Raw genomic sequence first — 107,245 nt, 5'->3', positions numbered from 1 at the left:
TCGACGCACCCCTGAAGCGCTGCGCGCCCCAGGATCTGGACTGGGTCATCGTGCGGGAAAATTCGGAAGGCGAGTACTCCGGCGTGGGAGGGCGCGTCCACCAGGGACACCCTCTGGAGGTTGCCACCGACATGTCCATCCTGACTCGGGCGGGTGTCGAGCGCATCATGCACTTCGCATTCAAGCTGGCCCAATCACGCCCTCGCAAACATCTCACCGTCGTCACCAAAAGCAATGCGCAACGGCATGCCATGGTGATGTGGGACGAAATCGCCGCGCAAACCGCCCAGGCCTACCCGGACGTCGCCTGGGACAAGGAGCTCGTAGATGCGGCCACCGCCCGCATGGTCAATCGCCCGGCATCACTGGACACCATCGTGGCGACCAATCTCCACGCCGATATCCTCAGCGACCTGGCCGCAGCCCTGGCGGGCAGCCTGGGCATCGCCCCCACGGGCAACATCGACCCGGAACGCCGCTACCCCTCGATGTTCGAACCCATCCACGGCTCAGCCTTCGACATCATGGGGAAGGGCTTGGCCAACCCGATCGGCACCTTCTGGTCCGTCGTGATGCTGCTCGAACACCTGGGCGAATCGGCGGCCGCCCAAAAAGTCATGCGAGCCATCGAAACAGCCACTGCCAACCCGGCCCTGCACACCCAGGACCTGGGAGGCAAAGCCACCACCCGTGAAGTCACGGAGGCGGTCTGCTCACAGGTGTCTGCCGCCACGGCCGCTACAAGCTGACATGCGTGCACCGCCGTTGATTCAGTCGTCGCTGGCGAGCAAGGTGCGGTATACCAGCCCCCCGATCATCCCCCCGACAATGGGTGCCAGCCAGAACAGCCAGAGTTGGTCCAAGGCCCAGCTGCCCTGAAACAGGGCCACGCCGGTCGACCGTGCAGGATTGACGGACGTGTTGGTCACCGGGATGCCGACCAAATGGATCAGCGTCAGCGACAGGCCGATTGCCACGCCGGCCAGGCTCGACTGCGCCAGCCTGTGCGTGGCACCCATGATGATGAACAGGAAAAACCCAGTCAGCACCACTTCGGCCGTCAGCGCTGCCGTCAGCGAATAGCCTCCGGGGGAATGCTCGCCATAGCCGTTCGATGCAAAGCCCGCCGATGCGTCAAAGCCGGCCTTGCCGCTGGCGATCAGATACAGCACAGCAGCTGCGGCGATAGCGCCCAGCACCTGGGCTGCAACATAAGGGATCAAATCACGCGCTGGAAAGCGCCCGCCTGCCACCAGGCCAAACGTCACTGCGGGATTGATGTGGCAGCCTGAAATGTGGCCGATCGCATAGCACATGGTCAGCAGCGTCAAGCCAAAGGCCAGCGCAACACCCATAAAACCGATACCCAGTTCAGGAAACGCTGCAGCCAGCACGGCGCTGCCGCAACCGCCGAACACCAGCCAGAACGTGCCGAACAGTTCGGCCGCACACCGCTTGGTCAAGGACATAATGTTGACTCGATTGAAGTTCAAGAGCCAAAAAGTCTACCAACGCGATATGCCGAGCACCACACAACAAAGGCAAAGCATTGTCAATTTAAATATTTTTAACGATTGACTGGCGTGTCATGCCAGGAATACCGGACAAAACCGCCTGGGGCCTGAAAAGCAAAACCCGCTGATTCAGTGAATGAAATCAACGGGTCAGATAGCGCTGCTGGCGGAGAGGGTGGGATTCGAACCCACGGTACGGGGTTACCGTACGCCTGATTTCGAGTCAGGTACATTCGACCACTCTGCCACCTCTCCGGCTTTGACTGCGGTCAAGCTGCGCATTCTAGCACAGAATCCGACCACTTCAAGGCGGACAAGGCTGACAGCCAACCCTGCCCGCCTAGGCGCCACCAGCTACGCGCGGATGACTTCCAAGCCGCCCATGTAGGGCCGCAGGACAGGCGGAACGACTACGCTGCCGTCGGCCTGCTGGTAGTTTTCCAGCACGGCGACCATGGCGCGGCCGACAGCCAGGCCAGATCCGTTCAGGGTATGCAGATATTCGGGCTTGGCCTTGGGGCCTTCGGGGCGGAACCTCCCCTGCAGGCGGCGGGCCTGGAAATCCAGACAGTTGGACACGGAAGAGATTTCCCGCCAGGTATTCTGTGCCGGTAGCCAGACTTCCAGATCGTAGGTCTTGGCCGAGCCAAAGCCCATGTCGCCGGCGCACAGCAGCACGACGCGATAGGGCAGGCCCAAGGCCTGCAGCACGTGTTCGGCATGACCGACCATTTCATCCAGGGCCTGCCAGGATTGGTCGGGATGCACGATCTGCACCATCTCGACCTTGTCGAACTGATGCTGGCGGATCAGGCCGCGCAGGTCGCGCCCGCCGCTGCCGGCTTCCGAACGGAAACACGGGGTGTGCGCCGTCAGCTTCACGGGCAGGTCCTGGGCGTCCAGGATGCGGTCGCGCACGGTGCCGGTCAGCGGGATTTCTGCCGTCGAGATCAGGTACAGGTCTTCGGCAGGGCCGTCGTCGTCGGGCGTGCTGCCCTGCCCACCTTTCGTCACCCAGAACATGTCGTCCTTGAATTTCGGCAGCTGGCCGGTGCCAAACAGGGTGGAACTGTTGACGATGTAGGGCGTATAGCATTCCTGATAGCCGTGTTCGCCGGTCTGCAGATCCAGCATGAACTGCGCCAGGGCGCGATGCAGGCGGGCGACGGGGCCGCGCAGCATCATGAAGCGCGCTCCGACCAGGGACCGGGCGGCCTCGAAATCCAGGCCGACGGGTTCGGCCAGCGCCACGTGATCGCGCGGCTCGAAGCCCAGGCCCGCCGGATTGCCATCAGCACCAGCCGCCCCGGGCAGCCAGCGGCGGACTTCGACGTTGTCGGCCTCGGAAGTTCCATCGGGCACGCTGTCATCGGGCAGATTGGGGATTGTCATCAGCCACTGCGACAATTCCTGCTGCACGGCGCCCAGGTCCTGTTCCAGGGCCTTGAGGCGATCGGGGATAGCCTGCGATTCAGCCAGCACGGCCGATGCGTCTTCCCCCCGGGACTTGAGCTGGCCGATCTGCTTGGCCAACGCGTTGCGGCGGGCTTGCAGTTCTTCCGTCTGCACCTGGACGGCCTTGCGGCGGGCTTCCAGGGCGTGATAGCGATCCGTATCGAAGGTCAGGCCGCGACGTCCCAGCGCGTGCACGACGCGGTCCAGGTCCTTGCGCAGCAGATTGGTATCTAGCATGGCGATGAGCGAATGGTGAAGACGCTCCGGAAACCCCGGAACGCCCATGACTGGGCCCGCACAGCGGGCGGGCCAAAACCGGATGCCCCGGATGGCGGCATCCGGGGCTGGGTTATTGTATTAAATTAAACCACCGCATATGCGGGATCATTTCCCGCGCCAGAATGCATCACACCGGGCCCGGCCCACAGGACGCGAGCTTCCATGCAGGATATCCTTCATTTCATCCCCGCCGCCGAACTGCGCGCCGTTCCATGGAAAAACGGCGGCGGTACGACCCGCCAGATCGCCATTTTCCCAGACGATGCGGGGCCGGACGACTTCATCTGGCGCATCAGCACAGCCGACGTGGCTTCCGATGGGCCATTTTCGCATTGGGAAGACATCGACCGCATCCTGATCCTGACCCAGGGCGGTCCCCTGCGCCTGACCCGCACCGACACCGGCCAGGAAACCCTGCTGGAGACCGGCGCCCGCCTGTATTTCGCCGGAGAAACGCCCTACGCCGCCGCGCTGACCGCCGATCCGGCCAAGGACTTCAACCTGATGCTGCGCCGCAAGCAGGCGCACGGCTGCGTGGACATGCGCAGCGGCCGCCAGAAACTGCCCCTGCGTCCGGGCGAGACGATCCTGCATTGCGTGCAAGGCCGATATCAGGCAGACCTGCCTACCCGCCTGGGCGGGCCGTATATCCTGGATACGGGCGACACCCTGCGCATCACCCTGGATTACGTGCCCTTCTTCAAGCTGGAACTGAGCCCGCTGACGCCGGACGCGCGGCTGGTGGATGCGCGCGTCAACTTGTATCCCTGACCGGCCGACAAACGCCGCCGACCAGGCCGATGGTCTTCAGTCACCGCCGGCCTCTTCGTCCCACAGCCGCAATTGCGCCAGTTTTTCGCCGATCTTGATCTCCAGCCCCCGGGGCACCGGCCGGTACCAGCCGGGCTCGCCCACGCCGTCGGGCAGGTAGGTTTCCCCCGCCGCGTAGGCATTGGGTTCGTCGTGAGCGTAGCGGTAGGCGTGGCCGTAGCCCAGTTCCTTCATCAATTTGGTGGGCGCATTGCGCAGGTGCACAGGGACTTCGCGGCTGCGGTCCTGCTTCACGAAGGCACGAGCCTGGTTGTAGGCGGTGTAGCCCGCATTGCTCTTGGCGGCGACAGCCAGGTAGATCACGGCCTGTCCCAGTGCCAGTTCGCCTTCGGGGCTGCCCAGGCGCTCGTAGGTCAAGGCAGCGTCGTTGGCGATCTGCATCGCGCGGGGGTCAGCCAGGCCGATGTCTTCCCAGGCCATGCGGACGATGCGCCGCGCCAGGTAGCGCGGGTCCGCGCCGCCATCCAGCATGCGGGTCAGCCAGTACAGGGCAGCGTCCGGGTGTGAGCCGCGCACCGATTTGTGCAGGGCGGAGATCTGGTCGTAGAAATTGTCGCCGCCCTTGTCGAAGCGGCGGGCGTTCAGGGTCAGGGCATTTTCAATGAACGCAGCGTCGATCCGTGCAACGCCGCTGGCGCCTGCCGCAGTCTGGCACTGTTCCAGCAGGTTCAGCAGGCGCCGGGCATCGCCGTCGGCATAGCCGATCAAGGTATCGATCGCCAGATCATCGAATGCCAGATCGCCCATGACCTGGGACTGCGCGCGCTGCGCCAGCTGGCGCAGTTCATCTTCGTCCAGCGATTTCAGCACATAGACCTGCGCACGCGACAGCAGGGCGGAATTGACCTCGAAGGACGGGTTTTCCGTCGTCGCGCCGATGAAGGTCACCAGGCCGCTTTCCACATAGGGCAGCAGCGCGTCCTGCTGAGACTTGTTGAAGCGGTGGATTTCATCCACGAACAGAATGGTGGACCGGCCCTGGGCCTGATGCTGTTCGGCCTGTGCCATGGCGGCACGGATATCCTTGACGCCCGAGAAAACCGCCGACAGCGCGATGAAGGCGCAATCGAAGGCCGTGGCCATCAGTCGCGCCAGCGTGGTCTTGCCGACCCCGGGCGGCCCCCAGAAAATCATGGAATGCGGCTTGCCGGACTGGAACGCCAGGCGCAGTGGCCTGCCCTCGCCCAGCAGATGCGACTGGCCGATGACTTCGTCCAGGGTGCGGGGACGCAGGGATTCCGCCAGCGGCGCATGCGCAGGATCAGCCATGCCCGTACCGGGATGACTGCCCACCCCGCCCTGGCCGGGCAGCAGCGGGGCGTCCCCCAGCAAGTCCCTCTGGGTGGCCATCAGTTCATCTTCACCAGATCGGCGCCCTGGGGCACGGTGAACTGGAACTGGGACGCGGGGATGCCGGGATTGGCCTTCAGGTCGGAGAACCGGATGCGAGAGGTCTGGCCAAAGGCATCCAGCAATTCCAGCCGCTGGGGCAGACCGTCGGCAAAGCCGATGTCCACGTGGGTGAAGCCCGCATCCGGAGTCTTGGGCACTGCGCGCAGCCATTGCAGGCCGTCGCGGTCGGGCTGCGCCTGCACATTGAAGGCGTCATCCAGGGAACCGGACCCAAACAGCAATGCTGCCGGCGAGGCCCCGATGGCCTGCCCCGCCCGGCGCTCGGTGACCTGCTCCAGATCCGGGTCGTACTGATAGACGTGCTGGCCATCGGACACGATCAGCTGGGCATAGGGTTTGACGACCTGCCAGCGAAATTTACCCGGACGCTGAAACGCAAAAGTGCCAGTCTGGACGCGCCTGGCGCCGTCTGAAGCGGCCTGTTCCTGCTGAAACTGGCCGGTGGCGGACTTGACCTTCTCGACAAAGGTCTGCAGCTGCATCTGGGCAGTGTCGACCGCCCAGGACAGCGCGGGGAGGCCTGCCAGTCCGCAGGATACGAATACGGCCAGCACACTGCGGCGGAAGATCGGAAAACAGGCAGACAGGCTCATGAATCGTCCTCGCCGGATTGGCCCGGCACCAGAATGTCGCGGTTCCCGTTGGGTTGCTGCGGGCTGACCAGCCCGGACCGTTCCATCTGCTCCAGGATCCGCGCGGAGCGGTTGTAACCGATGCGCAGATTGCGCTGCACGAAGGAAATCGAGGCCCGGCGGCTGCGCATGACGACTTCCACCGCCTGGTCATACAAGGGGTCGTTTTCCTGATCGGCAAAGCCTGTGACGGAACTGACGCCGTCGCCGGTCTCGCCTTCCAGGGCGCCTTCGAGCAGGCCTTCGACGTAATCAGGTTCGCCGGCTTCTTTGAGGGCCTCGACCACGCGGTGGACTTCGTCGTCATGGACGAAGGCGCCATGGACGCGGGTGGGCACACTGGTGCCCGGCGGCTGATACAGCATATCGCCCTGCCCCAGCAAGGCTTCCGCCCCCATCTGGTCCAGGATGGTGCGTGAATCGACCTTGGACGATACCTGAAACGCGATGCGGGTCGGGATATTGGCCTTGATCAGACCGGTGATCACGTCCACGCTGGGACGCTGGGTGGCCAGGATCAGGTGCACGCCGGCAGCCCGCGCCTTCTGGGCCAGACGGGCGATCAGTTCCTCGACCTTTTTGCCGACCACCATCATCAGGTCGGCCAGTTCGTCGATGACTACCACGATCATGGGCAGGGTGCCCAGCGGTTCCGGCGCATCAGGGGTGAGCGAGAACGGGTTGGGAATGGGCTGTTCCTGCTTCTGGGCATCGCGGATCTTGGCGTTGTAACCCGCCAGGTTGCGCACACCGAGCTTGCTCATCAGCTTGTAGCGCCTTTCCATTTCGGCCACGCACCAGTTCAGGGCATTGGCCGCATGGCGCATGTCGGTGACGACCGGCGCCAGCAGGTGAGGGATGCCTTCGTACACGGACATTTCCAGCATCTTCGGATCGATCAGGATCAGGCGCACCTGGCTGGCATCGGCCTTGTACAGCAGCGACAGGATCATGGCATTGATGCCGACAGACTTGCCCGAGCCGGTCGTGCCGGCGACCAGCAGGTGCGGCATCTTCGCCAGATCGGCGACCACCGGATTGCCGGCGATGTCCTTGCCCAGGGCCATGGTCAGCAGCGAAGCGCTGCTGTGGTAGACCTGCGAGCCCAGGATTTCCGACAGGCGCACCATCTGGCGGCGCGGATTGGGCAATTCCAGCCCCATCAGGTTCTTGCCGGGTATGGTTTCCACGACCCGGATGCGCACCAGGCTGAGCGCCCGAGCCAGGTCTTTTGCCAGATTGACGATCTGGCTGCCCTTGACCCCCGTGGCGGGCTCGATCTCGTAGCGGGTGATGACCGGACCGGATTGGGCCGACACCACCGTGACGCTGACGCCGAAGTCCGACAGCTTCTTTTCGATCAGACGCGAGGTGAATTCGATGGTTTCCGGCGAGACGGTTTCCCCAACCTGTTCGACCGGATCCAGGAGAGACAGGGCCGGCAGGCTGCCGCTCAGGCCCGGGTCTTCCTTGGCGGTAAAGAGCGCCTGCTGCTTTTCCTGCTGGACGCGGGGGGATTTCGGTACCGTGGTGACGGTGGGTTCGATGCGCACTGGCTGCTCGTGCACCAGCTGCGTCTGGCGGGTCTCGACGATTTCCTGGCGTTCGGCCTGCGCCGTCTGGCCAGCCCGGCGATCCTGCCAGGCGTTCTTCAGGTCGAGCAGGCGGCGCGCGACCAATTCAATGTAGAAGCCGACTTTTTCCGAGACATTGAGCCAGGAAAATCCAAAAAACAGGCTGGAACCCATGACGATGAACGCCAGCAACAGCAAGGTGCCCCCCGCGCTGCCGGCGGTATCCGCCAGAATGCCGGCCAGCAGGTGGCCCAACTGCCCACCGGCGCCCGCCGGCAATGCAGTCCCGAGGCTTTGCAGGCGCAGGGCCTCGATGCCCATGCAGCCCAGGAACAACAGCGTGAAGCCGATCCCGACCTCCCAGCGCACCCGAGGCAGCAATTCTGGAACTTTGGACGGCAGCACCACGCGGGTGAGGCGATAGAACCCCGCCGCGACATGGCGCAGCATCAGCAGCACCCACAACCAGGCGGAAACGCCGAACAGATACAGCATCAGGTCGGCCACATAGGCCCCGAAGGTGCCGCCCCAGTTCTGGGTGGCGCCGATGGTCAAGGAATGCGACCAACCCGGATCGGACCGATGCCAGGTGGCCAGGACCAGGATCAGCCAGCCGGCCACGGCCGCCAGCAGGATCCAGCGAGCCTCGCGAAGCAGGCCGGTCAGGCGCGTCTGCAGGGGAGAGGGGCCATTGCGCACGTTACGCGTGGAGCGGGAAGAGGTCACCGGAATTCTAGCCATCTGCCCATTATAATTGGGCGGTTGATGATGAACGGATTTTCTGTGATGTCTACTGCAAAACACGCGAAAGTGATGATTCTGGGCTCTGGCCCAGCCGGTTATACCGCTGCGGTCTATGCCGCCCGCGCCAATCTGTCCCCTGTGCTGGTCACCGGTCTGGAACAGGGCGGCCAATTGATGACCACCACCGACGTCGACAACTGGCCCGCCGACGTGGCCGGCGTCCAGGGGCCCGACCTGATGCAGCGCTTCATGGAACATGCCCAGCGCTTCAATACGGAAATGGTCTTCGACCACGTCGCCAGCGTCGACCTGTCCAAACGGCCTTTCGTGCTGAACGGCGACACGGGTGCCACCTACACCTGCGACGCCCTGATCATCGCCACTGGGGCATCCGCCCAGTACCTGGGCCTGGAATCCGAACATTCCTTCATGGGACGCGGCGTCTCGGCCTGCGCCACCTGCGACGGGTTTTTCTACAAGAACCAGGATGTACTGGTGGTGGGCGGCGGAAATACCGCAGTCGAAGAAGCCCTGTACCTGTCCAATATCTGCCGCACCGTCACGCTGGTGCACCGGCGCGATAAATTCCGCGCCGAACCCATCCTGGTCGACAAACTCATGGACAAGGTCGAGAACGGCAACATGCGCCTGAAGCTCTTCTACGAGCTGCAGGAAGTCCTGGGCGACGATTCCGGCGTCACGGGCGCCCGCCTGATCAACACGCAGACCCGCCAGACCGAAGACCTGGCCGTGACCGGCACCTTCATCGCCATCGGCCATAAGCCCAACACGGCCATCTTCGAGGGTCAGCTGGACATGGAAAACGGCTACATCACCACCCGCAGCGGCCTGCAGGGGTTGGCCACGATGACCTCGGTACCCGGCGTGTTCGCCGCCGGCGACGTGCAGGACCACGTCTACCGCCAGGCCATCACCAGCGCAGGCACCGGCTGCATGGCTGCCCTGGATGCACAACGCTGGCTGGAGAATGAAGGACTCTAAGCCCACGCTGGCAGATTTGCGCCGACTGCGTTCCGCCGCCGAACAGGCGGCGGAACAGCCGGCAACCATGCCGCGCCCCAAGGCCCGCAGCACGCGCCGGCCAGGCCGCCTCCGCACGCCGAAATCGTCCAGCGCCCCCGCATCTGCGGAACCCGCATCGTCAAACGACGATGCGCCGCCCGTGCTCGACCTGGCAGACCAGGCGCTGTTTCGCCAGGCCATGCGCTTCGTGCAACCGCTGCCCGATCGCGGGCCGCGGGCTCGGGCATCCTTGCGCCGCATTCCGGACACGCTGCTGCGCGCCCGTCGCGAACATGCCCAGGGTGAACCCAACGTGCCCAAGCGGCTCAAACCTGCCCGCCAGAGGAGCCCGGCAGACACCGGGATCCTGGACCCCGACGCCGGGGAATTCCTGCAAGCCGGCTGCGGGCCGGATTTGCTGCGCGGTCTGCGGCGCGGCAAATGGATCGCCCAGGCCACGCTGGACCTGCACGGCAGCACGCTGGACGAGGCCCGTGAACGTCTCGACCGATTCCTGGCATCCTGCCTGGAACACGACGTCCGCTGCGTGCGCATCATCCACGGCAAAGGCATCGGCTCGCGCCAGGGCGAACCCGTGCTGAAATCCGCCATCCGCCAGCATCTCAGCCGCCTGGAAGCCGTTCAGGCCTGGGTCCAGGGCAGCGAACGCGACGGCGGCGCCGGTGCCGTGACCGCGCTGCTGCGCCTGCCCTCACAGGCCTGACAGCCCCCCTTCCGCCAGCACGCCTGGCACGACCTCACACCATTGGAAAGCCTTCATGAACCCCAGCTGGACCTATCTGCTCATCGCCATCGCGGCCGAAGTGGCCGCCACATCCGCCCTGAAGGCATCTGACAGCTTTACCCGGGTGGTTCCATCCACCATCACCGTGATCGGCTACGGCTTGGCCTTCTATCTGCTGGCATTGGCGCTCAAAACCATCCCGGTGGGCATCGCCTACGCGGTGTGGTCCGGAGCGGGGATCGTCGCCATTGCCATCATCGGCTATTTCGTCTTTGGACAGGCGCTGGACCTGGCCGCCATGATCGGCATTGGCCTGATCCTGGCGGGCGTGCTGGTCTTGAATGTGTTTTCAAGCGCCGGCGGGCACTGAGGCTGCCTGCGGCCACCAGCACAAAATGAACAGGGCCGGTGATCAAATCACCGGCCCTGTCAGGTTTTCTTTTTTATGGGTACCGCCTACAAATGAAAGCGCTATCTGCGCAGCGCCAGTGCCCAAGCAGGGCTGTCTCCTCACCTGCATGTGCAGCATTATGAAGGTTGAATCAGCGGATGACACCTAGGGAAGTCCCTAGGGATGCTCTCCGCAGCCGGGCTCTAGCGCAACAGCGCCGGGCCGAAACAGATTGCGGCCCCGGCCAGGCCGGCCAGCAACCGCAGCCATGCGCGATGCCCTGAAATGAAGGCAAAGGACAATCCCCACAGACCCACGCCGATCTGCACGAAGGCGAGCACGGCCGACCAGGGATGTTCGATCAGCTGCACCAACTGCGGATTGGCGATCATGGCCAGCGGGATGATATAGAGCCCCACACCCAGCCGCATGGCCGATGCGGCCACCTTCAGCCAATTCTCGCCCACGATGCCTGCGGCGATGAACACGGTGCCGCACACAGGCGGCGTGATCGTCGACAGCAAGGCGAACCAGAATACGAACAGATGCGCCAGCAGCAGATCGATGCCCAGGCGATTCAGGGCGGGGCCGGCGATGGCCACGCAGATGACATACGCCGCCGTAGTCGGTACTTCCATACCCAGCAGCAGGCAGGCGACGGCCGTCAGCACCAGCGCCGGCCACAGGCTTTCCTGCGCCAGGGCCAGGATGACCGACGTGACCTTGATGCCCAACCCCGTCATCCCCAGGACGCCGACTACGATGGATGCGCAGATGATGATCGCCGCGATCATGGAAACCTGCCGGCCCGCGATGATGGCGGCCTCGGAGATCCTGCGCACGAACGTCGACAGCGATACCTTGAAGTGGATGTCCAGGAACAGCAGCAGCACGCCCACCAGAATCGCCATGCAGGCAGCGTACTGCGGCGTCACCTGGGCAATGAACATCTGCTGCAGCAAGACTCCGAAAGGCACCAGGAAAAACAGCAACGTAATGACCACGTCGCGCCGGCTGGGCTGTTCGTCCTGATCCAAGGCCCGCAGCCCGTAGCGGCGCGCGAACAGGTCGATGCCGATCCACACGGCCAGGAAATACAGCAGCGCCGGCAGCAAAGCCGCCGCCATGATCCGGGTGTACGGGGTCCCGGTCAGTTCGACCATCACGAAAGCGCCCGCCCCCATCAGAGGCGGCATGATCTGCCCGCCGGAAGATGCCACCGCCTCTACGGCTCCTGCCAGGGATTTCGGATACCCCATGCGGACCATGGTTGGCATGGTCACGGCGCCGATGGAAGCGGCGTTGGCCGAAGCCGACCCCGAAATCGACCCGAACAGCGCGGATGCCAACACCGCGACCTTGCCGGCGCCGCCCCGCAGGCGACCCGCTGCCGCAATGGCAATGTTCAGAAACCCCTGCCCCGCCTCGCCGACGTTCAGGACGGCGCCCATGATGACGAAAATCGCCACGACGCTGACCGACACCCCGGTCAGCGACCCCCAGACTCCGCCCTCGGTGATCGTCAGCGTGCCCAGCGTGCTGCCCAGAGGAACGGCCGGGTGGCCGAACTGCCCTGGCACATACTGCCCGAAAAATCCGTACAGCAGACAGGCCAAGGCCACCAGCGGCAACGGCCAGCCGATGGCCCGGCGAGCCATTTCCAGGGTCACACCCAGCAACACCAGGCCCACGGCAATCTGCAGATTGCTATCCAGAAAGCCATATTGATCTCCCAGGGCCTCGGCATTCAGGGCGGTATACAGGCAGGCGGCCAGCCCCAGCACCATCACCACCCACCCCGATAGCGCCTGCCGTCGGGATCGTGCCGAATAGATGAACAGCCAAGGCAACGCCAGGGCCATATGGATGGGCCTGGCCACCAAGGCCGGCACCAGACCACTGAAAACCAGACCCAGGTGAAAGACGATCGACACCAGCCCCAGGATCACCCAAACAGGAGATCGCCGCACGGGCTCCACCATCTCAGCGCATGCCTTCAGGGATCTGGACGCCCGCTTCCTGGTAATAGCGCACGGCGCCCGGGTGCAGCTTGACCTTGGTCATCATCAGCATCTCGGGCGTCACTGCTTTCCACCACGGGGCCTGGTCGCTCAGCACCGCCTTTTGCTCCCAGAAGGTCTTGGTCAACAGGTAGGCAGTCTGGTCACTCATTGCGGACGTGGTAAACGCCTCGACGGGCAGGAATGTGGTGGCGACATCCTTATCCACTCCGGCATAGGTGCCTGCCGGAATGATCTGCTTCAGGCGCCCCGTCTGCGCGATCTGCTCGTCGGTCAGCGACACCAGGGATACCGGCATGCTGGCAGCGGCCTCGACCAGATTGGGCGCAGGGAACGACCCCGCCGTCACAAAGCCGTCGATCTGGCCGTTCTTGAGCGCATCGGCGGCATTGCCCAGTTCAGCCGAAGCGATCTTGACCTTGCCTTCCAGGCCGAAGAGTTTGATGTATTTCTCACCCTCCGTAGCCCCGAAGCTGCCCTTGCCCAGCAGAATGGTCTTGCCCGCCATGTCGGAAAATTGATCGACCTGCTGGTCACCCCGGATCACGAAGTGCATGGTCAGGGAAGGAATCGGAAACAGCGCCCGGATCGTGGCGAAGGGTTCCTTGGGGCGATTCTTGAACGGTCCCGTGCCAGCCACGGCGCTTTCAACCAGGCCCGGAGGCGACGTGAAGACGTAATTGCCGGACCGGACTGCGGCCTCCATGACGTTCTGGACCGACCCCTGGCTTTCTTCCACCGTCAGGATGGTACCGCCCCCTGACCCTGTCTTGATGGCATTCGCAAGTTCCACGCCCATCTGGTAGTAGGACGTGCCAGCCTTGGCCGATTTGTATGCAATGCGCTCTTCCGCGTGCCCCGCAGCCGCCAAGCCAAGCGAGCACAAAACCGTGATGCCCAGTGCCGCGGCGGTCTTTCGAAATGCCTGCATCCTGTTCTCCTCAAATCATCCCTGATGGGCATTGAGGGTATACACAACACTTTGCCAGCGTCAATTTTTATCTGCTTCAGCCGCCAGGGATCACCCTAATTTCCCAACAGCCAGTGATCGGCGGGGGCAGGTCGTCCGAACAGGAATCCCTGGGCGTGTGCGCAGCCCATGGCCTGCAAGGCATCCCTCTGGAGGGCAGTTTCCACGCCTTCGGCCACGACGTTCAAGTCCAGCGATCTGGCCAGGCTGAGGACGGCCGACACGATGGCGGAGCTGCGCTGCTGCTGCCCCAGGCCCAGGGGTTCGATGAAGGAACGATCGATCTTCAGGGTCCTGAGCGGAAACCGGTGCACGTGACTGAGCGACGAATACCCCGTGCCAAAGTCGTCCAGGGCGATCTGGACGCCGGCCTCGTCCAGGCTCGCCAGCACCTTGCCGACGGCATCCGGATTCGACAGCAGTGTGCCTTCGGTGACTTCCACGCAGAGCTGCCGGGCCGCAATGCCCGCGCGATCCAGCAGGTCCAACAGCCGTCGAGGAAAGTTCCTGCTGTGAAAATGGCGCGGCGAGATATTGATGTTCAGTACCTTGTCATCGCCCAGAAACCCCCTCGCCGCCTGGAAAGCCGGGCCATACAGATGCCAGTCGATGGCTTCGATCAGGCCGGTTTCCTCGGCCGCCCGCAAAAATGTGCCTGGCCCCAGCACACCTCGTTCAGGGTGGCGCCAGCGGATCAGGGACTCATAGCCGACAACGCCGGCATCCGGCAAGCGCACGATCGGTTGAAAGTACGGCACGAATTGGCCGGTTTCCAGCGCCGCGCGCATCTGCTGCTCCAGGTCCAGCAAATTCATGGCGGACGCATGCAGCTTTTCATCGAACAGGACAAAGCGCTGGCGACCGGCTTCCTTCGCCCGATACAGGGCCGTGTCGGCATCGTGCAGCAACTGGTCCACCGTGCGGTAGCCGGCGTGGCTCATGGCGATGCCGATGCTGACTGACACGTGCAGTGCTCGGTCGCCGACACGAACCGACTGGGTCATCCCCGCCTGGATGCGCTGGGCCACCAGGCAGGCCGTGGACGGCTGGGGACAGTGTTCCAGCAGGATGGCGAACTCGTCCCCCGACAAACGCCCGACGACATCGGGCGCACGCACGCAGTCGGCAATGCGCCGAGCGACTTCGCGCAGGACGTCGTCTCCGACCAGATGCCCCAGGCCATCGTTGAACAGCTTGAACCGGTCGACGTCCAGATACAGCAAGGCAAAACGGCGCCCCGGATCGCGCTGCTGGTTGCCCAGCGCGCGCTCCAGACGGTCACGCAGATACACGCGATTGGGCAGGCCGGTCAGTGGATCGTGCATCACCTGGTGGCGCAATTGCCGCTGCGTCTGTTCCCGGGCCGTGATCTGCTCGCGCAATTCCCGCGTGCGTTCCGTCACCCGTTGTTCCAGCTGGGCGTTCAGGGTCTGCAAAGCGGCGTCCTGCTGGCGCCGCTGCAAGGTGCTGGCGATCTGATAGGACACGAAGGTCAACAGGTCGGCATCCTGTTCGGTATAGCTCAACCCCCGTCGATAGCTTTGCAGCACGACCACGCCCATCACGCCTTTCGAACCCAGCAAGGGCGCCCCCATCCAGCACACGGCCTCGGGACCGTAGGTAGCCGCATCGACCTCGCCACCTTCCATCAGGGCGCGAATCCCGATCCCGTCCATCAGGACCGTCTGCCCCTGGCGGATCGCGTATTCGCTCATGCCCCGCCCCCAGGGCCGTGCAATCAGCCGCGCACCGGCACCATCCACATAATAGGGAAAATCCAGCCGCTGCTCGTCGTCGGACACCAGGGCGATGTAGAAATTTTCCGCATTCAGCAGCTCGCCGACTGCCAGATGGATGTTCCGATAAAAAGCCTCGTTGCCGTCCTGGCTGTGCCCCAGCGCCGCAATGCGATAGAGCGTCGCCTGCAGGTGCGCCGCCCTTTCGCCCTCGCGGACCTGTTCCTGCAGCCGGGCATTGGCGCAGGCCAGCTCGCTGGTGCGGTCGGCCACCCGACGTTCCAGGGCCTCTTGCCCCAGTTTGCGGTCGACGGCATTGAGCACGTGTTCAGCGACGAAGGCCAGCACGTTCTGATCGGACTGCGTGTATCCCTGGCCGGACTCATAGCTCTGCACCGTCAGCAGGCCCATCACCTGCCCATCGCGGCGCATCGGCACGCCCATGAAATCCACCGACGGCGTGCCCACTGCACTGCTTCGGTCCAGCCCCAGGCTGGAAGCGACCTCGTCTGATGCGCCCCGCCTGGGCTGGCCGTTGCGAATCAGGGCCAGCGTGATGGTGTTGCGCAATTGTTCAGCGGTGAATTCCTGGTCGGGCCCGTACAGCTGGCCATCCATGACGTCGGCAAAATAGATGAACCGCACAGTCTCGGTTTGTGGATCATAGAGCGCGATGTAAAAATTTTCGGCGTACATCAGCTGCGCGATGATGCCGTGCAGGCCCTTCAGCAGATTTTGCATATCCAGTCCCGACGCAGCCATGTCGACAATGGCGAACAGCGCCCGCTGAAGGCGTTCGGACTGCTCAAGACGTTGGACGGATGCCTCCAGGCGTTGAATGGCGTGAGCCTCGGTCAGCGCCGCCTGTTCGACGCCACCCGTCTGATGCAAACTGTTCATGGGCTTTCCGGCCATGCGGCAGCCACTTGAAACCACATGCGGGCTCCCCCTGGATCACTTTCCCCGGATTCTACAAGGCGGGCCTGAAAATGCGAAGCGCTTCTGTGCAATCCAGTGGATTTCCACCCACCATGAGACACACACGGACCTGTCCGCCCTCGCCGACGTCAATCCGCTGGCCCGATTCCTAGGCCCTGGCTGCTCCCGCAGGCCAACGGACCTGTTCCAGCGGCAGCACCGTCGTATGCCGGACGACTTCCATGACGAACCCGGAGCTGACATCCACCAGTTCGGCGACCTTGATGAGCCGCTTGTACACCCGGTCGTACCCGGCGATGTCCGACACCACGACCTTCAGCAGATAGTCGATCTCACCGGCCATCCTGTAGACCTCCAGGATTTCGGGAATGCCCATGACGCCATCCAGGAACCGGGTTGTCCAGGCATCGTCGTGGCGGGCGGCCTTTACGGTGACGAAGGCCGTCAACCCCAGCCCCAGGCTGACCGGATCGCACAGGACCACCTGCGACTGGATGACCCCGTCTTCTTTCAAACGCTGGATGCGCCGCCAGCATGGTGTCGTGGACAAGCCGACCTGGGCGGCGAGCTCCGCCAGACTCACAGACGCATCCTTTTGCAGGATTTCCAGGATTCTATAATCGAATTTATCCATACAAACCCTTTGTTTTAGAAATTTTTTCTAATTTAACCTAGAGTCAATAGAAAGAATAGAAACTTTTTTCCTGGTGGAAAACCTAGACTGTCTCCCATCATCCACCCAGGAAATGCAAACATGAACGCCCCACTGACATCCGACATGGTTCACTCGCTCGCAGGAACCCCACTGCACGCGGCACCGGCGGTGGAAACCTTTCTGTCGCACGGCACACGTTCACCCAAAGAGTACGGCGGCACGGTCAACCCTCCCGTCTGTCGGGCTTCGACCATCGTGTTCGAAAACATGAAGGACATGGACGAACGCCAGCAGGCCATCGACCACGACGAGGCCGGCGTGATGTGGTACGGCCGCAAGGGCACGCCGACGACCTTCGCGCTACAGGAATCGATTGCCTACCTGGAAGGCGGGTATCGCACGCTGCTGGCATCCTCGGGACTGGGTGCCTGCATCGCCGCGCTGTCGGCTTTCGTGAAAACCGGCGATCACATCCTGATGAGCGACAGCGTCTACGGCCCCACCCGCCACTACGCAACGACCATCCTGGCCCGCTACGGCATCACCACGACCTTCTATGACCCCGCCATCGGCGCGGGCATCGACAGCCTGATCCGGCCCGACACGCGCATCGTCTACGTCGAATCCCCTGGTTCGCAGACCTTCGAGGTACAGGACATCCCGGCCATCGCCCAATGCGCCCACCGGCACGGTGCCCGCGTAGTGATGGACAACACCTGGGCCTCACCGCTGTACTTCAAGCCTTTCGAGCACGGCGTAGACGTCTCGGTACAGGCCTGCACGAAATACATCACGGGTCATTCGGATGCCTTGCTGGGCTCGATCACCAGCACCCAGGACGCATGGCCGGAAGTGCGCGACTACGTCTACGCACAGGGCCTCAATGCAGGACCCGACGACGTCTACCTGGCCCAGCGCGGGCTGCGCACGCTCTCTGTGCGCCTGGAACGCCATCACCGCAATGCACTGGAAGTCGCCCAATGGCTGGCTGCCCAGGCGAGCGTGGAACAGGTGCTCTACCCCGCCCTGCCGGGCGCTCCCGGCCACGAATTCTGGAAGCGCGACTTCACCGGCGCATCCGGCCTGATGGGGCTGGTGCTCAAGCCCTGCGCGGCGCAATCCCTGCGGAACTTCGTCGACAGCCTGGAACTCTTTCACCTGGGATTTTCCTGGGGCGGCTTCGAAAGCATGATCATGCCGCAGGACCCCATGCCGGCTCGCACCGCATCCCAATGGCCATACGCAGGGCCTCTGGTGCGCCTGCACATCGGCCTGGAATCGCCCGACGATCTGATCGCCGACCTGAAGGCGGGGTTCGCCCACCTGTAGCACGGATGCGCGGGTTGCAGCGTGACTCCAGCCCCCATCTGCCGGCCAACCCGACGGCCCACCAGGGCCACAAACAATAAAGCCCCGCTCCTGAAAGGGGCGGGGCCAAGACCGGGGAACCCCGCCGTCAACAGCGGGGATCATCCTGGATCATTACATGTTGTCGATCATCACCTGACCGAATCCGGAGCACGACACTTGCGTGGCGCCTTCCAGCAGGCGGGCGAAGTCATAGGTGACCTTCTTCGACAGGATGGATTTTTCCATGCTGCTGATGATCAGGTCGGCCGCTTCGGTCCAGCCCATGTGGCGCAGCATCATTTCAGCGGACAGGATCTCGGAACCGGGGTTCACGTAGTCCTTGCCGGCGTACTTCGGCGCCGTGCCATGGGTGGCTTCGAACATGGCGACGGAGTCGGACAGGTTCGCGCCCGGGGCGATGCCGATGCCGCCGACCTGGGCTGCCAGGGCGTCGGACACGTAGTCGCCGTTCAGGTTCAGCGTGGCGATCACGTCGTATTCGTTCGGGCGCAGCAGGATCTGTTGCAGGAAGGCGTCGGCAATGGAGTCCTTGACCGTGATGTCGCGACCGGTCTTGGGATTCTTGAATTTGCACCACGGGCCGCCGTCGATCAGCTGGGCGCCGAATTCCTTCTGGGCCAGGGCGTAGCCCCAGTCGCGGAAGCCGCCTTCGGTGAACTTCATGATGTTGCCCTTGTGCACCAGGGTCACGGTGGGGCGGTCATTGTCGATGGCGTACTGGATGGCCTTGCGCACCAGGCGTTCGGTGCCTTCGCGCGATACGGGCTTCACGCCGATGCCGGACGTGGCCGGGAAGCGGATCTTGTTCACGCCCAGGGTGTTCTGCAGGAACTCGATCAGCTGGCGGGCCTTGTCGGATTCGGCTTCGAATTCGATGCCAGCGTAGATGTCTTCGGAATTTTCACGGAAGATGACCATGTCGGTCTTTTCCGGTTCGCGCACGGGTGAAGGCACGCCCTTGAAGTAGCGCACCGGGCGCAGGCAGACGTACAAGTCCAGCTGCTGGCGCAGGGCCACGTTCAGGGAACGGATGCCGCCGCCGACGGGGGTGGTCAGCGGGCCCTTGATGGACACCACGTAGTCGCGGACCGCTTCCAGGGTTTCTTCGGGCAGCCAAACGTCGGGGCCGTAGATCTTGGTGGACTTTTCACCGGCAAAGACTTCCATCCAGTGGATCTTGCGCTTGCCGGCATAGGCCTTGGCCACGGCCGCATCCACGACTTTCAGCATCACCGGCGTGATGTCCTGGCCTGTGCCGTCACCCTCGATATAGGGGATGATGGGTTCGTCGGGGATGTTGAGGGAAAAGTCGGCGTTGACCGTGATTTTCTGACCACCGGCCGGGACCTTGATGTGCTGATAAGACATGAGTGCTCCAGTGTTGCTGGGGTTGTTGTTCAAAAGAGGGTGCTGTGCGTGGCGCCGCAGTCTTATATAAGAGTTTAACGTAAACTGCCCTGCAGGGCGTCGGGAATCTGCTGCCGTTTGAATCCGCTGCGCAGCAGCCCGGTAAAATGAAGATTACGCTTCATCATGCCCTGTGCACATTCTATGTTCAACCCATCCAAAGAACAGGTCCGGGAATTTTTCACCGAGGCCTGGCGCAAACGCCTCGCCGGCGGTGTCCTGACGCCGCTGGAAACCATGGCAGCCGACCTGGTCGAGCGCCACCCCGAATACCATGACGATCTGCAGGATCCGGACGCATCCCAGCGCGACTACCCCGTCGAGGCCGGCCGCACGAACCCGTTCCTGCATCTGTCGATGCACCTGGCGATCCAGGAACAGCTGTCGATCGATCACCCGCCCGGCATCAGGGCCGCCTGGAACGGCCTGTTGCAGACGCACGACGAACACGAGGCTGCCCACGTCATCATGGAAGCACTGGGTGAAGTCGTCTGGGAGGCCCAGCGACTGGGCAAGCCGCTGGACAATGACCACTACCTGGATCTGATCCGGCGCCACGCCAGCCGCACGGCCTGATGTTCCGCCACCGGCGCCCGGGCCGCAGGCGACACCCGCAGCCCGGCACCGACCGCTATCGCACGTGCAGGGGCGTCGGCAGCGAGGACAGCCAGGAAGAGATATTGACGATGTCGGCAGGCGACAGCTGCGAGGCCATGGCCCCCATCACGGCGTTCTTGCGCACGTTGGCCGAGGCGGGTTCGCCTTTTTGGCCGCGCTGGTAGGCGACCAGGGCATGCGCCAGGTAATCCTGGTGCTGGCCCGCCAGGATCGGGTAATCCGGCATGATGGGTGATTTGGCGTCCGCCCCATGGCAGGACGCGCAGGTGAATTTTTCAAAGGCAGCCTTGCCGGCCGTCAGGTCGGCGGCCTGAGCGCCCGCCGTCATCAGACCGCACCCCACCAGGGCAATCCAGAATGCTCGCATGGTATTCCCCTATTTGAGATTGTGGTAGTAGGCTGCGACGTCGGCCATGTCCTGTTCGGACAGGGACTTGGCGATGGCATCCATGGTCGGGAAGGAACGGGCGCCGTTGGCGTATTCCTTCAGCGCCGCGACGATGTACGCCGCGTTCTGACCAGCAATCATGGGGACATGGTACAACTCGGGGTAAGCCGCCTTGTATTCCTGGATTCCGTGGCAACCGATGCACATGGAAACCTTTTGGGAACCTGCTTGTGCGTCGCCCTGAATCGCCGCAGCATCCGCCGCCAGAGCAGACCCCGCAAACAAACAGGACACCAGCAGGCTGGCAATCCCCAACCCATGCCTTGTCATTCCTTGTGACTTCATATGGCCTCTTGTCTCGTGTTTCGAATTTTAGTGTCGGCATCGGCCACCCTTGCCGGGCCGATGAGGCATACTGATTGTACGATAGTTGCCCTGATACAGACAGCCATCGAATGTTGAACCCTATAACAACGCGCCTATCGCGCTGCCGATCACCTGCCAACCCCATGACCGACGCTGCCGTTTCCCCCGACCCCCAACGCTTTCAGGGCACCGATCACTACGTCGCCACCGATGCATTGAAAATGGCCGTCAATGCAGCGCTGGTTCTGCAGCGCCCCCTGCTGGTCAAGGGTGAACCCGGCACCGGAAAAACGCTGCTGGCTGAAGAGGTCGCCCAGGCGCTGGGTCGCCCCCTGCTGCAGTGGCACATCAAATCCACAACCAAGGCGCAGCAGGGCCTGTACGAATACGACGCCGTGTCGCGCCTGCGCGATTCCCAGCTGGGCGACGACCGCGTCCACGACATCGGCAACTACATCGTACGGGGGGTGCTGTGGCAGGCCTTCGCATCCGAGGCGCCCTGCGTGGTGCTGATCGACGAGATCGACAAGGCCGATATCGAATTCCCCAACGATCTGCTGCGCGAACTGGATCGCATGGAATTCCATGTGTACGAAACCCGGCAGACCATCCAGGCGCAGCACAAGCCGCTCATCATCATCACCTCGAACAACGAGAAAGACCTGCCCGACGCCTTCCTGCGGCGCTGCTTTTTCCACTACATCGAATTCCCCGACCGCGCTACGCTCAGCGACATCGTGGCGGTGCATTTCCCAAGACTGCGCGAAGACATCCTGGGGGCGGCCCTGGACGTCTTCTTTCGCCTGCGCGACGTCCCGGGCCTGAAAAAACGGCCATCCACCTCCGAATTCCTGGACTGGCTGCGCCTGCTGCTGGCCGAATCCGTGGCCCCGCAGACGCTGGGCCAGGGCGACATCCCGCCCCTGGCCGGCGCCCTGCTGAAAAACGAGCAGGACCTGAACCTGCTGCAACGGCTCGCCGCCCTGACGCAACGCGGGCGCTAGCACCCAGGCAGCCCCCCGGCCCAGCATCATTGATTCCGACCACCACCGGACCTCGCCCATGAGCGCTCAACCCTTCATCACCTCGCCCACCCCCGTCACCCTGGAAGGCCACGGCATCCGCCTGATCCCGCTGGCCCCCGAACACGCGCCCGGTCTGCGGGCCGCCGCCGCAGACGGCAGCCTGTGGAACCTGCGTGTCACTTCGGTACCCGACCCGGAACACACCGACGCCTACATCGCTGCCGCGCTGCAAGGCCGGGACGACGGCCACATGCTGCCCTTCACCGTCACGGACGCCGCCAGCGGCGCCATCCTGGGCTCCACGCGCTATCACGACATCGTCCCGGCCTTGGCGCGTCTGGAGATCGGCTACACCTGGTATGGCCGGTCCCACCAGCGCTCGCACGTCAACACCACCTGCAAGCTGCTGCTCCTGGAACACGCTTTCCAGACCCTGGGGGCCGCCGTGGTCGGCTGGCGCACCGACAACTACAACATCGCCTCGCAACGGGCCATCGAGCGGCTGGGCGCACACCGGGACGGCGTGATCCGCCATCACGCCCTGCGCAGCGACGGCACGGTGCGCGACACGGTCATGTACAGCCTGATGGCGGGAGAATGGCCGGAAGTCCGGGCACACCTGCAGTATCAGCTGCAGCGGCCGCGCGGCTGACGCCCGGGCCGCCGCTTCGCCCCCGATTTTCCACCCGACCATGCTGATCGACTTCTTCACCCGCCTGCGCAGCGCTGGCATCCCGGTATCCATCCGGGAATATCTCAGCCTGCTGGAACTGCTGCGCAGTCCGGCAGCCCCTGTCAGCACGGAAGACTTCTATCACCTGGCGCGCATGGCGCTGGTCAAGGACGAAACCCGCTACGACCGCTACGACCAGGTCTTCGCCGCCTTCATCGGCCAGTTGCAGGCCCAGGCCGGCAACCCCGACATCCCCGCAGACTGGCTGCAGCAGACCATCCGCAAGCACCTGAGCGACGCGGAAAAGGCCGCATTGGAAAAGCACGGCTGGGACCGCCTGATGGACATGTTCCGCGAACGCCTGGCCGAACAGCAGGAACGCCACGCCGGCGGCAGCAAATGGATCGGCACCGGCGGTTCGTCGCCGTTCGGGCACGGCGGCTACCATCCCGAAGGCATCCGCATCGGCGGCCCCTCGGCCGGCAATCGCACCGCTGTCAAGGTCTGGGAACAACGCCAGTATCGGGACTACGACGACCAGCAGACCCTGGGCACCCGCAATTTCAAGGTGGCGTTGCGCCGGCTGCGCCGCTTCGCCCGCCAGGGCGCGGACCTGGAGCTGGACATGCCCGGCACGATCCGAGGTACGGCCGAACAGGCCGGCATGCTGGATCTGCGCTGGGTGCCCGAACGCCACAACGCCGTGAAAGTCCTGATGCTGCTGGACGTGGGCGGCAGCATGGACGATCACATCGCCCGCATCGAATCACTGTTCTCAGCGGCCCGCAGCGAATTCAAGCACCTGGAAGTCTTCTACTTCCACAACTGTCCCTACGAATCGGTCTGGCGCCACAACGAACGGCGCCACGGCGCGCGCATCGACACCCGGGATCTGCTGCGCAGCTACGGCGAGGACTGGCGTCTGATCCTGGTGGGCGACGCGACCATGAGCCCCTACGAACTGCTCTACCCTGGCGGTTCGGTCGAGCACAACAACGCCGAAACCGGCGCGGCCTGGCTGCAGCGCATCCTGGGCCACTGGCCGCACGCCGTCTGGCTGAATCCGGAACCTTCCGGATACTGGCAATACCGCCAGTCCATCGCCATCGTGCGCGAGCTGATGCACAACCGCATGTACGGAATGACGATGGACGGGCTGGAACAAGCCATGCGATTTTTGGCAAAATGACGGGTCACCCGCTCTGCGGCGGACCCAGGCCCTCATTGGACATCTCTGTGAATTCCCTGCCAAAGCACCGTTTCTCCGCCCTGCCCGTCATGCTGGCGCTGTGCAGCCTGCTGCTGATGGGGGTCCAGGGCCTCGCGCAGGCACAGACCAGATCGCCCTCCGCCCAGGCCGTGCCCCAGCAGGCCTCGGCCCCCCTGCCGCCAGGCGTGCAGCAGGTCGTGATGATCGAAGGCGTCACCGAATACCGGCTGGACAACGGCCTGACCATCCTGCTGGCCCCCGACGATTCGCGCGCCCAGACTACGGTCAACATGAGCTACCAGGTCGGCTCGCGCAACGAAGGGCCGGGCGAAACCGGAATGGCGCACCTGCTGGAACACCTGATGTTCCGAGGCAGTCCCGAACACCCCGACGCCCTGGCGGAATTCTCACGGCGCGGGCTGGCGGCCAATGGATCCACCACAGAGGACCTGACCAACTATTACGCGACCTTCGCCAGCAACCCGGACACCCTGCGCTGGTATCTGTCCTGGCAGGCCGACGCCATGCTCAATGCCAGCATCAGCCGCACCGACCTGGACGCCGAAATGCCCGTGGTGCGCAACGAAATGGAACAAGGAGAAAACAGCCCGTTCAGCACGCTGCTGCAGCAGACCGACGCGGCCTCCTACGTCTGGCACCCGTATGGGCGCAGCGTGATCGGCGCCCGATCCGACGTCGAGAACGTGGACATCACGCAGCTGCGGGCCTTCTACCATCGCTACTACCAGCCCGACAACGCCGTGCTGATCGTCACCGGGCGCTTCGACGCCGATCAAGTCCTGCAATGGGTCGCCGGGGACTTCGGCCCCATCGCCCGTCCGGAACGCAAGCTGCCACCGGAATACACGATCGAGCCCGTCCAGCAAGGCGCCCGGGCCGTGACCCTGAAACGGTCGGGAGGCAGCCCGATCGCCATCGTCCAGTACCACTTCCCGGAAAGCGCCAGCGACGTCTACACCGCCCTGTCCCTGGGCGCGGACATGCTCGCCGACAGCCCGGCCGGGCCCTTGTACCAGGCGCTGGTCAAGACCAGCCAGGCCAGTGACATCTTCGGCTTCGCCCCCCCCATGCGGCAGCCCGGATACGCGGTGTTCGGGGCGCAGCTGCAGCCCTCGGCCAACCCCCGGGCTGTTCTGGACACACTGGAAAAAGCGCTGGAATCGGGCGGCATCGACCAGCTGGACCAGGCCGCCCTGGATCGCAACCGAACCGCCTGGTTGAACCAATGGAAGCGCGTCTACAACCGCCCGGCCAGCCTGGCCGCTGCCCTGTCCAACGCGGTGGCGCGCGGAGACTGGCGCCTGCTGTTCATCGATCCACTGCGCATCCGCGCCCTGACCCTGGACGAGGTCCGCAGTCAATTACACGCCTGGTTGCTGCCCAGCAACCGCACCAGCGGCCTGTACCTGCCGACGCCGGACCCGACCTACGCGCCGACGGCCCCCGCCGCCGACCTGGCCCCCTGGGTCGCGCAACTGAAGACCGGCACGCCGCGCCCCACCGTCGCCAGTTTCGACACCGACCCGCAGGCCCTGGACGCCGACACCCAGCGCGATACGCTGAACCTGCCCAACGGACCGGTCCAGGTGGCGCTGCTGCCCAAGGCCACGCCGGGCGACCAGGTTCACGCCTATATGCGACTGCGTTTCGGCACCGCCGAACAAATGCGTGGCCTGGGCCTGGTGCCATCTATCACGGCTGCCATGCTGCTGCGCGGATCCGACGGGCTATCCCGCCAACAGATCGACGATCAGCTCAACGCCCTTGATTCGGACCTGAGCTTCAGCGCCAGCGGGAACGTACTGACCGTTGCCCTGCGCAGTTCCCGCACGCATCTGCCAGACCTGCTGGCCCTGACTTTCCGCCTGTTGCGCCATCCTGCATTTCCTGCATCAGAACTGACCGAAATCCAGCATGCGGTGCTGACCAATATCCAGAACGAGGCCGCCAGCCCGTCCTGGCTGGTGAGCAACACACTGCAGCGCCAGGACCAGCCCTGGAAAAGCGACGACGTCCGCTATACCCCGACGGCGCCCGAACTGACGAAAGACACTCAATCCCTGACCCCGGACGCCTTGCGGAAATTCCACGACCGCTTCTACGGCGCAGGCAACATCCAGGTATCCGTCGTCGGCGACTTCGACCCCCAGGCCGTGGCACAGAGCCTGCGTGCAGGCCTGGCCGGCTGGCGCCAGGCGCCGGCATACCAGCGGATTCCGGATCCCTGGTACGCCGTGACACCCAAGACCTTCCATATCCCCGCGCCGGGCAAGGCCAATGCCAACTACCTGGCCGCGTTGTCGCTGAAACTGCAGGATACCGATCCCCGCTGGCCAGCCCTGATCCTGGCCAACCACCTGCTGGGCGGATCCGAGGATTCCCGCCTGTGGCAGGCCATCCGGGTCAAGGGCGGCCTGTCCTACACGGTGGGCAGCCATCTGCAGGCCTCGTCCTGGGAACCGTCCGGCAGCTGGACAATCTTCGCCACGATGGCATCCCAGAACGCTGCGGCGCTGCAGGACGCCATGCGCCAGACGCTGGACAGCACGCTGAAGACCGGCTTCACCCAGGAAGAAGTGAACCAGGGCGTGAAATCCCTGCTCGAGTTCCTGAAACTGGGCCGATCCAACGACAGCTGGCTGGCCGACCACTGGCTGGACTACCTGGACACCGGCCGCAGCTTCGCCTGGGAACAGCGCATCATCGACCAGATGCAGACGCTGACCGCCGATCAGGTAAACGATGTCCTGCGGGCAGTGCTCAAACCCGAGGACCTGAGCATCGCCGTCGCGGCGGACCCCGCCGCGAAGCCGTCCTGATCCGCGATCAGGAGAAGAAGTTCTTGACCTTGTCCGTCCAGGATTCGCTCTTGGGCGAATGACGGTCGCCGCCTGTGGTCAGCGACGTCTCGAACTGGCGCAGCAGCGCCTTTTGTTCGTCGTTCAGGCGCACCGGCGTTTCCACCGCCACGTGGCAGTACAGGTCACCTGGATAGCTGGAGCGGATGCCCTTGATGCCCTTGCCGCGCAGGCGGAAGGTCTTGCCCGTCTGGGTGCCTTCCGGGATGGTGATTTCCCCGCGTCCGGCCAGGGTCGGGACCTCCAGCGTGCCGCCCAGCGCCGCCTTGGTAAAGGGGATGGTCAGTTCGCAATGCAGGTCTTCGCCGTCGCGCTGGAAGATCCCGTGCGGCTTGATGCGGATTTCGACGAACAGATCGCCCGAGGGGCCCCCATTGACGCCCGGCTCGCCGTTGCCCGACGAGCGGATGCGCATGCCGTCGTCGATCCCGGCCGGGATCTTGACCTGCAGCGTCTTGTTCTTGCGGATGCGTCCCACTCCGTCGCACTCGGCGCAGGGATGGGCGATTTCCTTGCCGCTGCCGTGGCAGGTCGGGCAGGTCTGCTGCACGCTGAAAAAGCCCTGCTGCATGCGCACTGCGCCGCTACCGCCGCAGGTATGGCAGGTATGCGGGGTGGTGCCCGGCTTGGCGCCGGACCCATGACAGGTTTCGCAGTTTTCCCAGCTGGGAATGCGGATTTCGGTGTCGAAACCGTTGGCCGCCTGTTCCAGGCTGATTTCCAGGTTGTATTTCAGGTCGGCGCCCCGATAGACCTGCGGGCCGCTGCCACCGCGCCGGCCGGCTGCGCCGCCGAAGATCTCCCCGAAAATATCCCCGAAGGCATCGGCGAACCCCCCCGCCCCGCCCATGCCGGCGCCGGCTGCCGCATTGGGATCCACCCCCGCGTGGCCGAATCGGTCATAGGCCGCCCGCTTTTCCGCGTCCGACAGCATCTCGTAGGCCTCTTTGGCCTCTTTGAACTTGTCCTCGGCTTCCTTGCTGTCCGGGTTGCGGTCCGGGTGATATTTCATCGCCAGCTTGCGATAGGCCTTGCGGATGTCGTCATCCGAGGCGTTCTTGGCCACCCCGAGGACTTCGTAGAAATCGCGTTTTGCCATGGGTATCGATTACTTGCTCTATACGCTACAGATTGAAGGACACATGCCCGGGCCGGCAAAATGCCGGAACCGGGCAGGTGCAGATGGATCGCCGCGCCGTCCTGCGGACCGCCGCTGGGCGGGCCGGGACACTGCGGGCGGCGATCAGTCGCGCTTCACTTCCTTGAAGTCGGCATCGACCACATTGTCGTCGGCCGGCTGGGCGCCGTCAGCCGCAGCCGCGCCCTCGGCCGCCGCCTTGGCCTGCATGTCGGCGTACATCTTCTCGCCCAGTTTCTGGGAAGCCGTCGCCAGGACTTCGGTCTTGGCGTCGATGGCGGCCTTGTCGTCGCCCTTGGCGGCTTCTTCCAGATCCTTGATCGCAGCCTCGATGGCGTCCTTTTCAGCGGCGTCGAGCTTGTCGCCGTATTCCGTCAGGGACTTGCGCGTGGCGTGCACCAGGCCGTCGGCCTGGTTGCGCGCCTGGGCCAGCTCGGCCACGCGGTGGTCTTCCTCGGCATTGGCCTCGGCGTCCTTCACCATGCGCTCGATCTCGTCCTCGGTCAGGCCGGAACTGGCCTTGATCGTGATCTTGTTTTCCTTGCCGGTGCCCTTGTCCTTGGCCGACACGTGCAGGATGCCGTTGGCGTCGATGTCGAAAGTGACCTCGATCTGCGGCAGGCCGCGCTGGGCCGGCGGGATGCCTTCCAGGTTGAACTCGCCCAGGGCCTTGTTGCCCGCGGCGACCTCGCGCTCGCCCTGGTAGACCTTGATGGTCACCGCCGGCTGGTTGTCGTCCGCCGTGGAGAACACCTGCGAGAATCGCGTCGGGATGGTGGTGTTCTTCTTGATCATCTTGGTCATGACGCCGCCCAGGGTCTCGATCCCCAGGGACAGCGGAGTCACGTCCAGCAGCAGCACGTCTTTCCGGTCACCCGACAGCACGGAACCCTGGATCGCGGCGCCAGCGGCGACGGCTTCGTCGGGGTTCACGTCCTTGCGCGGATCACGGCCGAAGAATTCCTTGACCTTGTCCTGGACCTTGGGCATGCGGGTCATGCCGCCGACCAGAATCACGTCGTCGATTTCCGAGAGCTTGATGCCGGCGTCCTTGATGGCGGTGCGGCAAGGAGCGATGGTCCGTTCGATCAGGTCTTCCACCAGAGATTCGAGCTTGGAGCGCGTGACCTTCAGGTTCAGGTGCTTGGGGCCGGAAGCATCAGCCGTGATGTACGGCAGATTGATCTCGGTCTGCTGCGTGGAGGACAGTTCGATCTTGGCTTTTTCGGCGGCTTCCTTCAGGCGCTGCATGGCCAGCACGTCCTTGGACAGGTCGGTGCCGGATTCCTTTTTGAATTCGTCGATGATGTAGTTGATGATGCACAGGTCGAAGTCTTCGCCGCCCAGGAACGTGTCGCCGTTCGTGGACAGGACCTCGAATTGCTTTTCACCATCCACATCGGCGATTTCGATGACGGACACGTCGAACGTGCCGCCGCCCAGGTCATAGACCACGATCTTGCGGTCGCCGCGTTCGGCCTTGTCCAGGCCGAAGGCCAGGGCCGCAGCCGTCGGTTCATTGATGATGCGCTTGACGTCCAGGCCGGCGATCTTGCCGGCGTCCTTGGTCGCCTGGCGCTGGCTGTCGTTGAAATACGCCGGCACCGTGATCACGGCCTCGGTGACCTCCTCGCCCAGGTAGTCTTCGGCGGTCTTTTTCATCTTGCGCAGGATGTCGGCCGACACCTGCGGCGGGGCCAGCTTCTTATCCTGTGCCTCGACCCAGGCGTCGCCATTGTCGGCCTTGAGGATCTTGTAGGGCATCAGGTGGATGTCCTTTTGCACGGCCTTTTCGTCGAACTTGCGGCCGATCAGGCGCTTGACGGCGAAAATCGTATTGGTCGGATTGGTGACCGCCTGGCGTTTGGCCGGCGCGCCGACCAGGACCTCGCCGTCCTGCATGTAGGCGACGATGGACGGCGTCGTGCGGGCGCCTTCCGAGTTTTCAATGATTTGGACCTTGGACCCGTCCAGCACAGCCACACAGCTGTTGGTCGTCCCCAGGTCGATCCCGATGATCTTGCTCATGTTTGATCCTGTCGATATTTGAATGAGGGGCGGGCATCACCCGCCGATGTTTCTGATGTGGGGTTGCCCCCGCCGATTTCAAGACCGGCCGGCCGATACCATGACCAGGGCCGGGCGCAGAACGCGGTCGGCGATCAGGTAGCCCTTTTGCAGCGTCTGGGCGATGGCACCCTGCGGATGTTCTGACGGCACGTTGGAAATCGCCTGATGCCGGTGCGGATCGAAGGCCTCGCCGGGCTGCGGAGCGATCTCGCGCATCTGATTGCGCTCGAAGGCATTGTTCAACTGTCGCAGCGTGGACTCGACGCCCTTTTGCCAGTCGTCGGCCGTCTGGTTTTCCAGGGCCAGGGCGGCTTCCAGGCTGTCGCGCACCGGAATCAGGCTTTCGGCGAAGGATTCCGTGCCGAACTTGCGGGCCTTGGCCACGTCTTCCTGGGCGCGGCGCCGCACGTTTTCCACTTCGGCATGGGCCCGCAGCAACTGGTCGTGGTATTCGGCGACCTTTGCCTGCGCCTCGGCCAACAAAGCGGGCAGATCCTCGCCCGGCTGTCCTGCGATGGCGCCCGGCGCCGTTTCGGGGGCATCAGGGGTCTCGGCCGGACCTTGAGGCACGGCGCCCGCCGCAGCCTTCGGGTCCAAGTCTTCCTGGGGTGCCGACATGGTGAGTTCTCCAAAAACAGAAAGTACGAATGAATCGTTAGATAAGGGGAAAATCCGGGATTTCAAGAGGGCAGGTCGTCAGCCCGGTCCCCACCCCGCCAGATTGCGGGCCAGCAGATCGGCGAAGCCACGCACCCAGTCGGGTTGCGCGTTCAGGCAGGGGATGTAGCGGAAATCCCGACCGCCGGCCGCCAGGAAGGCCTCTCGGCACCCCAGGTTGATCTCCTCCAGGGTCTCCAGGCAATCCGCCACGAACCCGGGGCACAGCACGTCCACCGAACCCACGCCTTCGCGCCCCCAGGCTTCCAGCGTGGGCTGGGTATAGGGCTGCAGCCAGGGAGCCGCGCCGAAACGGCTCTGGAAGCTGACGTGCAGACGGGCGCCGTCGGATCCCAGCCGCTCGCGCAAGGCGGCGGCCGTCTGCATGCAGTCGCGGAAATACGGGTCGCCCTGCCGCACCGACGCCTGCGGCAGGCCATGGAAGCTGAGCAGCAGGCGATCGGCCTGCCCGGCCTGCGCCCAATGCGCCCTGATCGATCCGGTCAGCGTGTCGAGGTAGGCCGGATCCCGGTGGAAGCGGTCCAGAAATCGCACGGTGGGCTGATGACGCAGGCGAGCCAGATGCGCGCTGACCGCGTCCACGGCCGTCGCCGTGGTGCTGGCGGCATACTGCGGATACAGGGGCGCCACCAGGATGCGGCCACAGCCGGCAGCCTGCAGGCGGTCGATGGCCGCGTCCAGGGCCGGCTGCCCGTAGCGCATGGCCAGTTCCACCCGGACGTCCAGGCCGCGTCCGGACAGGGCCTGCTGCACACCCCGGGCCAGATCCTGGCTGTACACCAGCAAGGGAGAACCGCGATCCAGCCAGACCTGGGCATATTTGGGGGCAATGGCGGCCGGACGGCGAGTCAGCACGAACAGGCGCAAGATGATCTGCCACAGCCAGCCCGGCAGTTCCACCACGCGCGGATCCGACAGGAATTCCTTCAGGTAGCGGCGTACGGCGGCCGGCGTGGCCGCGTCGGGCGTGCCCAGATTGACGAGCAGGACGCCCAGGGGGCCGCGATCCGGACCCGGCGCATCCGGGTTCAACGCGTCGGGGTCGGGGGCGGCAGAGAGAAAACGGGTCATGAACGACAGAAAGGGAAGCAAAAGGTATCGGAGCCGCCTTCTAGGAAGAGGCCTGCCCCAGCGCATTGGACAACATGCGGGCGGTGATGTCCACAATGGGAATGACGCGCTCGTACGCCATGCGCGTGGGGCCTATCACGCCCAGCGTGCCGATCACCTCGCCATCCACCCCATAGGGCGCCGTGATGACGGAGACTTCTTCCAGGGGCACCAGGCGGGAATCCCCGCCGATGTAGATCTGCACGCCCTGGGCATGGCTGGACACGTCCAGCAGATGCAGCAGGTCGGTTTTTTGTTCGAACAGGGCGAACAGGCGCCGCAGCCGGTCCATGTCGGCCGTCATCTCGGAGATTTCCAGCAATTTGCCCTCGCCGGAGATGACGACGGACTCATCCGCCGTGTCGGGCGAGCCGATGCCGGCATCCACGGCCTGTTGCATCAGACGCGAGATGTCCGAACGCAAGGATGCCAGTTCGGCCGTCAGGGCGATGCGGACCTCGTGGAAGGACTTGCCGGAAAAATGCCGGTTGAAGAAGTTGGAGGCTTCCAGCAATTCGACTTCGGCATATTCGCGCGGCACGAAGAGGATGCGGTTCTGCACGTCGCCGTTGGGGGTGACGATGATCAGCAGGACGCGCTTGTCCGAGAGCCGGATGAATTCGATGTGGCGAAATACCTGCGTGCGCTTGGGCGTCAGCACGACCCCGGCGAACTGCGACAGATTGGACAGCAGCGAGGCCGCCGCCGTCACGGCACGCCCCGGTTCCGCAGCCGGCAGGTAGTCGGCGATATGCACGTCCGGGTGGAATTCGTAAGGCCGCACCGTCAGCAGCGTATCGACGAACATGCGATAACCCTGGGGGGTCGGCACGCGCCCCGCCGATGTATGCGGGCTGTGGATCAGGCCCAGGTCTTCCAGGTCCGCCATGACGTTGCGGATGGTGGCAGGCGACAGGTCGAAGACTTTCGACAGGGTGCGCGACCCCACGGGCTGGCCGTCCGCGATGTAGCGTTCCACCAGCGCCTTGAGCAATGCCTTGGCTCGATCATCCATGTCCTGTTCACCCATCGTGCGGGACAGTCGCAGCACACCCGCAACGGCGGCAGCGCCTTCATCCCCCTATAATCGGATACTCCTTATTATTCCATTAATCGCACAAGGAACCGGCTTCCATGCACTTCAAGACCGTGGCCCTGGTCGGCCGCTATCAGGATAGCGGCCTGGACGCGCCCTTGCGACGGCTGGGCGCCGTGCTGCGGGATGCCGGCTGCGCCGTGCTGATCGAAGCCCAGACCGGCCGCAACACGGGCGTGCAGGATTTCCCCCTGGCCTCTTACGAAGACATCGGCAAACACGCCGACCTGGCCATCATCATGGGCGGCGACGGCACCATGCTGGCGGCTGCGCGTGAACTGGCCACCTCGGACGTGGCCCTGATCGGCATCAACCACGGGCGACTGGGCTTCATCACCGATATTCCCCTGGGCAGCGCCGACGAGGCCATCACCCGCATCCTGAATGGCGCCTACGTACAGGACGACCGCATCCTGCTGGAAGGCCGCGTGATGCGCGGCGACCAGTTGATGGCGTCGGGCCTGGCCCTGAACGACGTCATCATCAACCGCGCGGGGCGCGGCGGCATGATCGAACTGCGAGTGGAATGCAACGGCGCGTTCATGCACAGCCAGCGGGCCGACGGCCTGATCATCGCCACCCCTACCGGGTCCACCGCCTACGCCCTGTCGGCGGGCGGCCCCATCCTGCACCCCCAGGTGCAGGCCCTGGTGCTGGTGCCCGTGGCGCCGCAGACCCTGTCGAACCGGCCTATCGCGCTGCCGGAAGATTCCCTGCTGAACATCACGATCCGTGCCCTGGGCCGCGTCGAATCGGGCGCCAGCGTGCACTTTGACATGCAGGCCCTGTCCAACTGCCAGGAAGGCGATCGCATCGACGTGCGCCGCAGCCCCCACCGGGTGCGCTTCCTGCACCCCCAGGGCTACAGCTATTTTTCCACCCTGCGCAGCAAGCTCAACTGGAACCGCATGCTGCACCCCTGGGACGACCCCGACGACACCCCCCGCTAAGGCCCTATGCTGCGCACCCTGCACATTCTCGATTTCGTCATCGTCGATCGCGCCGAGATCTCCTTTGAAGCGGGCTTCACGGTATTTTCGGGCGAAACCGGCGCGGGCAAATCCATCCTGATCGACGCCCTGTCCCTGGCCCTGGGGGGGCGCGGCGATGCCAGCCTGGTGCGTGAAGGCGCCGGCCGCGCAGACATCAGCGCCGTCTTCGAGGCCCCCGCTGCAGCCGCCGAATGGCTGGCCGAACAGGCCATCGAAGGCCCGGACCTGATCCTGCGGCGGGTCATCGACGCCCAGGGCCGCAGCAAGGCCTACATCAACGGCCTGCCGGCCACCCTGGCCCAACTGCGCGACCTGGGCGCCCTGCTGGTGGACATCCACGGCCAGCACGCCCACCAGGGTCTGCTGCAGCCGGCCAGCCAGCGCGATATCCTGGACACCCAGGGCGGCCACATGCCCCAGGTCCTGGCGCTGTCGGACGCCTGGACGGACTGGCGCGCTGCCCAGGCCGCACTGGATGCCGCACAGCGCGATGCGGCCGGCCAGGCGCAAGCCCTGGATCGCCTGCAACAGGACGCGGCCTTCCTGGACGATCTGGCCCCCTTGCCCGACGAATGGCCCGAACTCTGTACCCGGCAATCCCGCCTGGCCCATGCCCAGGCACTGCTGGCCGGCGCCGGCCAGGCCATCGAGGCACTGGACGGCGAGTCCGGCTCAGCGGCATCCGCGCTGCAGGCCGCGCTGCAGGCCCTGCAAGCCCTGACCCGCCACGATCCGCGCCTGGAAGAACACTGCCAGGCGCTGGAATCCGCCCGCATCCTGTGCGCAGAGACCGTCTCCGGCTTGAATGCGTACGCCGACCGCCTGGAACTGGATCCGGATGCCCTGGCCCAGGCCGATGCCCGCATGAGCCAGATGTTCACGGCCGCGCGGCGCTTCCACGTCGAACCCGACGCCCTGTGCGAACTGCACGAATCCCTGCACGCCCAGCTGCGACAGGCCCAGGCCGGCCAGGATCTGCAGGCCCTGGCGCAGGCCTGCGAACAGGCGCAGGCACGCTACCACGCCATCGCCCAGGCGCTCGGCACGGCACGCCGGGCCACGGCCCAACGGCTGGCCGAACAGGTCACGGCGGCCATGCAGGACCTGTCCATGGAAGGCGGCTCCCTGCAGGTCGCCCTACCCGCCTGCAAGCCATCGGCCCACGGCCTGGAAACAGTGGAATTCCTGGTGGCGGGACACGCCGGCACCGCACCCCGGCCCTTGTCCCGGGTGGCATCCGGAGGCGAACTGGCCCGGATTTCCCTGGCCCTGTCCGTCATTGCCAGCCAGGCTGCCCGCGTGCCCACCCTGATCTTCGACGAGGTGGACACCGGCATCGGCGGCGCCGTTGCCGAAGTCGTGGGCCGGCTGCTGCGCGAGCTGGGGCAACGCCACCAGGTGCTCTGCGTCACTCACCTGCCCCAGGTCGCCGCCTGCGCCAGTCATCACCTGCAGGTCAGCAAGACCACCCGCGACCAGCGGACGCTGTCGGCCATCCAGGTGCTGGACCCCGCTGAACGCGTCGAGGAAATCGCCCGCATGCTCGGAGGCCTGAAGCTGACAGCAGCCACCCGAGATCACGCGCGGGAAATGCTGCGGATGTCCGCGCGATAGGCACGCATACCGACGACACCCGACGCCCCGCGCTGCCGGCTTGCAGCCCCCCCGAGAGGCATTGCTGCAAAAAAACAGGGCCTTCCATCGGGAAGGCCCTGTGCATTCACTATCAGTGACAATGCCTGGTCAGGTTTTCTTGCCCGCCGAGCATTTGGGACAGATGCCGTAGAGCATCATGTTGTGGCTTTCCAGGGTGAAGCCGTTTTCCTTGGCGATGCGATGCTGGCGGCGTTCGATTTCGGCATCGGAGAATTCCACCACGCGGCCGCAGTTCGTGCAGATCAGGTGATCGTGGTGGTCGCCGTCGTTGAGTTCGAACACGGCCTTGCCGCCATCGAACTGGCTGCGCAGCAGGATGCCGGCCTGTTCGAACTGGGTCAGGACCCGGTAGACGGTGGCCAAGCCGATGTCCACGTCTTCTGCGATAAGGGCGCGATAGACGTCTTCGGCGCTGTGATGACGGGTTTCCGCCTTGCGGAAGACATCCAGAATCTTCAGGCGCGGAAACGTCGCCTTCAGGCCCATGTTTTTGAGTTCAAGCTGATCATTCATGGTTCAAGTATCCTGGGTCCGGCCGAGGAAAGCAAATCGGCGAGTCAGCCCGGTCGACCGGAATCCCGGTCTCGTTCCGAGTGCGCCAATCCGAATTCCCTTTATGATAGCGGTTTTAGCGGCCGCAATCTTCAGGCCAGTCATCGACCACGGGGGCATTTGTGCGTATCCGAGCTAGTCATTTTTCCCGCAGGGTGAACATCTGCCTGGCGGCCGGTCTGCTGAGCATCGGCCTGGCCGGTTGCGGCTCCACCAACTGGGGCTTCCCATACAGGGCAACCGTCCAGCAGGGCAATTGGATCACGTCCGAACAGGTCTCCCAGCTGGAAGTCGGCATGACGCGCGACCAGGTGCGCTTCATCCTGGGCACCCCCACGCTGCAGGACGTCTTCCATAGCGACCGCTGGGATTACCCCTATTACAACCAGCCTGGGTACGGCAAGGACGAATTGCGCAAATTCACGGTCTGGTTCCAGAACGATCTGCTGACCCGTTGGTCGGGCGACGAACAGCCCGACCGCCAGCCCTTCCAGAAAACCGACAGTGGCAAGGCCGCCGTGCAGCCCGCCGACAAGTCGCAGGCCGAAAAAGCCGCCCAGGATGCCGCTTCACCCGGGACGAACAACGACGCCGCCCCCAATGCCGGCATCTCCACCGATACGCCCCAGACCACGATCGAAACCGGCGCTCCGAACAAAACCGACTCCAACAAGGCGGAATGACCATGCGTATTGCCATTGCCGGGGCTTCCGGGCGCATGGGCCGCATGCTCATCCAGGCCGTCGTGGAATCCACGGATCTGACGCTCGCCGTCGCTCTTGACCGGCCGGGCAGCGACGGCCTCGGCCAGGATGCGGGCGGCTTCCTGGGCATCACCACGGGCGTGGCGATCACCGACGACCTGCAGGCGCTGTCCCAGGCCGACTGCCTGATCGATTTCACTCGGCCGGAGGGCACCCTGGCGCATCTGGACGTCTGCGCGGCCCACGGCGTGAAATGCGTCATCGGCACCACCGGCTTCGACGCCCAGGGCAAACAGGCGATCCGCGCCGCAGCCCAGAAAACCGCCATTGTCTTCGCCCCCAACATGAGCATCGGGGTCAATGCCACACTGAAACTGCTGGACATGGCCGCCCGGCTGCTGAACAGCGGCTACGACGTGGAAGTCTTCGAGGCCCACCACCGCCACAAGGTCGACGCGCCGTCCGGCACCGCCCTGGCCATGGGCGAAGCCGTCGCCCACGCCTGGGGCGTGCAACTGGATGACGTCGCCGACTGGGCCCGCCACGGCCATACCGGCGCCCGCGAAACCGGCCACATCGGCTTTTCCGTCGTGCGCGGCGGCGACATCGTCGGCGACCACACCGTGTATTTCTGCGGTACGGGCGAACGCATCGAGATCACCCACCGGTCCAGCAGCCGCGCCACCTACGCACAGGGCAGCCTGCGAGCGGCACGCTATCTGTCACGCAAGGAATTCGGCCTGTTCGACATGCAGGACGTGCTGGCCAGCTAGACATAATGGCCGCAGGGCTGCGCTCACGCGAAATATGCTTCGGCCCGGATCCAAGATGGCGCCGGGCCGAATCCGTACAGCGAATGGACAGGTAAGCCTCAGTCGAGCACGACGGGTTCCTGTTCCAGATCGACCCCGAACCGGTCACGCACCGCCTGGCGCACCGCCTGCGCCAAGGCCTGCACGTCCGCCGCCTGTGCGCCCCCGTGATTGACCAGCACCAACGCCTGGCGTTCATGCATGCCCACCGGCCCCAGGCGGCGGCCTTTCCAGCCCGCCTGCTCGATCAACCAGCCCGCCGCAAGCTTCACCCGGCCATCTGTCTGGGAATACGTGCGCAGATCTGGAAACCGTTGCCTCAACGCATCTGCCTGGGCGGCATCGATCACCGGATTCTTGAAGAAGCTGCCGGCATTGCCCAGCACCGCCGGATCGGGCAGCTTGCGACGACGGATGTCGCAAACGGCCTCGTAGACCTGACGGGGCGTCAGGGTGCCACCTTGCAGTGACGCATGGTCCCGAAGATCGGGATAATCCAGGCGAGGCGTCCAGGCCTTGGGCAGCGCAAAGCGCACCCGCACGATCAACCACCGCCCCGCCCCATCACGCTTGAACATGCTGTCGCGATAGGCGAAGCCACAGTCCGCAGGCGGCAGCGTGCGCTCACGGCCTTGCCTCAGATCCCAGGCGACGACGGAATGCAGGCGCTGGTCCAGCTCCAGCCCGTAGGCGCCGATGTTCTGCACCGGCGCGGCCCCCACCGTCCCCGGGATCAGCGCCAGATTTTCCAGGCCCGCCCAACCCTGGTCCAGACAGTGGGTGACAAAACCGTGCCAGGACTCACCCGCCGCAGCCTCGATGATCCAATGATCGGCGGTCTCCTGCCACACTCGGATGCCCTGCAAGGCGACCCGCAGCACACGATGCCGGGGCTGCGGCTGCATGACGACGTTGCTGCCGCCCCCCAGGATGAAGACCGGGGCATCTTGCAGACTGGCCAGCCCCGGAATGTCGGCCTCGTCATCCAGCATTGCCACCTGGGCCCGTGCAGGCAGGCCCAGCGTGTTGCAACGCTGCAGGGATTGATCGGTGAAGGCGACGGACATGGCAATGGATGCGCGCCGGCCGGGCGCAGACTGGGACAAAGGCGTAAGCATACAGCGCATGCCCGGGCGACGGCGCGCCGCCCGGCTCCATCCCCCTTCGTGACCGGCCCGCACAGGCTGTCTCCGATGAGTTGACACGCCCGCAATTCGTGCCTTATAGTTCGACTCCTGCTTGATTTCGTATCGGCGCGGCGCCTGAAAAGGATGCTTCGCCCGCCTGGAAAAGTCGCCCTGCGATTTGACAGACAAAAAATTACGACATACAATGCATGGCTTAGCTGATCAGCTAAACGCGCGGGAATAGCTCAGTTGGTAGAGCGCAACCTTGCCAAGGTTGAGGTCGCGAGTTCGAGACTCGTTTCCCGCTCCAGATTCAAAAAAGGCCCAAACTTCGGTTTGGGCCTTTTTGCGTTCGAACCCATGTCAAGCTTCGTGCATCACACGGATTACAGCCTAATCCAGGCCGCCTTCTGCACTTCATCTAGATCGGTTGATGGGACTTTGATGCCGGAGCGGCGGCTCTCTTTCACCCCTGGCCGCCCGCTCGACTTTATTGATATTCCTTGCCATTCCACTTGAAGGTGTAGGTACCGCTTTCGAACCGCAAGTCATGCATTCCATGGTGCTTGGATGGCAATACGAAGACCTTCCCGCCGGCGGTGGCAAGGCGGATCGACTTGCGAGCGTACCCTGTGGATGTCGCAAGTACCGCGTAAGTCTGGCAGCCCGCTGAACCGCATCCCCCCGTGCTATCGGAACGCGCCAGCAGATCGGGGCGATGATCGTCATCGAGATCGGCATGCCCCACATCGAAGGGCTGCAGGTCGCTATAGTCCGCGCCCATTGCTTGTTTGAGAGCCTGGGTCTCGGCCATGGTGGGCTTATCGTTTATCGTCACGCCCGGCGCCGTTGCTCCAACGGCAGTCTGCGTCACCAGCGCCATCGCACATATGACTCCCGCACTTGGCTTCATGTTCCGCTCCTGGGTAAGAGTGAGGCCAAGCACCGGGGTTCGGGTATCGCTCGACCTCCATGATTTTTTCCAACATTTTGAATCGGAATTAACAGTCGGCAGGCGTTTTCATGTTATTGGCAGCGTCTTTTTTCTGTCAATTTATTTTTTCCGGCATGTTTCCTGTCTCTTCAGACACGATTTCGGTTCTCCGCGTGATCAGCGCTACTATTGACCACAGCTTGCGGGCGACTATTCTCGAGCACACGATCATGCCAATCGATCCGGCCCTCCTTCATTCCACGCGCTGCTGCGTCGTCGGCGGTGGTCCCGCCGGCATGATGCTGGGGCTGTTGCTGGCGCGGGCGGGCGTGACGGTCACCATTCTGGAAAAGCACGGTGATTTCCTACGCGACTTCCGCGGTGACACCGTGCATCCCTCGACCCTGCAGATCCTCCAAGAACTCGGCCTGCTGCAAAAATTCAACCAGTTGCCCCAACGGCGCGAAAGCCTGCTCAGCGGCCTGATCGCCGGGCGCAAGCAATCTGTGGTGGATTTCCGTGGACTGCGACCGTTCGACTACCTGGCGTTGGTGCCGCAATGGGATTTCCTCAATCTCCTGGCGAATGCAGGCAAGCGCTACCCGACCTTCGACCTGCGCATGCGGCATACCGCCACCGGCCTGATGAGGGACGACGGGCACGTGTCCGGCGTCCGTGTCGAATCGCCCAAAGGGGCCTATGAATTGCGCGCCGACCTGGTGGTGGCCTGCGACGGACGGCATTCCATGATACGCGAGGCGGCCGGCTTGAAAGGCGCGGACTACGGGGCGCCGATGGATGTGCTGTGGTTCCGGATGCCGCGCTCGGCACACGATCCGCAAGACACGTTCGGCATCGCGAACGATGGCCACTTGATGGTCCTGCTCAATCGCAACGCGTATTGGCAGACGGCATTCGTGGTGCCTAAGGGCAGCGATGCCGACCTGCGTGCCCAGCCGATCGACCGCCTGCGCGACGCGATCGTGCGGCTGGCTCCCTTTCTGTCCGACCGGAGGGACAGCATAAAAAACTGGGATGCGATCAGCACGCTGGCGGTGCAAGTCGATCGCCTGGACCGCTGGCACACGCCTGGGCTGCTGCTGATCGGGGATGCCGCACACGCCATGTCGCCGATCGGCGGCGTCGGCATCAACCTGGCGATCCAGGACGCCGTGGCCGCCGCCAACGCGCTGGCGACACCGCTGCTGCGCGATGGAAGCCGCATCGACGAGGCGCAGCTTGCGGCGATCCAGCGACGGCGCGAACTGCCGGTGCGAGTGGTACAGCGGGTACAGCTGGCCATCCAGAACCGCGTCATCAGCCGGGCGCTGGAGGCGGACGGCAGGCCGCCGCGCATCCCATGGCTGCTGCGGCTGCTCCTGTCATTCCGCGTGGTGCGTAACCGCCCCGCCCGGCTGTTCGGCTACGGGATCCGCCAGGAGCACGTGCGCACGCCCGAACTGGCGCCCTGACGGACTTGCTGCACGATGCCCCGGTCAACTGCATCGATCGGCACCACCGCAACAGGATGCGGCAGTTCAGCCGGCCCTCCTGGGCGACCAATTCCCGCAATACGGCGCGCACCATGGCCGTCATGCTGTTTGCGACATGCCTGCAAGTGCCGCTTCGCTTGCCGACACGGGCCCGACCCTGCGCAATAGGTGGGCATGTTCAGTGTCAGAGTTGCCGAGGTCCGGCCCATCAGCCATACTGAACCCCCAGCATACATGACGTTCCTTACCTTATGCCTCTTCTGCAAGAAGAATCAGCCAACTCATGGGCTTTCGACAATGATTATCCAGAAGGGACTGAAACGCTGTTTGAAGAGGCGCTGACATGCTGGGACGATGGGAATGAGGAACAAACAGAAGCTCTGTTCAAATCGCTGCTGCTTGTCGTCCCGAATCACATCGACGCGCTTCATCATCTCGCCATGCTCTTTGCTTCACAGGGCCTCGAACTTGAAGCCTATCTGAGTGTGCGCGAGGCCGTCCGAATAGGCCTGGAAGGTATCCCGGCCGAGTTTTCCTGGCACACAGGACAAATGCTTTGGGGTCATCTGGACAATCGTCCGTTCTTGCGCGCCTATTACGCGCTCGGGCTCCACCTTCAGGCGCATCAAGGCGCCGCCAAGGCCGCGAAGTCTTTACGCGCCTGGTGTCGGTGAACCCCAATGACAACCTGGGGGCTCGGTATGTCCTCATGCAAACTCTCCTCGACATGGGAGACTGGACCAAGGCGGCAATACTGTCCCGCAGCTATCCAGAGGACATCGGACCGGACATTGCCTACTCGGGGCCTATCGCACTGCTGCATCTTGGTGAAATGGAAAACGCCAAGATCGGGTTTGAGCGGGCCGTCAGCACCAACCGCAGAGTCGCAATGGAACTACTCAAAACGCGCCACGCGCGACCAGCTTCGGAACATCCCGGCTACATGAGCATAGGGGGTGCTGAGGAAGCATTTGACTACTGGGAGCGAAATCGCACGCATTGTGCACGCGACAGCGAAGCGCTCAAGCTGCTCCAAAAAATCATCTGACGCCCCATGCCGCGCATTAACCGCTCGGTCGGGCAAGGTGGCAGGGGCCATACAATTCAAGGCACATCTCATGACAGCAAAACCCGACCTCGACCTGGACAACCCAAGCACAGCCATCGCACGCGTGCTCGCGGGCAGCCTGCAGGTGCTGGCTTTCCCCAGCGCCAGTCATGTCTACAACCCGCTGATCTACATGTGGGCGGCGCACCGGGAATACTTGCAGCGCTACGGCAGCCGGACTGGCCGGATCCTGCTGGTCGGCATGAACCCCGGCCCCTGGGGCATGACCCAGACTGGAGTCCCCTTCGGTCACGTCACCATGGCGCGCGATTGGCTGGGGATCGAAAAGCCTCTGGGCGGTCCCCTGCCGGACCAGCACGACAAATATCCCATCGCCGGTTTCGCCTGCCATCGCAGCGAAGGCAGCGGGGATCGATTCTGGGGCTGGGCACGAACACGGTTTCACAGCCCGGACCGCTTCTTCCAGGAAATCTTTGTCTGGAACTACTGCCCCTTGCTGTTCCTGCGCAACAACCGCAACCTCGTCCCCGAACAATTGCACAAGGCCGAACGCGAACCGCTGTTCGGCATCTGCGACGCGGCGCTGGACGCCGTCATCCACGCGGTCCAACCGCGCGCCGTGGTGGGCATCGGGCGCTTCGCCCACGGCCGCGCACAGGCCATCGTGGGCGATACCGTACCCACGGCATACCTGCTGCATCCCAGCCCGGCCAATCCCACCGCCAACCAGGGCTGGGCCGAAGTGGCCGACCAGGCCCTGGCCCCCTGGCTGTAGTGATGCGCATCCATCCAGCCGGCACTTGATGGCTACCGCACCAGGGATACATGATCGCGAATACTTCCAGGAGAGACCCACCCATGATTGATCATCTTGACCATCTCGTTCTGACAACAGCGCGGCCCGACGCCTGCATCGACTTCTACACCCGCGTCCTGGGCATGCAACTGGAACGTTTCGTGGGCGGCACGCCACCCGTGCAGCGGCGGGCGCTGAAATTCGGCAATCAGAAGATCAACCTGCACGTCCAGGGCGCCGAATTCGAGCCCAAGGCACACCTGCCGGTACCCGGCGCACTAGACCTGTGCTTCATTGCCGATATCCCGCTGGATCAGGTGATCGCCCAGTTGGCCAACCACGGTTGGCCGATCGTGGAAGGGCCGGTACAGCGCACGGGTGCCACCGGAAAGATCATGTCGGTGTACGTCCGCGACCCGGATTTCAATCTGATCGAGATTTCTGTGCTTGCACAGTAGCCTGGGGCGGGCACGAAACCCACCACAGGCGTCCTTAGTAATCCCACTGCACCGGGACGAAACGGAAGCTCTTGCCCGCCTTCGCAATGTGCCCGATGGATGGAAACGCCACATGCGTCGCAGCCAGCAGGGCACCGGTTTCGGCCGCGTCATTCAGCAATCCGATACGTACGGCCGCAGCTACTTCCGGCTCGTGCTCGAAGCCATTCTGCCACTCGGGATTCTCGAAACCGACTTCGAAAATCGCGTCGCCGACGAAGGTCAGCTTCTCGCCGTTCGATGCCACGTCCACGACACAGTGCCCCGGCGTGTGTCCTCCCGTCACACGCGCCGACACTCCCGGTGCGACATTCACAGTCTGATCGAACTGCACGATGTTATCGCTGTAGAGTTCCACGAATCTTGCCGCTGCCTTGCGGAGCGCGGGAGGAACCGCCTCGGGCATTACCGTCTTGCTGAAATCCGGATTCTGCCAGAACGTCACTTCGGCAGACGACACATGGATACGCACGTCGGGCCGCAGCTTCGCCTTGATCCCTTCGACGTTCAGCCCGCCGACGTGGTCCATGTGCATATGCGTAATCACGATATCCGTGATCGCGGCCAGGTCGATGCCCGCAGTTTCCAGCCGCATTACCGACTGACCTGCACGCGAGAAGTACTCGAAACCGTCGCCCACGCCAGAGTCGATCAGAATCAATCGTTCGCCGCTGCGCACGAGCGCGATATTCAGCGCCCAATCAAACATATCGCGTTGCAGGAACCTGCCATCGAACCATTCATTGCGGTCGGCCTCGCTCACATTGGTGGACATGGTGGAAGTCGGCAGCGGCAAAATGCCATCGCTGATCAGTGCGACATCGACCTCGCCGATGCGTACTGCGTAGCGGGAAGGTACGAATTCGCCGGAACCTTCTTTGCCAAGGTTTTCAGTCACCGGCTGGACATTGCGGATTGTCGTGTTCATTTTCTATAGTCCTTTCAATCAGGTTGATGCAAACCGCTCAGAGCGGCATTTCGTTGCTTCCTAGCTATTGCTCCGTCGGAATCAGGATCGGCGCGCCTTGTTTCTTCACGAGCATGACCAGGAATTTCGCAGGCTTCGTATTGCTCGCGTTTCTGCCGACCGTATGGATATCGTTCGGCCCCTCGTAGAAGGTATCGCCAGGATTCAGCGTGACTTTCTGTCCACCCTCCAGGCCCATGACTATGGAACCCTCCAGCACATAGACGAAAGCATGGGCATCGTGGCGATGAACGGGATCGACACTGCCCGGTGGATAATCGACCGTAATGACCGTGACTTCCTTGCCGGGATAATCGGCGAGTGCCTTGCTCAGCACCTGCGTCACCTGGGCCTCCGGCGACCCATGGGCCTGGGCGACGCCACCGGCCAACAGCAGCGTCGCTGCCAGAATTTTGGGAACTCGCATGAAGGGGCTCCTTCTGATTGAAATCAGGCCAGGCCGGACTTATCCACGCCGAAGGCCTTGTCGTAGATACCGGGCGGAACACGAAAACCGATATTGACGCGGTTCCATGCGTTGATCGACATCACATGGAAGGTCAGGTCGGACAGTTCCTTTTCCGAATACTGGGTGCGCACCCGCTCATAGATTTCGTCGCTCACGCCCAGCGGTGAAATCCGGGTCAGGGCTTCGGTCCACGCCAGCGCAGCGCGCTCGCGCGGCGAAAACAGGTCGGATTCACGCCATGCGGCGACATGGTGCAGGCGCAAGGCGCGCTCACCGTGCAGAGTGGCTTCCTTCACATGCATGTCCAGGCAGAACGCGCAGCCATTCAGCTGCGAGGCCCGGATATCGACGAGATCGAGAATGGATTCCTCGATCGAAGCCTTTTTCAGCAACATGCCGAGTTCAACCAGTTTCTTGAACAGTTCGGGGGATTGCTGCTGGTAGTTGATACGTTGTGTCATGTCTTACTCCTGTTGGTCAGTAAAAAATGGGCGTGAAGCCGCTCAGGCCCTGAATGCGGCGCTGGCAAGCCAGTTGTTGAAACGCGTGGGTCCGAGGCGGGCGCCCTTGCGGGCCGTCAAGGTGCGGTCATCCAGATCGCTGCCGAAATAGCGCGCACGGACGTCGGCGATCACCTGGCGGCCGCTGTTGCACCGCGCGAGGTACTTGCGCGCCAGTTCGTCCATGGGGAAACAGTCCTGACCCGCGACTTCCACCATGTCGTTGATCGGCATCCCGACAGCCAGATCGGCCAATGCAGCCGCAACATCATCTGCAGCGACGGGCTGGATCAGTGCCGGGGAAATATGCACTTCGGCCCCATCGGTACAGTGTTCGACGATGCTGCCGACGAATTCGAAAAACTGTGTGGCCCGCAACAAGGTGTACGGAATCGGCGAAGCCTCGAGCAGGGCTTCCTGCACAGCTTTTGCATAAAAATAACCGCTCTGCTGCAAACGCTCGGTCCCCACGACCGACAACGCCAAGTGGTGCTCGACACCGGCTGCTTTCCCGGCTGCCAGCAGATTGCGGCCGGCCGTCTGGAAAAATGCGACTGCCGCCTCCTTCTCGAAAGAAGGAGAATTGGCGACATCCACCACGACCTGCGCTCCCTCGAGCGCCTCGGCCAGGCCGTGGCCGGAAATCACATCGACTCCGCTCCTTGGCGATGCCGCCACCACCTCGTGCCCGGCACGTCTCAGCCGAGCCACTACGTTCGAGCCGATCAGCCCACTGCCTCCGATCACGACGATTTTCATATCTCACCCTCTATTGAACGTGGTCAAAATCCATGGATGCATTATTATTTCCAGTGGCTGCGACCGCTTTGCCAACACCTTGTATTTCCATCCAAGATTCCTTGATTCATCCAGAGCGCCAGATGGGCATGGGGCGGCCTGCTTCCAGAAATGGGGAGGATCCCAATGCAATGCGTTTTCGCCGACTGCGCGCTGGATCTGGAACGCCGCGAACTGCACCGCGCGTCCCAGCTGGTGGCGACGACACCCAAAGTGTTCGACCTGCTTGCCTACCTGATCAGCCAGCGCAACCGCGTCGTCACGCGCGACGAACTGATGGAAGCGGTATGGGGCGGGCGAATCGTCTCCGAATCCACAGTCGCCAGCCACGTCAATGCCGCGCGTACGGTGGTCGGAGACGACGGCCAGAAACAGCGCATCATCAGGACCATCCCGCGCAAAGGGTTTCGGTTCGTCGCTGATATCGAGATGCCGTGCGCGCCGGCGCCTTCCGTCGAACCGGCAGCGGCCGGCAACATGCCGCCGGACGATGCAGGCCTGCGCGGCAAACCCTCGATCGCGGTCCTGCCATTCGTCAATTTGAGCGGCAGCGTCGAGTGCGATTATCTGGCTGACGGAGTGGTCGAAGACATCATCACCGCGCTGTCGCGCTACCGCTGGCTATTCGTGGTGGCGCGCAACTCGAGCTTCACCTACAAGCACCGCATCGTCGACGTGAAGCAGGTAGGGCGCGAACTCGGCGTGCGCTACGTGCTGGAAGGCAGCTGGCGGCAGGCGCAGAACCGGGTCCGCATCAGTGGGCACTTGATCGATACCGCAACAGGCGCAACCCACTGGGCCGACCGTTTCGAAGGTGTGCTGACCAATCTGTTCGAGTTCCAGGACCAGATCGCGGACAGCGTTGTGGGCGCCATCGCGCCACAAGTAGAGCGAGTGGAAATCGTGCGGGCGCGGTCCAAGCCCACTCAGAACCTGAATGCCTACGACTATTACCTGCGCGGCATGGCCTACCTGCATCGAGGCACGTGCGACGCCGTCGACCAGGCCCTGCCGCTGTTCCAGCAGGCGTACGCCTGCGATCCCGACTTTGCATCGGCCTACGCGATGGCGGCGTGGTGTCACTGCTGGCGCAAAGTCAATGACTGGATGCGGGACTGTCCCGCTGAGACGGTGGAAGGCGTGCAGCTGGCGCGGCGGGCAGCCGAGCTTGGCCCATACGATGCGGAAGTGCTGACGCGCTGCGGACACGTCCTGGGCCACCTGGCCGGTGACCTGGTTGCAGGCATCACCTTGCTGGAACACGCGCAACGACTGAATCCCAACCTCGCTTCGGCCTGGTTTCTGGGCGCATTCTGTCACCTGTGGCACGGCCAGACAGAACAGGCCATAGAACAATTCACACGCGCCATGCATCTGAGCCCGGTGGACCCGGAGCTCTACCGCATGCAGGCGGGCATGTCCGCCGCAAATTATTTTCTGGGCAATTTCACCGAAGCGGAAACGTGGGCCAGAAAATCCGTGCAGAACATGCGGAACATGGTGCTGTCGCAAGCGATGCTCGCCGCCAGCCAAGCCATGCTGGGCAAGCAGGCAGAGGCCGCAACGTCCATCAAACGCCTGAGAGAAATCGCACCCGCCGTCTGCCTGGACGTCCCGTTTGGCTGGTTGCCGACCCAAAATCACGTGAACTACGGGCTCATGATCGAGGGCCTGACGAAGGCGGGGTTATAGTCCGAGGGGACCGACGCACGTCAGTCCAGCGCAAAATCGGGTAGCCTCCTGGCTGCTGATAAGAGAATGCACACAATGGACATAGCATTGACCCTACTGGCGATCGTCGTGACCTGGCGATTGCTATGCCTGCGCTACCAGCGCACCCACATCGCCTTGCTGGGACGGCACCTGGCCGGCCTGCAGATCGAGCGCCACATGGAAGCCCTGACGCAGGGCTACACCCGCGCCATCCACGAACAGGACGAAGCCCGTCAACTTCAGGTGCTGGGTTCTTTCGCCCAGACCGAAAGCGCAGTGGCCGCGCAGGTCCAATCCCTGGCCGACACCATGCAGCGGGAAGACGCGCAAGCCACCCGCATGGGGGTGCTCTCGTTTTGCGTGCCCTGGATCGAACGCTTTCTGCCCGCATCGACGCGGGATTTCAGGGCGCTGCTGCACATCCACGCCACCGGCCTGCGCCACGTCGTGGACAACGAAAGCCGCTGGGATCCAAAAGACCGTGCCTATCATCTTTCAGCGGAGCTGTATCTGTTTCAGCACAGCTGCCACTGGTACTGCAAGTCCCGCGCCGTGGCCGATGCGCGCCTGATGCTGCGGCATCAGGTACAGCGCCAAAAAGCCCTGGAATCCGTCTCCACCGCGACCCGCTCGGCATACCTGAAATGGCTGCAGGACGGCGCGCAGTAAATATCGGACAGCGCCCCAAGGCGACGCAGGCGGTTCATCTGCGCATTCGGTCGCAGCCAACTGGGCCTGAGGCGAGCACCTACCCCGGCAGGCGCAGCGTCGTACTCACGCTGATGCGCTTGAAATCCGACACCAGAATATCAATGCGGACGTCCCACCGGTCGCGTCGGGGCAAGCGGATGTCGTGCACCTGCCAACTGCCGTCTTCGGCCCGCTGCGCCGGATAGGCAATCGGCTCGATGCCGGCCTCGGGATCGGAGAACACGACCTCGACGGCCTGGGCCGACAGGGGTTTGGCATCCGGCGCAAGCAGACGCAGGGTCAGCATGGCGGCCCCGCCGCGCTGTGGCGGCAGGTAGCTCAAATTCACCATCGCCTGCGGGCTCTGAACATGTTCCGACACAGCCTGAACAGCCCCTCCGGACGCCGCATCCAGCGCACGCGGAGGTGGCGTGAAACGCCACAACGCGACGACGGCAAGAATCGCCAACGCCACGACTCCTTCGACGGCGACCACCCGGCGCAGCGAGCTGCGGGCCTGTGCATTGCCCGCCAACGTCGCGCGGGTCAGGCGATAGCGGTTGTGCGCGCCCAGCGCCAGCAGCACGGTCACCAGCAGCAGCTTGCCGATCAGCACGCGCCCATACGCAGTCTGCCACAGCGAGGACAGCGCATCGAACTGCAGGTAGATCAGCACCGCGCCGCTGGCCACCAGGGCCAGCAGTGCCGCTGGAATGATGCGCGAAAACCACTGCAGCAAGCCCGATACCCCAGCCGGGGACCTCAGCGCACCGTACAGCGGCGCCAGCGAACCGACCCAGATCGTAACAGCCACGACGTGCAGCCATACAGCGGGCCTGGCCAGCCAGGCGGGTGGCGCAGTGCTCGCATGCCCGCTGGCGGCCAGCGCGAGACCCAGCAGAACCACTGCCGGCAACGCCAGCGCCGCGCGGATGCGGGCGGTCAGCGCCATCCAGGATAGCGCCGCGCACACCAGGGCCAGCAGCGCCAGGGCAACTGTCAACCCGAAGGACGTGGCGGCGGCAACCTGCCAGGCTCGGGCTTGAAACAGGCCTGACAGCGGCAGATCCAGGGCATCGATCCCCAGCAGGCCGACATTGGCGATGGCAACCGCAGCCGCTACGGCCAACAAGGACAGTCCCCAGATCCGGCCGCGCGGCCGGGCAGCCGTGCGCGATTCACAGACGGCCAGTCCGATCCCGGCAATCAGCGTCACATACCAGGCAACCACCCCCAGCCACACCCAGAAATCCCGGACCGGACGAGTCGAACGGACCTGGACGGGATCGCCGCCTGCTGCTCCGACGGCAAAGGTGAACGTTCCACCCAGAGGATGGCCGTCGGCAGATATCACGCGCCAGCTCAAGGCATAGGTTCCCCGTTCCGACAATGTCGGCAAGGACAGGCTCACACCGTCATCCACCGCCCGGATTCTACTCACTTCCCGGGCTGTTCCGCCCGGCTCGACCAGCGTGAAAACCAGCGCGGACACTGGTTCGTCGAACGTCAGTCGCACCTCGGACGGGGCACTCTGCAGTACCGCCCCTTGAGCAGGCACGCTCGACACCAAGGCCGCATGCGCGAATGCCAGTTGCCCCCAGACCAAGGCCGTCAGCGCCAACAACGTGCTTGCAAGCCCCTGAAACCAGTGCCGCGCCGCGCATGCGCCGATCTTCTGCACATTCATGTTCATCCTCCCAGGCACGGGGCGCCTGGCCGGCAGGCGCCCCGAAAGCCCAGATTACCGGGCCTTGGGCAACAGCTTCAGGCCCGGAGCCGGCGTGTCCGAATGCCCGCCGTGCCCATGCGCTTTTTCTGCGCCTTCGGGAATATCGATCCAGCGGTCGACGCCCTTCTCGCATTCCTGAATCACCGGGAAATACAGCGTGGTGCCTGGCTTCAGGCTGCTGCTGAGATAGCCCTTGAACACGAACTCGTCGTAGAAGTCATCGGGCAACGGCCCGCCGGTCCACTCGACCTCCGTCACACCCGAAGTGATCTTCGATCCATAAAGGTCATAGGACTTGCTGTAATCGCCCTTCACGACCTTCAGATCCCAGCCCGCCTTGGGCTGCGGCTTGACGCCAAGAACGCCTTCCGGGATCTGGATCCGCAGCTTCACCGTGGCAGAACCCTGGCAGCCATGCGGTACCTGCAATACGGCTTTGTAGCTGCTGCCCACCGGCGCCTGCTGCGTCTCGAAGCTGATGTGGGAAAAGGCTGAAGGAGCGAACAACAGGGCGGCGCACGCCGCAACGGCGGACGCACCGGTACGAAAAACGAACATTGAAAACCTCGCTTGAAAGAATGACAGCCGTTCCGGCCGCACATCGTGTGGCCGTCGACAGGGGAATCAGGCGAAGTTCAGTGGCGGAGCGCGCGGCCCCAGGGGCGGGCCGGCAGCGGATGAGACCACCGCCGGACGGGCTCGTGCGAATATGAGCGGCAAGCTGCGCACCGCCAAGCCCGCAAGCGTCAGGCCCGGCTGCGCAGGCAAGGCTGCATGCGAGACGGCAAGGCAGAAGGGGCAGCTTTGATAATCGTGGTGCCCATCGACAGGATGCGACAGATCGTCCACCAGATGCGAGAACGTGACGCCCGCATCTCCGGTACCAGGGCAAAACTCCAAGGCCGACAAACCCCTGGCCGCATTCGCGGCCGGCATGTAGCCGGCAGGAATCAGCGCCCGGCACAGAAACGCTGCGACGACCAGGCAAAAAACGAGGTGCCGGGCCGCTGCGCGTGGAACTCTGGGAAGCTGTCTGATAGCGGGCATGGAGGCCATGATACGTCAAAAATGACGCCACGCAGCCACCCCCGCCATTCGCCGGCGGCCGGCATGCGCCCGGGTCCGCCCAGCCAGGCGAAACTCGCCCCGTTACAGCGTCACCTTCCCCTCGATGCAGGTGACGACCTCGCCGCCAATCCAGATGTCCGGGCCCGATTTCCGGACATGCACGCGTCCCGCGCGGCCCAGCGCCGTGCCCTGCGATGCCACGTAGGCATCCAGAGCACGTCCGCTGCCGATCAACCACTGGGCCACACCGGCATTCAGGCTGCCGGTGACCGGATCCTCTGGAATACCCAGGCCCGGCACGAATGCGCGGACCTCGAACTGCGCTTCCGTGCCATCGACGGTGGGGTCCCAGGGGGCGATGACGCCGACTTTCAGGTCGCCCAGTGCAGCTGGGTCCGGTCGCAAAGCCAGCACCTGACGGCGCGAAGCCAGCAGCACCGCCAGCCAGCCGGGGCCGTTGTCTACCCACTGCGCATCCAGGATGTCGCCAAGGCCCAGACCCAGGCCAGCGGCAATGCGCGGCAGCAGCTCGGTTTCCACTGCGCCCGAGCGCACCAGGGGCGGTGCGGCGAAAGCGACGCCTGAGCCATCACGGCGCAGCGTGATCAGTCCAGCGGCGCATTCCTGGATGATCGTGTCACCGCGTGGTTGCCCGCCACTGGCCAGCCAGACGGCGCAGGCGCCCAGCGTGGGGTGCCCCGCAAACGGCAATTCGCCACGCGGTGTGAAAATCCGCACACGGTAATCAGCCTGCGGTGCCGCGGGACGCAGCAGGAAAATGGTCTCGCTGAGGTTGGTCCAATTGGCGAACGCTGCCATCCGGTCGTCCGACACCCCATCGGCGGCGATGACGACGGCCAAAGGATTGCCCTTCAGCGGCACGCTGGAAAACACATCCACTTGCTTGAAATCGAAACTTGGCATCGCGCGTACCTTGATCCACAAAGACTGACAATAGCCCAGGAAATACCTGCCGGACAATGCCTGCGCGAGACAGGGGCATGCAGGCCGGTTCGTATCGCGGGTCCTCGTGACAGGCTATAATCCTGCTCGCATTCCGTTCATGGGTTCCCTCACCCCATTCACCAAAAAGGTCTTTCATGATGCCCTTGCTCGTCCCCTCATCGCGGACATCCCGTTATCTGGCCTTGCTGGTCGCCTTTCACATCGCGATCATCATCGCCAGCAACTACCTGGTGCAGTTGCCGATCGATCTGTTCGGTTTCCACAGCACCTGGGGTGCTTTCAGCTTCCCCTTCATTTTCCTGGCCACCGACCTGACCGTGCGGCTGATCGGCAAAGCACAGGCCCGCCGCGTGATCGCGCGCGTGATGGTGCCGGCGCTGATCGCGTCCTACATCGTGTCGGTGCTGTTCCACGAAGGCCGCTTCAATGGTGTCGACGCCCTGGGCGCGTTCGACAGTTTCGTGTTCCGCATCGCGTTTGCCAGCTTTGCGGCCTACGTCTTTGGCCAGTTGCTGGATGTGCAGGTCTTCGACCGCATCCGCCGCAACAGCCGCATGCCCTGGTGGGTAGCGCCGTCCGCATCCGCCGTGCTGGGGCAGGCGCTGGATACGGCCATCTTCTTTGCGGTGGCCTTCTGGCACAGCAGCAACCCCTTCATGGCTGAACACTGGGTGGAAATCGCCCTGGTCGACTATGCCGTCAAGCTGTCCGCCAGCCTGCTGCTGTTCGTGCCTTTATATGGCATCGTCCTGAATGCCGTGCTGCGCATCCTGGGCCGTCGCACCCCGATCGAGGCATCGCCGGCCTGAACACTGGCCGCGCGATGATCGCTCGCGATTTTGTCAGAAGACCCTACAGCGGATTGGCTCTCCAATCCCCCTATGGAACTGCAATGCGTGGCCAGCCGTGCGGGCAGCCGACGCGGGCTGCTTGTCGAACCCGCTTACAGTGCTGCCGGGAAGACCTTGATATGGTGTCCATGAGACCCTTGTTTTCAGGAGATGCTCATGTCGAAGAAAATTCCCGGACTCCTCGCCGTTCTGGCCGGCAGCTTTGTTATGGCCGCCTGCTCGACCCCATCCACCGTCACGACCAACGACGGGAAAACCGACTACACGGCCGATGCGCCCCAGACGGATACGGACGATGGCTTTGTGAGGTACGAAAAGGACGGCCATGAGGTCAAGGTCAACAAGTCCGACGTCAAGCGGATCGAGGAAGTGAATTGACCTCCGGTCGGCAGGGCCGACGTCCCGCGCCCCACGGCGGGACGATCCCGCCGAAGCCGCCTCAGCCGTAGGCTCGCTTGAAGAATGCCACGGTGATGAAAATCGTCAGGGCCAGAGTGCCGTAGCGGATGATGGGCGCCGGAATCCGTTTACCCAACAAGGCCCCGGCATAGCCGCCCAGGCTGGCCGTGACGAGCATGACGGCGGTTTCCCGCCACTGCACGGCGCCGGCCGCCACGAAGATCGCGACAGCCATCGTATTGGCCACCGTCACCATCAGCACGCGCGGCCCGCTCATGCGCTTGATGTCGTGCGAGCCCAGCAGGCCCCAGACGGCCACCATCATGATGCCCACCGCCCCGCCGAAATAGCCGCCGTAGATGCCCAGGCCGAACTGCAGGCACATCACCAGAGCAGGATGCACCCGGCCATGCGCACGGACCCATTCACCGACCCTACGCCCGAAGGCCAGCGCCAGCGTGGCGACCAGCAACAACCAGGGCAGGATGAAATCGAAGGCCCGTGAAGAGGTCCACAGCAACATCAGGGCGCCCAGGCTGCCGCCCAGCAAGGTCACCCAGAACAGCTTTTTCAAGGGCACGTCGCCCACGCCGCTCAGGCTGTCGCGATATGCCCAGGCGCTGGCCACGCTGCCGGGGTACAAGGCCACCGTGCTGGACGTATTGGCCAGCACGGGCGGCACGCCGGCTGCGATCAGGGCCGGCAGGCTGACGAACGAACCGCCACCCGCCAGGGCATTCATGGCGCCGGCCACCAAACCAGCGCCAGCGACCAGCAACAGTGATTCCATCGACACGTATCCTGTTTGGTTGACTCAGACGAGCAGCGGCCTCATTTGGCCCGCAGCACGATCTGCGTGATTTCCGAAGGCCGCCCCAGGCGGATCGCCAGGCCGTTCCACAAGCCAGTGCCGTTGCTGACGTACAGCGCCATGGGCCCGACCTGGTACAGGCCGGAGACGAATCCGTCATTGGCCCATTGGGTGATGAAATGCACCCCCAGGATCTGGCCGCCATGGGTATGTCCCGACAACTGCAGCGCCACGCCCGCGCGTGCATTGGCGGGCGCATCGCCCGGCCGGTGTTCCAGAAGAATCACCGGCGCCCCTTCGGGAATTCCGTGCAAGGCGGCCTTCAGGTCGGGGCGCGGCAGGCCAAAGGCCCCCGCCTGACGGTCAGTCATCCCGGCCACCGCCAGCGATGCGCCGTCGTGCTGGATCAGGACATGGCTGTTTTCCAGCATGGTCAGACCCAGGGCACGATAGGCCTGCATCCAGCGGACGTAGTCGGCGTAGTACTCGTGATTGCCCGGAATTGCCAGCACGCCATCGTGCGCCCGCAGATCCTGCAAGGGCCTGACGTCATCCGCCCGAAGTTCGGGCATGCCATCGGCCAGATCGCCCGTGATGACGATCAGGTCCGGATCCAGCTGGTTGGCGCGCGCCACCACGGCAGCCTGCCAATATTGTGGCAGCAGGCGGCTGGCATGCAGATCTGTCAGCTGCACAATGCGATAACCGTCAAATGCAGCGGGCAGGCCGGGGATCGTGACCGCCACGGTGCGGACGTTGGGGATCTTGACGGCCTGCCAGACCCCGATGGCAGACAAGACCAGCGCCAGCCCGCCGATGGACAGCCCCACCGCCCGACCCTGCAGGATCACACGCCCTGCGCCACGCGCCGGCAGCCACACCAGCAGGCCGACGATATCGCGCAGCAGCAACAGCAGCGCCAGCAGCAACACCACGCCAAAGGCCCAGCTCAGGCCGATCAGGATCCACTGAGGCAATTCCGGGGACCCCAGCGTGCCGAAAAATCGCCCCGTGATCTGGTGATACTGAGCGGCCAGCAGCAGAACCACCGCCAGGGCTACCCGCCCCCCCAACCCGCAAGGCAAGGGCCAGACAAAACGCCACACGGCGTACAACCAGATGAGGCCGGTGACAAAGGGCAGGAGGGTTCCCATGAAATGATCCAGTCGTGTTCAGCAGGGCGAAATGGCGCCGGCAAAGAAAAATATCTTACCAAGAACCACCGCGCCGACATGAACCCCACCTGAACGGCTGCTTCACCCCTGATTCAGGCAGCGGCTTCCATACTGCCTTCATCGCCGAACCGATCGGCCCGCACATGGAAGTCCGCATGAAGACACGTACCGTTCTGCTCTCCTTTCTGGGGATCCTGACCCTGGCCTGGGCCTGGGACGCATTCGTTCTGAACCCCATGCCCGGCGACGCCGCCTGGGTCGCCCGCAAACAGGGCATCTACCTGACCGGCATCTGGGCCATGGGCCTGATGTCCCTGACCATGATGCTGGCCATCCGCCCCGCCTGGCTGGAACCCGCCCTGGGTGGCATGGACCGCATCTACCGCCTGCACAAATGGGCCGGCATCCTGGCGATCAGCCTGGGCATCACCCACTGGCTGATGGAAATCGGCGGGAGCGCCCTGCGCGCGCTGGTCGGCGCCGCCGTGAACAAACCCCCCAAGGTCGCCGTGGTGGACTTCCTGCAGTCCAGCCACGGCCTGGCCAAGGACATCGGGGAGTGGGTCATCTACGCATTGATCGTTTCCCTGGTGATCAGCCTGTGGAAAGCCTTCCCCTACAAATCCTGGCGCATCCTGCACCGGGTCATGCCGCTGCTGTATCTGGCCCTGGTCTTTCACAGTGTGGCCCTGACCCCAGCCGCCTGGTGGCTGCAGCCGCTGGGGCTGATCATGGGCGTCCTGATGCTGGGCGGCAGCCTGTCGGCCATCCCGGCCCTGCGCCAGCGCATCGGCCAAGGCCGCCGGCATGCCGGGCACATCGACTCCATTCGCCAGCTGGAAGGCGGCATCACGGAAGTGAACTGCACGATGGAGAAAAGCTGGCCTGGCCACCAGGCGGGCCAGTTCGCCTTCGTGACCTTCGACGCTCGCGAGGGCGCTCATCCCTACACGATCGCCAGCGCCGGCCAGGCGGACCGCCTGACATTCCAGATCAAGGCCCTGGGCGACTACACCCGTACGCTGGCGCACAACCTGCAGGCCGGCCAGCCTGTACAGATCGAAGGCCCCTATGGCCGCTTCGACCACCGCCGGGGAGAGGACCGCCAGGCCTGGGTCGCCGGCGGCATCGGCATCACGCCGTTCCTGGCCTGGCTGGAATCGCTGCAGGACCAGCCCGACGCCGCTCCTCAGGCACAGCTGCATTACTGCGTGCGCGACGCCGCCCGCGATCCCTTTGTCGGCCGCCTGCGCGACCTGTGCGCCACCTTGCCGCGCATCACGCTGCACGTGCATGACGCCAGCGCCGGACAGCGGCTGGATGCGCGCATCCTGCGCCAGGAAAGCGGGGTGCAAGCCGGTGAAGCGCTGGACGTCTGGTTCTGCGGCCCGGCCGGCCTGGCCCGCCAGCTGGAAACCGGCCTGCAGGCCCTGGGCCTGAAAGACGTGCCGGTGCACCGGGAGGCGTTCGAGATGCGCTGAAAAATTTATCGTATAATGCTGGACTTGACTGGATTGCCCCAGTCCATCACCGGCGCAATGGCAGAGTGGTGATGCAGCGGACTGCAAATCCGTATACGTCGGTTCGATTCCGGCTTGCGCCTCCAAGGTTTCCGAAGATTTACCGGCCCACCGTGTGGGGAAAAATCGACATAAGGCCCGCCACAGCGCGGGCTTTTTTGCGCCTGAGCAGTTTGCGCTGGTGCTGCGGGATATAGGGTAAATACCAACCTTGCTTTCTTCTTCTAATGACTATATAATTTAGTCATTAATCAGAGGAACAGAAATGCAACTATTCCACACCAGCCCAACCGAAATCAGCAAGATCACCGAAGCCGGTCGCTTCGGCAGCTTCCTGTTCTTCTCCAGCCACGTCTACACGATGACCGCCGGCGAGGCCCTGGTGTACAGCCTGGATATCGACGAAGACAGCATCATCGACGCCGGTCGGTTGTTCTATCACGAGGACGCCGAAAAGCTGCGGCCCCTGGTCGCCGAACTGGCTGCCCGCATGGACATCGACGAAGCCACGGCCGAGGCCCTGATCGAAGAATCGCAACAAGTCCACGACCTGGATGGAATCGACATGGAAGACGCGGCCGATCTGTCATGGGACGTCCAGCACTTCACCGCCCGCGCCGCCGCCCTGCTGGACTTTCGTGGTGTCGCTGTCTCCGACGAACAAGGCACGGCCTACCTGATCGACATGCTGGGCCGCGAAAACGAAATGGTGCGCGAATGAATCCGGCAGACTTTCAGGCCTGGCGCCAGCACATGGGAATGTCTCAACGGGCCGCAGCTCAGGCTTTGGGGGTATCGCTCCCCACCCTGCAGGCCTGGGAGCGCGGCGCCAGCTTTCAGACCGGAAAGCTTGTAGAAATTGACCGGCGTACAGCGTTGGCCTGTGCGGCACTGGCGGCTGGCATAGGAGAATGGGCGGCTATAGCCGAAGCACAGCCGCACAGAACGGCTTAGAATTGCGACGAGATTTCCTCAATATCTGCCGCGCAGGCAGCGCGTTGGTCATTCCAGATCGAACGCAGATGAAAGGAAATTATTGTGGAAGCAATTGCGCCGGAGCGGACGCTGTCCGCGTGGATTGTCACGTACAAAAAGATCATTTCTGAACGAGAAGTAAAGCCGAAAACACTGCAAGACAAGGGGTTGTGGCTGGGGTATTTGGAGGCTGCGTTCGGCAATCGCATCATCGATAGCATCATGCCATTCGAACTGGCAGCGATGGCAAAAAAAGTTGCAGAAACGGGAAAACAGACTGCCGCCAGGCGCATCATTATTGAGGCAAAAGACCTCTTTTATGAGGCCCTGCTGAACGGATTGGTTTTTCGTAATCCGGCTGACTCTGTGCGTCCCATCAAGCCGAAAATCAAGCGTAGAAGGCTCACGCTCGAAAGCTGGCAAGACATGTACGCCCTGGCGCCAAACGGTTCTATTCAGCGCAGAATGCTGCTTCTTTCACTTGTTTCAGCACAGCGGCGTGCGGATCTATGCACTGCGAGATTTGCAGACGTTCAAGACGGACACCTGCATGTCATACAACAAAAAACCGGGCGGCATATCCGCATTCCGACTACCCTGCGACTTGATGCAATCGACGTATCTCTCCAAGACGCTATTGAAGAATGTCGCCTTGCAGCCAAAGGGTCCCCGTACATGCTTCCGATGCGCAAGGGAAATCAGAGTCCGCCGCACCGGTTGACGAACCTTTTTTCGGAATGCCGAAAAACAGTCACTATTTCCGTCGACTCAGGCCAAAGCCTGCCTTCGCTGCACGAAGTAAGGTCCCTTGCAGAAAGGCTATATCGCCACCAAGGCGTAGACACCCAAACGTTGCTGGGACACAAGTTTCCAAGAACGACGAACCTTTACAACGATGATCGCGGGCTTTCTGCGGGGGAGTGGAAAACGGTGCGACTACAAATGCCGAATATGCACAGTGGCGATCACCGCAGCGACTCATAAGCCCCCACCGCCTCCCGGTGCCGGGCTGCACACACCCCATACGCCACCAGCACCTGATCCTGCACCCAAGCCTGCCAGGCATCGTAATCGCCCGCCGGCGGCTCAGGGATCTGCGGGCACGGCTGCGCCAGCTGGCTGTCCAGCGGCGGCACGGTTCGCGGCGTCAACGGAGGATTCGAGGCTGCGCATCCGGACAGGATCAGGGCGGCAGCCGTCAGGCAAAGGTGGCGCATCACGTAGAGCCCCGGTGAGTTTGTTGATCTGGGCCGTCAGGGTCGGGCCCACGGCAGCGGCCCGGCGGCCAGCGGCGGCAACGGTTTCGATGTTTGCCTGGATGTCGGCCAGGGCCTGGCGGGATGCTCGGGCATCGACCTGCGCCTTGTCACGCTCCATGCCCGAGATCTTGGCGTCGTGGCGCCAGCCTTGGACTGTCCACGCGGCGGGCCCAGCAACCAGGGCCCCAGCCAAGGCGGCGGCCGCGTAGCCCCGCCACCCGGCCAGGGCCTTGAGTGCGGCGGCGATCATGCGATCCTCACAATGCCGCGCTGATACCCTCGACCGGACCGCCAGGACAGCACCTCGCGGCGCATGCGATCGCCTACGCCCAGGTGGACCCAGTGCGTACGGGCTTGCTCGAAGATGAGCTGATCAAATTCCAGCGCGGAATCCGCAATGGCCTGGGCCACGGCCTGATCGGGGCCGAACGCGGGCACGTGGAAATCTGCGGCCAGGCCCTCGCAATGCGACGACGTGGCCGATCCGTCCACCGCTTGATTGAGCGCCGGCGACCGATAGCCTGACGTGATGATGAGGGGCGCGCCGAACAGCGCCCTCACCTCCTCCAACTTGGCCGCAAGAACGTGCAGGTTGGCCAGGTGGTGGCGTGTCGGCTTGTTGTCGATGCCCAGCATGCGGGCCGTGTCGGACCGCATGAATTCGGCCAGGAAAAAATGAGGCGTCAATTGCATTTGCGGATCCTCCGTTTGATGTGCCGGCGCACATTCGGCCCGCACGTCTTCATCCACCAGCACCGGATGGCCATGCCGGCCACAGCCAGCGAGAACATGGCCCCAGGCCGCTGGACCTCCCAGGGCCAGTGAATGGCCCAGGCGATGCAGCCCAGACTGGCAAACAGCATCAAGATCAGACTGATGCGCCCCAGCAACCCGTCATTGACGCGTGGCGAAAGTACCGCCCAGCAGCACACGACAAACACAATGAGCTGGGACACGGCATAAATTGCAGCCCACATATCACGACCTCCGTCCAAACCAGCCGCGCACGACGTCGGCGAACAACCCCCAAGCATCGGCGCTCTGGATCGTCAACAGGACCTTGCCCACCGCGGCCCAGCCCAGGATGCCGATCAGCGCGGACACCCCATCGGACCAGGACTCGGGCAGCTGCATCCACTCGACGATGATTGGCGTGAACAAGACCGCCAGAGCCATCCCGGCAAAAAGCATTGAGATCTTCTGCCGCCAGGTCAGGCCAGTGACGATCGTTGTCATGCCGATCACGGCGCCGACGGCCCCGACCAGCGCCGCCCACACCTTGGGGCTGATGTTCTCGAGCATCTGCATCCTGCGTTTCCAAAAAAATACCCGCGCAGGGCGGGCGGTTGATCTGATTGTTTGGGGGCTACAGAACGATGGAGACAGCCGCGACGAACAGATCGTCCAGCTGCTTGTCCGTCAGCCCCAGCGCCGCTGCGGCGGTCGCCAAGAAGGGCGAGTCACGCCGCCATTCCGTCGTGTCATCGAGCGCCACGCGGGCCAGGGCCTGCTGGGTTGGGTCCTCGATCGCGTCGACGTAGGCCTGCACCTGGGCCCAGAGGCTTGCGCCTATCAGCGCCGCCTTACCCTGAGCTCGGGTCACGACCGTGGGCGGGCCGTCCGGTTCCGGATCCGGTGCGGGCGGCTCTTCCGGCTTCGGCGGATCGACCAGATCGAAGCCGCCGTCGATGCTGACGATCTTGCCGGACTGCATCCCAGCCAGGGCGGCCGCATACTGGCTCTCATCAATTTCGATCCACGCAGGATCGTCGGACATATCAGCGCGGGATACCCCGCCAGCGGTTGCGTAGGGCATCAGAGGATCCTCATCAGATATATGCGGGGAATGTAGCGGGGGCGGGCCTCATCGGTGCCTGTGGGGCTGATCGCTAAGTTGTGAGTGTGGGCACCTGCGGAGCCGGTAGACCGCGCCCCACCAGCCACAGCACTGTTTTGCCCCGCACCAGTCCCCGTCCCACTTCCAGCCGAGATGGTGTGGGTATGTGCCCCCGCCGACAGCGCAGTACCTGCGTGAGTGTGGTTAATATTCGCGCTATCCACAATCGGCCCAGCCGCAGGGCCAGGGCGCGGAAACACGCGAGACGTGTTGATCAGGTCGATGGTCTGTCCGTCCATTGGCGATCCGGCGAGCGACACGACTGCTGTAGCCGTGATCGTCGGATCAGAGCCCGTCACGGTCTCGTCCGTGAGCACGCCTTCGTTGTACTGGCCCGCGCCGTCAAGGCCCGCCGTCAGGATGATGTAGCGGAACGACGGGTCATCTGTAGGCGGGAGAGGGGCGTTCGGATGCAGGGAGAATTCTTTCCCGATGGCCTGCATCGCCCACGGATCCCCGCCACCACCACTGCCACCACCCGATTCTTGCCACTCGACGCCCGGCGTCCCGCCCACGATTCGCCGATACTCCTTTCCATCGGCGATGTCCTCGACAAACCGCTGCAGCTTCCTATCCGGGTCGCTCCCAGCAAACACAGAAAGGAAACCCGGCAAGGCGCCGGGCAGGTTATCGCAGGTGTCGGCGCAGTAGTAATCGCCGCTGATGAGCACAGTATCGAGATCGACATCCAGGGCCGCCAGCGCTTCATCGCCCGGCACCCCCACGCCAAAGCCTCCCACGGTAACGACCCGCCCAGGCGTAGCGTCATACCGGCTCTCGATCAGATCCGCGCCGGCGGCGGTTCCCAGCGCATCAGGATCGAACGGCGCGCCTATGCCAACGTCCCGCCAGTCGATTGCCGGATTCTGGCCGGTGATTCGATACAGGCCAGGCGCGGTATAGAAATAGGCGAACCCGCTGCCGTCGGCCACGACTTGTCCAGCAGGATACGGGTCTGTGCCTTCGCGGTCGCGGTAGACCGTGGCGGGCATCTGATCCGCTTCGCGTCGAATGATCAGCGCGGCCCACGGAACAACATTGCCGAGCTGATCAACGACCGTCTTTTGCCAGCGATTCAACATCACTCGCTCTCCTCCGAAATCGCGATTGGCCCAAAATCTCCGGCCACGGCGCGAGCGTACAGCTCCCGGCCGTGCGCTTCGCAATCATTCGGCGTCGCGGTAAACGGCACGGGGCCGATGCCCTCGAAATCCACCATCATGTCGATCATGTCCGCGCCCGACCAACGCAAATTCGTAACGGTCTTGTATTTCATGCGTACCTCAGCCAAAGCGTGGTAGCCTCGCCGCCACTGGCCCCTGTTGCATAGCCCATGCACCTCCACGACCCGCCTGGGGCGCCGCCGCCGGCGGCGCCCCCCGATGACCATCTCAACTGAGACCCCGGAAGTGATTCTCCCGGGTTCGTGGTTCCAAGGGCAATTCTCCGCAGCAGCGCATACGTCCCAACCGCACCAGCGCCAGCGCCCGCATTACGGCCCAGCATCCAGTTGGTTTCATTCGCGCCCACCGCCAGTTTGGCCGATGTCACAGAGCCGTTTACGATCGCCCGCGTCGTGACCGAGTTGTCTGCCATCGCCGCCTGCTGGATTCTCGGGGCACCAGTCGCTCCTTCCGCAATCGCGATCGGGTTGTCGCGCAGGGCCAGTCCGTCAATCGAGCGAATCGGTTTCCCAGGCTCAAGACGGGCCGAATCGACATCAGTCCATGTCGCCATTTATCTCTCCTTTAAATCCACGAAAATCCCTTTTCGTCGCCAATAAAGCCGTTCTCATCAGCCCACCATGCGCCGTGTTCTTTCTGCTCGTCCGTAGCATCCGCGTAATTCGGGGCATCAACCGGCATCCAATATCCAGGCCGCCCAGAAATCTTGAATTCGTAGGCAAACAGCTTGTAGGTGATCGAATGCCCAGGCTCTTTCTCTTCAGCGGCGACTATTTGCCAGCGCACGCGCACAGGCAGGCCCGTGTCATCCACGACAGAGCGGTGCTCCACGTCCACGACATCCCCTGTCCAGTACTCGCGGTCTTTCGCATCCGCATCGAATTCGACATATTTAGGGTTGTCGCGGTAGCGGTTGAGCAGCCGCGTAGACAGATTGATCACCTGCCCTTCTGTGTGCAGCCAGCGGGAAAACACCTTCTTGATGCGCTGCTCGCCGTACTGGATGGCCGATTCCGCCTCTTCATCGAGTCGGACGCGCAAATGCCGATAGTTGGAATCCTTGTCCAGCTTTTCGGCGGCATTTCGCTGCCCCCAGTACACCCAGACCTGACTGGCCCGAGCGCCCGGATCCTGCGTCAGTTCCGCGCTGTCGGCGAGGATATTGGCGTCTCCCGTGAGCAGGGCCACGCCGGCACCGGCGGGCTTTAATGCCTGCAGCCTGATCTGCTGTTGACGCTCATCCCACCAGATGTAAAACAGGGCCTGTTCTGTGATTTCTGCCAGCAGGTCTTGCACGCCGGTTGGCTCGGTAATCAGTCCCGTCATATCGAATTGAGCCAGCCACAATTCAGCCTCTTCGGCCCATGCAGCAGTGTCGATGTAGGCGGCAGGCACATACTGGATCAGCCATTCTCGGGCCAAATTATCCACGCGCACGTTCTGGTACCGCACACACAGCTGCACGCGATCACCCTCATCATGGCTGCCGCCCCCAGATCCGTCCGTCCGGCGCGTAATCCCGGTCAGCTTGATGTTCTCGCCAGAGATCGTGACGCCGGCATACGTCATGATTTCGTCATTGATGCGGATCGTGCCCGGCGCCGGGTAATCATCGGCGGTCGCCCCGGCAATCTCTATTTCCGCCAGCACGACGGGGTCGGGCGTGCCGTCCGGGATGGATGCGATTTCAGCAACAAGCTCCCCGGTGCTGGCTTTCGGGATCTGCGCCTTGTCGTTGTCGGCAAGCGCCAGGATATCCAGCGCCGTGATCTTGATTTGCCCTTTTGTGTCCGGCCCGTCGATCTTGCCGATGACGTAGGTGCGCGTCACCATTTCCGCCAGACTCTGGCCAACATAACCCTCACGGATGCGCAGAACGCGCCCGTTGTAGTACGGGTTTCGGGCCAGCCACTTGGACCAAAACGTACCTCGCTCCATCGGGTAATATCCGCGCTCAGCGACATACGGATCCACGCCGATATCAGAGTGCGGCGCATCGTCGAAAGTGACTGTGACCCGCGCCCGCTTTCCCAGCGCCCCAGAATCGCGCCCGCCGCCGCCTGGGTTGATTTCCGTAGGCGCGGTCTTCGCGTCTCGCAGCAGCGGAATGACGGGGTAATCCGTCAGGGCTTGCTGGGGCTTGCAAAAGCGCAGCGTCAGCGTGTCCAGCGTGTAATTGTCGGGATCCTGGCAGGTGGCGCGGGTGTTGAAGCATTTGCGCTCGCCGGTCACGCCCAGGGCGGCCATGCACGGGTTCACGCCGTAACTCAGGGCGCAGAAATCCTGATCGATTTCGACGACTGTGAACAGTTCTCGGCCTATCTGATCGATACTCATCCGATAGCCTCCACAGGTACTGATACCTCCATCCAATCACGCTGGCGCTGATATCGCGGCTTCACGTCTTTCGTGGCCCACGCATACATCGACTCGCCCGGCCAGCGAGCAGGGTTTGCGACCAGGAAAAACGGATATTTCACGGCGGCTGCCACGAACGGATCAAAGCTGTCCCGATACCATTGGGCCGGCAGGCTCTCCCACTGATACGTCGTCGCAAACCCCTGACGGATGATCGAGCGTCCCAGGAATTGCCCGGTGTCGGATTTCGCCGGAAGGATGTCGGTGTTTCGGCTCAGCATGGCCGGACTATGGCCGCTTGTGATGGATCGCGGCATCACGAGGATCTTGCCCAGGTAGATGACGCCCACGCGATAGATATCGTTGCCGTCTATCAGCACCCGCCAGTAACGGGCCGTGACCTGCTCCCACCAGGCGATCAATGCGTCATTTTTCGATGGCGTGAGGACAATGGCATCAGTCCACGCCGTGCCATCCTGGCTGTGCTGCACGCTCACGGTCGCACCGCCTAGGTTGTGGCTGGCGATCCCGACATAGTCGACATCCACATTGCCGCCGGCATCCCACTGTGCCCAGGCCGGCAGCGTCACCGGCGACCATCGGTCATAGGTCGTGGCGTTCTTGAGCGCAATGCCCGGAAATCCGGCGCGTTCGCTGCTGACGGAAAGTGTCGTATCGCGGGTGATCGTGTGCCAGCCGATCCTGGCGTAGGACCCGCGAACACCGTCGCAGCCGGTACCGACAAGGTTGGGGGAAAAGACTGTGATGTTGCTCACTGAATTACCTCAGCTTCATGCCGTCATCCAGGGCATCGTTGATTTTCGTGACCAGCACGCGGACCTCTTTGTCGCTCGGGGGCCAGGACGTGCTGATGTGGATGCCGCCCAGATTGATGATGGTGGGCTGGGAGCCGCTACCCGCAGATGATCCGGCAGCCTGCCGCGTGGCGTCCCGGTTGCTGATCACTTCGCCACGGCTGTTGGGCAGCATGTACTGCCGGCCATTGGCGAGATTCAGGATCTCGGGGGCGCCGGTTTCGTTGATGCGGTACAGGCCGGATGGATCTACGGGGCCGCCGTATTGGCGGGCGCCGGCAGCAGCAGAAAATCCAATTGCCGGCGCTCCCAACGCGCCGGCTGCCGCTGCTGCCGCCGCTGCTGCTGCCGGCGCCAGTGCTGGCCCAACAATCGGAATGGCTGCCGTGGACGCAAACGCAGCCTGCGCGGCAAGCGCCGTAGTGGCCTGGACCTGTGAGGCGGTGGCGGCAGCATAAGCAGCGCCCGCAGCCGTTTCTGCCGCTCGACCTAAAATCACCGCTTTAACGTGAGCCACCCCCATCCGCACAAATTCAGCGATAACCTCTTTTCCGATGGTTGCCGCAAATGCTCGGGCAGCATCTTCGGCATTTGCGGTGCCAGTGATGATTCCCGTCAAAGTCGCCGCCGCCGCCTCTCCCAGTGAATCCAAGCCCGTCATCAACAGGTCGTTGTACATGGACTCGTTGCGGAATCGCTCTTCCTGCAGCGCCAGCATGGTCTCTTCATGCTGCTGCGCCAGGTCACCGGCGTACTGGTAATACTGCTCGTCGCTGATTGCTTTTCGGTCCAGCATGTCCTGATAGGCCGCCAGCTGAGTCTCGTATTTCTCTTGCTCCGCCTTGATTGGATCGGCCTGATTGATCAGTTGTTGGTCGGCTTTCGCCTGCTGCACTTGGTACAACGCTGCAGCCAGTGCTTTAACCTGCTCTACCTCCGCTGGCGTGGCAAATACATTCAGCCTGGACGCCGCCTTTGCCATGGCAAGGCTTTCGCCCTCCATGCCCGCCAACATCAGGGCTTCGACCATGTCCGCGATAACTTTATTGTTAGCCTCGCGGGCTTTTGCTTCCTGCTTTTGGGCGGCGCTCAGTTTCCCGCTGGACGCGGCTGCTTTCTCTGTGGCGGCTGTCGTTTTCTCTACTTCTTCCGTGTATTCAGATTGCCACTCCGCAATTGAGGAATTGATGGCGTTATCCGTTACGCGCCTGAGTGTGCGGTCATAGGCCCCTACGCCCTTGGCCGCATTCTCCCAACCTTCCGCTGCCGCATCGCCCAGACTGACAATCGCTCGAATCGGGGCCTGATCGACAGAGATTTTCCCGATACCCGCACCGCCCATCGCCTGAATCGGTTTGTTGATAAGATCGGCCAAATCATTGACGAATTCAGCCGCACCTTGTTTGATCTGCCCCCAGGCATTGGAGAAGAATGCCGGGATGTTATTGGCCAGCGCCTCCCACACAGCGCCCACGGCACCAGCAGTGCCCTGAAACACCTTGGCGATGCCGTCAGCTTCTTTTGCGGTCGCGAGCGCCATTTCTGTAAACGACCTGGTGACACTGTTGGTTGCCGACTGCGCAGACGATGACATGCCTCCGAACAAAGCATCCGCGCCATCCATCACCAGCCTGATCGTAGCGCCAAGGCCCTCGATTTCCTGGGCCATCTTGTCGATATCAGCGTCGTCAATGGCCCGGGATACTCGCTCAATGCCGTCGGCGAGCGAATTGGTCAGTGCGACTGAGTTGTTCGCTTCGCCAATAAAGCGAGTAACAGAGTTGCGCAACTCGACCCAGGCCTGGGACGCGGTTTTGACTCTGGTGCCAAATTGCTGGTTGACGCTCTCGCCCGCGTTGGTCAAGGCCTCGATCAAGGACTTGGCTGTGATCTTGCCTTCGGCGCCCAGCGTGCGCAGCTCACCAATGGTGACACCCAGACCGGTAGCGATGGCTTGTGCCAGGGCTGGCGTTTGCTCCATGACACTGTTCAGCTCATCGCCGCGCAGTGTGCCGGACGCCAGTCCTTGGCCAAGTTGACGCAAGGCGGCATCGGCCGCGTCAGCACTTGCACCAGAAGCGGCCATGGCCTTGGAGACCGTCTCGGTGATTTCTGCGACCTTCTTCTGGTCGATTCCTAGCTGCGCCGCGTTTTGTGCAAGGCGCTGATACACCTGCGCGACCGGCTCCAATGCTTGGCTGGTAGTCTGCGCGATGCGGAAAACATCGTTTGTGGCCTGGTTGAGTTCTTTCTGGCTGCTCGTGACCTGGCGCAGGCGGTTCTGCATCTCCGTCCATGCGTCCGCCGTGGCGAGGATATCCCTGGCTGTCTTAATGAGCAATGCGCCAGATAGCACAGGCAGCATGCCGCGCAGCAAGTCAGTGGTCTGACTGGCCTGGCGACCCATGCCCTTAATCGCCGCCGCCGTTTTCTTCATACGGAAATTGGCGTCGTTCGCGGCCTTGTCAGTCCTTTTGAAAGACGACTCCAGGCCATCGAGTGCTTTGTCGGCAGGCTTGGCGGCGGACAATAATTTTTCGGTATCCGCCTCGACGGTGTAGTAGATCGCGCCTACATTTTCGCCAGCCATCAGTGCACCCCCTCTTTCGCGGCCCGCGCCGCCTCGACCTTCTCGAACCACTCCATGCTGGCGTCCAACTCCTCTTTGCTCGGGGCGCGTGCGCCGGGAGAATCCTTGGCCGACGGCGGAAACTTCGCCCGCAGCGCCGCCACAAGCCCTGTCATCGTCATGTTCCAGGCCTCGCGCTCGGTGAGCCCCAGGTGGGCCATCGCCAGCGCTGCATGCTCCCGAGCGTCGAATTCGCGCATGTACTCAGGCTTGTAATCGGCTGGTCGTGGCTGCTCTTTGGCTACGCCGACGACGCCGTGGCGCACCAGGGACTGGGCCAGCAGCACAACATGCTCGACAGGCAGGGCGCCGGCGGCATAGCGCAGCGGCCCGCCCCCTTCCCGCGCTTCAAACGTGCCCACCAGATCGGACACGTCTTCATCAGCGCAGGCGTACAGCACGGCCACGCAATCCGCCAGATCACCAGCCATCACGCGGGCGAACGCGTCCACGATTTCAGCGGGTTCGCCCAGGCCGGACATGGCAGCCAACGATGGGCGCAGCAGCACATCACGACCCGCGTGGATGCCGATTTCGCCGATTTGCGTTAAAACACTCATCATGAAACAAGATATCTCAGTCGTTGGCAGTCCTATTGACCCATACACGGAGTCATCGGACTGGATGTTGATGATCGCGTTTCCAAAAAGCCCATCAAAAGGCTTTCCGCTGGCGCTTTCCATAGCCCAACAAGCCTCTGAGTTCAGGATCGTTGACTCTGCCGGTATTCTTATGCACGTCGCGCACTTCGCGCCGAACGAGAGGGATGCCAAACTAGCAATCGAACTGTTCAGCCAAACGGGCGGATGGAAGGGTGTTGTGGCCTACAGTAAGGGGCGGCCAATCAAAGAGCGGTGGGCGTTTATCAGTATGTTGGAGTGCTACCTGGAGTCCTGTGAATGCACAGATCCGGATGCCCATTGCTGCGTAGTAATCGACGACCCTAGTTTCGAGCCGGTCAAATCGTTCAGCATGACAATTTCAGTCGGCCCATCAACCACAAAACCCGTTGAGGTTGACCGATACCTCTTTCCCTGTTCCAGGCTATGGCCGTCGATGCGATTTCAGCCCGACCACCCATCCAGTTTGCAGGATCAGATCCAAGCGGCAGGTGTAAAAAACGGATGTTATGCATGCCCTCGATTTGACGCCGCTCGGTTTGAGAAAATCAGTACCGCCACATATCAAATAGATGTTTGAGAGACAGATACAGTGAAACTTCTTACCGCCCTCATCTCCACCTTCATCCTGTCTGCCTGCGCGGCTACGGGCGTCAAAGTCACGGACGATCAGCTATCCCAATTTCACGAAGGCCAGACCACAAAGCAGGAAGTGATCGCCGCGCTTGGTCAGCCTACGACAACCATGCGCAATGCCGACGGCACTACGATGGTCATGTACACATATTCGGAAGCCAGAACACGTGCCAGCACGTTCATTCCTATCGTCGGAGCATTTGCTGGTGGCGTTGATTCCAGGGCCAGTACAGCCGTTCTGACGTTTGATCAAAATGGCGTCCTGAAAAGCACGTCAACGTCCGCCAGCCAGTACGGGACCGCCACAGGCATTGCTGTCGATGGCGGCGCGCCCGTCACTGACCAGCCCCGCAAGCCCTAGCTCACCGTCACCGCGCAGCTGCCCGACTTCGTGGCGTCATAGACGCTGGTAGCCGTGATCGTGGCCGTGCCGGCACCCACCGCTTCGACGTGGCCGTGACTGTCCACAGTCGCCACCAGATCATCACTGGACGTCCACTTCACCTCGGGGCTGGTGCCGGGAACCACGGTAGCGGTCAACGCATCCAGATCGCCCTCAACCATCGACAGGGTAGACGGCGCCACAGTGACGCTCGTGATCGTGACGGGATCGGGCGTGTCCTCGACGATCAGGCCGAAGTCGGACGCGGTTGCCTGGGCTTCCATGCTGTAGGTCGTCACGTCGTCATGCGGGGCCGACCGGCTCATCGTGGTCAAGATCATGAACGCCGTGAAAGTCAGATCCGGGAACGTCATGCGCATCCAGACGACCGGCTGGCCCGCCGTGCCTTGGGGATTGGCGACGTGCTTGGTCAGTTCGATCAGGTTGGCGGCGCCGTTGCCAGAGGCCTTGCACACGCCATCGCCAGAGATCGTCAGCGATTGGAACGTAGCCAGGTTCTCACGCAGCGCCCCGACGGAATCGTCAGCGGTGGCGTCGGTGGTGTCCCATTCCAGGCTGAATTCCTTGGTGCGCAAGGCCCCGAATCCCTTCCAGTCGCCGGGCGCGGGCTTTTCGTCGCCGCAGCCAATAGCGTATTCCAGAACGACCGTGCGGCCAGTGTATTTCGTGCTTTTGCAGTTAGCCATTGACGGCCTCCATAGATCAAAAATGAATTGATCCGGGGAGGCTCGATTGCTCAGGGAGGCCTTGTGGCGTGCCTGGGCTGCGTGCCCGGTAAATGCTTGTGTTACTTGCCCTCTTGGGCGTGGAGCCATCGCTCCCATGCGGCGATTGCCGCCTTCACCGCCCGAAGAAGGTTTCGGTGCAGTTCAATCGTTGTCTGGTTCATGTCAGTTCTTGGGCTGATGGTCAGGGCAAAAGTAGAATGGATCGCCAGGTTCAAAGCGGCGCACACCGTCATACTGCTCATCTAACGACTGCGGTATCTTCTCAATGGCGGCACAAACAAAACCGGTTGCCGGTTTCCCGCAGGTGTTGCACAACGGGCGCTGCAAGCTTGGTTTTTGATCGCTCATAGGATCACCTCAATATCGACACTGGCCCAGCCCCGGTTTTCAGTGGTGAACCCAGGTCCGGCCGGCTCGCCTGCGGCGACTCTGGCCGCATGGCACGGCAGGCTGTCGCCCTGACAGGCCGCGACGACAGCCTCGGCGTCGGCCATGACCTGCTCGGCATCCTCGCGGTGGTTGCGCCGACCCAGCAGGATCACGCGAAAGCGCGGACGACGAACATCCACGACGGCGACGGGGCCGCCAGCGGCTTGCACCACGCAATAGCGGGTTGCGGCATCCTGTGCAGATTCGACCCACGCGCCGTACTGGAACGTATAGCCAGTCAGCAGAGTGGCGAGCCAGTCACGAACCTCGACGAGCATAGACAGCCCTCAGAATTCGCGGGATCGCGGGCTTGATCTGCTCGAATCCCTTGGTGAGAAAGCCCGGCTCTGCGTTCGGGTCCCAGTAATTGCCGTTGCCGTTTGCGCGCGGCTGCCCGGCGAGCTTGCCCGGCGCGTCGTGTACGGCGCTGGCGTAGCTGGCGGTGTAGCCCACGGTGCCGGACGTGCGCCCTGCGCTGTGGCTGATCTGCGGGGCGTACTGGCTGTTGATCAGATTGCTGGTGTCAATCGGCGTGCGCACAGCTGCGGCTGCCGCACCTTGGCTCAGCACAGCGTACACGGCTGCGTTGGTGCGGCCAGAGTCGATCTCCTGCAACTTGATGCGCAGGTTGCGCTTGACGCGGGATATTCCTTTGACGGGCATGTCACTTCCCGTAAACGGGCGACGGCGGCGAGACAGGATTGGCCCTGCCGGGCGTCCACGCCTTCTTGCCAACCATGTCGATTACGCGCAACTCCAGCCTTGCCGCATCGTCGACATTTATGCTGATGCGCACACCGAGCACCCCCGCCAGTTCGCGGCCATGCTGGTCTCGTACGGCCACGTTGCCCTGGCCGTCAACTTCAGCGTGCAGGTAGATTTTTTCGCTTTGCATATCAAGTCACCAATCGGTAGTCGGGAGTCTCGCCGAAGAAAGACATATCCCACCAGGTACGGCCTCGGATTTCCTGCCATTCGGTGTCGCCGTTCAGCCGGATCATGTCCAGCATCTTTGGGCGGCCATCCTCGGTGAAAATCTCAAACCGGCTGACGAACTCTGCGCCAGTATCGTCGCGCTCTTGCTGCGACACGGCAGCCCATGTGCAGGCGATCGTGTACTCAGGCCCGTAAGTCACGCCGCCCCACTCGGATTGCCCCTGATAGGGCTTGATCGTGGCGGAGTTCTGGTAGCTCCAGTTTGCGGTATTACTCATCGCAGCACATCCTGCCGCCGCGCCCAAGCCAGATGCCAGCGTGAGCCTGCTGCGTCGGATTGGGCGGCACCATACCTTCGGTGCAGCCGTGCGTATCCAGTTGCGCCAGCATCCCGGACAGGCCGCGCCATGCACCGGCCAGACTGCGGTAGACAAACGACCGGGATGCACCAGACGGGGCAGACTGGCTGCTGATCATCCGCGCGCCGTTGGCTGTTGCCATGAGCGCCACCAGATACAGCCGGATCAGTTGCGCCGTGGGAGCGCTGTAATTCGTGGTCAGGCAGTCGTCGATCGTATTGACCTGATCGACGAGCAATTGCAGCACGGAATCCGGCAACTCGATCCCGAGGGCGCTCAGGTATTCTTTCGCGTCATTTAAGGCGAGCATGTCGATTCCGTGCTTGGGTCAAAAAGAAACCGCCCGTGGGCGGCTATTCGGTGGGCTTCAGGGGGTCGCCGTCGGGCAGCAGAGCCAGTAGTTCCGCCGCGCCTTGACGCCCGTCGAACTCGATTTCGAGTTCCTTCAGACGCTTGGCGATCTGGCTCTTGGTCGGGGCTTTGCTGGGTGTGGCCGGATCCAGCATGGCCGTTTCACCATGCAGGGGCCGGACGTTGGCCTTGAGCGCCGGGTGGAGATGCTTCAAATCCACCACCGCGCCCAGCGCGACCCCATGCCAGGGACGAATGACTTCGTATTTCGCCATGTCATTCCCCCTTAATCCAGATCGGCGCCGTACAGCACGCCGGATTTGCCTTCGCCATCCTTTTTAATCTGGATGCCGATGGCGGCCATGATCTGGAAGTTGAAGTTGTTCTGCGGCAGCGGGCGCGGCAGCGGAACAACACCAGTGGACATGCCAACCAAGGGAGTCACGACATCCTGGCGGCGCTGGTAGGCGATGAATTCATTGCCCTTGAGCGCGAAGGTCTGCTTGATGGAACGGGCCGGGATGAACCCCTGGATCACGGACAGTACCGTACCGCCGGACAGGATCTTGGTGCCGCCAAGGGTGACAGTGGCGGGCTTCATCAGGTTGGCCCAGATCTGCGGCGACACCCACAGCACATCGTAGGCATCCACGAAGTTGGCTCGCGCCGCCTGGCCGAATGCGCCGGTGGTGAAGAATGCGGCCAGTTCTTCTTGGGTGGCGGTCGTCAGATCGATATTGACCCCGCCAGCCCCCAGATTCACCTTGTAGGTGTTGCGGTGGGTGCGCAGGCCTTGAGCTTGGTAGCTCTCGACCTTGATCTTGCTGTCGCCGTCCAGGATGTAGCTGACCAACTTCTTGTTGAACTTACGCAGCTTGGCGGCTTGCGAGTCCAGCACCAGGTCAATGCCGACGGTTTGCAGGCCAGCCGCGTGGCGCCAATTCACGCCATAGCCAGCAGTGAACACCGGGATCGGGTCGCCATCGCTGTCGTATTCAGTGTGATCGAACGAGTACGGCGGCTGGCCGTCCAGGCTGATCGACACGTCCTCAGCGATATCGCCCACGACGCTGTAGAGCTTCGCGGTCTTGCCGATGGGCAGCACGGTCTGCACGCCCATCAGATCGGTCACGATCTCCATACCGGTTTCCTGGTCACGCAACTGGATGATCTGACGATCCAGCTCAGCCCAGAAGTCGCGAGCGAACCCGCCCACGGCATTGCAGGCCAGTTGTTCGGGAGTCATGGTGGACTGGTAGGCCTGCACCATGAGGCGTTGGCCCAGATTGAACTGATCGCGGTTGGCCCACAGTTCGTTCCATTGACCACGCATGCGGCTGTTCGCAGCCAGCGTTTCGGGAGTGAAAAACATGAATGATCTCCTTTAGGCGGTTGCGGTGAGGGTGACGGTGTCGGTCTTGGCGCCGTCCGCAACTGAGGTCGCGGTGATGACAGACGTACCAGAACCGGCGACAGCGGTAGCCACACCGGTGGTGGCGTCGATGGTGAAGACACCTGTGGTGGCCGAGGTCCAGGTAACGCGCTGATCGGCAGCGGCGGGAGCTACAGTGGCCGTGAGGGCCAGAGTCGCGCCGTTTGAGACGCTGGTGCTGTCTGGCGTGTCGATCGTCACCCCGGTAACGGTGGCTGATGCGGGCGCGGCAGTGATCCGAACCCGAACGAACCCCTCAGCGGCTAACGTCACGTCGTCCTGACAAAACCCGATGATATTAGTGTTGCCACCCTCGGCCACGCCGCCGGATCCGATGGTCATGGGTTGATCCTTGGAGTAGCTGCCTGCCGCGACCCGGCACGCAAACTCGCGGCCAGATTCGACGTAATCAGCAACAGCCGAATCACCAGATGCAATCTCGTCATCAATCGTCTGTCCTTGGTGGTACGCGGGGTTCACGATGTAAACGCGGCCCAAGCTGCCGGACGGGGCTTTGATGAACTCGTCACCCGAGATAATGGCGAACACACCTGGCTTGATGGCTAGGCCAGTCTTGCGGGTTTCAGTGATGGACTTGCCATCGATATTGACGCGGCGATAGCGGCTCATTTCGCACCTCCAAAATAGGCGACCGGGTCGGGCGCGCCCGTCTCGGCATTCGGTTGCATGGATTGACCGTCGCCCAGCGGCGCAGCTTCACCCAACTGCTTGTAGGCGGCATCCAGGGCATCGCCCTGCAGCGCATTGGCGACGACTTCGCCCAGCTTGGCTTTGACGGCCTCGCGCTTTTCGGCTTCGTCCTTGCGGGCGTTGGCGGTGACGGCATCGTTGGTGGCCTTGATGTTGGACTCCATGGCGTCCACCTTCTCGGTGATGGGCTTGATGGCGTCGGCCAAGGCCGTTGCCACATTGGCGGTGACGGCTTCGCTGATGTCTTTCGTCAGGTCGGCCCGTTCTTGCTCGGTGATAGGCATGTTGCCCTCCGGTGGTTGCGCAGGGCGTGCCTGCTGGGTAAAAAATCGTTTGAGAGAGTTGGCGACGGCGGCAACCCAGGACTCCTGGCGCACGACCGGGGTTCCGGTATCGGCAAAAGTAATGACGCCTGCCTTGTCCTCGTAGCCGTAGACCTCGGACTCGCCGCCATTGCGCACGATGACCGCTTGCGCGTCGGTAAAGTCCGCGATCCACACGTAATCATCGGTACCGGTCACCCAGCGTTTCCGGGCGGCATCCTGCAGACGCTGCTCGCGCTCACGGTAGGACTCGCCCACCAGCGCTCCGGCATTCGTTGCAATAGGCTGAGCCTGGTCGGCATTAACCATCATGCCTACGCCCTGCTCAGGTGTTGCGGCGCCTACCTCGTCCAGCAGGATGGCGTCGTGGTCCATGGCGTGGATCTTGGCGACCCACTGCGCGCCCTGGGCCTGCTGCTGCTCGCTGGCTTCCAGGCGCTCAAGAAAGGCAGCCACACTGGTATGGATGGGCGGCACGTCTTCGCCTTTTTCTAGGGCCTCCAGGCGGGCCAGCAGCCGCTTGCCGCCCTCGCTGCCCTCGGCGTTCTGAACGTCCACGAATTTCTCGACGTAGACCCGATTGCCGGATTTCTTGACGTTCTGGTTGGTGGCCCCAACGTAAAACCCCGCCAATCCGGCGGGGCTGAAGGCTGAGACGAACTCGCCGTTTACCTGCGGATGCCCAAGCGGGGCCACAGTGCCCTCCAGCTGCTGATAGTGGGCGTCGATCTCAGCAGCCGTGTACAGGCCGCCGTTCATGATGACGCCTGCCGGCAATGTGTAGCTGGGCACGATCCAGGTGTCGCGCCCGTTTACGACCTCGCGCCGGATTTGGGCTGAGTTGACCTGCGTGGTGATGTTGACGTGTTCGCCAGCAGGCGTACCGGCGCGGTTGACCTGCAGCACGCTATTTCTTTGGTTTCGACCAGTCATAATCTCGTTCCTTCATGACTTCCTTCGTTTTGTTGGCCCGCTCGATGATGCTGGGCACCAGCGGCTTGCCGTCGGCGTCCACCATGACCTCAGACTGACTGCAGCGGCAGTTGATACTGTTCCCGTCCACGGCATACCAGTCACGCACGGATTCGCGGGTGAATAGCTTTCCGTGTCTGGCGGCATGCGTGGCGCGTGTGGTGCGCCCCAAGGCCGACAGGTGCAATTCCATCGTGCGTAATCCGTAGACCTCAGCCGCATCTGCGGCTTCATCCCACCTGGCCCGGCGCAGCGCCATCGGCACTTCAGACCGCGCAATCCGCCGCGCCCGCCCTTCCTCGATACCGGCCTGATCGGTCAGGTTTCTGGCAATCGTGAGCGGGTTCAGGCCCCGTCCTATGCCTTCAGTCAGGACGCGAGACATGGCGGATTTGATGGTTGCAGTGAACCCCTCCATGTCCTCGAATACGCGGGCCTGGATAATCGCCATGCGCCGCCGGTACGGTTCGCTGGCCAGGATCTGATTCACGCTGCCCCGCCCTGCCCGGTACGCCTCGGACTGCTGGCCTAGATTGGCGAACGCCTGCGCGGTACCTCGGACGGCGGCCACTGACACGTAGGCATCGAAAAACCACAGATGATCCTCGCCGCCTTCCAACAGGATCGCGGCCAGATCAGCGTCCAGTCCGGCCATGATCGACTGAAGCAGGTACTGATCCAGCCGGTAGGCGTATCGCTTGTTCTCGGTCTCTTTGCGGTTCGTCGCAATCGGCTCGGCGGGGATGCGATTCAGTGCCGCGATGTAGGCCCGCCGCACCTTGCGCAGGCGTCGGCTGAAATCCAGGATCGCGCCGCGTTCCAGCTTGTCGATGCCGGTCGGGTCCTTGGGATTACTGGGCAGGATCGGGCTTCTTGCCTTCGTCGCCATCGTCCGGATCCTCGTCGTCATCCTCGCCCAGCGGCTCCGCACCATCCGGGTCATATCCGGCTGCCGTTCGGATCTCGTTGCTGCCGAACACCGCTTCGCCCGTGGCGATGGCCGTCTGATTGATCTGGCTCATCTTCAGGGCGCTTTCCAGTTTCTCGGTGGTGGTCTGTTCGTTCAGGTCATCCCACATGATCGCCTTTTCGGCAATCGGCTTCAGGACGCCGATACGGGTCAGGTGATCAACGAAGTCCTCGATCTCGAAACCCAGATCCTGGCGGCGCGACTGGCATCGGGCGTTGAAATAGCGCAGATCCTCGGTGCTGGCGCGTTCGCCTTGCTGGTTGCCCACCATCACGCGGCTGGGAATATCCAGCGCGGCAGAGACGGTTTGCAGGTTGATGTCGTATGTCGGGCGCGGATCGGGGACGTTGGATACCAGCGGCGTCGTGGTCGCCCCCTGGGTCACCAGCACCGTATCGTTGCCCCGGTTCATTTCGACCGCTACTTCGTCGAACTTCTCGCGCAGCTCTTCGAGCTTGACGCCGTACATGGACGCGAGGCTTGCGAAGTCCACGCCCTCCGAATCGAAGTTGATGTTGAGTTGCCGGGCCGCGTTCTTCAGGAACGATTCCCCCGACCCGCCCTCGACCTTTTCCAGGGAAACGAAAGCGTTGTAGGCCGGCTCCAGCCAGCCGATCGCGTCATCACGCCAGTCGCCCAGGATGAACACGCGGTCGGGGTGAATCCGAACCCGGCGCCCAGCGGTTCCGTTCGACCCCAGTTCGGCATACCACCATTCCGTAGGCTGGCCGTAGGTCTGCGAATTTTCGTCGGTATCGAACTTCGCGGGCTTGAGCGACCCGGCCCATGCCGGCGTCACCTTGACGAGGCTCTTGCCCTTTGCTGCTGGCTGGCTCCATTGATGGCCGTCATTGATGTGCAGCAGCAGTCCCGCGAACCGCCCCACCAGACGCCGACGATCGGCATCCGCGAATGCCCGCCACACCCGCGCTGTCAGCGTCTGCGTGGCCGATTTTTCCCAAGCCGTCTCAGGCCGTGATTCGTCCTGATCATCACCCTCGATCACCCAGGGCGAGGTCTTCCAACAGGTGCCGACCAGTTTCTCGACCGCACCATGGCCCAGGCCGCCGCGCCGATACAGGCCGAACAGCATTTCATAGGTGATGGTGTCCGGAAAGCCGTACTCCTGCCATGCGGAACACTTGCGTTTGTCGTCCAGGCCATACGGATTCAGCATCCCCATGCGGGCGCGGGCAATGGCGTTCTGATTCATTGCCGCGTTGACGGCCAGGGTCAGATTGTCCGTCATGCGCTCACCCGCTCAATGATTCCGGTCGGGCCACTGCCCAGGTAGCCGTGATTCTCAGGATCGCGGATCACGTCCACGCTGGCCCGAGACCATGCTTGAAATTCCTCGGCTGGGCTGCGCTCCACAGCAATCCGGCGGGCGCACGTGTAGCAGGCAGCGCGAACAATCAGCGTTGCAGCGCTGCTGGTGACTCGGAAAATGGACATTTATCTGCCTTGAAGGCGCTTGGGGACCATGAGGCCGATGGTCTGCGGCTTACTTGCCTTGTTGTATGCCCTGCTCAGGGCGTCGATCTGGTCGTCGTTCTTGCCCATCGGAAACACTCGCATTTCGTGAATCAGAGCGTCATTCCAGTCTGCCCTCAGCATCTTCACGTTGCCGGCGTTGACTTGGGCGGCGAACGGGCTTGCTCGCGTTGCTTTGTCTCCTGTTTCGGGCGTGAACTCGAAACTTCGACCCTGCAGCTTCTTGCTCAGGTATGCGGCCTGCGCCTTCCCGGCCTGTCCTGGGTCCTGGGGCAGGCTCTGGAACGTCACACCATCGGTCTGCGCTGTTTGCACCACCAAGCGCTCTACGTCGTCAGGACTGCCGCGCTCCCGCTTCACATCGGCGATATAGGTGATGCCATCCTTCATGGCCAGCTTTCCGCCGGCTGTCCAGTCGCCGGAATCCTTTGATGCGGCCAGGTCCCAACCTCGCGTGAAGCTCAGGCCGGCAGGCAGGGCCTCAACGATCTCGATCATGCCGGGCTTGAACATGCCACCCTGGCGCGGAGCCGGGCGCTGTTGAAGCTGGCCCGCCGCCGCATAATCGCCCAGAGATAACTCCAGCGCCCTGACCTGATTCTCATCGAACCGTTCAGGGAACATCAGTTCGCCTGGCGTGGTGCGCGGATCGGGGTCGCCCACTGCATGATGAGATTCGTCCGGCTCCCAGCGCATCGGGATCTTCAGATGCTCGTAGCCCAGCTTCAGGGCTACCGCCGACACGTCCTCTTCGTGCAGGCGCTGCATCACGATCACGATGGCTGAATCAGCGTTGTTGACCCGACTCGGCAGCGCTTCGCGAAACGTCTCAATGTCGGCGGCCAGCATTGCGGGGCTTTTCGCGCCATCCACGCTGTGCGGGTCGTCCAGAATCACGCGGTCAGCCCGGCTGCCGGTCATGCTGGTGAAGGCGACCGCCTCACGGAATCCAGTGCTGTCGTTCTCAAATTTCGTCTTGGCGTTCTGGTCGCCGGTCAACACGACGGGCCAAAGCGACTGATACCAGTCGGACTGGATCAGGCGCCGGCATTTCGTGCTGTCGCGCACCGCCAGGTCCTGCTTGTGGGCGGTGCCCATGTAGCGCAACTCGGGACGGCCTTTCGGCCCCCACTCCCAAGCTGGCCACAGAACCGACACCAGCAGGGATTTCATGCTGCCCGGCGGAACATTGATCAGCAGGCGCTTGATCCTGCCGTCAGTCACAGCCTCCAGGTGATCACAGATGGACTGCACGGCCCAACCCCACATAAGCGGGGTCGCGGGCTCAAGAACATGCCATGCCTGCTTTACGAAATCCGCCAGGCTTGCCGCGCATAACGCCCGCTCGATGGCAGCCAGGTCATGATGTTTTGGCAGATTCATGAGCGACCGTGAGCAGTTCGCGCAACGCCTCCTTGCTCAGCCTCGAATAATCGAATGCTTCGGGATTCGTAGGCTGATCTCCATCAGTCCCGACCTCGTAGGCTTCGCGCTCCATGCCGACCAGAACCTTCAATGCTTCCGCCAGCTTCTTCATGCTGTCGATTCGCCCTGACGTGGACATGACGCGCTGGAATGCCCGCATCAGTCCATCTGGTGAATCCTCGCTTGCGGCAATGGCCTCGGCCAACTGCTGGATCATGTCCGTGTTGTCTGTCTGCGCCTCAAGCTCGACCAGTAGCGACATAGCCAGGCTTCGCGCCCGGGCAATGTCGCGGCGATGGGTTGTCCTGATCTCAGCTATGACCTGGGCGTTTGCCTCAACGATGCTCCGCTCAGTTACCGCCTGCTCGCTGGTAACCTCGCTGGTAACCGCTGCTTTGGTAACCAGGGCATCAGCCTTGGCTTTGATCTTCGCTTTGAGGTCTCGCTCCCATCCGTCACGCTTGGCGCGCTTGCCGATGGCGACGTGCGACACGCCTTGAGCGGATGCGATTTCCCGGACGGACAACAAGCCAGCCCGGTAATCCGCTTCGATACGTTCCCAGTCTGGCGCGGGTTTTTTCTGCGCCATTGTGAATTCCAAAACAAAGCGCCCCACTCAGTTTTCACCGAGTGGGGCGCGAAAAGCAGCGGTGGCTGCGGAGGAGACAAGGTTGCGGCAACCTGGCGCCACCAGGTCAAGGGCTCTTTGTTTGCAGGCCCCAGGATCCAATCTGACCAGCCTGCCAGTACCGCATAATCTATCGCTAGGCGATCAACCCAGGCGGCCTGCAACGCAGGCCTTGCGCCGCACCCACAGGGGCCGGAAATCAGCCATTCCAGCCTTCATGCTGGGTTTCGTAGTCGCCGTCCATTACAGCCGATCCCGCATCTTCAGGACCAGCAGCGTGGCGGCCACGCCAAACGCGAATGCAATCAGGCCGGTAGAGATCAGGTATTCCATTCGTAGGCTCCAAAAAGAAAACCCCGCTTCGCTAGACGCAAAACGGGGAATCTCATAATTGAGGCTATTTTGGGGGTAAAAACCGCAACTGTCAAGCCTCCGCCATTTCCAGCATCCCGGCATCCGCAAGCAACTGTTCGATGCATCGCTCTGCTCTGGGCCTGATGCCGGCTGTATGACCGTCCTCGCGGGTGCCGTTCAGCCAATGCTTGATGCGCTGCCGATGGCTCGACGCCGTGTTTTCCGCCACCTCGCACTGATGGGCCAGATCGGGTAGCGAGACGGATTTGTCGCCGAACAGCCCCTTCACAATCCCGCGACGCAACCGGCGATTCGTCAGACACCCCGCCAGCGCCTTCGTAATCGCCGCCTCTTCGATTTTGACGATGCATGCCTCCCAGAACGGATTGACGGCCCAGCCACTGCAACAGGCATGGCCACAGCCGCATGGCGTCTTTCTGGGACCATAGGCCGCGTACAGGACGAACTGATGCATATCCGACAGCACGGCCACGCGATTCCAGATCATGGCTGCCTGCCCAGCTCCATCAAGGCCGTGCAGTTGTGCTTGATCGCCGGCGTAGCGCACAGGATCATCAGCCATGCGGTTCATCATTGGCCGCTCGTAGACTTGACCCGAGAAACGGAACGCGAAGATCAGCGCGTCCTGTGCCGACTTGAATTGTTGATTGCCCATCATTCCCCCTTCACAACAAATGCGGCGCTGCCCTGGCGCCAGAACACGCCCTTCCCATCCCATGGCATCGACTTCAGTGTCGGCTGCGCATCAATCTCCGCCTGGCGCAAATGCGGCTTGGTCACCAGTGGCCGGAATTTCGCCATCTGTTTGGGCGCGGCCCTGTGGTGCTCGGTGCCCGCCAAGAACCGGCGAAACAGCGCGTCATCCGATTCGTCAGGTCCAGGCGCGTAACCAGCAGCCAACAGCGCGGCCATCATCCGGCCTCGTGACAGCGCATCGCCGAACTTCGCGGCATGGCCCAGCGCGATCAGGCGGCGCTCGGTCTGACGCCGGATTTCTGCTTGGCTTTCCATCAGATGTACCCCGGTGAAGTTGGCGGAATGGTGGGATTCAGGTATTCGAGGATCCTGTCGCGGGCAGACTCCCAGCCGGCGCATACGCAGGCCGCGTAGCCCTGCTTGGCCAGGGCTTCCAGCCAGCGTTTCTGCTCGACCGACAACCGACCGTCCTCGGGCGCCTTCAGTTCGATCCATAGACCATGGCGGCCGTTTCTCGGCACCGGCAGCAGCAGGTCGGGCACACCTGGGCGCACGCCCTGAGCCTTGAGTCGACCCGCCTCGCGCTTTCCACGCCGCCCACCATTCGGGATGTGCAGCAGCAGCGCCAGTTCCGGCATGGCCTTGGACTGCAGGCCAGCCCAGCGGATGAGAGCGGCTTGGTGGTCATCTTCTATGTGCCTCATGCGGCCCCCATGATTTTTTCAGTGAATCTTTTCTGTTCAGCCTCAAACCACGCTCGCCGCTTCTGCGAATTCTCGGGCGGCCCCGCCTCAAACATCCGGCACGTCCGGTTGAATGTCGCGCTCTCGTAGCGCCCGGATCGGCCATCCTTGCCGCACACACCGTAGCCTTGCTTGGCCATAGCTGGTGCTGCACGCAGGTCGAAGTGCAGGCAGTCGATGCAGTTGACGTGATCCTGGCTCATGCGGACACTTCCTCGCCCAGCGCACGTTTTGTCATCGTGACGGCAATGGATGCGTAGCCCTTGGGGTTCGCCAGGATTTTCTTGGCCCAGGCCTTGGGATCGCGCGGCTTTTCGATTGCAGCGGCTGCCATAGCCTTGATCCCGGCGTCGGCCTGCTCTTTGGTGGCGGCAGTCTGGCCGGGAGCCGGCAGCGCAGCGGCAGGCGCCGGGACATCATCCCAGGACTGACGGGCCAGTTGGATGCTGTACGCGGCTTCCCAACGACTTTTGAGCGTCTGCCAAGACTGATTCAGCATGTCGTGGTTGCCGATCTCGACGGCCGCCCAGTACACGGCCGGGTGCGGCCAGGTGCCGATGTCTCCGGCGCGGCGGCTTTGCATGCCGGCGACAGCCAACCGAAACGCCACCTCGGGCTCCAGCCAGGGACGACACAGCCGCTTGAACTCAGGCAGGGTCGGCGCGAACGGACGATTGCCGCATGCAGCCAGCCCTACGGACACTTCGTCACCAGTGAAGCCGGCAAGCTGTTCAGCCCAGGCCCGAACCATCGTGGCTTTGTCGATGCCATCCCACTGCTGCATGAATTTCGAGCCGTACAGCAGGTGTAGGCGTTCGATCACGCGGGCTGCCCAGGTCTCCGGGATCGGTTGGATTTCAGCGAGTTGCATCGATTGTCCCCATGTCGATTTCGGTTTTCCCGCGCGCCAGGTCGCGGATGATCGCGGCGTCAGCGGCGTAGCGGTCCTGGCGGTTCTGGGGTTGCTGGGCCCGGACCTTGGTGGGCGATTTCTCGCGGCGCACCCAGTTGCGCCAGGTGGCCTCCCAGTCGACCTTTCTGGCGTCGGCGCCGGCCTTCGCCGCCCAGTAGTCGCGGAACGAGTCGGCCACCCGCAGCGCGTCATCCGGCGTCCAGCTGGGTTGCTCCAGCAGAGCCCAGGACATCCAGGTGTCCGGCAGCCGCCAGTCGGTCGGCAGTCGCGTGGCCCTGGCGGCCTTGGGCGCAGGCGGCTGCGCAGCAGGCGCGTCCTCTCTCTGGTTTCCACAATCAGGAATCAGGGAAGGGGGATCAGGAATCAGCCCGGCTTGTTCCGGTAAAGGTTGTGCCTTGCACTGTTCTTGCACAGTGCTAGTCTGGTTCTCTGTGTATGCAGGTATGGAACTTGCGGATTCTTTGACATGAGGATTCTGGTGCTTAGCAAAGTTCACTACCTGAATAAACCGATCATTGCCCGCCTCATACCGAAGGATAAAACCGTGCTTTTGCAGGTCGCCAAGAAGGCTATCGACGTCGCAATCGTCATATGGCAATGCCTCCGCCTTGATCCGGCGCGGACGGTCCTCTAGACGCCCCTCCCTATCTGCCAGAGTCCATAATCCTATGAACAGGAGCCGACCAAGCGGGCTGATGTCCGCAAGATCATCATTGGCGAAGAAACTGGGTTTAATGTTCCTTGCTCGAGCCATAACTACGCCTCATCAATGGCCGCGTACATAGCCGCCTGCCAATTAGTCCAGTTGCGCTCGTCTTTCGCTATTGCCGTGAGCGTGTCTATATCGACTCCAGCGTCATGCGCCTGCTTGAGAAGCGCCAAGCACTTCGTATCGTTGCAGTACGAAAATCTATTTCGGCAAATTCCACGGATATAAAGCAGCTGCCGCCCCGACTCAGGCAGGTTCATGGCCTTCGCAATACTGGCGACCTTTGACCACGCCACGCCCACTGATTCAGCCGTTAATGCGCCTTCTTCATCGGTGACTAAGTGCCGACTTGCCACAACGTCCATTGCGTCGAGGATGTGTGTCAGCTTGGTGCGCCTGAGAAGCGCCTTTAATTGCTTGATGCCTGTTTCATTCAGGTAAAAGCCCGGCGTAATGTCTCGCCAATAATCGACCGCTTTATCCAGCGTTTCTTGCTCTATCTCCTTCATTCCATCGCGCCACGCGAGCATCATCTCCAGCTGCTCCCGCCTTTCCGACAACTCATCAAGCATCGCCCTTTGCTTCTGGATGGCGGCGTCATCTGATAACTCGACATTGGTCTTGCCAGCGTTGCATGGCTTGCATGACGTGATGAGGTTCATCATGTCGTTGCCGCCGCCCTTACTTACAGGGTTGATGTGATCGACCTCGAGGATCGCCTCCGGCGCCGATGCGCCGCAGTACTGGCACTTAAACCCGTCACGCTTGAACACTTCAAAGCGGATTTTCTTGCCCAGGGGCTTGCGCTCGTGTATTATTTGTTTCGTCATTGCACTTCCTTATGCTTGTGCGATTGAAAGGCCCGGAACTGTTCGCGCAGTTGCCGGGTTTGTTTTTTGGTTAAGCTTGTCCGCCCGCACCGGCTCCCAGCGCTCCAGCGCATCGAAAAACACAGTCCGCTTTTCGTCGCGGGTCGCGGTTGTGCCGAAGTCCAGCCAGTAATGGCAAGGCCCGCAGCCGGGTACGCTGAACCAATCAGCGGCCTTCAGACCCATGCCTTTGCCCGTATCGGCCCAATTGCCGTGGCAATCGACTACCGTCGGATCCTGCGGGATGCGCGGGCATACGCCCGGAACCAGCAGATAGCAAGACTGCCCCCGGCAGGCGTCCAGCATCTTCTGGTCGTGGTGGCCGTCGATCTTGTGTGTGCGCCGGCCTGAGTGCTTCATGGAGCTACGCGCCATCGGCTTGGTCGTCTTCATCGGCGTCTTGCGCTGCATCGGCTTGGCCGGGGATTTGAAGGTGCTGTTCCAGGTCATACAGCAGCCTCACGCGCCAGGAATGGTTTGCGGACGCGCTCATGAAACCGGAAGGCGGCCGCGACGCTATGATCCAGCTCAGCCCGGCTGGAGACCTCGCACACCTTGCGAATCCAGGCCGCCGCGTTTTCTTCGACACTCAGGCCGTCTGCGCATTCAGGCACGAATGCCTGGAAAGCAGGGTTCTGGCAAAGCTGGCCAGCCAGCCGCGCCAACTCACCGCCCTTGGGTTTTTCGCCAGATGGCGGCACGGCGCCCGACCGCTCGAAGTCAGCACGCAGCGGGGCCAGCGCCACCGGCATATCGATGTTCGGGAAAAGCTGCAGGAATGCGGCGCGGCAGGATGGGTCAATGTCCACCTGGACACGAATCGTGCCGTCGGCCATTTCTTTCATGGCGCGGCGGGTTCCGGAAATGGCTTCCATCACTTCAACCTCACCCAGATCGCAACCGCCACAACTACCAGGGGCAGGATCATGGCGACCGCGAATACGATGATGTCGTGTTCAGTCATCGCGCCTCCTCCTTGTCGACAGCCAGCAAAAGGCCGCGCTCCAGGTTGTGAGTGCGCGTCCGCAGTTCACGCAAAAGCGCAACCACTTTGTCTCGTTCAGTGGGGGAAACGATGTTGTCAGCCAGAGATTCCGCTGTCGTGCCCAGCACACCGCCGGTCAAAGCCCCGATTTGCATGGCCTTGGCCTGGATGTCTTTGATCAGGTCTTGCGGGCTGGCTTCGTTATCAGGAACGACATCGGCCGCCAGACCGTTCTGTGCGGCATGGGCCAGCATCCAGTCGCGGGCATATGCTCGCCCGCCCTCTTTCTCTTCCATCCATTCGGTCAGAAGGTCGGCCATGGAAAGGCTGATTTCTTCGCCCTTCAGCGCCCGCAGCTTGGCGCGCAGGCTTTCAGGATGGATGCTGCGGCCCCGGCGCTCCGTCAGGAACCGGGCGGCATCAACCACCCCGCCGGAGGTGCGCCGCACGCTGTTGTAGAGGACATCCAGCCAGTCAGTGTTTGAGTACCTGCAAGTCACCTTGAAACCCCTTAAATTTCAGCGTTTCGGAGCGAACCGAAGCGGCCTACAGTGGAACTATGGAAAAGACCAAAACCGAATCCCTGCTTGAACAGGCCCGCGCCATCTGCCAGCGCGTGACGAACCGCGAAGACGTGTCCGACGATCTGCTGCGCGTGGTGTTCATGCGCCTGGACGAAGAGGCTCAGGAAGCGGCGTTTGATGGTGAAGAGGACGGGCCGGCAGTTGGTTGTACGGTTCACTGACGTAATGACGTCTCCTGGGCCGATGGGGATCTTGTCCGGGTCTTTGGGGTCATTGCCGATATGGGAGGCCGGCCCCTTCCGGTTAGGCTTGGGAGTGCTACCAACCAAACCGTTCCGGGAGGGACCGACCATGGAAAAACTGACCAGCGACCAATACGCTTGGGGGATGAATATTTTTTTTAAGATTCTTGAGCACCAGCCAAATCTGATGTCACAACGGCAGCCAGCTCCAGGCACCGGCAACGCGATGGCAGAAACGGCAGCGGCTTTCATTGATCGTCTCGTTGAGCTTCGGAACGAGCGGGTCGAGAAATCCGCGAAGTAGCCGCCCCGAGAGCCCGGGCCGCCCCCAAGGCCGCTTCGGCGACCTGGGCGGCGGCTTCCTGTGGAGTGCAGGTCGAATCGCCCGCCAGCTTGGCAGCGGCTTGCACGGCTGCTTGGAAGGCGTATTCATTCATTTCGACAGTCAGGTCAGACATTGGCGGGCTCCTTGGGGGTGGGCCTGGCGGTGAACTCAGCGACCAAATCACCAACAGTCAGCCGCGAATCCGCAGCAGCAAGACGTTGAATGACGTCGATGCTGGGCTTCTTGCCACGCCATCTGGTAGCGATCTGCCACAGGTAGCCCGGATCGATGCCAGCTGCTTTCGCAAGGGAGTCGCGCGCTTCCTTGTCCATGGTCGGATATAGGTTTGTCAGCTTCATGCACAAATATTAGCGCGGCGCTATGCATTCAGTCAATAGCGCCGCGCTATACCACGCGATTAGCTCCGCGCTGTTTAATGAGGGACTATGAAAACTGTCGAAGAGGTGCGCCGCATTCGCCTGAAGATGCTCGTCAATGAGGTTGGCGGGCGGGCGGTCGACCTCAATAGGGCGACGAAGAAAATTGATAGGGACTCGACTTACAGCCAGATACTGAACCAGTCGCTGGGCAGCAAGACTGGAAAGCCCAAGCAAATGGGCTCACCACTGGCACGCGAATTAGAAGAGCTTCGTGATAAGGAAGTCGGCTGGATGGACACTGACCCGGACCTATCCGACGATGCGTGGCCCTTCCCAAGGATCCAGAAAAGCAAGATCCTGTCTCTCGACAGGCAGGAGATCGTCAGACTCGAGGCGGCGATCCAAGCAATCGCCAGGGAAATGAAAATAGACATCGAGAAGGCTTGAGTCCGCGCCTTCTGGTGCGGCTTCGGGCTGTAGGGCGTTTATTTTTCCCCACCAGGTAACAAACCATGATGGGTGTGTGGAAATATTTAGCAAGTCGGATGGAGGAAATATGCAGGAATTCAGGCGTCGGATTGAGCATCACATCGAACACGTCAAGAACGTCGGTGCGCATTGCACGACCGAAGAGACGACCAAGCAAGCCCTGATCCTCCCGCTACTCGACATCCTGGGTTTCAGCCCCTATGACCCAACCAAAGTAAAAGCGGAATACGGCGCAGACTTTCCGGGCGCCAAGGCCAGCGAGCGCGTCGACTACGCTCTATTCAGCAACGGCATCCCCGTCCTGTTCATTGAGGCCAAGGCCTACGCAGCCAATCTGACCAATCATTGCCCTCAGCTTTCTCGCTACTACAACGCCACGCCCGAGGTCGCCGTCGCTGCGATCACCAACGGTCGGGAGTGGCGGTTTTTCACAGACTTGGACAATCGCAACATCATGGACCGCGAACCGTTCCTGGTGGTCGATTTCGCCGGCGCCGCTGAAGACATTGCCGAGCAGCTTGAGCGCTTTCACTACGACCATCTGGAGCCTGACGCGCTACGCGCCCTGGCGGAAGAAAACGTCTACCTGCATGCTTTCAAGGATGCCATCACCTCTGCGCTGCGTGACTGTGACCTGGACTTCGTGAAATACGTCGCCACTCGCTCGGGAACACAACGCACCATGACCAGCAAGTTCTTGGAGAGCATTCAACCAATCGTCAAGCAGGCGGTAGCTCAATCCGTCAGCTCTATGGTGGCCACCAGCCTATCGGCACCCGAGGTTATACCGCCCGCAGCTCCGGTGGAGGTTGTCGCTGATGAAGACGCCCCTGTCGTAGACCCAGAGAACGATCGCATCATCACCACCGCCGACGAGCGCAACCTGTTCAATATCTGCTGCGACATTCTTCCGCAAGAAGATTTGCAGGCCCGCGATACCGAGTCCTATTTCTCGATTGTGCATGGCGGCAAATCCAATCGGTGGCTGTTCCGGTTCTGGGGCGACAAGAAGCACCCGGCCGTGCAGTTCATTGTGCCACTCACCGACGCCCACCGCGCAGAGATCGAGCGGGCCGGCCTACAGATTGGCGCCAGCGACCAGGTGCTGCTCGACAAGCCCGAGAACCTGTACCGGCTGGTAGGGATTGTGGGCGACGCCCTCGCCTACTGCAAGGACGATGAGAACTTCCGACGCAAGGGGCGCAGCGGAAGCGCTGAGTAGCGCCTTCTGGTGTGGGGTTGGGGGGTAGGCATCCCACAGCATTGAACTCTCCTGTGGATAACATGTAACGAATAGATAGAAATTCCGGAACGACACAACATATAGTGGTGTGTTTTTGTACAGATGTGGGCAAGATAGGCTTTCTTATGGAACTTATCCACATTTGTCAAATTTTTATTGCGTCGGCCAATCATCTTGCTCTAAAGTTCTCTTTAGGGAGTACACAAGGAACGGCTACCCTTCTTGTCTCTAGTCACAAAAGTATGCGCTCAGCGCATCTTTTAAAGTTAACTGGGAGTACTGATGGACACCGATGCCAGCTAATTCATGACTGATAAGCATGTAGCAAAGGGCGCAAATGCGCCCTTTATTTTTATAAAAACACAATGAATAAATTTTGGTCAATAGCCACGAAGATAGGCACCATCTTCGGCGTAATAGGAATCAGCGCAAACAACCTGCTGGATGATAAGGAAAAGAGTTTAGCTGCTTTCATTATTGTTATCCTGGCCGCGCTGTACTGTTGTTGGCAAATGCAGAGACTGTTTGCATTGGCACTGCGGCGCAGATATAAAAGTGGCTTTTTGCCAATTGCTTCATCTACTCGCTTTTCCACAAGCGACGGAAAGCATTACACCTACGAGCAATTCAGACATATACAAGTGAAGAAGCCTTACATGCGCTTCTTTGAGCATAAATTTGTTTGGACCGGAACAAATGTGCCTGTAGTGTCTTCAGATCTACAGCGAGTAAAGCAGCCCGAAGTCATGGAGATGGAGCACGGGTCACATGGACACTGCGTGAAGCTTGAGTTCCTCTCGACTAGGATCTATAACGATGCGGAAGTTGTGCATATCAACATGGCCGTCGATGACTCAGATCAACGAGCATCTCCGCACATCTCACAGAAGGTCGAAGAACCTGTCCGGCTACTCAGCTGGAGGATTGAACTATTGCATGCCACACAATCCTACTATAAAAACAAGGCAGAATTAACCCGCAAACCGATAGATAAGCCAGGGGCCAACAAAGAATCCATCAAATCAATCAACTTTGATGTAGCCTCAAAATCTTACTCGGCCAATTTGCCCAATCCTGAACCTGGATACGCATACACCCTCTCATGGGAAAGGCCCCCGCTGCCAAGAAATGGGCGCGGTAAAAAGTAGTCATCGTCATACACTGAAGCCCTCCCCGGAGGGCTTTTTCATGCCTGGGCCGTCGACCATCCAATAACAAGCAATGGCGCGGGTTTCGGCAGATTTTCCGGCCACCAGCCGCCCAGGTTGTCGACCGCTCCACCCCCAGCAGGTCACCACCCTATAGTCCAGCATTGATGCGGGTTTCGGGCAATTGCTGCCCCTATAGGTCACCACCCCACCCCCACCATCCCCCCAGCCGCCTAGAGCGGCTTTTTTGTGTCTCATGCCTGGAATAGCGTCAAAAGTTTGTGACTCATGACCATGCTCTTGAATTGAGTAGGGATTGCTATATCAATAATATATAAATCATTGATTTTTAAGGTATTTTATTTGTTTTGCTGGAAAATTTGCTGTAGGATTCAATCCATCGCACAGCAATTCCAGGTAGGGAAATTCCCTACCATCGCGAAAAGCCGCGGCCGGCGGATGTCCCACGAAATCGCGCCAAGGTCAAGTCTTTTACTGTGCAAACATACAGTGTAATTTGTCGTTTAGAACTAGCACACCGGAGAGTCCGCCATGTCCAGCAGAGCCAAGAAAAACAAGAAAATCGACGATGAAATTGATGATCTGCGTGCGCGGTGTACGCCGGAGCCGCTGGAGAAGGACGTTGATTTCAGTCTGGAAAAGAAGGCCCTTGATGAACTCTTGGATGGGGTGCTCAGGCTTCGCACATACATAGAAATGCGCGAACGACGACGATAACCCTCCATCGCTCCGCCCAGCCCGCTCGACGCGGGCTATTTTTTTGCCCCTCAAAAATAATTAGCGCCGCGCTATTGACAATAGATTAGCGCGGCGCTATTCTTTCTCCATCGCATCACGAACCGCCTAGGCCCCAGGCCAGCCCAGTAGGGATGCAGCAAGACCCCGCCATAGGCGGATCGCTCTTTAACAACGCAGGAATTCAGGAGAGGGTGCGCAGGGATGTGCGCTTTCAAGGTCAGGAGTAGCGGGACGGCGTGAACCGCCCCGCGTTCCTAGGTCACGACGATCAGGATGATGGCGGCAACAGCCCGTAGGACTGCGGCCACATCAAAAATCACGTCCACCTTCACAGAATCTTTCCAGTTCATTTGCATGTCCAAGGAAAGCCTGTGGCCACAGGCGTGAGCCTGGTTGAACTTGTATACCGCCCTTGCGTGGCGGTTGCAGGTCGCTTATCTAGAATGCTCCCCGCGCCCAGCGCCAAGGATTGCTTGGCTATCTGGGTCGGCAACGCTGCTGTCTGCGCTCTGAACAGGTATCCGACATCCGTCGGGCCGCAGTCAGCACAGCAGGCCAACGCCACCTTTAGCGGCTTATCAGGCCGCAACCGGAGTTGATAGCTCCGGCACAGAAAGCATATCACTCTGTCGCACCCTCCCCTGAGTTTCTGCCCCGTACCCGCAGTCGCGCTGTGAAGCGCATAGAGACTGCAAAGACGCTGCGCACTGCCGTGAGGTGTAGGTGCGCCCGGTGAACGGAGGGAAGACCGCTGTGTATGCCCTGGCAAAAAGACGACAGAAAAAACCGGATAGATACATTCCCGCGATTGGCGTGAGGCCTTCAACAGGCGCGGGGTCCGGCGCTCCCCTTGGCAGTTGGTAGGGGACGGTCTGGAAACCGTGCCGCAACTTTTACGGAACCCGCCAGTAATCAGCCGATGGCGAGTAATCGGCAGATGACCACCGGGAGAAGTCCGGGACACTGCGAGCCCGCTCAGCGGGGAGTTGCGCGGGGCAATACATCACGGCCTGGAAGCAGGCCGCATCCGAAGCCGCATTCAACCGAGTGTGGCGCCGGATGACACCACGCCCCGGCCGCCGGGGCAACACTGGAGAAATGAACATGGCAATCATCAATTTCGATTTCACTAAGGGGGAGCCGACGCGGTTCGGCGGCGAACCCTGGCCCGAGGGCGCGTACTGCCCCCTGCGCGGCGAAGAACATGGTGCCGGGCATCTGGTGCTGTGGCATACGCACGCCGGTCTGTGCCTCTACGATTTCGAGCGCAACGGCTACGACGATTCAGATTTCTACATGATCGTCTGGAACCCCGAAAAAGGCGCGCCAGAGGATATCTGCTTCGCCAGCACACGCGGCTGGTCCTACCCAGCATACGACAGTCGGCCTGACGCCACACCGGACGTTCTGGCGGCATATGAAGCCTGGAAGGTTCGCCAAGCCGAACAGCGCGAACTTGATCGGCGGCATGCCAAGGCAACGGCACTGCGCGAACAGCACGCGGCTGAACTGGCGGTGTGCGGGCTGCACGGCATCACGTTGGCGTCTCTGCGCCGCTGGAAACGCACTGAACATCAGGACCAGTGGGAGCGTGCGTTCAAGCTGCTGTCATCCACGCGGCTGCGCTCGAAGTTCCGCATCAGTCTGCGTGACCGCGCTGTGGCGTGGCTGAAGGATGCGACGCCCGCTTACCCGTCGCCGTACAGTCGTCGCCAGTGGGAATACATCTGACAGCCCCGGCCCCTGCCGCGTGACAGGCGGCATCGCATCACAGGAACCCAATCATGACCACTGAAACCGTGCTGACGGACGAACAGATCAAACGCATTGCCCTTACGACGCCAGACAAAGATCTCTTAGAAGTCGTCCCGTTCGCCCGCGCCATCGAACAAGCCGTCCTGCAATCACCTGAGATACAGGAACTGGGCGTCCTGTTGAGAGAGTCGCGCCAGCAGTTGCCGCTTGCCGCTCAATTCTGGAATGAGGATGACGAGCCGGAACGCGGCAGCAGAAACGTCAAGCTCGTGATGGAACTGATCGCCAGGATTGACGCCGCAATGGAGCAAAAGCCATGAGCCTGACTGACGCCATTACGGTCTTTTTTGCTTACCCCCTTCAGATCATATTTTCCTTCGGCGCGGTCTATCTGGCATTTGAAGGAAAGTACGATCGAGCCGCCTTCTGGATGTCTTTCTCCATCATGCTGCTTTTGCTTGCGAGGCTCCAATGACCCAAGCGAAGATGCTGGAGCCGGTGGCATATCGCAGCAAAGAATCTCCCTACCTATTCAGCCTTGGCGGGCCGGAGACGGACGGCTTTGACGGATTGATCACCACCACCCAGGCCGAAGCCTACGCCAATGCCAGGGTGCGAGAGGCGCTGGAAGAGGCGGCGCAGATTGCGGACGCGCACAACGCCTTTGCGACTTACGACGCCATCCGCGCCCTACTCCCCTCAACGCCTGCACGACCGGAATCTGAGCAGTAGCCGGGTCCAGGCCCCACCCGGTTGGGTCAAGCCGGGGCCATCACATGGGCGGCGGCACGGAAGGACGTGCGAATCGTAGCGCCGACACACACCAATCGCCGGGGCGCGGAAAAGCCGTGCGAATAGCCACGAAGCGACGGCATGGCGGCAATGATTGGGAAGGCGGAGATCGCCCAATTGGCGCAGCCGGTATCAAGCCCGGCCCGCCTATGTGATGGTTTCACGGCGTCACCCCGTCCGCCAGAAAGCCGGGGCCAGCAATCAAGGAGACAACCATGTGTTAGCGGACCAAAAACCGCGCCTGTGCCGGTAAAGCACAGGACCATCACACATGACCCCTGCCCCAACACGCGATTTGGGAACCCTGGAGCCGGTCGCGCGGCAGTCAATACCAGGGAAGGCCCAGCCGGGCCGCTGCAGGGGTCAGTTGTGATGGTGAATTAGCGATTGCAACGCGAAAGCGGGCGGGGCGGCGCGAAAGCGCTATAGCGCCGCTGGGTGGCAGCGAATAATCCGACAGTCGCCCACCGAGAGGGGCTGGCATCCCTCCACCATCAGAAAGTCCTGGGATTCCAAATCCAGGCAGATCAATCACCGGCAACGGTTTGATTGGCTACGGGTGAAAGCCCCGGATCGAAGCGGATGACCGGGCAGGATCTGCGCCCGAAACGGGCAGCCGGAGCGCAGGCAACTGCGCAAGTGAAGCCCTGAAATCCCGGTCGGCAGCTTCGCGTCAGGCCCACGAACGGACACACCTGTCAGCCGCATCAATTCCAGCGGCCCGGGCCAATGGCCAAATGACGCCGGACGGGGAGTAACCGGCACCCACCACCAGACTTTCAGCAGGCCGCGTAGGCCGGTCGCGCGTTTGCCGCCGCGATCAATTCTCAACCAGTCAAAACGTGAAGGGCAAAACCGAGGGCTTACATCGGGAGCCTGCGTGGCCTGCTGAGCGTCTGGATCAACCGGAGAGACATCATGCAAAACAACATCGAACACACCGGCAGCAACTGGACCGGACAATCGCCGCGCACCCTGCAGGAGGCGTTCCCCCACTACCCCGGCCTGGGCTATCAGGATCCGCCCCTGGCCGACAAGATCGGCGACGTGATTGCCATCACGCTGACCGTCGGCGCGTTCGGCCTGGTCGCGTATTTCGGCCCATCACTGTTTTGGGGATAGCCATGGCAACTACAGAAACATGGGTTTCGACGGTCCTGGATGACTGCTATGCAACCCACCACGCCCTGATTCGCAGCGCCAACGGCAATTACTCGCTCAGTAGCGGCATGGGCCCACTGGATCGTGCTGTGCTGGTGTCACAGGGCGACTTCCGACTGTTCCTGGAAGCCGATGTGGCCCGGGCGCTGGGAGCGCAACTGATTGCAGCTGCGGACCACTACGAGGCCCAGCGACGGGAGGCTCAGTCATGACCCTGAACGACAACACCAGCCTGGGCGACATCAGCACGGCATGCCGGGCCTGGGAACAGTCCTGGATCCACGGCCCGGATTACGACCATGCCGAAGATACCGGCCCGGAGGCCACGGCGGCTGGCGTGCTAGCGGTCCTGCGCGGCGAATCGTCGGAAGACGAGGAGGGCCGGGACTACGGGATTCTGGATCAGACGGGCCTGCTGACCGCCTGCCTAGCTGAAATCGCCCTGGACTGGCACGCCAGGGCCGAAATGATCGAACTGCTGGCCAAGAGCCAGGGCGCCTACCCGGCTGCCCAGGCGGTGCTGCAGAAGTACGTCAATCGGATGATCTGAGGCCGGTATGGACCACAAAGAATACTTCCTGCCCGGTCTACCCGAGGCGGTAATCCGTGGCGGCTCTGGGCGCGTCGTCGCAAAACTCAAGCAGCAAGAACCTCACGAACTGGAGAGCAACTATGAGCGTCGTAACCATGGTCTTGGGCGAGTCCGGGACCGGCAAGTCAGCGAGCCTGCGCAACATGCAGCCGAAGGACACCCTTCTGATCCAGGCGGTGAAAAAGCCCCTGCCCTTTAAATCGTCCGCCTGGAAACGTCACACAAAGGACTGCCTGGAGGGAAATATTTTCCAGACCGACATCGCCGCCCAGATCATCACGCTCATGCAGAAAACCCAGCGCAAGATCATCGTGCTGGACGACTTCCAGTACGTGATGGCCAACGAGTTCATGCGTCGCACGAACGAGACGGGCTTCAACAAGTTCACCGAGATTGGCAAGAACGCCTGGGACATCATCAACGCCGCCGCCGCCCTGCCTGAGGACGTACGCGTCTACATCCTGAGCCATATCGAAACCAGCGAATCCGGCCACACCAAGATCAAGACCATCGGGAAGATGCTGGACGAAAAAATCGCGCTGGAAGGCATGGTGACCATCGTTCTGAGAACCATGATCCGTGACGGCCAGTACCTCTTTTCCACCCGCAACAACGGCAGCGACACCACCAAAACCCCCATGGGCCTGTTCGACACCGAGACGATCGACAACGACCTGCAGGCCGTCGATCAGGCCATCCAGTCCTACTACGAATTGACCGAGCAACCCGCTTAAAGGAACCGCACAATGCGCAGCTATACCGCAGACCCCGCCGCCGCCCGCCAGGCCAACCAGAACAACTACGTTGACCAGTCCGGCAAGTACATCGGCGAATTCACTCTGGCCGAGGCTGTGACCAGCCGACAAGGCACCGACGGCATCGAATTCTCGTTCAAGACCCGCGAGGGTCAGCAGGCCAATTACCTGACGCTTTGGACCCATAACGCGAAAGGCGAGGCACTGTACGGCTACAAGGTGCTGAGCGCCATCATGACCGTCACGGGCGTCCAGGCCCTGGAGCCCAAGCAAGGCAACATCAAAGGTCCGGATGGCAATTCGCGCCAGGTGACCGCCTTCCCTGCTCTGCACGGCAAGCCTGTCGGGCTAGTCCTGCAGAAGGTGCTGTACACCAAGAGCGACGGCAAGGACGGCTACAAGTTCAACATTTTCGCGCCCTTCAATGCATTGAGCGAACTGACCGCCAAGGAGATCCTGGACGGCAATACGCAGCCCAAGGCGCTCGGGGGCATCGTAGCCACGCTGAAGGACAAGGACGAACGCACAGCCGGACATCCGGGCGCAGGGCAAGCCAGCGCCAACGGCGCCCCTGACGACCCATTTGGTGACGACCTCGGCCAAGGCTTTTGATCAACTATGGAGCGGCCCGCACAGAGCCGATAGAACATGACCACACTCGCACCCCTGTACGAGGTGGCCGGGGAAGCCCGCGCCATCTACGAAAAACTGATGGACCTGGATCTGGACGACCAGGCCATCCAGGACACGCTGGAAGCCGAAACGGATATGGTCCCGAAAGTCCAGTCCTACGGCTTCGTGATCCGCAACATGGAGGCCCTGGAATCGGCGGTGAACGCTGAGGCTGAGCGCCTGGCAACGCGGGCCCGGATCATCGCCAACCGGCGCGAAGCCCTCAAAAAGCGCCTGTTGGACGCCATGGTGTACTCAGGCATCCAGAAGGTCGAGCATCCGCAGTTCACGATCAGCGTGCAGAAGAACCCGCCCAGCGTGGATGTGTTCGACGAGCGCCAGATCCCGGCGGAATACATGACCGATCCGAAGCCGCCGGAACCGAAGCCGAACAAACCGCTCATCAAGAAGGCGATTCAGGACGGCTTTGAAGTGCCGGGGGCGAAGCTGGTGCAGGGGGTGGGGCTGAGGATTCGGTAGGCGAGCCCGTCACCGGGGGTTGTCGACATCGGTCATGGACTATCAGCGTAAGGCAATTCAACCGGGGAAACAACAAAAGTTGTTCCATTGTTGTCCTGCTTAAAAGCGAACCCGAACTGAAAATTGCTCTCGCCGGGAACCCAGAACACGACTGGATCATGACGAAAATCTCCCTCCCACCCGTGGTCACGCGCAGCATTCTGGGCGGAATTCCATCCTTGCAAAAACTCGTCTAATCCCGGATCGGTGGTGCCTCCCCATCCTTGTAGTTTATCCATGGCCTCGCCTTCGCCGAGAGATCTCGCCGTTTCCTCAACGGTTTTAAGGTGATCCCACCCGAAGTCGATAGGGCCAACGCCGTAAACGTGCCAAGTCATAGGTTCTCCGCTTAAGTTGCTGCGCCCGCTGTCGCCAGCAGGTCGCCATCGTAGGGCCTATGTTAAGCGCCGCAAACTTTCGCAACAAGGCACGCCCCCACCCTCAACCCCGCGCACCCAGGCCATCGGCCTCGGATAGTCGCGCCTGGAGAATCCCCATGTGGTTCAAAAACCCGAAAATCTACCGCCTGGCACCAGGCGCGAATCTGTCCGGCCTAGAAGATGACTTGGCAGACCTGCCTTTCCAGGCGTGCGGCAGTCAAGAAAGCCAATCGTCAGGCTGGGTGCCGCCGCGCCCTGACGAAGGCTGGCTGGTCTATCAACAGGCAGGTCAGATGCTGATCACCCTGCGCACCGAAAAGCGCCTGCTGCCGGCGTCCGTCGTCAATCTGGCAGCCCGCGAACGCGCCCTGCAGATCGAAGAGAACCAAGGCTACAAGCCCGGCCGCAAGCAGATGAAGGACATCAAAGAACAGGTGACGATGGAACTGCTGCCGAAGGCCTTCGTCACGCAGTCGGATACCCGCTGCTGGATCGACACCAAGAACCATTGGTTCGTGATCGACGCCAGCAGCACCAGCAAATCCGATGAGGTTCTGGGCCTGCTGGCCAAGACCCTGACGCCCTTTCCCATCGTGCCGCTGCACGTGGAAATGTCGCCCGCAGCCGCCATGACGCTGTGGCTGACGGAAGACGAAGCCCCCGCCGGTTTCACCATCGATCAGGACACCGAACTGCGCTCCACGGGCGAGTCCCGCGCCACGGTGCGGTACACCCGGCAGTCAGTCGACCACGCTGAGGCTGCCAATCACGTCCAGGCTGGCAAGCAGTGCACGCGCCTGGCCATGACGTGGAACGACCGTGTCTCCTTCGTGCTGACCGACAACCTGGACGTCAAGCGCGTCGCGCCCCTGGACGTGCTGAAGGAACACCAGGACGCCCAGAACGAAGCCGAACAGTTCGAGGCCGATTTCACGCTGATGTCGGGCGAACTGGCGCGACTGCTTGGCGACCTGACGGCGGCGCTGGGCGGGATGCGGAGGGATGCGTGATGGCGACGATCACGGTTGATGTCGATCTCGATCAATTCGATGACGATGAAATCCTGGATGAGGCAGAAGACAGGGGCCTGCTCGGCGGAGGAGAGACGGCCTCCGGCCTGGGCGCCCAGCGCGAAGCCATGCTGCGCGCCCTCTGGGATCACGACGAAAAACGCGCCATCGAACTCCTGAAAACCTACCTGTGCGACGTGCTGGGCCGCGCCGCCATCTGATCAACGGGCACAAAAGCCAGCAGCGGTCCCCCATTCCTGCGCTGTCTGGCTGCCCACCCTATTGGAGATTGAAGATGAGCATTCAAGGCTGGTACTACCTGCACGAAAACGGCGAGCTGATCTACAAGCCGCACCCGGACGCCGCGATGGACATCCGCGACAGCGATCTGGCCCGCGCTTTGTGGCCCATGGATCCGTCTGATCGGATGGGAGCCTGGACTATCTTGGTTGAGGCCCTGGCAGCGGGAGCCAACCGCGACCGCATCAACGAGCTGGCCGCGAAATGGAACTGCAACGACGACGACGTCCAGGAGTACGCCAAGCGAGTTCAGTGCCTCCTGTCCATGGATGGCGATCAGTGGTGCGCCACTCGGGCGGATTTCGTCAACATTCAGGAATCCCCTTGCGGCTTCGGCAAAACAGCGCTCAGAGCGATGGCAGACCTCTGCACAGAACTCGGCTACCGGCCAGCAAAGCTGTGGGGCACCTCGTTCGCTGAACTGTTGGTCGCCGAAGGCACCGTGAGGGCCGCGTCATGACCCAACGAAACGACGGCGGCCCGGCTTATCCGATCCCATGCCAATTCGACGTAAGCCGCGGCCCGCGCTTTGAGAGCGGATACGGCGGCATGTCCCTACGCGATTACTTCGCAGCCAAGGCGATGCAAGGGCTGCTGGCGAATCCTGGTGGCCCGATCCAAGCCAACGGAATGAACGGCTGGAGCCTCACAAACTGCACTGGCGCCGATGTCGCCACGATGGCCTACGCCATGGCCGACGCCATGCTTGCAGCCAGGGAGCGGACATGAGCTATCAAGTAGAAAGAGACTGGACAACCCAAGCGGGCTTTCGAGCCGTCGTCACCATGGGTGACATGGGCCATCGCTGCGGATACGTCGGTCTGCCGAAGGGACACCCACTCTATGGGGCGGAATACAGCGAACCAAGTCCGGCGCTGACCGCGCCGTCCGACGATGAGCCAGTTGGTAAGCGTGGCGTGATCACGATGCTTTGCGCCACCCAGGAGCGCATGACATCCCCCGAGTTGGTCTTCGACGTTCACGGCGGCCTGACGTTTTCCGGCGATGGGCGTGGTCAGTATCCAGTGCCCTCTGACCTCTGGTGGCTTGGCTACGACTGCGGGCACGCTGGCGACGGCGCGTCACCCGAGCGCCTGCTGGAGATGCGCGAGCGCTATCCCGACAGCCCAATCATGTGGGAGGACGACGGTGAATTTCGCAGCCTCGAATACTGCATAGACGAATGCGAGAGTCTGGCGCGCCAGATAACTGAAAAGGTTCAGCCATGAACACACAGCACACGCCTGGGCCGTGGTGGGAAACAGAATCCGGCGTCAGGGACAGGGGCGGACTCATCTGCCACACGATTTCGCCACAGCGCTACCCAGGACAAGAAGATCGGTTTGAGCGAGAAACGATCGAGCGCACGGCCAATAAGAAGCTGATCGCCGCCGCGCCTGATATGTACGAGGCGCTGAAAAAGTTGCTGGCAGATGCCGAGCATGTCCGTGACGTGGCTTTGCGCGAGGTCGGTATCGGGATGGTCAATGAGCTGGCGCTCGAATCTGCCCGTGCCGCGCTGGCCAAAGCTTCTGGAGAATCAAAATGAGGACGTGTTGCCAGTGCGGCGCAACCTTCACGCCAACCGGGAATGGCTACCGATGCTCGACATGTCGCAAGGAATACGATCGAGCTTGGAGAGCAAGGCGTAAGACCGAAGGAAAGGCCACCGGGGGCGGAAAAATGCCGCGTGAGTACCACCATGCCTATGAGACTGAGTATTTCAAAAACCCAGAGACTCGGGAGCGCCGCAACGCTCGAGCGCGCGAATACTCAAAGGCCCCCGGCACACGCGACCACCACAAGGCTAGATGGCTGGTTAGGCGGGCAATCAAAGCTGGGCGACTCACCCGAAAGCCTTGCGAGATTTGCGGCGCATCGCCAACAGAAGCGCATCACGATGATTACAGTCGCCCACTCGATGTGCGTTGGCTTTGCAAACGCCACCACGTCGAGCACCACAACGCCAAAGCCGAGGGGAAATCATGAGCAAGCGATCAAAGGAAAAGCGCCAGCGTCCCGGAAAGACGCATCCGTGGCCGTGGGAGGAATGATGCGCCCAGTCGAAATCATCAGCAGGCCTGCCGATCCGAACGGCCCCGTCCTGCTGGACGACAGTCGCATCGAGCGCATCGAATTCGGATCTCACGCACTGAGCGGGCCTGCCCGGCAAAAGCGCGTCGTCCCCGACATCATCATCGAGCTCGCTCAACACACGGATGGACTGTGGATGTGGGGCACCAGCAGCATGATCCGAGCCGGATACAGCGGCTATCGGCTCGGCCCGAAATGGGGCAAATTCGCCAGCACTCGTGATGCCGCACTTGCCGCCGCATGCAATGAGATCGAAGCCAGAAACCCGGAGCCGAGCGTGCTGGCATGGCTGGAATCTCTGTGCGCGCCAGATCAATTGGAGCTATTCGCATGACCATCAACACCGAAACCATCCGAGACGCTGCCGAGGTGCTGGACACCCTGACCAGCACTCTGGCTGTCGATCATCCGCTGCGCACACAGGCTGCGGCCAGGGCAAAAAGCTGCGTGTCTGGGCTGTATTCCGCCGCCGACGCCCTGGACGCCCAGACAGCGGAGATAGCACGGCTACGAGAGGCGCTGACCTCACAAAAGGGGGCTGCAATCAAGTGCATGCGCGAGACCCTTGATGAAGAGACTCGCGAAGCAATGCAGGCTGCCGGAATCATTTCCCAAGCGTACGGGTATGGCGTCGGCTGTGCAGCCATTCTGGAAGCGGATATGGACGAGGCCGTTCGCGCCGCTCTATCAGGAGAATCCAATGGCTGACGCCTTCTACCTACAGGACAGCCGCTGCTACGTCGGCAACGACATGCTGTTTTGGGCGCTGGGCGGAAAAGGATACACAACGGACCTACGGCGAGCGGAGGTTTATACCCGTGAAGAAGCCCAAGCGCAGCACGACAGCCGCTCGACGGACATCCCCTGGCCAAAGGACTACATCGACGCCAAAACCCGGCCAGCGTGCGACATGCAGCATGTCAAGCGCGACGAGGCGCTCGCAGACGCAGGGATCGTCCTGCGCCCCAGGTACAGGGAACGCAAGTCGGCACTTCGATGCCAATGCTGCGGCGCGTTCATTTCACAAGCCAACTTCTGGGCGGGAAGCTGCCCGCGCTGCGGGGGAGACAGCAGGCCATGACTGACAAATACGCAAAGCTGCGAAAAGACGTGCCCCAGGCAATCGAAGAAGCCAAAGCCGAAGGCGGCATCAATCACCGCGCACAGATGATTGCGGACCTGCTGGCCGATTACGACCGGATGCGGGAGGCGCTTACCCAAGCCAAGAAGTGGATTTCGAGGGACGAACACGGTGACGAGTGTCGGGGGGAGGGAATCTTTTGCTGCTGCGGCAAATACGACCTCGAAAAGGCGATCGCCGCCGCACTCGCACAGGAGGGGTCATGACACAGCAGATTGAATTCCCCGGCGTGATTGTTGGTGTGGGTGTCCCGAGTAAAGAAACCTTCTCCGCGCTCGACAGGGCTACCCACGATTGGGAAATGCGGGCCGCACGCGGTGAGTGTGCCTGGATTTGTGCTGACTGCTGCATGGGGTTTCCAGATGGGATGCCCACCGAGTGCCCGCACGGCCATCAAAGCTGCACAGACATCATCAATCGGGACAAGGAACTCGCACAGGAACAGGGAGGCAGCGATGGGAGCTGAACTCAAGCCAGGTCAATGCCTGCTGGAAGTATTCAACGGAGCCGAAGGCCCGTGCATTTACATCAGCGACGACGACAGCGGCCACAGGCTGGCCGGGCCGAAGCCCTGGGGTAGCGCCCGACCGGTCTTCCAGTTCATGGTCAAGATCGAGGAATTGAAGCGCGAGATTGCCGCGCTGGAGAAAAGCGATGACAACAAAGACTGACAATCAACAGCTGGCATTCCACGCGTGGCTCTCTCGACGCGGCATCGCCTCAAATTACGCAGGTGACGGCCAATACGAAGAACCCCGCGTCCAACTTGCATGGGAAGCCTGGACGACCGCCGTTGATGAAATGCGACCTCGTGCCGCAGTCGAAGCCGACCGGCAGGGCCGGATGCCGAGCGACGATGAGATTATCGCGGAGTTCGCGAACGCGCAGACGTCTGACGGCAACGCAGACAATGCGTGGACGCTCTACCCAGACGAGCTGATTCAAGCCGTTCGCACTCTACTGTCCCGCTACGGCAGCGGCCAGCCAAAACCGTCGAATTCGACGGAATTAAAACAGCCCGCCGCAAGTGCGGAGCCTGCGGTGTGGGTCGCTGCTGACACGCTTTACTCCGCGCACCCGACGTGCATTTCGTCGCTCGCCTATATGTCGCAGATCGATCATGATCGAGGCCGGGAGTACGTTCCGCTCGCCATTATCAACCACCATGCCTCCCCTGTAGCGCAGGAGCCGCTGATGCCATGGCGTGGACATTGGGGGGCAATAGATGCCAAGGCGCTTTCCACCGCCCAAGAAATCGCGCTCATGTGGGGTGCTGATAGATCGCAATTTGTGTCTCGAATTCAGATCGCAGTTATCGAGGCCATGCTGTGGATGCAAGACGGCGTTGCCGCTCCCGTTGCCGCCCGGGCGCAGCCCAGCGCCCAGGCCAAATGTCAGACCTGCGGCGGTCGCGGCTGGGTCGGCGGTCCGTCCTACTATACGCCAGACGAAGGCGGCGAACCGTGCCCTGACTGCGCCCAGGATCGGGAGGATGCAATACCTGACAGCGATGCGGTTGACCTTGCCCGCGAAGGCATGGAATTACACAAGCCAGGACAGCCCGAATACATCGTCTGCGCCGAGCTTGTGCGGGTTGCCGCCCGCGCAGCGAAGGGGGCCGACCATGGCTGAACTGACCTACGAAGAGCGTAAGCACCTACGGCGGGCAGCAGAGGATGCGCGAGATGCATGCAACCGGCACTACGGACCGTTCGTGGACGTCGTGGCGCATCCCCTGCGAATCCTCGCGCTGCTGGACATGGCGGACAGGGCCGCCCAGCAGAGCGATCGGCAGGCCGCGATTGCGAAGGAGGTCGACCATGCCTGACTTACCCACACCCGCAGTGGACAACCCCATGGATAACCATATGACAGATCGACGACAGCGAGGGCTGGCACGGATCTTCAGTGGACGGATCAAGGAGCGATCATGACGACCGACGCGGGCGCACAAACACTTTGGGAGCTATTCCTGCGCTGGCTGGATGGGCTGCCACTGTGACCGACGAAATCGCCCGGGTCATCGAGACGACCCGGCAAGCATGGAAATTGTAGGGAGGATGTATGCTGACGCCCGCACATCTGGCCGCAAGGCTCAACATCAGCAGGACCAAGGCCCGCCAGCTGGCTGCTCCTGGTGGCCCGATCCCTTGCATCCGGATCGGTCGCCTGATCCGTTTCGACGAGCGCGACATTGTGGAGTATGAGCAGTCATGTCGATCTACTATGATAAAAGCCGCCGTCGATATCGCTTTGAGTTCGACCGCGTTATCCATGGAAACCGGGTCCGAGGCACGAAACTACTTCCGAAAACTTGGACTCAAGCCCAGGCCGACAAGTTCGACCGGGAGGAAAGTGGCCGCCTCTACGCGGTAGCGCAAGGCATCGAGCAGAACGTGCCGACCATCGACACGGCGGTTGTCCATTATTTGCAGACCAAGCAGCACCTGAAATCGCACTTGCAGGCTGCCCAGCACCTAAATGCCGTGCTGCCCTACTATGAGGGTCGTCGGCTGCCGGACCTGCCGGACGTGGCCAGAGAAATCACCGAGGACAAAGCGGGGATGTGGAGCGCAGCCACAATCAAGCAGCGCATCGCCCTGCTGCGGGCCGCCTGTCGCTTGATCTGGCGTGATCGTCGGCTGCAAATTCCGGACCCCGCAGCGCACCTGACTATGCCAGAGGTCAACAACGCCCGCCAGGAGTACGTCACGCGCCCCGAGGTGCTGCGCATGTGCCGGGCCATATCAAAGCGAGAGGCACGGCGCATCATCCTGATCGCGTTCTATTCCGGGATGCGTCGGGGCGAGATCTGGTGTGCTCGCGTGGTGGATGGCCGGTTCGTGCTGCCGGACACGAAAAACGGGGATCCGCGCATCGTGCCAGTGGTCGGCAAGGTCGCCTGCTACGCCCACAAGTTGCCACCCACCATCAGCTACCGCAGCCTTATGATCTGGCTCAAAAAAGGTGCGGCGGCCATTGGTCGCCCAGGCCTTCGCTTGCACGACCTGCGTCACAGCACAGCATCAAATATGGTGCAGGCCGGCGTGCCGCTCTATACCGTGGGTAAGGTGCTGGGCCACAAATCCCAGGCATCCACAGCCAGATATTCGCACCTTGGCACCCAGGACTTGACCGACGCGCTGGCCAAACTGACCGGCAAATAGTGTGGGGATTTCTTGACATACGACGGGGTTTTCACTGTCTATATGTTCAGTAAATTCCACTGGATATACAGTATTTTTCCTGTTTGCCTATACAGCAAAAATGGACTGCAAATCCGTATACGTCGGTTCGATTCCGGCTTGCGCCTCCAAATGAAATCAAGGGCTTATGCTTTCAGCACAAGCCCTTTTTCATTTCGGAACGATCACTTGCGCGGCAGCAGCGCCACCGGGCGCCGGCGCGCATCGGACACCGCCGCATGACCCGCGTCGGCTGCCGTGTCGTCCACGCGGAACGTGCCCACCAGCCCGGCCAGGGTGTTGGCCTGATCCTGCAGGCTGGCGGCCGCTGCGGCGGATTCTTCCACCAGGCTGGCGTTCTGGTGCGTCACGTCGTCCATCTGCGCCACGGCCGTGTTGATCTGTTCGATCCCGGTGGTCTGTTCGCGGTTGGCCGCGCTGATTTCACCCATGATGTCGGTCACGCGGCGGATGCCATCCAGAATTTCCCGGGTGGCCTGGCTGGCGCTGGCGGCCTGCTGGTTGCCCTTGGTGGTGGCCTGAACCGAGGCCTCGATCAGGCTGCGGATTTCCTTGGCCGACGCCGCGCTGCGTTGCGCCAGGGCTCGGACTTCGGCTGCGACCACGGCGAACCCCCGCCCCTGTTCGCCGGCTCGGGCGGCTTCGACAGCGGCGTTCAGCGCCAGGATATTGGTCTGGAAGGCGATCGAATCGATCACTCCGATGATCTCGGCGACCTGCTGGGACTTGGCGTTGATCTCGCTCATGGTCGTGACCAGTTCGTCCACGGTGGCATTGCCGTCGGTGGTCGTCTTGGCTGCAGCGGCCGCCAGGCTGTTGGCCTGCTGGACGTGATCGCCGTTCTGCCGCACGGTGGCAGTGATTTCTTCCATGGTGGCGGCGGTCTCGGCCAGCGAGCTGGCCTGCTGCTCGGTCCGCGAGGACAGATCCTGGCTGCCGCTGGCGATTTCCGTGGCTGCCGTCTGCACGGAATTGGAAGCTGCCCGGATGCGCACGAACACGGTGGAGATCTTGTTGGCGAACAGATTGAAGGCGCTGGCGATCTGCGTCAGTTCGTCCTTGCCGGATTCGCCCAGGCGCCGGGTCAGGTCACCCTCGCCCGAGGCGATATCCTGCAGGGCATCGCGCACCTGGACCAGACGGCCCAGCTGCTGGCGCACGAACCCGGCCATCAGCAGGCCCGCCACCAGCACACAGGCCACGGTGATCAGCAGCGCCAGCCACAACAGGCGGTTCAGGGCCGCCGTAGCCTCGGCCTGATCGACCCCGACGCCCAGCACCCAATGCGTGCCGGCGACATCGGCCGCATACAGCATCTGCGGCACGCCGCCGACCGACACCACCTGATGTCCCCCCTGTTTGGCCAGGCCCGACACCAGTCCGGTATTGAGCTCGGGAGACAGGTCCTCGATCGGCTTGAGTGTGAGGCCGGCATCCGGGTGGGCCAGGATCTTGCCGGTGCTGGCATCCATCAGGAAAGCAAAGCTTTTTTCGTAGGGCCGGATGTCGGCGACTTTCTGGATGACCGAGCGCATGGTCATGTCCGAGGCCACGACGGCGATGGTCTTGCCGTTCTCCACGACCGGCTCGGCAAAGCTGAGGGTCAGATCCCCTGTCGCGGCATCGGCATAGATCGGCGTGACCACAGGCCCGCCTGCGGCTGCCGCCTGTTTGTACCAGTCTCTCTGGGTGCCG

130 protein-coding genes, 3 tRNA genes and 1 pseudogene (2 of these 134 only partly in view) are annotated in these 107,245 nt (G+C 62.3%); 64 read left to right on the top strand and 70 right to left on the bottom strand.

Annotated features, from left to right (window positions below):
- Positions 1-749 carry the 3' portion of a tartrate dehydrogenase gene (locus tag VDP74_RS02415; protein ID WP_322998022.1) on the top strand. The gene continues 337 nt to the left of window position 1, outside the view, so only the last 749 of its 1,086 coding nucleotides appear in the window; its start codon lies beyond the left edge, outside the window; its stop codon occupies positions 747-749.
- A gap of 21 nt (positions 750-770) precedes the next feature.
- Here the strand turns inward: VDP74_RS02415 and aqpZ are convergent, their stop codons facing one another.
- From aqpZ to serS, 3 genes are all read right to left on the bottom strand, one after another.
- Positions 771-1,469 (bottom strand): aquaporin Z, encoded by a 699-nt coding sequence (gene aqpZ, locus VDP74_RS02410; RefSeq protein ID WP_322998021.1) that lies wholly within the window; start codon positions 1,467-1,469, stop codon positions 771-773.
- A 209-nt stretch (positions 1,470-1,678) separates the two neighbouring features.
- Positions 1,679-1,769 (bottom strand) — tRNA-Ser (locus VDP74_RS02405).
- A gap of 99 nt (positions 1,770-1,868) precedes the next feature.
- Positions 1,869-3,206 (bottom strand): serine--tRNA ligase, encoded by a 1,338-nt coding sequence (gene serS / locus VDP74_RS02400; protein ID WP_322998020.1) that lies wholly within the window; start codon positions 3,204-3,206, stop codon positions 1,869-1,871.
- 204 nt (positions 3,207-3,410) lie between these two features.
- On the opposite strand from serS, the gene VDP74_RS02395 reads away from it, so the two are divergent.
- Entirely contained in the window at positions 3,411-4,019 is a 609-nt protein-coding gene (locus tag VDP74_RS02395; RefSeq protein WP_322998019.1) for a HutD family protein, read from the top strand.
- A gap of 36 nt (positions 4,020-4,055) precedes the next feature.
- Here VDP74_RS02395 and VDP74_RS02390 read toward each other — a convergent pair whose 3' ends face one another.
- From VDP74_RS02390 to VDP74_RS02380, 3 genes are all read right to left on the bottom strand, one after another.
- A complete protein-coding gene (locus tag VDP74_RS02390; RefSeq protein WP_322998152.1) occupies positions 4,056-5,348 on the bottom strand; it encodes a replication-associated recombination protein A in 1,293 nt (430 codons plus the stop codon).
- Between the two features lie 80 nt (positions 5,349-5,428).
- A complete protein-coding gene (gene lolA, locus VDP74_RS02385) occupies positions 5,429-6,085 on the bottom strand; it encodes an outer membrane lipoprotein chaperone LolA (RefSeq protein ID WP_322998018.1) in 657 nt (218 codons plus the stop codon).
- Entirely contained in the window at positions 6,082-8,439 is a 2,358-nt protein-coding gene (locus VDP74_RS02380) for a DNA translocase FtsK (protein WP_322998017.1), read from the bottom strand. Before VDP74_RS02380 ends, lolA begins: the two co-directional genes overlap by 4 nt.
- Before the next feature lie 45 nt (positions 8,440-8,484).
- Here VDP74_RS02380 and trxB point away from each other — a divergent pair, with 45 nt between their 5' ends.
- The 3 genes from trxB to VDP74_RS02365 are packed head-to-tail and all read left to right on the top strand — an operon-like array spanning position 8,485 to position 10,580.
- On the top strand, positions 8,485-9,444 hold the full coding sequence (trxB, locus tag VDP74_RS02375) for a thioredoxin-disulfide reductase (RefSeq protein WP_322998016.1): 960 nt from the start codon (positions 8,485-8,487) through the stop codon (positions 9,442-9,444).
- Positions 9,431-10,189, top strand: coding sequence for a Smr/MutS family protein (locus VDP74_RS02370; protein ID WP_322998015.1), 759 nt, complete (start codon positions 9,431-9,433; stop codon positions 10,187-10,189). Before trxB ends, VDP74_RS02370 begins: the two co-directional genes overlap by 14 nt.
- A gap of 55 nt (positions 10,190-10,244) precedes the next feature.
- Complete coding sequence (locus tag VDP74_RS02365; RefSeq protein ID WP_322998014.1) at positions 10,245-10,580, top strand: multidrug efflux SMR transporter; 336 nt, start codon at positions 10,245-10,247, stop codon at positions 10,578-10,580.
- A gap of 224 nt (positions 10,581-10,804) precedes the next feature.
- Here the strand turns inward: VDP74_RS02365 and VDP74_RS02360 are convergent, their stop codons facing one another.
- From VDP74_RS02360 to VDP74_RS02345, 4 genes are all read right to left on the bottom strand, one after another.
- A complete protein-coding gene (locus tag VDP74_RS02360; RefSeq protein WP_322998013.1) occupies positions 10,805-12,571 on the bottom strand; it encodes a TRAP transporter fused permease subunit in 1,767 nt (588 codons plus the stop codon).
- A gap of 13 nt (positions 12,572-12,584) precedes the next feature.
- On the bottom strand, positions 12,585-13,553 hold the full coding sequence (locus VDP74_RS02355) for a TAXI family TRAP transporter solute-binding subunit (protein ID WP_322998012.1): 969 nt from the start codon (positions 13,551-13,553) through the stop codon (positions 12,585-12,587).
- Positions 13,554-13,648: 95 nt separating this feature from the next.
- Positions 13,649-16,228 carry an EAL domain-containing protein gene (locus VDP74_RS02350; RefSeq protein WP_322998011.1) on the bottom strand — a complete coding sequence of 860 codons (2,580 nt, stop codon included), beginning with the start codon at positions 16,226-16,228 and terminating at the stop codon, positions 13,649-13,651.
- Positions 16,229-16,415: 187 nt separating this feature from the next.
- Positions 16,416-16,901 carry an Lrp/AsnC family transcriptional regulator gene (locus VDP74_RS02345; protein ID WP_322998010.1) on the bottom strand — a complete coding sequence of 162 codons (486 nt, stop codon included), beginning with the start codon at positions 16,899-16,901 and terminating at the stop codon, positions 16,416-16,418.
- Between the two features lie 120 nt (positions 16,902-17,021).
- On the opposite strand from VDP74_RS02345, the gene metC reads away from it, so the two are divergent.
- Positions 17,022-18,251: a cystathionine beta-lyase gene (gene metC, locus VDP74_RS02340; protein WP_322998009.1), complete on the top strand. Its 1,230-nt coding sequence runs from the start codon at positions 17,022-17,024 to the stop codon at positions 18,249-18,251.
- Between the two features lie 153 nt (positions 18,252-18,404).
- On the opposite strand, the gene icd is transcribed toward metC, so the two are convergent.
- A complete protein-coding gene (icd, locus tag VDP74_RS02335; RefSeq protein WP_322998008.1) occupies positions 18,405-19,661 on the bottom strand; it encodes an NADP-dependent isocitrate dehydrogenase in 1,257 nt (418 codons plus the stop codon).
- Positions 19,662-19,844: 183 nt separating this feature from the next.
- Between icd and VDP74_RS02330 the strand changes: the two genes are divergently transcribed.
- Positions 19,845-20,276, top strand: coding sequence for a DUF1841 family protein (locus tag VDP74_RS02330; protein ID WP_322998007.1), 432 nt, complete (start codon positions 19,845-19,847; stop codon positions 20,274-20,276).
- Positions 20,277-20,331: 55 nt separating this feature from the next.
- On the opposite strand, the gene VDP74_RS02325 is transcribed toward VDP74_RS02330, so the two are convergent.
- Together VDP74_RS02325 and VDP74_RS02320 are read right to left on the bottom strand one after the other, a co-directional pair.
- Positions 20,332-20,685, bottom strand: coding sequence for a cytochrome c (locus VDP74_RS02325; protein WP_322998006.1), 354 nt, complete (start codon positions 20,683-20,685; stop codon positions 20,332-20,334).
- A 9-nt stretch (positions 20,686-20,694) separates the two neighbouring features.
- The gene (locus VDP74_RS02320; protein WP_322998151.1) at positions 20,695-21,036 is read right to left on the bottom strand and encodes a c-type cytochrome; all 342 of its coding nucleotides are present in this window, start codon (positions 21,034-21,036) and stop codon (positions 20,695-20,697) included.
- Between the two features lie 179 nt (positions 21,037-21,215).
- Here VDP74_RS02320 and VDP74_RS02315 point away from each other — a divergent pair, with 179 nt between their 5' ends.
- From VDP74_RS02315 to VDP74_RS02300, 4 genes are read left to right on the top strand one after another with little or no spacing between them, the layout of a single operon-like run.
- Positions 21,216-22,076, top strand: coding sequence for a MoxR family ATPase (locus VDP74_RS02315; RefSeq protein ID WP_322998005.1), 861 nt, complete (start codon positions 21,216-21,218; stop codon positions 22,074-22,076).
- Positions 22,077-22,134: 58 nt separating this feature from the next.
- Positions 22,135-22,749: a GNAT family N-acetyltransferase gene (locus VDP74_RS02310; RefSeq protein ID WP_322998004.1), complete on the top strand. Its 615-nt coding sequence runs from the start codon at positions 22,135-22,137 to the stop codon at positions 22,747-22,749.
- A 40-nt stretch (positions 22,750-22,789) separates the two neighbouring features.
- Positions 22,790-23,959, top strand: a complete 1,170-nt coding sequence (locus VDP74_RS02305; RefSeq protein ID WP_322998003.1) for a vWA domain-containing protein — start codon at positions 22,790-22,792, stop codon at positions 23,957-23,959.
- Between the two features lie 47 nt (positions 23,960-24,006).
- Positions 24,007-26,820 carry a pitrilysin family protein gene (locus VDP74_RS02300; RefSeq protein WP_322998002.1) on the top strand — a complete coding sequence of 938 codons (2,814 nt, stop codon included), beginning with the start codon at positions 24,007-24,009 and terminating at the stop codon, positions 26,818-26,820.
- A gap of 7 nt (positions 26,821-26,827) precedes the next feature.
- On the opposite strand, the gene dnaJ is transcribed toward VDP74_RS02300, so the two are convergent.
- The 5 genes from dnaJ to hrcA form a co-directional block, all read right to left on the bottom strand.
- Positions 26,828-27,958, bottom strand: a complete 1,131-nt coding sequence (gene dnaJ / locus VDP74_RS02295; RefSeq protein ID WP_322998001.1) for a molecular chaperone DnaJ — start codon at positions 27,956-27,958, stop codon at positions 26,828-26,830.
- A 144-nt stretch (positions 27,959-28,102) separates the two neighbouring features.
- Positions 28,103-30,025 carry a molecular chaperone DnaK gene (gene dnaK / locus VDP74_RS02290; protein WP_322998000.1) on the bottom strand — a complete coding sequence of 641 codons (1,923 nt, stop codon included), beginning with the start codon at positions 30,023-30,025 and terminating at the stop codon, positions 28,103-28,105.
- Between the two features lie 78 nt (positions 30,026-30,103).
- Entirely contained in the window at positions 30,104-30,685 is a 582-nt protein-coding gene (grpE, locus tag VDP74_RS02285) for a nucleotide exchange factor GrpE (protein WP_322997999.1), read from the bottom strand.
- A gap of 78 nt (positions 30,686-30,763) precedes the next feature.
- Positions 30,764-31,816, bottom strand: coding sequence for a ferrochelatase (gene hemH, locus VDP74_RS02280; protein ID WP_322997998.1), 1,053 nt, complete (start codon positions 31,814-31,816; stop codon positions 30,764-30,766).
- Between the two features lie 40 nt (positions 31,817-31,856).
- Complete coding sequence (gene hrcA / locus VDP74_RS02275; protein WP_322997997.1) at positions 31,857-32,870, bottom strand: heat-inducible transcriptional repressor HrcA; 1,014 nt, start codon at positions 32,868-32,870, stop codon at positions 31,857-31,859.
- A gap of 119 nt (positions 32,871-32,989) precedes the next feature.
- On the opposite strand from hrcA, the gene VDP74_RS02270 reads away from it, so the two are divergent.
- Entirely contained in the window at positions 32,990-33,901 is a 912-nt protein-coding gene (locus tag VDP74_RS02270; protein ID WP_322997996.1) for an NAD kinase, read from the top strand.
- 6 nt (positions 33,902-33,907) lie between these two features.
- Positions 33,908-35,557, top strand: a complete 1,650-nt coding sequence (recN, locus tag VDP74_RS02265; protein WP_322997995.1) for a DNA repair protein RecN — start codon at positions 33,908-33,910, stop codon at positions 35,555-35,557.
- Positions 35,558-35,686: 129 nt separating this feature from the next.
- Here the strand turns inward: recN and fur are convergent, their stop codons facing one another.
- A complete protein-coding gene (fur, locus tag VDP74_RS02260; RefSeq protein ID WP_322997994.1) occupies positions 35,687-36,112 on the bottom strand; it encodes a ferric iron uptake transcriptional regulator in 426 nt (141 codons plus the stop codon).
- 206 nt (positions 36,113-36,318) lie between these two features.
- Here fur and VDP74_RS02255 point away from each other — a divergent pair, with 206 nt between their 5' ends.
- Positions 36,319-36,834, top strand: coding sequence for an outer membrane protein assembly factor BamE (locus VDP74_RS02255; protein ID WP_322998150.1), 516 nt, complete (start codon positions 36,319-36,321; stop codon positions 36,832-36,834).
- A gap of 2 nt (positions 36,835-36,836) precedes the next feature.
- Positions 36,837-37,628, top strand: coding sequence for a 4-hydroxy-tetrahydrodipicolinate reductase (gene dapB / locus VDP74_RS02250; protein WP_322997993.1), 792 nt, complete (start codon positions 36,837-36,839; stop codon positions 37,626-37,628).
- 98 nt (positions 37,629-37,726) lie between these two features.
- Here the strand turns inward: dapB and murB are convergent, their stop codons facing one another.
- A complete protein-coding gene (gene murB, locus VDP74_RS02245) occupies positions 37,727-38,734 on the bottom strand; it encodes a UDP-N-acetylmuramate dehydrogenase (protein ID WP_322997992.1) in 1,008 nt (335 codons plus the stop codon).
- A gap of 294 nt (positions 38,735-39,028) precedes the next feature.
- Between murB and VDP74_RS02240 the strand changes: the two genes are divergently transcribed.
- Positions 39,029-39,104, top strand: a tRNA-Gly gene (locus tag VDP74_RS02240).
- Between the two features lie 180 nt (positions 39,105-39,284).
- On the opposite strand, the gene VDP74_RS02235 is transcribed toward VDP74_RS02240, so the two are convergent.
- Complete coding sequence (locus VDP74_RS02235; RefSeq protein ID WP_322997991.1) at positions 39,285-39,707, bottom strand: hypothetical protein; 423 nt, start codon at positions 39,705-39,707, stop codon at positions 39,285-39,287.
- 110 nt (positions 39,708-39,817) lie between these two features.
- Here VDP74_RS02235 and VDP74_RS02230 point away from each other — a divergent pair, with 110 nt between their 5' ends.
- From VDP74_RS02230 to VDP74_RS02210, 5 genes are all read left to right on the top strand, one after another.
- A complete protein-coding gene (locus tag VDP74_RS02230; protein ID WP_322997990.1) occupies positions 39,818-41,200 on the top strand; it encodes an FAD-dependent oxidoreductase in 1,383 nt (460 codons plus the stop codon).
- Between the two features lie 272 nt (positions 41,201-41,472).
- Positions 41,473-41,895: a hypothetical protein gene (locus VDP74_RS02225; protein ID WP_322997989.1), complete on the top strand. Its 423-nt coding sequence runs from the start codon at positions 41,473-41,475 to the stop codon at positions 41,893-41,895.
- A gap of 35 nt (positions 41,896-41,930) precedes the next feature.
- Positions 41,931-42,269, top strand: coding sequence for a hypothetical protein (locus tag VDP74_RS02220; protein WP_322997988.1), 339 nt, complete (start codon positions 41,931-41,933; stop codon positions 42,267-42,269).
- A 70-nt stretch (positions 42,270-42,339) separates the two neighbouring features.
- A complete protein-coding gene (locus VDP74_RS02215) occupies positions 42,340-43,065 on the top strand; it encodes a uracil-DNA glycosylase family protein (protein WP_322997987.1) in 726 nt (241 codons plus the stop codon).
- A gap of 83 nt (positions 43,066-43,148) precedes the next feature.
- Entirely contained in the window at positions 43,149-43,544 is a 396-nt protein-coding gene (locus VDP74_RS02210; RefSeq protein ID WP_322997986.1) for a VOC family protein, read from the top strand.
- Positions 43,545-43,578: 34 nt separating this feature from the next.
- Here the strand turns inward: VDP74_RS02210 and VDP74_RS02205 are convergent, their stop codons facing one another.
- The 4 genes from VDP74_RS02205 to VDP74_RS02190 all read right to left on the bottom strand — a co-directional run bounded on the left by VDP74_RS02205 (position 43,579) and on the right by VDP74_RS02190 (position 46,278).
- Positions 43,579-44,511: an MBL fold metallo-hydrolase gene (locus VDP74_RS02205; protein WP_322997985.1), complete on the bottom strand. Its 933-nt coding sequence runs from the start codon at positions 44,509-44,511 to the stop codon at positions 43,579-43,581.
- Positions 44,512-44,575: 64 nt separating this feature from the next.
- Complete coding sequence (locus tag VDP74_RS02200; protein WP_322997984.1) at positions 44,576-44,977, bottom strand: cupin domain-containing protein; 402 nt, start codon at positions 44,975-44,977, stop codon at positions 44,576-44,578.
- Between the two features lie 23 nt (positions 44,978-45,000).
- Positions 45,001-45,480, bottom strand: coding sequence for a carboxymuconolactone decarboxylase family protein (locus VDP74_RS02195; protein WP_322997983.1), 480 nt, complete (start codon positions 45,478-45,480; stop codon positions 45,001-45,003).
- Between the two features lie 42 nt (positions 45,481-45,522).
- A complete protein-coding gene (locus VDP74_RS02190) occupies positions 45,523-46,278 on the bottom strand; it encodes an SDR family oxidoreductase (protein ID WP_322997982.1) in 756 nt (251 codons plus the stop codon).
- A 165-nt stretch (positions 46,279-46,443) separates the two neighbouring features.
- Here VDP74_RS02190 and VDP74_RS02185 point away from each other — a divergent pair, with 165 nt between their 5' ends.
- Together VDP74_RS02185 and VDP74_RS02180 are read left to right on the top strand one after the other, a co-directional pair.
- Positions 46,444-48,009 (top strand): winged helix-turn-helix domain-containing tetratricopeptide repeat protein, encoded by a 1,566-nt coding sequence (locus VDP74_RS02185; RefSeq protein ID WP_322997981.1) that lies wholly within the window; start codon positions 46,444-46,446, stop codon positions 48,007-48,009.
- Between the two features lie 75 nt (positions 48,010-48,084).
- On the top strand, positions 48,085-48,699 hold the full coding sequence (locus VDP74_RS02180) for a hypothetical protein (protein ID WP_322997980.1): 615 nt from the start codon (positions 48,085-48,087) through the stop codon (positions 48,697-48,699).
- A gap of 79 nt (positions 48,700-48,778) precedes the next feature.
- Here the strand turns inward: VDP74_RS02180 and VDP74_RS02175 are convergent, their stop codons facing one another.
- The 4 genes from VDP74_RS02175 to VDP74_RS02165 all read right to left on the bottom strand — a co-directional run bounded on the left by VDP74_RS02175 (position 48,779) and on the right by VDP74_RS02165 (position 52,441).
- Positions 48,779-50,407 (bottom strand): copper resistance CopC/CopD family protein, encoded by a 1,629-nt coding sequence (locus VDP74_RS02175; RefSeq protein ID WP_322997979.1) that lies wholly within the window; start codon positions 50,405-50,407, stop codon positions 48,779-48,781.
- Positions 50,408-50,461: 54 nt separating this feature from the next.
- Complete coding sequence (locus tag VDP74_RS02170; protein ID WP_322997978.1) at positions 50,462-51,007, bottom strand: YcnI family protein; 546 nt, start codon at positions 51,005-51,007, stop codon at positions 50,462-50,464.
- 66 nt (positions 51,008-51,073) lie between these two features.
- On the bottom strand, positions 51,074-51,496 hold the full coding sequence (locus VDP74_RS15295; RefSeq protein WP_416232919.1) for a DUF2946 family protein: 423 nt from the start codon (positions 51,494-51,496) through the stop codon (positions 51,074-51,076).
- Between the two features lie 102 nt (positions 51,497-51,598).
- The gene (locus VDP74_RS02165) at positions 51,599-52,441 is read right to left on the bottom strand and encodes a PhzF family phenazine biosynthesis protein (RefSeq protein WP_322997977.1); all 843 of its coding nucleotides are present in this window, start codon (positions 52,439-52,441) and stop codon (positions 51,599-51,601) included.
- Positions 52,442-52,620: 179 nt separating this feature from the next.
- Here VDP74_RS02165 and VDP74_RS02160 point away from each other — a divergent pair, with 179 nt between their 5' ends.
- Together VDP74_RS02160 and VDP74_RS02155 are read left to right on the top strand one after the other, a co-directional pair.
- Positions 52,621-53,292 (top strand): 7-cyano-7-deazaguanine/7-aminomethyl-7-deazaguanine transporter, encoded by a 672-nt coding sequence (locus VDP74_RS02160; RefSeq protein ID WP_416232918.1) that lies wholly within the window; start codon positions 52,621-52,623, stop codon positions 53,290-53,292.
- Between the two features lie 198 nt (positions 53,293-53,490).
- Positions 53,491-53,712 carry a YgdI/YgdR family lipoprotein gene (locus tag VDP74_RS02155; protein WP_322997975.1) on the top strand — a complete coding sequence of 74 codons (222 nt, stop codon included), beginning with the start codon at positions 53,491-53,493 and terminating at the stop codon, positions 53,710-53,712.
- A 61-nt stretch (positions 53,713-53,773) separates the two neighbouring features.
- On the opposite strand, the gene VDP74_RS02150 is transcribed toward VDP74_RS02155, so the two are convergent.
- On the bottom strand, positions 53,774-54,523 hold the full coding sequence (locus tag VDP74_RS02150; protein ID WP_322997974.1) for a sulfite exporter TauE/SafE family protein: 750 nt from the start codon (positions 54,521-54,523) through the stop codon (positions 53,774-53,776).
- Between the two features lie 41 nt (positions 54,524-54,564).
- Complete coding sequence (locus VDP74_RS02145; RefSeq protein ID WP_322997973.1) at positions 54,565-55,698, bottom strand: metallophosphoesterase; 1,134 nt, start codon at positions 55,696-55,698, stop codon at positions 54,565-54,567.
- Between the two features lie 176 nt (positions 55,699-55,874).
- On the opposite strand from VDP74_RS02145, the gene VDP74_RS02140 reads away from it, so the two are divergent.
- The 5 genes from VDP74_RS02140 to VDP74_RS02125 all read left to right on the top strand — a co-directional run bounded on the left by VDP74_RS02140 (position 55,875) and on the right by VDP74_RS02125 (position 59,198).
- Entirely contained in the window at positions 55,875-57,200 is a 1,326-nt protein-coding gene (locus VDP74_RS02140) for a ferric reductase-like transmembrane domain-containing protein (RefSeq protein ID WP_322997972.1), read from the top strand.
- Positions 57,201-57,251: 51 nt separating this feature from the next.
- Positions 57,252-57,325, top strand: a tRNA-Cys gene (locus VDP74_RS02135).
- A gap of 179 nt (positions 57,326-57,504) precedes the next feature.
- Positions 57,505-57,960, top strand: a complete 456-nt coding sequence (locus VDP74_RS02130; RefSeq protein ID WP_322997971.1) for a hypothetical protein — start codon at positions 57,505-57,507, stop codon at positions 57,958-57,960.
- Positions 57,957-58,193: a helix-turn-helix domain-containing protein gene (locus VDP74_RS15290; protein WP_416232915.1), complete on the top strand. Its 237-nt coding sequence runs from the start codon at positions 57,957-57,959 to the stop codon at positions 58,191-58,193. Before VDP74_RS02130 ends, VDP74_RS15290 begins: the two co-directional genes overlap by 4 nt.
- 84 nt (positions 58,194-58,277) lie before the next feature.
- The gene (locus tag VDP74_RS02125) at positions 58,278-59,198 is read left to right on the top strand and encodes a tyrosine-type recombinase/integrase (RefSeq protein ID WP_322997970.1); all 921 of its coding nucleotides are present in this window, start codon (positions 58,278-58,280) and stop codon (positions 59,196-59,198) included.
- Between the two features lie 102 nt (positions 59,199-59,300).
- On the opposite strand, the gene VDP74_RS02120 is transcribed toward VDP74_RS02125, so the two are convergent.
- From VDP74_RS02120 to VDP74_RS02070, 11 genes are all read right to left on the bottom strand, one after another.
- Positions 59,301-59,723, bottom strand: a complete 423-nt coding sequence (locus tag VDP74_RS02120; protein WP_322997969.1) for a hypothetical protein — start codon at positions 59,721-59,723, stop codon at positions 59,301-59,303.
- Positions 59,720-60,166 carry a D-Ala-D-Ala carboxypeptidase family metallohydrolase gene (locus tag VDP74_RS02115; protein WP_322997968.1) on the bottom strand — a complete coding sequence of 149 codons (447 nt, stop codon included), beginning with the start codon at positions 60,164-60,166 and terminating at the stop codon, positions 59,720-59,722. The genes VDP74_RS02120 and VDP74_RS02115 overlap by 4 nt, the downstream gene beginning before the upstream one ends.
- The gene (locus VDP74_RS02110; RefSeq protein WP_322997967.1) at positions 60,157-60,450 is read right to left on the bottom strand and encodes a hypothetical protein; all 294 of its coding nucleotides are present in this window, start codon (positions 60,448-60,450) and stop codon (positions 60,157-60,159) included. Before VDP74_RS02110 ends, VDP74_RS02115 begins: the two co-directional genes overlap by 10 nt.
- Before the next feature lies 1 nt (position 60,451).
- On the bottom strand, positions 60,452-60,781 hold the full coding sequence (locus VDP74_RS02105) for a hypothetical protein (protein ID WP_322997966.1): 330 nt from the start codon (positions 60,779-60,781) through the stop codon (positions 60,452-60,454).
- A 58-nt stretch (positions 60,782-60,839) separates the two neighbouring features.
- A complete protein-coding gene (locus VDP74_RS02100; protein WP_322997965.1) occupies positions 60,840-61,289 on the bottom strand; it encodes a hypothetical protein in 450 nt (149 codons plus the stop codon).
- Positions 61,289-62,452 carry a hypothetical protein gene (locus VDP74_RS02095; RefSeq protein WP_322997964.1) on the bottom strand — a complete coding sequence of 388 codons (1,164 nt, stop codon included), beginning with the start codon at positions 62,450-62,452 and terminating at the stop codon, positions 61,289-61,291. Before VDP74_RS02095 ends, VDP74_RS02100 begins: the two co-directional genes overlap by 1 nt.
- The gene (locus VDP74_RS02090) at positions 62,452-62,646 is read right to left on the bottom strand and encodes a hypothetical protein (protein ID WP_322997963.1); all 195 of its coding nucleotides are present in this window, start codon (positions 62,644-62,646) and stop codon (positions 62,452-62,454) included. The genes VDP74_RS02095 and VDP74_RS02090 overlap by 1 nt, the downstream gene beginning before the upstream one ends.
- Positions 62,647-63,118: 472 nt before the next feature.
- The gene (locus VDP74_RS02085) at positions 63,119-64,891 is read right to left on the bottom strand and encodes a hypothetical protein (RefSeq protein WP_322997962.1); all 1,773 of its coding nucleotides are present in this window, start codon (positions 64,889-64,891) and stop codon (positions 63,119-63,121) included.
- Positions 64,888-65,688, bottom strand: a complete 801-nt coding sequence (locus VDP74_RS02080) for a hypothetical protein (RefSeq protein WP_322997961.1) — start codon at positions 65,686-65,688, stop codon at positions 64,888-64,890. The genes VDP74_RS02085 and VDP74_RS02080 overlap by 4 nt, the downstream gene beginning before the upstream one ends.
- A 4-nt stretch (positions 65,689-65,692) precedes the next feature.
- Positions 65,693-68,317 (bottom strand): tape measure protein, encoded by a 2,625-nt coding sequence (locus VDP74_RS02075; RefSeq protein ID WP_322997960.1) that lies wholly within the window; start codon positions 68,315-68,317, stop codon positions 65,693-65,695.
- Positions 68,317-68,919, bottom strand: coding sequence for a DUF6246 family protein (locus tag VDP74_RS02070; protein ID WP_322997959.1), 603 nt, complete (start codon positions 68,917-68,919; stop codon positions 68,317-68,319). Before VDP74_RS02070 ends, VDP74_RS02075 begins: the two co-directional genes overlap by 1 nt.
- On the opposite strand from VDP74_RS02070, the gene VDP74_RS02065 reads away from it, so the two are divergent.
- Positions 68,918-69,556 carry a hypothetical protein gene (locus VDP74_RS02065; RefSeq protein WP_322997958.1) on the top strand — a complete coding sequence of 213 codons (639 nt, stop codon included), beginning with the start codon at positions 68,918-68,920 and terminating at the stop codon, positions 69,554-69,556. The two genes, VDP74_RS02070 and VDP74_RS02065, sit on opposite strands and share 2 nt — an antisense overlap.
- A gap of 12 nt (positions 69,557-69,568) precedes the next feature.
- Positions 69,569-69,973, top strand: a complete 405-nt coding sequence (gene bamE / locus VDP74_RS02060) for an outer membrane protein assembly factor BamE domain-containing protein (protein WP_322997957.1) — start codon at positions 69,569-69,571, stop codon at positions 69,971-69,973.
- Here the strand turns inward: bamE and VDP74_RS02055 are convergent.
- From VDP74_RS02055 to VDP74_RS01935, 25 genes are all read right to left on the bottom strand, one after another.
- A complete protein-coding gene (locus VDP74_RS02055) occupies positions 69,970-70,701 on the bottom strand; it encodes a phage tail protein (protein ID WP_322997956.1) in 732 nt (243 codons plus the stop codon). The genes bamE and VDP74_RS02055 overlap by 4 nt on opposite strands.
- A gap of 204 nt (positions 70,702-70,905) precedes the next feature.
- Positions 70,906-71,091: a hypothetical protein gene (locus VDP74_RS02050; RefSeq protein ID WP_322997955.1), complete on the bottom strand. Its 186-nt coding sequence runs from the start codon at positions 71,089-71,091 to the stop codon at positions 70,906-70,908.
- Entirely contained in the window at positions 71,088-71,450 is a 363-nt protein-coding gene (locus tag VDP74_RS02045; RefSeq protein WP_322997954.1) for a hypothetical protein, read from the bottom strand. Before VDP74_RS02045 ends, VDP74_RS02050 begins: the two co-directional genes overlap by 4 nt.
- Positions 71,431-71,835 carry a hypothetical protein gene (locus VDP74_RS02040; RefSeq protein ID WP_322997953.1) on the bottom strand — a complete coding sequence of 135 codons (405 nt, stop codon included), beginning with the start codon at positions 71,833-71,835 and terminating at the stop codon, positions 71,431-71,433. The genes VDP74_RS02045 and VDP74_RS02040 overlap by 20 nt, the downstream gene beginning before the upstream one ends.
- Before the next feature lies 1 nt (position 71,836).
- The gene (locus VDP74_RS02035; protein WP_322997952.1) at positions 71,837-72,067 is read right to left on the bottom strand and encodes a hypothetical protein; all 231 of its coding nucleotides are present in this window, start codon (positions 72,065-72,067) and stop codon (positions 71,837-71,839) included.
- A gap of 1 nt (position 72,068) precedes the next feature.
- Positions 72,069-72,386 carry a hypothetical protein gene (locus VDP74_RS02030; protein WP_322997951.1) on the bottom strand — a complete coding sequence of 106 codons (318 nt, stop codon included), beginning with the start codon at positions 72,384-72,386 and terminating at the stop codon, positions 72,069-72,071.
- On the bottom strand, positions 72,379-72,777 hold the full coding sequence (locus VDP74_RS02025) for a hypothetical protein (protein WP_322997950.1): 399 nt from the start codon (positions 72,775-72,777) through the stop codon (positions 72,379-72,381). Before VDP74_RS02025 ends, VDP74_RS02030 begins: the two co-directional genes overlap by 8 nt.
- A 43-nt stretch (positions 72,778-72,820) precedes the next feature.
- On the bottom strand, positions 72,821-73,093 hold the full coding sequence (locus tag VDP74_RS02020; protein WP_322997949.1) for a hypothetical protein: 273 nt from the start codon (positions 73,091-73,093) through the stop codon (positions 72,821-72,823).
- 11 nt (positions 73,094-73,104) lie between these two features.
- The gene (locus VDP74_RS02015) at positions 73,105-74,190 is read right to left on the bottom strand and encodes a major capsid protein (RefSeq protein ID WP_322997948.1); all 1,086 of its coding nucleotides are present in this window, start codon (positions 74,188-74,190) and stop codon (positions 73,105-73,107) included.
- A gap of 12 nt (positions 74,191-74,202) precedes the next feature.
- Positions 74,203-74,880 carry an Ig-like domain-containing protein gene (locus tag VDP74_RS02010; protein ID WP_322997947.1) on the bottom strand — a complete coding sequence of 226 codons (678 nt, stop codon included), beginning with the start codon at positions 74,878-74,880 and terminating at the stop codon, positions 74,203-74,205.
- Positions 74,877-76,217 (bottom strand): hypothetical protein, encoded by a 1,341-nt coding sequence (locus VDP74_RS02005; RefSeq protein ID WP_322997946.1) that lies wholly within the window; start codon positions 76,215-76,217, stop codon positions 74,877-74,879. Before VDP74_RS02005 ends, VDP74_RS02010 begins: the two co-directional genes overlap by 4 nt.
- Complete coding sequence (locus VDP74_RS02000) at positions 76,192-77,145, bottom strand: phage minor head protein (RefSeq protein ID WP_322997945.1); 954 nt, start codon at positions 77,143-77,145, stop codon at positions 76,192-76,194. Before VDP74_RS02000 ends, VDP74_RS02005 begins: the two co-directional genes overlap by 26 nt.
- The gene (locus VDP74_RS01995; RefSeq protein ID WP_322997944.1) at positions 77,108-78,475 is read right to left on the bottom strand and encodes an anti-CBASS protein Acb1 family protein; all 1,368 of its coding nucleotides are present in this window, start codon (positions 78,473-78,475) and stop codon (positions 77,108-77,110) included. The genes VDP74_RS02000 and VDP74_RS01995 overlap by 38 nt, the downstream gene beginning before the upstream one ends.
- Positions 78,476-78,681: 206 nt before the next feature.
- The gene (terL, locus tag VDP74_RS01990) at positions 78,682-80,103 is read right to left on the bottom strand and encodes a phage terminase large subunit (protein WP_322997943.1); all 1,422 of its coding nucleotides are present in this window, start codon (positions 80,101-80,103) and stop codon (positions 78,682-78,684) included.
- Positions 80,081-80,734: a hypothetical protein gene (locus tag VDP74_RS01985; RefSeq protein ID WP_322997942.1), complete on the bottom strand. Its 654-nt coding sequence runs from the start codon at positions 80,732-80,734 to the stop codon at positions 80,081-80,083. The genes terL and VDP74_RS01985 overlap by 23 nt, the downstream gene beginning before the upstream one ends.
- 463 nt (positions 80,735-81,197) lie before the next feature.
- Positions 81,198-81,806 carry a hypothetical protein gene (locus VDP74_RS01980; protein ID WP_322997941.1) on the bottom strand — a complete coding sequence of 203 codons (609 nt, stop codon included), beginning with the start codon at positions 81,804-81,806 and terminating at the stop codon, positions 81,198-81,200.
- Entirely contained in the window at positions 81,803-82,159 is a 357-nt protein-coding gene (locus VDP74_RS01975) for a hypothetical protein (RefSeq protein WP_322997940.1), read from the bottom strand. The genes VDP74_RS01980 and VDP74_RS01975 overlap by 4 nt, the downstream gene beginning before the upstream one ends.
- Positions 82,159-82,548 carry a VRR-NUC domain-containing protein gene (locus VDP74_RS01970; RefSeq protein WP_322997939.1) on the bottom strand — a complete coding sequence of 130 codons (390 nt, stop codon included), beginning with the start codon at positions 82,546-82,548 and terminating at the stop codon, positions 82,159-82,161. Before VDP74_RS01970 ends, VDP74_RS01975 begins: the two co-directional genes overlap by 1 nt.
- Positions 82,545-82,790, bottom strand: coding sequence for a hypothetical protein (locus tag VDP74_RS01965; RefSeq protein ID WP_322997938.1), 246 nt, complete (start codon positions 82,788-82,790; stop codon positions 82,545-82,547). The genes VDP74_RS01970 and VDP74_RS01965 overlap by 4 nt, the downstream gene beginning before the upstream one ends.
- Positions 82,787-83,458: a hypothetical protein gene (locus VDP74_RS01960; RefSeq protein ID WP_322997937.1), complete on the bottom strand. Its 672-nt coding sequence runs from the start codon at positions 83,456-83,458 to the stop codon at positions 82,787-82,789. Before VDP74_RS01960 ends, VDP74_RS01965 begins: the two co-directional genes overlap by 4 nt.
- The gene (locus tag VDP74_RS01955) at positions 83,445-83,732 is read right to left on the bottom strand and encodes a hypothetical protein (protein ID WP_322997936.1); all 288 of its coding nucleotides are present in this window, start codon (positions 83,730-83,732) and stop codon (positions 83,445-83,447) included. Before VDP74_RS01955 ends, VDP74_RS01960 begins: the two co-directional genes overlap by 14 nt.
- 524 nt (positions 83,733-84,256) lie before the next feature.
- Entirely contained in the window at positions 84,257-85,039 is a 783-nt protein-coding gene (locus VDP74_RS01950; protein ID WP_322997935.1) for an HNH endonuclease, read from the bottom strand.
- 9 nt (positions 85,040-85,048) lie between these two features.
- Complete coding sequence (locus tag VDP74_RS01945; protein ID WP_322997934.1) at positions 85,049-85,528, bottom strand: hypothetical protein; 480 nt, start codon at positions 85,526-85,528, stop codon at positions 85,049-85,051.
- Positions 85,525-85,953, bottom strand: a complete 429-nt coding sequence (locus VDP74_RS01940; protein ID WP_322997933.1) for a hypothetical protein — start codon at positions 85,951-85,953, stop codon at positions 85,525-85,527. The genes VDP74_RS01945 and VDP74_RS01940 overlap by 4 nt, the downstream gene beginning before the upstream one ends.
- An 85-nt stretch (positions 85,954-86,038) precedes the next feature.
- The gene (locus VDP74_RS01935) at positions 86,039-86,512 is read right to left on the bottom strand and encodes a hypothetical protein (protein ID WP_322997932.1); all 474 of its coding nucleotides are present in this window, start codon (positions 86,510-86,512) and stop codon (positions 86,039-86,041) included.
- Between the two features lie 110 nt (positions 86,513-86,622).
- On the opposite strand from VDP74_RS01935, the gene VDP74_RS01930 reads away from it, so the two are divergent.
- Together VDP74_RS01930 and VDP74_RS01925 are read left to right on the top strand one after the other, a co-directional pair.
- Positions 86,623-86,808 carry a hypothetical protein gene (locus VDP74_RS01930; protein ID WP_322997931.1) on the top strand — a complete coding sequence of 62 codons (186 nt, stop codon included), beginning with the start codon at positions 86,623-86,625 and terminating at the stop codon, positions 86,806-86,808.
- Positions 86,809-86,938: 130 nt separating this feature from the next.
- Positions 86,939-87,133: a hypothetical protein gene (locus tag VDP74_RS01925; protein ID WP_322997930.1), complete on the top strand. Its 195-nt coding sequence runs from the start codon at positions 86,939-86,941 to the stop codon at positions 87,131-87,133.
- A gap of 146 nt (positions 87,134-87,279) precedes the next feature.
- Here the strand turns inward: VDP74_RS01925 and VDP74_RS01920 are convergent, their stop codons facing one another.
- Positions 87,280-87,513 (bottom strand): hypothetical protein, encoded by a 234-nt coding sequence (locus VDP74_RS01920; RefSeq protein WP_322997929.1) that lies wholly within the window; start codon positions 87,511-87,513, stop codon positions 87,280-87,282.
- Between the two features lie 87 nt (positions 87,514-87,600).
- Here VDP74_RS01920 and VDP74_RS01915 point away from each other — a divergent pair, with 87 nt between their 5' ends.
- From VDP74_RS01915 to VDP74_RS01850, 14 genes are all read left to right on the top strand, one after another.
- Complete coding sequence (locus VDP74_RS01915) at positions 87,601-87,981, top strand: hypothetical protein (protein ID WP_322997928.1); 381 nt, start codon at positions 87,601-87,603, stop codon at positions 87,979-87,981.
- A gap of 109 nt (positions 87,982-88,090) precedes the next feature.
- Entirely contained in the window at positions 88,091-89,245 is a 1,155-nt protein-coding gene (locus VDP74_RS01910) for a type I restriction endonuclease (RefSeq protein ID WP_322997927.1), read from the top strand.
- A 386-nt stretch (positions 89,246-89,631) separates the two neighbouring features.
- On the top strand, positions 89,632-90,414 hold the full coding sequence (locus tag VDP74_RS01905; RefSeq protein WP_322997926.1) for a hypothetical protein: 783 nt from the start codon (positions 89,632-89,634) through the stop codon (positions 90,412-90,414).
- 552 nt (positions 90,415-90,966) lie between these two features.
- On the top strand, positions 90,967-91,152 hold the full coding sequence (locus VDP74_RS01900; RefSeq protein WP_322997925.1) for a hypothetical protein: 186 nt from the start codon (positions 90,967-90,969) through the stop codon (positions 91,150-91,152).
- 1,125 nt (positions 91,153-92,277) lie between these two features.
- On the top strand, positions 92,278-92,904 hold the full coding sequence (locus VDP74_RS01895) for a hypothetical protein (protein ID WP_322997924.1): 627 nt from the start codon (positions 92,278-92,280) through the stop codon (positions 92,902-92,904).
- Between the two features lie 53 nt (positions 92,905-92,957).
- A complete protein-coding gene (locus VDP74_RS01890) occupies positions 92,958-93,248 on the top strand; it encodes a hypothetical protein (protein ID WP_322997923.1) in 291 nt (96 codons plus the stop codon).
- Positions 93,245-93,403 (top strand): hypothetical protein, encoded by a 159-nt coding sequence (locus VDP74_RS01885; RefSeq protein ID WP_322997922.1) that lies wholly within the window; start codon positions 93,245-93,247, stop codon positions 93,401-93,403. The genes VDP74_RS01890 and VDP74_RS01885 overlap by 4 nt, the downstream gene beginning before the upstream one ends.
- Positions 93,400-93,660 (top strand): hypothetical protein, encoded by a 261-nt coding sequence (locus tag VDP74_RS01880; protein WP_322997921.1) that lies wholly within the window; start codon positions 93,400-93,402, stop codon positions 93,658-93,660. The genes VDP74_RS01885 and VDP74_RS01880 overlap by 4 nt, the downstream gene beginning before the upstream one ends.
- A gap of 978 nt (positions 93,661-94,638) precedes the next feature.
- The gene (locus VDP74_RS01875) at positions 94,639-94,842 is read left to right on the top strand and encodes a hypothetical protein (protein ID WP_322997920.1); all 204 of its coding nucleotides are present in this window, start codon (positions 94,639-94,641) and stop codon (positions 94,840-94,842) included.
- Between the two features lie 2 nt (positions 94,843-94,844).
- Positions 94,845-95,093: a hypothetical protein gene (locus tag VDP74_RS01870; protein ID WP_322997919.1), complete on the top strand. Its 249-nt coding sequence runs from the start codon at positions 94,845-94,847 to the stop codon at positions 95,091-95,093.
- Positions 95,090-95,431 carry a hypothetical protein gene (locus VDP74_RS01865; protein WP_322997918.1) on the top strand — a complete coding sequence of 114 codons (342 nt, stop codon included), beginning with the start codon at positions 95,090-95,092 and terminating at the stop codon, positions 95,429-95,431. Before VDP74_RS01870 ends, VDP74_RS01865 begins: the two co-directional genes overlap by 4 nt.
- 122 nt (positions 95,432-95,553) lie before the next feature.
- On the top strand, positions 95,554-96,207 hold the full coding sequence (locus tag VDP74_RS01860) for an AAA family ATPase (RefSeq protein ID WP_322997917.1): 654 nt from the start codon (positions 95,554-95,556) through the stop codon (positions 96,205-96,207).
- 12 nt (positions 96,208-96,219) lie between these two features.
- Positions 96,220-96,840 carry a hypothetical protein gene (locus VDP74_RS01855; protein WP_322997916.1) on the top strand — a complete coding sequence of 207 codons (621 nt, stop codon included), beginning with the start codon at positions 96,220-96,222 and terminating at the stop codon, positions 96,838-96,840.
- A 36-nt stretch (positions 96,841-96,876) separates the two neighbouring features.
- Positions 96,877-97,380 (top strand): siphovirus Gp157 family protein, encoded by a 504-nt coding sequence (locus VDP74_RS01850; RefSeq protein WP_322997915.1) that lies wholly within the window; start codon positions 96,877-96,879, stop codon positions 97,378-97,380.
- A gap of 32 nt (positions 97,381-97,412) precedes the next feature.
- Here VDP74_RS01850 and VDP74_RS01845 read toward each other — a convergent pair whose 3' ends face one another.
- Entirely contained in the window at positions 97,413-97,757 is a 345-nt protein-coding gene (locus VDP74_RS01845) for a hypothetical protein (protein ID WP_322997914.1), read from the bottom strand.
- A gap of 158 nt (positions 97,758-97,915) precedes the next feature.
- Here VDP74_RS01845 and VDP74_RS01840 point away from each other — a divergent pair, with 158 nt between their 5' ends.
- The 16 genes and pseudogenes from VDP74_RS01840 (at position 97,916) to VDP74_RS01770 (ending at position 105,511) form a co-directional block, all read left to right on the top strand.
- A complete protein-coding gene (locus VDP74_RS01840) occupies positions 97,916-98,809 on the top strand; it encodes a recombination-associated protein RdgC (RefSeq protein WP_322997913.1) in 894 nt (297 codons plus the stop codon).
- Positions 98,809-99,030, top strand: a complete 222-nt coding sequence (locus VDP74_RS01835) for a hypothetical protein (protein WP_322997912.1) — start codon at positions 98,809-98,811, stop codon at positions 99,028-99,030. The genes VDP74_RS01840 and VDP74_RS01835 overlap by 1 nt, the downstream gene beginning before the upstream one ends.
- 74 nt (positions 99,031-99,104) lie before the next feature.
- Complete coding sequence (locus VDP74_RS01830; protein WP_322997911.1) at positions 99,105-99,569, top strand: hypothetical protein; 465 nt, start codon at positions 99,105-99,107, stop codon at positions 99,567-99,569.
- The gene (locus tag VDP74_RS01825; protein ID WP_322997910.1) at positions 99,566-99,838 is read left to right on the top strand and encodes a hypothetical protein; all 273 of its coding nucleotides are present in this window, start codon (positions 99,566-99,568) and stop codon (positions 99,836-99,838) included. The genes VDP74_RS01830 and VDP74_RS01825 overlap by 4 nt, the downstream gene beginning before the upstream one ends.
- Complete coding sequence (locus tag VDP74_RS01820; RefSeq protein WP_322997909.1) at positions 99,835-100,338, top strand: hypothetical protein; 504 nt, start codon at positions 99,835-99,837, stop codon at positions 100,336-100,338. The genes VDP74_RS01825 and VDP74_RS01820 overlap by 4 nt, the downstream gene beginning before the upstream one ends.
- Positions 100,335-100,658 (top strand): hypothetical protein, encoded by a 324-nt coding sequence (locus VDP74_RS01815; RefSeq protein ID WP_322997908.1) that lies wholly within the window; start codon positions 100,335-100,337, stop codon positions 100,656-100,658. The genes VDP74_RS01820 and VDP74_RS01815 overlap by 4 nt, the downstream gene beginning before the upstream one ends.
- Positions 100,659-101,009: 351 nt before the next feature.
- Positions 101,010-101,537 carry a hypothetical protein gene (locus VDP74_RS01810; RefSeq protein ID WP_322997907.1) on the top strand — a complete coding sequence of 176 codons (528 nt, stop codon included), beginning with the start codon at positions 101,010-101,012 and terminating at the stop codon, positions 101,535-101,537.
- Complete coding sequence (locus VDP74_RS01805) at positions 101,534-101,911, top strand: hypothetical protein (protein WP_322997906.1); 378 nt, start codon at positions 101,534-101,536, stop codon at positions 101,909-101,911. The genes VDP74_RS01810 and VDP74_RS01805 overlap by 4 nt, the downstream gene beginning before the upstream one ends.
- Positions 101,904-102,284, top strand: coding sequence for a hypothetical protein (locus VDP74_RS01800; RefSeq protein WP_322997905.1), 381 nt, complete (start codon positions 101,904-101,906; stop codon positions 102,282-102,284). Before VDP74_RS01805 ends, VDP74_RS01800 begins: the two co-directional genes overlap by 8 nt.
- Positions 102,281-102,550 (top strand): hypothetical protein, encoded by a 270-nt coding sequence (locus tag VDP74_RS01795; protein ID WP_322997904.1) that lies wholly within the window; start codon positions 102,281-102,283, stop codon positions 102,548-102,550. The genes VDP74_RS01800 and VDP74_RS01795 overlap by 4 nt, the downstream gene beginning before the upstream one ends.
- Positions 102,547-102,810, top strand: coding sequence for a hypothetical protein (locus tag VDP74_RS01790; RefSeq protein WP_322997903.1), 264 nt, complete (start codon positions 102,547-102,549; stop codon positions 102,808-102,810). Before VDP74_RS01795 ends, VDP74_RS01790 begins: the two co-directional genes overlap by 4 nt.
- Entirely contained in the window at positions 102,800-103,015 is a 216-nt protein-coding gene (locus tag VDP74_RS01785) for a hypothetical protein (protein WP_322997902.1), read from the top strand. The genes VDP74_RS01790 and VDP74_RS01785 overlap by 11 nt, the downstream gene beginning before the upstream one ends.
- Positions 102,999-103,976 carry a hypothetical protein gene (locus tag VDP74_RS01780; RefSeq protein ID WP_322997901.1) on the top strand — a complete coding sequence of 326 codons (978 nt, stop codon included), beginning with the start codon at positions 102,999-103,001 and terminating at the stop codon, positions 103,974-103,976. Before VDP74_RS01785 ends, VDP74_RS01780 begins: the two co-directional genes overlap by 17 nt.
- Positions 103,969-104,172, top strand: a complete 204-nt coding sequence (locus VDP74_RS01775; RefSeq protein ID WP_322997900.1) for a hypothetical protein — start codon at positions 103,969-103,971, stop codon at positions 104,170-104,172. The genes VDP74_RS01780 and VDP74_RS01775 overlap by 8 nt, the downstream gene beginning before the upstream one ends.
- Positions 104,173-104,408: 236 nt before the next feature.
- Positions 104,409-104,501, top strand: a pseudogene (locus tag VDP74_RS15285) (hypothetical protein); the annotation flags it as partial.
- Between the two features lie 56 nt (positions 104,502-104,557).
- The gene (locus VDP74_RS01770; protein ID WP_322997899.1) at positions 104,558-105,511 is read left to right on the top strand and encodes a site-specific integrase; all 954 of its coding nucleotides are present in this window, start codon (positions 104,558-104,560) and stop codon (positions 105,509-105,511) included.
- Positions 105,512-105,714: 203 nt separating this feature from the next.
- Here VDP74_RS01770 and VDP74_RS01765 read toward each other — a convergent pair whose 3' ends face one another.
- On the bottom strand, positions 105,715-107,245 hold the 3' portion of the coding sequence (locus tag VDP74_RS01765; RefSeq protein WP_322997898.1) for a methyl-accepting chemotaxis protein. It continues 338 nt past the right edge of the window; the window shows 1,531 of its 1,869 coding nt (coding positions 339-1,869); the start codon falls outside the window, past its right edge; its stop codon occupies positions 105,715-105,717.

Origin of the sequence: Castellaniella sp., assembly GCF_034674885.1 — a bacterium.
Lineage (GTDB): Bacteria > Pseudomonadota > Gammaproteobacteria > Burkholderiales > Burkholderiaceae_B > Castellaniella.
This window is presented reverse-complemented; position numbering and strand designations above follow the sequence as displayed.

What these genes read in the sequence shown, in the direction of transcription:
- VDP74_RS01940 (WP_322997933.1), bottom strand. Translation starts at nt 85,953, where the DNA reads ATGGAAGCCATTTCCGGAACCCGCCGCGCCATGAAAGAAATGGCCGAC.
- VDP74_RS01900 (WP_322997925.1), top strand. Translation starts at nt 90,967, where the DNA reads ATGTCCAGCAGAGCCAAGAAAAACAAGAAAATCGACGATGAAATTGAT.
- dapB (WP_322997993.1), top strand. Translation starts at nt 36,837, where the DNA reads ATGCGTATTGCCATTGCCGGGGCTTCCGGGCGCATGGGCCGCATGCTC.
- VDP74_RS02100 (WP_322997965.1), bottom strand. Translation starts at nt 61,289, where the DNA reads ATGCCCTACGCAACCGCTGGCGGGGTATCCCGCGCTGATATGTCCGAC.
- VDP74_RS01910 (WP_322997927.1), top strand. Translation starts at nt 88,091, where the DNA reads ATGCAGGAATTCAGGCGTCGGATTGAGCATCACATCGAACACGTCAAG.
- VDP74_RS01800 (WP_322997905.1), top strand. Translation starts at nt 101,904, where the DNA reads ATGGCTGACGCCTTCTACCTACAGGACAGCCGCTGCTACGTCGGCAAC.
- VDP74_RS02225 (WP_322997989.1), top strand. Translation starts at nt 41,473, where the DNA reads ATGCCTCTTCTGCAAGAAGAATCAGCCAACTCATGGGCTTTCGACAAT.
- VDP74_RS02090 (WP_322997963.1), bottom strand. Translation starts at nt 62,646, where the DNA reads ATGAAATACAAGACCGTTACGAATTTGCGTTGGTCGGGCGCGGACATG.
- VDP74_RS02005 (WP_322997946.1), bottom strand. Translation starts at nt 76,217, where the DNA reads ATGACTGGTCGAAACCAAAGAAATAGCGTGCTGCAGGTCAACCGCGCC.
- dnaK (WP_322998000.1), bottom strand. Translation starts at nt 30,025, where the DNA reads ATGAGCAAGATCATCGGGATCGACCTGGGGACGACCAACAGCTGTGTG.
- VDP74_RS02130 (WP_322997971.1), top strand. Translation starts at nt 57,505, where the DNA reads ATGCAACTATTCCACACCAGCCCAACCGAAATCAGCAAGATCACCGAA.
- VDP74_RS15290 (WP_416232915.1), top strand. Translation starts at nt 57,957, where the DNA reads ATGAATCCGGCAGACTTTCAGGCCTGGCGCCAGCACATGGGAATGTCT.
- VDP74_RS01980 (WP_322997941.1), bottom strand. Translation starts at nt 81,806, where the DNA reads ATGATGGGCAATCAACAATTCAAGTCGGCACAGGACGCGCTGATCTTC.
- VDP74_RS01840 (WP_322997913.1), top strand. Translation starts at nt 97,916, where the DNA reads ATGTGGTTCAAAAACCCGAAAATCTACCGCCTGGCACCAGGCGCGAAT.
- fur (WP_322997994.1), bottom strand. Translation starts at nt 36,112, where the DNA reads ATGAATGATCAGCTTGAACTCAAAAACATGGGCCTGAAGGCGACGTTT.
- VDP74_RS02065 (WP_322997958.1), top strand. Translation starts at nt 68,918, where the DNA reads ATGAAACAAGATATCTCAGTCGTTGGCAGTCCTATTGACCCATACACG.
- VDP74_RS02175 (WP_322997979.1), bottom strand. Translation starts at nt 50,407, where the DNA reads ATGAATGTGCAGAAGATCGGCGCATGCGCGGCGCGGCACTGGTTTCAG.
- VDP74_RS01930 (WP_322997931.1), top strand. Translation starts at nt 86,623, where the DNA reads ATGGAAAAGACCAAAACCGAATCCCTGCTTGAACAGGCCCGCGCCATC.
- VDP74_RS02350 (WP_322998011.1), bottom strand. Translation starts at nt 16,228, where the DNA reads ATGAACAGTTTGCATCAGACGGGTGGCGTCGAACAGGCGGCGCTGACC.
- VDP74_RS01880 (WP_322997921.1), top strand. Translation starts at nt 93,400, where the DNA reads ATGACCCAAGCGAAGATGCTGGAGCCGGTGGCATATCGCAGCAAAGAA.
- VDP74_RS02050 (WP_322997955.1), bottom strand. Translation starts at nt 71,091, where the DNA reads ATGAGCGATCAAAAACCAAGCTTGCAGCGCCCGTTGTGCAACACCTGC.
- VDP74_RS02235 (WP_322997991.1), bottom strand. Translation starts at nt 39,707, where the DNA reads ATGAAGCCAAGTGCGGGAGTCATATGTGCGATGGCGCTGGTGACGCAG.
- VDP74_RS02015 (WP_322997948.1), bottom strand. Translation starts at nt 74,190, where the DNA reads ATGTTTTTCACTCCCGAAACGCTGGCTGCGAACAGCCGCATGCGTGGT.
- VDP74_RS01885 (WP_322997922.1), top strand. Translation starts at nt 93,245, where the DNA reads ATGAGCCTGACTGACGCCATTACGGTCTTTTTTGCTTACCCCCTTCAG.
- VDP74_RS02155 (WP_322997975.1), top strand. Translation starts at nt 53,491, where the DNA reads ATGTCGAAGAAAATTCCCGGACTCCTCGCCGTTCTGGCCGGCAGCTTT.
- VDP74_RS02325 (WP_322998006.1), bottom strand. Translation starts at nt 20,685, where the DNA reads ATGCGAGCATTCTGGATTGCCCTGGTGGGGTGCGGTCTGATGACGGCG.
- VDP74_RS01855 (WP_322997916.1), top strand. Translation starts at nt 96,220, where the DNA reads ATGCGCAGCTATACCGCAGACCCCGCCGCCGCCCGCCAGGCCAACCAG.
- icd (WP_322998008.1), bottom strand. Translation starts at nt 19,661, where the DNA reads ATGTCTTATCAGCACATCAAGGTCCCGGCCGGTGGTCAGAAAATCACG.
- metC (WP_322998009.1), top strand. Translation starts at nt 17,022, where the DNA reads ATGAACGCCCCACTGACATCCGACATGGTTCACTCGCTCGCAGGAACC.
- serS (WP_322998020.1), bottom strand. Translation starts at nt 3,206, where the DNA reads ATGCTAGATACCAATCTGCTGCGCAAGGACCTGGACCGCGTCGTGCAC.
- VDP74_RS01835 (WP_322997912.1), top strand. Translation starts at nt 98,809, where the DNA reads ATGGCGACGATCACGGTTGATGTCGATCTCGATCAATTCGATGACGAT.
- terL (WP_322997943.1), bottom strand. Translation starts at nt 80,103, where the DNA reads ATGAATCTGCCAAAACATCATGACCTGGCTGCCATCGAGCGGGCGTTA.
- VDP74_RS02205 (WP_322997985.1), bottom strand. Translation starts at nt 44,511, where the DNA reads ATGAACACGACAATCCGCAATGTCCAGCCGGTGACTGAAAACCTTGGC.
- VDP74_RS01905 (WP_322997926.1), top strand. Translation starts at nt 89,632, where the DNA reads ATGAATAAATTTTGGTCAATAGCCACGAAGATAGGCACCATCTTCGGC.
- VDP74_RS02160 (WP_416232918.1), top strand. Translation starts at nt 52,621, where the DNA reads ATGCCCTTGCTCGTCCCCTCATCGCGGACATCCCGTTATCTGGCCTTG.
- VDP74_RS02010 (WP_322997947.1), bottom strand. Translation starts at nt 74,880, where the DNA reads ATGAGCCGCTATCGCCGCGTCAATATCGATGGCAAGTCCATCACTGAA.
- VDP74_RS02310 (WP_322998004.1), top strand. Translation starts at nt 22,135, where the DNA reads ATGAGCGCTCAACCCTTCATCACCTCGCCCACCCCCGTCACCCTGGAA.
- VDP74_RS02040 (WP_322997953.1), bottom strand. Translation starts at nt 71,835, where the DNA reads ATGCCCGTCAAAGGAATATCCCGCGTCAAGCGCAACCTGCGCATCAAG.
- VDP74_RS02020 (WP_322997949.1), bottom strand. Translation starts at nt 73,093, where the DNA reads ATGGCGAAATACGAAGTCATTCGTCCCTGGCATGGGGTCGCGCTGGGC.
- VDP74_RS01775 (WP_322997900.1), top strand. Translation starts at nt 103,969, where the DNA reads ATGGCTGAACTGACCTACGAAGAGCGTAAGCACCTACGGCGGGCAGCA.
- VDP74_RS15295 (WP_416232919.1), bottom strand. Translation starts at nt 51,496, where the DNA reads ATGCCCGCTATCAGACAGCTTCCCAGAGTTCCACGCGCAGCGGCCCGG.
- VDP74_RS02200 (WP_322997984.1), bottom strand. Translation starts at nt 44,977, where the DNA reads ATGCGAGTTCCCAAAATTCTGGCAGCGACGCTGCTGTTGGCCGGTGGC.
- VDP74_RS02055 (WP_322997956.1), bottom strand. Translation starts at nt 70,701, where the DNA reads ATGGCTAACTGCAAAAGCACGAAATACACTGGCCGCACGGTCGTTCTG.
- grpE (WP_322997999.1), bottom strand. Translation starts at nt 30,685, where the DNA reads ATGTCGGCACCCCAGGAAGACTTGGACCCGAAGGCTGCGGCGGGCGCC.
- VDP74_RS01845 (WP_322997914.1), bottom strand. Translation starts at nt 97,757, where the DNA reads ATGACTTGGCACGTTTACGGCGTTGGCCCTATCGACTTCGGGTGGGAT.
- VDP74_RS01965 (WP_322997938.1), bottom strand. Translation starts at nt 82,790, where the DNA reads ATGAGCCAGGATCACGTCAACTGCATCGACTGCCTGCACTTCGACCTG.
- recN (WP_322997995.1), top strand. Translation starts at nt 33,908, where the DNA reads ATGCTGCGCACCCTGCACATTCTCGATTTCGTCATCGTCGATCGCGCC.
- VDP74_RS02000 (WP_322997945.1), bottom strand. Translation starts at nt 77,145, where the DNA reads ATGGCGACGAAGGCAAGAAGCCCGATCCTGCCCAGTAATCCCAAGGAC.
- VDP74_RS02150 (WP_322997974.1), bottom strand. Translation starts at nt 54,523, where the DNA reads ATGGAATCACTGTTGCTGGTCGCTGGCGCTGGTTTGGTGGCCGGCGCC.
- VDP74_RS02210 (WP_322997986.1), top strand. Translation starts at nt 43,149, where the DNA reads ATGATTGATCATCTTGACCATCTCGTTCTGACAACAGCGCGGCCCGAC.
- VDP74_RS02170 (WP_322997978.1), bottom strand. Translation starts at nt 51,007, where the DNA reads ATGTTCGTTTTTCGTACCGGTGCGTCCGCCGTTGCGGCGTGCGCCGCC.
- VDP74_RS02120 (WP_322997969.1), bottom strand. Translation starts at nt 59,723, where the DNA reads ATGATCGCCGCCGCACTCAAGGCCCTGGCCGGGTGGCGGGGCTACGCG.
- VDP74_RS01810 (WP_322997907.1), top strand. Translation starts at nt 101,010, where the DNA reads ATGATTACAGTCGCCCACTCGATGTGCGTTGGCTTTGCAAACGCCACC.
- VDP74_RS02380 (WP_322998017.1), bottom strand. Translation starts at nt 8,439, where the DNA reads ATGGCTAGAATTCCGGTGACCTCTTCCCGCTCCACGCGTAACGTGCGC.
- VDP74_RS02270 (WP_322997996.1), top strand. Translation starts at nt 32,990, where the DNA reads ATGCACTTCAAGACCGTGGCCCTGGTCGGCCGCTATCAGGATAGCGGC.
- VDP74_RS02345 (WP_322998010.1), bottom strand. Translation starts at nt 16,901, where the DNA reads ATGGATAAATTCGATTATAGAATCCTGGAAATCCTGCAAAAGGATGCG.
- lolA (WP_322998018.1), bottom strand. Translation starts at nt 6,085, where the DNA reads ATGAGCCTGTCTGCCTGTTTTCCGATCTTCCGCCGCAGTGTGCTGGCC.
- VDP74_RS01950 (WP_322997935.1), bottom strand. Translation starts at nt 85,039, where the DNA reads ATGACGAAACAAATAATACACGAGCGCAAGCCCCTGGGCAAGAAAATC.
- VDP74_RS02395 (WP_322998019.1), top strand. Translation starts at nt 3,411, where the DNA reads ATGCAGGATATCCTTCATTTCATCCCCGCCGCCGAACTGCGCGCCGTT.
- trxB (WP_322998016.1), top strand. Translation starts at nt 8,485, where the DNA reads ATGTCTACTGCAAAACACGCGAAAGTGATGATTCTGGGCTCTGGCCCA.
- VDP74_RS01860 (WP_322997917.1), top strand. Translation starts at nt 95,554, where the DNA reads ATGAGCGTCGTAACCATGGTCTTGGGCGAGTCCGGGACCGGCAAGTCA.
- VDP74_RS02305 (WP_322998003.1), top strand. Translation starts at nt 22,790, where the DNA reads ATGCTGATCGACTTCTTCACCCGCCTGCGCAGCGCTGGCATCCCGGTA.
- murB (WP_322997992.1), bottom strand. Translation starts at nt 38,734, where the DNA reads ATGTCCGTCGCCTTCACCGATCAATCCCTGCAGCGTTGCAACACGCTG.
- VDP74_RS01825 (WP_322997910.1), top strand. Translation starts at nt 99,566, where the DNA reads ATGACCCAACGAAACGACGGCGGCCCGGCTTATCCGATCCCATGCCAA.
- VDP74_RS02105 (WP_322997966.1), bottom strand. Translation starts at nt 60,781, where the DNA reads ATGCAGATGCTCGAGAACATCAGCCCCAAGGTGTGGGCGGCGCTGGTC.
- VDP74_RS01865 (WP_322997918.1), top strand. Translation starts at nt 95,090, where the DNA reads ATGACCCTGAACGACAACACCAGCCTGGGCGACATCAGCACGGCATGC.
- VDP74_RS02110 (WP_322997967.1), bottom strand. Translation starts at nt 60,450, where the DNA reads ATGTGGGCTGCAATTTATGCCGTGTCCCAGCTCATTGTGTTTGTCGTG.
- VDP74_RS02315 (WP_322998005.1), top strand. Translation starts at nt 21,216, where the DNA reads ATGACCGACGCTGCCGTTTCCCCCGACCCCCAACGCTTTCAGGGCACC.
- VDP74_RS01780 (WP_322997901.1), top strand. Translation starts at nt 102,999, where the DNA reads ATGACAACAAAGACTGACAATCAACAGCTGGCATTCCACGCGTGGCTC.
- VDP74_RS02165 (WP_322997977.1), bottom strand. Translation starts at nt 52,441, where the DNA reads ATGCCAAGTTTCGATTTCAAGCAAGTGGATGTGTTTTCCAGCGTGCCG.
- VDP74_RS01875 (WP_322997920.1), top strand. Translation starts at nt 94,639, where the DNA reads ATGCAAAACAACATCGAACACACCGGCAGCAACTGGACCGGACAATCG.
- VDP74_RS02355 (WP_322998012.1), bottom strand. Translation starts at nt 13,553, where the DNA reads ATGCAGGCATTTCGAAAGACCGCCGCGGCACTGGGCATCACGGTTTTG.
- aqpZ (WP_322998021.1), bottom strand. Translation starts at nt 1,469, where the DNA reads ATGTCCTTGACCAAGCGGTGTGCGGCCGAACTGTTCGGCACGTTCTGG.
- VDP74_RS02085 (WP_322997962.1), bottom strand. Translation starts at nt 64,891, where the DNA reads ATGAGTATCGATCAGATAGGCCGAGAACTGTTCACAGTCGTCGAAATC.
- VDP74_RS02045 (WP_322997954.1), bottom strand. Translation starts at nt 71,450, where the DNA reads ATGCTCGTCGAGGTTCGTGACTGGCTCGCCACTCTGCTGACTGGCTAT.
- VDP74_RS02145 (WP_322997973.1), bottom strand. Translation starts at nt 55,698, where the DNA reads ATGGGAACCCTCCTGCCCTTTGTCACCGGCCTCATCTGGTTGTACGCC.
- VDP74_RS02195 (WP_322997983.1), bottom strand. Translation starts at nt 45,480, where the DNA reads ATGACACAACGTATCAACTACCAGCAGCAATCCCCCGAACTGTTCAAG.
- VDP74_RS02220 (WP_322997988.1), top strand. Translation starts at nt 41,931, where the DNA reads ATGCAAACTCTCCTCGACATGGGAGACTGGACCAAGGCGGCAATACTG.
- VDP74_RS02095 (WP_322997964.1), bottom strand. Translation starts at nt 62,452, where the DNA reads ATGTTGAATCGCTGGCAAAAGACGGTCGTTGATCAGCTCGGCAATGTT.
- VDP74_RS02330 (WP_322998007.1), top strand. Translation starts at nt 19,845, where the DNA reads ATGTTCAACCCATCCAAAGAACAGGTCCGGGAATTTTTCACCGAGGCC.
- VDP74_RS01945 (WP_322997934.1), bottom strand. Translation starts at nt 85,528, where the DNA reads ATGACCTGGAACAGCACCTTCAAATCCCCGGCCAAGCCGATGCAGCGC.
- hemH (WP_322997998.1), bottom strand. Translation starts at nt 31,816, where the DNA reads ATGACCCGTTTTCTCTCTGCCGCCCCCGACCCCGACGCGTTGAACCCG.
- VDP74_RS01995 (WP_322997944.1), bottom strand. Translation starts at nt 78,475, where the DNA reads ATGACGGACAATCTGACCCTGGCCGTCAACGCGGCAATGAATCAGAAC.
- VDP74_RS02370 (WP_322998015.1), top strand. Translation starts at nt 9,431, where the DNA reads ATGAAGGACTCTAAGCCCACGCTGGCAGATTTGCGCCGACTGCGTTCC.
- VDP74_RS01895 (WP_322997924.1), top strand. Translation starts at nt 92,278, where the DNA reads ATGGCAATCATCAATTTCGATTTCACTAAGGGGGAGCCGACGCGGTTC.
- VDP74_RS01830 (WP_322997911.1), top strand. Translation starts at nt 99,105, where the DNA reads ATGAGCATTCAAGGCTGGTACTACCTGCACGAAAACGGCGAGCTGATC.
- VDP74_RS01770 (WP_322997899.1), top strand. Translation starts at nt 104,558, where the DNA reads ATGTCGATCTACTATGATAAAAGCCGCCGTCGATATCGCTTTGAGTTC.
- VDP74_RS01920 (WP_322997929.1), bottom strand. Translation starts at nt 87,513, where the DNA reads ATGAAGCTGACAAACCTATATCCGACCATGGACAAGGAAGCGCGCGAC.
- hrcA (WP_322997997.1), bottom strand. Translation starts at nt 32,870, where the DNA reads ATGGATGATCGAGCCAAGGCATTGCTCAAGGCGCTGGTGGAACGCTAC.
- VDP74_RS02185 (WP_322997981.1), top strand. Translation starts at nt 46,444, where the DNA reads ATGCAATGCGTTTTCGCCGACTGCGCGCTGGATCTGGAACGCCGCGAA.
- VDP74_RS01960 (WP_322997937.1), bottom strand. Translation starts at nt 83,458, where the DNA reads ATGCAACTCGCTGAAATCCAACCGATCCCGGAGACCTGGGCAGCCCGC.
- VDP74_RS01970 (WP_322997939.1), bottom strand. Translation starts at nt 82,548, where the DNA reads ATGAGGCACATAGAAGATGACCACCAAGCCGCTCTCATCCGCTGGGCT.
- VDP74_RS01915 (WP_322997928.1), top strand. Translation starts at nt 87,601, where the DNA reads ATGAAAACTGTCGAAGAGGTGCGCCGCATTCGCCTGAAGATGCTCGTC.
- VDP74_RS02390 (WP_322998152.1), bottom strand. Translation starts at nt 5,348, where the DNA reads ATGGCTGATCCTGCGCATGCGCCGCTGGCGGAATCCCTGCGTCCCCGC.
- VDP74_RS01785 (WP_322997902.1), top strand. Translation starts at nt 102,800, where the DNA reads ATGGGAGCTGAACTCAAGCCAGGTCAATGCCTGCTGGAAGTATTCAAC.
- VDP74_RS02230 (WP_322997990.1), top strand. Translation starts at nt 39,818, where the DNA reads ATGTTATTGGCAGCGTCTTTTTTCTGTCAATTTATTTTTTCCGGCATG.
- VDP74_RS02025 (WP_322997950.1), bottom strand. Translation starts at nt 72,777, where the DNA reads ATGCTCGCCTTAAATGACGCGAAAGAATACCTGAGCGCCCTCGGGATC.
- VDP74_RS02035 (WP_322997952.1), bottom strand. Translation starts at nt 72,067, where the DNA reads ATGCAAAGCGAAAAAATCTACCTGCACGCTGAAGTTGACGGCCAGGGC.
- dnaJ (WP_322998001.1), bottom strand. Translation starts at nt 27,958, where the DNA reads ATGGCAAAACGCGATTTCTACGAAGTCCTCGGGGTGGCCAAGAACGCC.
- VDP74_RS02075 (WP_322997960.1), bottom strand. Translation starts at nt 68,317, where the DNA reads ATGGCTGGCGAAAATGTAGGCGCGATCTACTACACCGTCGAGGCGGAT.
- VDP74_RS02365 (WP_322998014.1), top strand. Translation starts at nt 10,245, where the DNA reads ATGAACCCCAGCTGGACCTATCTGCTCATCGCCATCGCGGCCGAAGTG.
- VDP74_RS01815 (WP_322997908.1), top strand. Translation starts at nt 100,335, where the DNA reads ATGAACACACAGCACACGCCTGGGCCGTGGTGGGAAACAGAATCCGGC.
- VDP74_RS01805 (WP_322997906.1), top strand. Translation starts at nt 101,534, where the DNA reads ATGACCATCAACACCGAAACCATCCGAGACGCTGCCGAGGTGCTGGAC.
- VDP74_RS01820 (WP_322997909.1), top strand. Translation starts at nt 99,835, where the DNA reads ATGAGCTATCAAGTAGAAAGAGACTGGACAACCCAAGCGGGCTTTCGA.
- VDP74_RS01985 (WP_322997942.1), bottom strand. Translation starts at nt 80,734, where the DNA reads ATGGCGCAGAAAAAACCCGCGCCAGACTGGGAACGTATCGAAGCGGAT.
- VDP74_RS02140 (WP_322997972.1), top strand. Translation starts at nt 55,875, where the DNA reads ATGAAGACACGTACCGTTCTGCTCTCCTTTCTGGGGATCCTGACCCTG.
- VDP74_RS01975 (WP_322997940.1), bottom strand. Translation starts at nt 82,159, where the DNA reads ATGGAAAGCCAAGCAGAAATCCGGCGTCAGACCGAGCGCCGCCTGATC.
- VDP74_RS01795 (WP_322997904.1), top strand. Translation starts at nt 102,281, where the DNA reads ATGACTGACAAATACGCAAAGCTGCGAAAAGACGTGCCCCAGGCAATC.
- VDP74_RS01925 (WP_322997930.1), top strand. Translation starts at nt 86,939, where the DNA reads ATGGAAAAACTGACCAGCGACCAATACGCTTGGGGGATGAATATTTTT.
- VDP74_RS02180 (WP_322997980.1), top strand. Translation starts at nt 48,085, where the DNA reads ATGGACATAGCATTGACCCTACTGGCGATCGTCGTGACCTGGCGATTG.
- VDP74_RS01890 (WP_322997923.1), top strand. Translation starts at nt 92,958, where the DNA reads ATGACCACTGAAACCGTGCTGACGGACGAACAGATCAAACGCATTGCC.
- VDP74_RS01955 (WP_322997936.1), bottom strand. Translation starts at nt 83,732, where the DNA reads ATGTCCTGGGCTCTGCTGGAGCAACCCAGCTGGACGCCGGATGACGCG.
- VDP74_RS02190 (WP_322997982.1), bottom strand. Translation starts at nt 46,278, where the DNA reads ATGAAAATCGTCGTGATCGGAGGCAGTGGGCTGATCGGCTCGAACGTA.
- VDP74_RS02320 (WP_322998151.1), bottom strand. Translation starts at nt 21,036, where the DNA reads ATGACAAGGCATGGGTTGGGGATTGCCAGCCTGCTGGTGTCCTGTTTG.
- VDP74_RS02115 (WP_322997968.1), bottom strand. Translation starts at nt 60,166, where the DNA reads ATGCAATTGACGCCTCATTTTTTCCTGGCCGAATTCATGCGGTCCGAC.
- VDP74_RS01790 (WP_322997903.1), top strand. Translation starts at nt 102,547, where the DNA reads ATGACACAGCAGATTGAATTCCCCGGCGTGATTGTTGGTGTGGGTGTC.
- VDP74_RS01850 (WP_322997915.1), top strand. Translation starts at nt 96,877, where the DNA reads ATGACCACACTCGCACCCCTGTACGAGGTGGCCGGGGAAGCCCGCGCC.
- VDP74_RS01870 (WP_322997919.1), top strand. Translation starts at nt 94,845, where the DNA reads ATGGCAACTACAGAAACATGGGTTTCGACGGTCCTGGATGACTGCTAT.
- VDP74_RS02030 (WP_322997951.1), bottom strand. Translation starts at nt 72,386, where the DNA reads ATGAGTAATACCGCAAACTGGAGCTACCAGAACTCCGCCACGATCAAG.
- VDP74_RS02215 (WP_322997987.1), top strand. Translation starts at nt 42,340, where the DNA reads ATGACAGCAAAACCCGACCTCGACCTGGACAACCCAAGCACAGCCATC.
- VDP74_RS02070 (WP_322997959.1), bottom strand. Translation starts at nt 68,919, where the DNA reads ATGATGAGTGTTTTAACGCAAATCGGCGAAATCGGCATCCACGCGGGT.